Annotated in this window: 119 protein-coding genes, 2 tRNA genes and 2 pseudogenes (1 of these 123 cut by a window edge); 55 read left to right on the top strand and 68 right to left on the bottom strand. The window is 46.0% G+C overall.

The features are described from left to right. The 7 genes from QUB16_RS02250 to QUB16_RS02220 all read right to left on the bottom strand — a co-directional run. On the bottom strand, window positions 1–347 hold the 5' portion of the coding sequence (locus QUB16_RS02250) for a hypothetical protein (RefSeq protein ID WP_333313702.1). 187 nt of this gene lie to the left of the window's left edge; 347 of the gene's 534 nt are visible here — the first part of the coding sequence; the start codon lies at window positions 345–347; its stop codon lies off the left edge, out of view. 256 nt (window positions 348–603) lie between these two features. Continuing rightward, a complete protein-coding gene (locus QUB16_RS02245) occupies window positions 604–1,656 on the bottom strand; it encodes an RNA-guided endonuclease InsQ/TnpB family protein (protein WP_445251089.1) in 1,053 nt (350 codons plus the stop codon). A 31-nt stretch (window positions 1,657–1,687) separates the two neighbouring features. After that, a complete protein-coding gene (locus QUB16_RS02240; protein WP_333313701.1) occupies window positions 1,688–2,284 on the bottom strand; it encodes an IS607 family transposase in 597 nt (198 codons plus the stop codon). A gap of 109 nt (window positions 2,285–2,393) precedes the next feature. Beyond that, the gene (locus QUB16_RS02235; protein ID WP_333313699.1) at window positions 2,394–3,467 is read right to left on the bottom strand and encodes a glucose-1-phosphate thymidylyltransferase; all 1,074 of its coding nucleotides are present in this window, start codon (window positions 3,465–3,467) and stop codon (window positions 2,394–2,396) included. Between the two features lie 284 nt (window positions 3,468–3,751). Then, window positions 3,752–4,462 carry a M15 family metallopeptidase gene (locus QUB16_RS02230; protein WP_333313698.1) on the bottom strand — a complete coding sequence of 237 codons (711 nt, stop codon included), beginning with the start codon at window positions 4,460–4,462 and terminating at the stop codon, window positions 3,752–3,754. 270 nt (window positions 4,463–4,732) lie between these two features. Continuing rightward, window positions 4,733–6,169, bottom strand: a complete 1,437-nt coding sequence (locus tag QUB16_RS02225) for a hypothetical protein (RefSeq protein WP_333313696.1) — start codon at window positions 6,167–6,169, stop codon at window positions 4,733–4,735. Window positions 6,170–6,323: 154 nt separating this feature from the next. Further along, entirely contained in the window at window positions 6,324–6,986 is a 663-nt protein-coding gene (locus QUB16_RS02220; RefSeq protein WP_333313695.1) for a class I SAM-dependent methyltransferase, read from the bottom strand. On the opposite strand from QUB16_RS02220, the gene QUB16_RS02215 reads away from it, so the two are divergent. From QUB16_RS02215 to QUB16_RS02160, 12 genes are all read left to right on the top strand, one after another. Further along, window positions 6,966–7,421 (top strand): MarR family transcriptional regulator, encoded by a 456-nt coding sequence (locus QUB16_RS02215; RefSeq protein ID WP_333313694.1) that lies wholly within the window; start codon window positions 6,966–6,968, stop codon window positions 7,419–7,421. The genes QUB16_RS02220 and QUB16_RS02215 overlap by 21 nt on opposite strands. A 181-nt stretch (window positions 7,422–7,602) precedes the next feature. After that, a complete protein-coding gene (locus tag QUB16_RS02210; RefSeq protein WP_333313715.1) occupies window positions 7,603–8,052 on the top strand; it encodes an HlyD family secretion protein in 450 nt (149 codons plus the stop codon). A gap of 381 nt (window positions 8,053–8,433) precedes the next feature. Continuing rightward, entirely contained in the window at window positions 8,434–8,571 is a 138-nt protein-coding gene (gene rpmH, locus QUB16_RS02205; protein WP_006632320.1) for a 50S ribosomal protein L34, read from the top strand. A 42-nt stretch (window positions 8,572–8,613) separates the two neighbouring features. Continuing rightward, window positions 8,614–9,018: a ribonuclease P protein component gene (rnpA, locus tag QUB16_RS02200; RefSeq protein ID WP_333313693.1), complete on the top strand. Its 405-nt coding sequence runs from the start codon at window positions 8,614–8,616 to the stop codon at window positions 9,016–9,018. After that, the gene (locus tag QUB16_RS02195) at window positions 8,990–9,382 is read left to right on the top strand and encodes a PH domain-containing protein (protein ID WP_333057957.1); all 393 of its coding nucleotides are present in this window, start codon (window positions 8,990–8,992) and stop codon (window positions 9,380–9,382) included. Before rnpA ends, QUB16_RS02195 begins: the two co-directional genes overlap by 29 nt. A gap of 204 nt (window positions 9,383–9,586) precedes the next feature. Next, on the top strand, window positions 9,587–10,735 hold the full coding sequence (gene yidC / locus QUB16_RS02190) for a membrane protein insertase YidC (RefSeq protein ID WP_333313692.1): 1,149 nt from the start codon (window positions 9,587–9,589) through the stop codon (window positions 10,733–10,735). A gap of 11 nt (window positions 10,736–10,746) precedes the next feature. Continuing rightward, window positions 10,747–11,220, top strand: a complete 474-nt coding sequence (locus tag QUB16_RS02185) for a R3H domain-containing nucleic acid-binding protein (protein ID WP_333039170.1) — start codon at window positions 10,747–10,749, stop codon at window positions 11,218–11,220. Window positions 11,221–11,310: 90 nt separating this feature from the next. Further along, window positions 11,311–11,823, top strand: a complete 513-nt coding sequence (locus QUB16_RS02180; RefSeq protein WP_333313691.1) for a YceD family protein — start codon at window positions 11,311–11,313, stop codon at window positions 11,821–11,823. A 115-nt stretch (window positions 11,824–11,938) separates the two neighbouring features. After that, on the top strand, window positions 11,939–13,447 hold the full coding sequence (locus QUB16_RS02175; RefSeq protein ID WP_333313690.1) for an AAA family ATPase: 1,509 nt from the start codon (window positions 11,939–11,941) through the stop codon (window positions 13,445–13,447). A 190-nt stretch (window positions 13,448–13,637) separates the two neighbouring features. Then, window positions 13,638–14,099: an SH3 domain-containing protein gene (locus QUB16_RS02170; protein WP_333313689.1), complete on the top strand. Its 462-nt coding sequence runs from the start codon at window positions 13,638–13,640 to the stop codon at window positions 14,097–14,099. Window positions 14,100–14,546: 447 nt separating this feature from the next. Then, entirely contained in the window at window positions 14,547–14,723 is a 177-nt protein-coding gene (locus tag QUB16_RS02165; RefSeq protein WP_006632312.1) for a hypothetical protein, read from the top strand. A gap of 533 nt (window positions 14,724–15,256) precedes the next feature. Continuing rightward, window positions 15,257–16,834, top strand: coding sequence for a peptidoglycan-binding protein (locus tag QUB16_RS02160; protein WP_333313687.1), 1,578 nt, complete (start codon window positions 15,257–15,259; stop codon window positions 16,832–16,834). A gap of 177 nt (window positions 16,835–17,011) precedes the next feature. On the opposite strand, the gene QUB16_RS02155 is transcribed toward QUB16_RS02160, so the two are convergent. The 4 genes and pseudogenes from QUB16_RS02155 to lipA all read right to left on the bottom strand — a co-directional run. After that, window positions 17,012–17,539, bottom strand: coding sequence for a transcriptional repressor (locus tag QUB16_RS02155; RefSeq protein WP_006632310.1), 528 nt, complete (start codon window positions 17,537–17,539; stop codon window positions 17,012–17,014). A gap of 358 nt (window positions 17,540–17,897) precedes the next feature. Continuing rightward, window positions 17,898–19,163, bottom strand: a complete 1,266-nt coding sequence (gene sigC / locus QUB16_RS02150; RefSeq protein ID WP_333229877.1) for an RNA polymerase sigma factor SigC — start codon at window positions 19,161–19,163, stop codon at window positions 17,898–17,900. Between the two features lie 520 nt (window positions 19,164–19,683). Next, window positions 19,684–19,857 (bottom strand): hypothetical protein, encoded by a 174-nt coding sequence (locus QUB16_RS02145; protein ID WP_333313685.1) that lies wholly within the window; start codon window positions 19,855–19,857, stop codon window positions 19,684–19,686. 472 nt (window positions 19,858–20,329) lie between these two features. After that, window positions 20,330–21,205 (bottom strand): annotated as a pseudogene (gene lipA, locus QUB16_RS02140) (lipoyl synthase); the annotation flags it as partial. A 91-nt stretch (window positions 21,206–21,296) separates the two neighbouring features. On the opposite strand from lipA, the gene QUB16_RS02135 reads away from it, so the two are divergent. Continuing rightward, window positions 21,297–21,370: transfer RNA gene (locus QUB16_RS02135), tRNA-Pro, on the top strand. Between the two features lie 618 nt (window positions 21,371–21,988). Next, window positions 21,989–23,110 (top strand): EAL domain-containing protein, encoded by a 1,122-nt coding sequence (locus tag QUB16_RS02130; protein ID WP_333313684.1) that lies wholly within the window; start codon window positions 21,989–21,991, stop codon window positions 23,108–23,110. Between the two features lie 174 nt (window positions 23,111–23,284). Here QUB16_RS02130 and QUB16_RS02125 read toward each other — a convergent pair whose 3' ends face one another. From QUB16_RS02125 to QUB16_RS02105, 5 genes are all read right to left on the bottom strand, one after another. Beyond that, window positions 23,285–24,160 carry an SDR family oxidoreductase gene (locus tag QUB16_RS02125; protein ID WP_333313682.1) on the bottom strand — a complete coding sequence of 292 codons (876 nt, stop codon included), beginning with the start codon at window positions 24,158–24,160 and terminating at the stop codon, window positions 23,285–23,287. Window positions 24,161–24,476: 316 nt separating this feature from the next. Then, the gene (gene xth / locus QUB16_RS02120) at window positions 24,477–25,262 is read right to left on the bottom strand and encodes an exodeoxyribonuclease III (RefSeq protein WP_333313681.1); all 786 of its coding nucleotides are present in this window, start codon (window positions 25,260–25,262) and stop codon (window positions 24,477–24,479) included. Window positions 25,263–25,338: 76 nt separating this feature from the next. Beyond that, entirely contained in the window at window positions 25,339–25,728 is a 390-nt protein-coding gene (locus QUB16_RS02115; protein WP_333313679.1) for a hypothetical protein, read from the bottom strand. Beyond that, window positions 25,707–26,117, bottom strand: a complete 411-nt coding sequence (locus tag QUB16_RS02110; RefSeq protein ID WP_333313678.1) for a HEPN domain-containing protein — start codon at window positions 26,115–26,117, stop codon at window positions 25,707–25,709. Before QUB16_RS02110 ends, QUB16_RS02115 begins: the two co-directional genes overlap by 22 nt. Window positions 26,118–26,181: 64 nt before the next feature. After that, a complete protein-coding gene (locus QUB16_RS02105) occupies window positions 26,182–27,600 on the bottom strand; it encodes an NB-ARC domain-containing protein (protein ID WP_333313677.1) in 1,419 nt (472 codons plus the stop codon). A gap of 216 nt (window positions 27,601–27,816) precedes the next feature. On the opposite strand from QUB16_RS02105, the gene QUB16_RS02100 reads away from it, so the two are divergent. The 4 genes from QUB16_RS02100 (at window position 27,817) to QUB16_RS02085 (ending at window position 31,325) form a co-directional block, all read left to right on the top strand. Then, window positions 27,817–29,016 carry a hypothetical protein gene (locus QUB16_RS02100; RefSeq protein WP_333313676.1) on the top strand — a complete coding sequence of 400 codons (1,200 nt, stop codon included), beginning with the start codon at window positions 27,817–27,819 and terminating at the stop codon, window positions 29,014–29,016. Window positions 29,017–29,040: 24 nt separating this feature from the next. Continuing rightward, on the top strand, window positions 29,041–30,675 hold the full coding sequence (locus QUB16_RS02095; protein WP_333313674.1) for a hypothetical protein: 1,635 nt from the start codon (window positions 29,041–29,043) through the stop codon (window positions 30,673–30,675). 217 nt (window positions 30,676–30,892) lie between these two features. Then, a complete protein-coding gene (locus QUB16_RS02090; protein WP_333148509.1) occupies window positions 30,893–31,105 on the top strand; it encodes a type II toxin-antitoxin system HicB family antitoxin in 213 nt (70 codons plus the stop codon). Continuing rightward, the gene (locus tag QUB16_RS02085; RefSeq protein WP_333313673.1) at window positions 31,098–31,325 is read left to right on the top strand and encodes a type II toxin-antitoxin system HicA family toxin; all 228 of its coding nucleotides are present in this window, start codon (window positions 31,098–31,100) and stop codon (window positions 31,323–31,325) included. Before QUB16_RS02090 ends, QUB16_RS02085 begins: the two co-directional genes overlap by 8 nt. A gap of 147 nt (window positions 31,326–31,472) precedes the next feature. On the opposite strand, the gene QUB16_RS02080 is transcribed toward QUB16_RS02085, so the two are convergent. The 3 genes from QUB16_RS02080 to QUB16_RS02070 all read right to left on the bottom strand — a co-directional run bounded on the left by QUB16_RS02080 (window position 31,473) and on the right by QUB16_RS02070 (window position 32,792). Continuing rightward, entirely contained in the window at window positions 31,473–32,096 is a 624-nt protein-coding gene (locus tag QUB16_RS02080) for a type II toxin-antitoxin system antitoxin SocA domain-containing protein (protein WP_333313671.1), read from the bottom strand. Window positions 32,097–32,236: 140 nt separating this feature from the next. Then, window positions 32,237–32,464: a hypothetical protein gene (locus tag QUB16_RS02075; protein ID WP_445251087.1), complete on the bottom strand. Its 228-nt coding sequence runs from the start codon at window positions 32,462–32,464 to the stop codon at window positions 32,237–32,239. Then, complete coding sequence (locus tag QUB16_RS02070; RefSeq protein ID WP_333313668.1) at window positions 32,454–32,792, bottom strand: DUF6972 family protein; 339 nt, start codon at window positions 32,790–32,792, stop codon at window positions 32,454–32,456. Before QUB16_RS02070 ends, QUB16_RS02075 begins: the two co-directional genes overlap by 11 nt. 199 nt (window positions 32,793–32,991) lie before the next feature. Between QUB16_RS02070 and QUB16_RS02065 the strand changes: the two genes are divergently transcribed. Next, window positions 32,992–33,915 (top strand): fused MFS/spermidine synthase, encoded by a 924-nt coding sequence (locus QUB16_RS02065; protein WP_333313667.1) that lies wholly within the window; start codon window positions 32,992–32,994, stop codon window positions 33,913–33,915. A 443-nt stretch (window positions 33,916–34,358) separates the two neighbouring features. On the opposite strand, the gene QUB16_RS02060 is transcribed toward QUB16_RS02065, so the two are convergent. The 4 genes from QUB16_RS02060 to QUB16_RS02045 all read right to left on the bottom strand — a co-directional run bounded on the left by QUB16_RS02060 (window position 34,359) and on the right by QUB16_RS02045 (window position 35,858). Beyond that, window positions 34,359–34,511 carry a hypothetical protein gene (locus tag QUB16_RS02060; RefSeq protein ID WP_333313666.1) on the bottom strand — a complete coding sequence of 51 codons (153 nt, stop codon included), beginning with the start codon at window positions 34,509–34,511 and terminating at the stop codon, window positions 34,359–34,361. Beyond that, the gene (locus QUB16_RS02055) at window positions 34,508–34,936 is read right to left on the bottom strand and encodes a heavy metal-responsive transcriptional regulator (protein WP_333313665.1); all 429 of its coding nucleotides are present in this window, start codon (window positions 34,934–34,936) and stop codon (window positions 34,508–34,510) included. The genes QUB16_RS02060 and QUB16_RS02055 overlap by 4 nt, the downstream gene beginning before the upstream one ends. A 103-nt stretch (window positions 34,937–35,039) precedes the next feature. Beyond that, window positions 35,040–35,333, bottom strand: coding sequence for a hypothetical protein (locus QUB16_RS02050; protein ID WP_006632298.1), 294 nt, complete (start codon window positions 35,331–35,333; stop codon window positions 35,040–35,042). Between the two features lie 354 nt (window positions 35,334–35,687). Continuing rightward, on the bottom strand, window positions 35,688–35,858 hold the full coding sequence (locus QUB16_RS02045) for a hypothetical protein (RefSeq protein ID WP_172186391.1): 171 nt from the start codon (window positions 35,856–35,858) through the stop codon (window positions 35,688–35,690). Between the two features lie 167 nt (window positions 35,859–36,025). Between QUB16_RS02045 and QUB16_RS02040 the strand changes: the two genes are divergently transcribed. From QUB16_RS02040 to speA, 3 genes are all read left to right on the top strand, one after another. Further along, window positions 36,026–36,616 (top strand): DUF3611 family protein, encoded by a 591-nt coding sequence (locus QUB16_RS02040; protein WP_333313663.1) that lies wholly within the window; start codon window positions 36,026–36,028, stop codon window positions 36,614–36,616. Between the two features lie 158 nt (window positions 36,617–36,774). Then, window positions 36,775–37,923 (top strand): helix-turn-helix domain-containing protein, encoded by a 1,149-nt coding sequence (locus tag QUB16_RS02035; RefSeq protein ID WP_333313661.1) that lies wholly within the window; start codon window positions 36,775–36,777, stop codon window positions 37,921–37,923. A gap of 338 nt (window positions 37,924–38,261) precedes the next feature. Continuing rightward, window positions 38,262–40,271: a biosynthetic arginine decarboxylase gene (speA, locus tag QUB16_RS02030; protein ID WP_333313659.1), complete on the top strand. Its 2,010-nt coding sequence runs from the start codon at window positions 38,262–38,264 to the stop codon at window positions 40,269–40,271. 391 nt (window positions 40,272–40,662) lie between these two features. Here the strand turns inward: speA and QUB16_RS02025 are convergent, their stop codons facing one another. The 5 genes from QUB16_RS02025 to QUB16_RS02005 all read right to left on the bottom strand — a co-directional run bounded on the left by QUB16_RS02025 (window position 40,663) and on the right by QUB16_RS02005 (window position 46,161). Next, a complete protein-coding gene (locus tag QUB16_RS02025) occupies window positions 40,663–41,826 on the bottom strand; it encodes an NDP-sugar synthase (RefSeq protein ID WP_333313657.1) in 1,164 nt (387 codons plus the stop codon). Between the two features lie 317 nt (window positions 41,827–42,143). Next, complete coding sequence (locus QUB16_RS02020) at window positions 42,144–42,959, bottom strand: segregation/condensation protein A (RefSeq protein WP_333313656.1); 816 nt, start codon at window positions 42,957–42,959, stop codon at window positions 42,144–42,146. An 80-nt stretch (window positions 42,960–43,039) separates the two neighbouring features. Continuing rightward, a complete protein-coding gene (locus tag QUB16_RS02015) occupies window positions 43,040–43,429 on the bottom strand; it encodes a lipopolysaccharide assembly protein LapA domain-containing protein (protein WP_333313654.1) in 390 nt (129 codons plus the stop codon). A gap of 364 nt (window positions 43,430–43,793) precedes the next feature. Next, complete coding sequence (locus QUB16_RS02010) at window positions 43,794–44,618, bottom strand: DUF3153 domain-containing protein (RefSeq protein ID WP_333313652.1); 825 nt, start codon at window positions 44,616–44,618, stop codon at window positions 43,794–43,796. Between the two features lie 238 nt (window positions 44,619–44,856). Further along, entirely contained in the window at window positions 44,857–46,161 is a 1,305-nt protein-coding gene (locus tag QUB16_RS02005) for a metallopeptidase TldD-related protein (protein WP_333313650.1), read from the bottom strand. A gap of 52 nt (window positions 46,162–46,213) precedes the next feature. On the opposite strand from QUB16_RS02005, the gene QUB16_RS02000 reads away from it, so the two are divergent. After that, window positions 46,214–47,287 (top strand): hypothetical protein, encoded by a 1,074-nt coding sequence (locus QUB16_RS02000; protein WP_333313649.1) that lies wholly within the window; start codon window positions 46,214–46,216, stop codon window positions 47,285–47,287. 180 nt (window positions 47,288–47,467) lie between these two features. Here the strand turns inward: QUB16_RS02000 and QUB16_RS01995 are convergent, their stop codons facing one another. The 3 genes from QUB16_RS01995 to QUB16_RS01985 form a co-directional block, all read right to left on the bottom strand. Beyond that, window positions 47,468–49,462: a tail fiber protein gene (locus QUB16_RS01995; protein ID WP_333313647.1), complete on the bottom strand. Its 1,995-nt coding sequence runs from the start codon at window positions 49,460–49,462 to the stop codon at window positions 47,468–47,470. A 309-nt stretch (window positions 49,463–49,771) separates the two neighbouring features. Then, entirely contained in the window at window positions 49,772–50,293 is a 522-nt protein-coding gene (locus QUB16_RS01990) for a tetratricopeptide repeat protein (protein ID WP_333313646.1), read from the bottom strand. A 47-nt stretch (window positions 50,294–50,340) separates the two neighbouring features. Further along, window positions 50,341–50,700, bottom strand: a complete 360-nt coding sequence (locus QUB16_RS01985) for a single-stranded DNA-binding protein (RefSeq protein WP_333313645.1) — start codon at window positions 50,698–50,700, stop codon at window positions 50,341–50,343. A 330-nt stretch (window positions 50,701–51,030) separates the two neighbouring features. On the opposite strand from QUB16_RS01985, the gene QUB16_RS01980 reads away from it, so the two are divergent. The 3 genes from QUB16_RS01980 to mreD all read left to right on the top strand — a co-directional run bounded on the left by QUB16_RS01980 (window position 51,031) and on the right by mreD (window position 53,495). Next, window positions 51,031–52,038 (top strand): rod shape-determining protein, encoded by a 1,008-nt coding sequence (locus QUB16_RS01980; RefSeq protein ID WP_006632285.1) that lies wholly within the window; start codon window positions 51,031–51,033, stop codon window positions 52,036–52,038. Window positions 52,039–52,125: 87 nt separating this feature from the next. After that, window positions 52,126–52,932: a rod shape-determining protein MreC gene (gene mreC, locus QUB16_RS01975; RefSeq protein ID WP_333313643.1), complete on the top strand. Its 807-nt coding sequence runs from the start codon at window positions 52,126–52,128 to the stop codon at window positions 52,930–52,932. Continuing rightward, window positions 52,929–53,495 carry a rod shape-determining protein MreD gene (mreD, locus tag QUB16_RS01970; protein WP_333313641.1) on the top strand — a complete coding sequence of 189 codons (567 nt, stop codon included), beginning with the start codon at window positions 52,929–52,931 and terminating at the stop codon, window positions 53,493–53,495. The genes mreC and mreD overlap by 4 nt, the downstream gene beginning before the upstream one ends. A gap of 254 nt (window positions 53,496–53,749) precedes the next feature. Here mreD and QUB16_RS01965 read toward each other — a convergent pair whose 3' ends face one another. Then, entirely contained in the window at window positions 53,750–54,538 is a 789-nt protein-coding gene (locus QUB16_RS01965) for an HAD family hydrolase (protein WP_333313640.1), read from the bottom strand. Window positions 54,539–54,784: 246 nt separating this feature from the next. Between QUB16_RS01965 and argB the strand changes: the two genes are divergently transcribed. Continuing rightward, window positions 54,785–55,696 carry an acetylglutamate kinase gene (argB, locus tag QUB16_RS01960; protein ID WP_333313639.1) on the top strand — a complete coding sequence of 304 codons (912 nt, stop codon included), beginning with the start codon at window positions 54,785–54,787 and terminating at the stop codon, window positions 55,694–55,696. A 168-nt stretch (window positions 55,697–55,864) separates the two neighbouring features. Then, complete coding sequence (locus QUB16_RS01955; RefSeq protein WP_333313637.1) at window positions 55,865–56,128, top strand: DUF4926 domain-containing protein; 264 nt, start codon at window positions 55,865–55,867, stop codon at window positions 56,126–56,128. A gap of 120 nt (window positions 56,129–56,248) precedes the next feature. Here QUB16_RS01955 and QUB16_RS01950 read toward each other — a convergent pair whose 3' ends face one another. The 5 genes and pseudogenes from QUB16_RS01950 to QUB16_RS01930 form a co-directional block, all read right to left on the bottom strand. Further along, window positions 56,249–56,545: a hypothetical protein gene (locus QUB16_RS01950; RefSeq protein WP_333313636.1), complete on the bottom strand. Its 297-nt coding sequence runs from the start codon at window positions 56,543–56,545 to the stop codon at window positions 56,249–56,251. Continuing rightward, window positions 56,532–56,684, bottom strand: a complete 153-nt coding sequence (locus QUB16_RS01945; protein ID WP_333313718.1) for a BrnT family toxin — start codon at window positions 56,682–56,684, stop codon at window positions 56,532–56,534. The genes QUB16_RS01950 and QUB16_RS01945 overlap by 14 nt, the downstream gene beginning before the upstream one ends. A gap of 16 nt (window positions 56,685–56,700) precedes the next feature. Then, window positions 56,701–56,823 (bottom strand): annotated as a pseudogene (locus tag QUB16_RS01940) (BrnT family toxin); the annotation flags it as partial. A 146-nt stretch (window positions 56,824–56,969) separates the two neighbouring features. Then, window positions 56,970–57,359 carry a type II toxin-antitoxin system VapC family toxin gene (locus tag QUB16_RS01935; protein WP_333313635.1) on the bottom strand — a complete coding sequence of 130 codons (390 nt, stop codon included), beginning with the start codon at window positions 57,357–57,359 and terminating at the stop codon, window positions 56,970–56,972. Continuing rightward, window positions 57,356–57,694, bottom strand: a complete 339-nt coding sequence (locus QUB16_RS01930) for a hypothetical protein (RefSeq protein ID WP_333313634.1) — start codon at window positions 57,692–57,694, stop codon at window positions 57,356–57,358. The genes QUB16_RS01935 and QUB16_RS01930 overlap by 4 nt, the downstream gene beginning before the upstream one ends. 280 nt (window positions 57,695–57,974) lie before the next feature. Here QUB16_RS01930 and QUB16_RS01925 point away from each other — a divergent pair, with 280 nt between their 5' ends. Next, window positions 57,975–58,232, top strand: coding sequence for a hypothetical protein (locus QUB16_RS01925; RefSeq protein ID WP_333144410.1), 258 nt, complete (start codon window positions 57,975–57,977; stop codon window positions 58,230–58,232). Continuing rightward, complete coding sequence (locus tag QUB16_RS01920) at window positions 58,222–58,449, top strand: hypothetical protein (RefSeq protein ID WP_333144411.1); 228 nt, start codon at window positions 58,222–58,224, stop codon at window positions 58,447–58,449. The genes QUB16_RS01925 and QUB16_RS01920 overlap by 11 nt, the downstream gene beginning before the upstream one ends. A gap of 118 nt (window positions 58,450–58,567) precedes the next feature. Here the strand turns inward: QUB16_RS01920 and QUB16_RS01915 are convergent, their stop codons facing one another. Next, window positions 58,568–58,747 carry a hypothetical protein gene (locus QUB16_RS01915; protein ID WP_333313632.1) on the bottom strand — a complete coding sequence of 60 codons (180 nt, stop codon included), beginning with the start codon at window positions 58,745–58,747 and terminating at the stop codon, window positions 58,568–58,570. Between the two features lie 188 nt (window positions 58,748–58,935). Then, a complete protein-coding gene (locus QUB16_RS01910) occupies window positions 58,936–59,160 on the bottom strand; it encodes a DUF433 domain-containing protein (protein ID WP_190742266.1) in 225 nt (74 codons plus the stop codon). Between the two features lie 67 nt (window positions 59,161–59,227). Here QUB16_RS01910 and QUB16_RS01905 point away from each other — a divergent pair, with 67 nt between their 5' ends. Further along, complete coding sequence (locus QUB16_RS01905; protein ID WP_333313631.1) at window positions 59,228–59,350, top strand: hypothetical protein; 123 nt, start codon at window positions 59,228–59,230, stop codon at window positions 59,348–59,350. Here the strand turns inward: QUB16_RS01905 and QUB16_RS01900 are convergent. From QUB16_RS01900 to QUB16_RS01890, 3 genes are read right to left on the bottom strand one after another with little or no spacing between them, the layout of a single operon-like run. After that, window positions 59,334–59,720, bottom strand: a complete 387-nt coding sequence (locus QUB16_RS01900) for a hypothetical protein (RefSeq protein WP_333248516.1) — start codon at window positions 59,718–59,720, stop codon at window positions 59,334–59,336. The two genes, QUB16_RS01905 and QUB16_RS01900, sit on opposite strands and share 17 nt — an antisense overlap. Before the next feature lie 10 nt (window positions 59,721–59,730). Then, on the bottom strand, window positions 59,731–59,907 hold the full coding sequence (locus QUB16_RS01895; protein WP_190738037.1) for a hypothetical protein: 177 nt from the start codon (window positions 59,905–59,907) through the stop codon (window positions 59,731–59,733). Then, the gene (locus QUB16_RS01890; RefSeq protein WP_333313630.1) at window positions 59,904–60,119 is read right to left on the bottom strand and encodes a hypothetical protein; all 216 of its coding nucleotides are present in this window, start codon (window positions 60,117–60,119) and stop codon (window positions 59,904–59,906) included. The genes QUB16_RS01895 and QUB16_RS01890 overlap by 4 nt, the downstream gene beginning before the upstream one ends. 339 nt (window positions 60,120–60,458) lie before the next feature. On the opposite strand from QUB16_RS01890, the gene QUB16_RS01885 reads away from it, so the two are divergent. Together QUB16_RS01885 and QUB16_RS01880 are read left to right on the top strand one after the other, a co-directional pair. After that, window positions 60,459–60,878 carry an element excision factor XisH family protein gene (locus QUB16_RS01885; RefSeq protein ID WP_333313628.1) on the top strand — a complete coding sequence of 140 codons (420 nt, stop codon included), beginning with the start codon at window positions 60,459–60,461 and terminating at the stop codon, window positions 60,876–60,878. Then, window positions 60,866–61,237, top strand: a complete 372-nt coding sequence (locus QUB16_RS01880) for a XisI protein (protein WP_333313626.1) — start codon at window positions 60,866–60,868, stop codon at window positions 61,235–61,237. Before QUB16_RS01885 ends, QUB16_RS01880 begins: the two co-directional genes overlap by 13 nt. A gap of 180 nt (window positions 61,238–61,417) precedes the next feature. Here the strand turns inward: QUB16_RS01880 and QUB16_RS01875 are convergent, their stop codons facing one another. Further along, window positions 61,418–62,062, bottom strand: a complete 645-nt coding sequence (locus tag QUB16_RS01875) for a hypothetical protein (RefSeq protein WP_333313625.1) — start codon at window positions 62,060–62,062, stop codon at window positions 61,418–61,420. A gap of 142 nt (window positions 62,063–62,204) precedes the next feature. Further along, a complete protein-coding gene (locus QUB16_RS01870; RefSeq protein ID WP_333313624.1) occupies window positions 62,205–64,424 on the bottom strand; it encodes a hypothetical protein in 2,220 nt (739 codons plus the stop codon). 416 nt (window positions 64,425–64,840) lie between these two features. Here QUB16_RS01870 and QUB16_RS01865 point away from each other — a divergent pair, with 416 nt between their 5' ends. Next, window positions 64,841–65,341, top strand: coding sequence for a DNA-binding response regulator (locus QUB16_RS01865; protein ID WP_333313623.1), 501 nt, complete (start codon window positions 64,841–64,843; stop codon window positions 65,339–65,341). Here the strand turns inward: QUB16_RS01865 and QUB16_RS01860 are convergent. Next, window positions 65,338–65,508, bottom strand: coding sequence for a hypothetical protein (locus QUB16_RS01860; RefSeq protein ID WP_333313621.1), 171 nt, complete (start codon window positions 65,506–65,508; stop codon window positions 65,338–65,340). The two genes, QUB16_RS01865 and QUB16_RS01860, sit on opposite strands and share 4 nt — an antisense overlap. Before the next feature lie 4 nt (window positions 65,509–65,512). Here QUB16_RS01860 and QUB16_RS01855 point away from each other — a divergent pair, with 4 nt between their 5' ends. Beyond that, window positions 65,513–67,300 carry a cellulose-binding protein gene (locus QUB16_RS01855; RefSeq protein ID WP_333313619.1) on the top strand — a complete coding sequence of 596 codons (1,788 nt, stop codon included), beginning with the start codon at window positions 65,513–65,515 and terminating at the stop codon, window positions 67,298–67,300. A 17-nt stretch (window positions 67,301–67,317) separates the two neighbouring features. Here the strand turns inward: QUB16_RS01855 and QUB16_RS01850 are convergent, their stop codons facing one another. From QUB16_RS01850 to msrA, 4 genes are all read right to left on the bottom strand, one after another. Then, a complete protein-coding gene (locus tag QUB16_RS01850) occupies window positions 67,318–67,896 on the bottom strand; it encodes a DUF948 domain-containing protein (protein ID WP_333313616.1) in 579 nt (192 codons plus the stop codon). Between the two features lie 37 nt (window positions 67,897–67,933). Further along, window positions 67,934–68,275 carry a YtxH domain-containing protein gene (locus QUB16_RS01845; RefSeq protein WP_333120908.1) on the bottom strand — a complete coding sequence of 114 codons (342 nt, stop codon included), beginning with the start codon at window positions 68,273–68,275 and terminating at the stop codon, window positions 67,934–67,936. 121 nt (window positions 68,276–68,396) lie between these two features. Continuing rightward, window positions 68,397–68,720, bottom strand: coding sequence for a hypothetical protein (locus tag QUB16_RS01840; RefSeq protein ID WP_333313615.1), 324 nt, complete (start codon window positions 68,718–68,720; stop codon window positions 68,397–68,399). A gap of 126 nt (window positions 68,721–68,846) precedes the next feature. After that, window positions 68,847–69,500 (bottom strand): peptide-methionine (S)-S-oxide reductase MsrA, encoded by a 654-nt coding sequence (gene msrA / locus QUB16_RS01835; protein WP_333313614.1) that lies wholly within the window; start codon window positions 69,498–69,500, stop codon window positions 68,847–68,849. A 317-nt stretch (window positions 69,501–69,817) separates the two neighbouring features. Here msrA and QUB16_RS01830 point away from each other — a divergent pair, with 317 nt between their 5' ends. Then, the gene (locus tag QUB16_RS01830; protein WP_333282124.1) at window positions 69,818–69,955 is read left to right on the top strand and encodes a hypothetical protein; all 138 of its coding nucleotides are present in this window, start codon (window positions 69,818–69,820) and stop codon (window positions 69,953–69,955) included. A gap of 502 nt (window positions 69,956–70,457) precedes the next feature. Beyond that, window positions 70,458–71,474, top strand: a complete 1,017-nt coding sequence (locus QUB16_RS01825; RefSeq protein WP_333313613.1) for a hypothetical protein — start codon at window positions 70,458–70,460, stop codon at window positions 71,472–71,474. Between the two features lie 234 nt (window positions 71,475–71,708). Here QUB16_RS01825 and serS read toward each other — a convergent pair whose 3' ends face one another. Beyond that, window positions 71,709–72,989 carry a serine--tRNA ligase gene (gene serS / locus QUB16_RS01820; protein WP_333313611.1) on the bottom strand — a complete coding sequence of 427 codons (1,281 nt, stop codon included), beginning with the start codon at window positions 72,987–72,989 and terminating at the stop codon, window positions 71,709–71,711. Window positions 72,990–73,508: 519 nt separating this feature from the next. Here serS and QUB16_RS01815 point away from each other — a divergent pair. Both QUB16_RS01815 and QUB16_RS01810 read left to right on the top strand, forming a co-directional pair. Then, window positions 73,509–74,900, top strand: coding sequence for a glycosyltransferase (locus tag QUB16_RS01815; RefSeq protein ID WP_333313610.1), 1,392 nt, complete (start codon window positions 73,509–73,511; stop codon window positions 74,898–74,900). A gap of 118 nt (window positions 74,901–75,018) precedes the next feature. After that, window positions 75,019–75,399, top strand: coding sequence for a hypothetical protein (locus tag QUB16_RS01810; RefSeq protein ID WP_190737398.1), 381 nt, complete (start codon window positions 75,019–75,021; stop codon window positions 75,397–75,399). A gap of 95 nt (window positions 75,400–75,494) precedes the next feature. On the opposite strand, the gene QUB16_RS01805 is transcribed toward QUB16_RS01810, so the two are convergent. Continuing rightward, on the bottom strand, window positions 75,495–75,743 hold the full coding sequence (locus QUB16_RS01805) for a chlororespiratory reduction protein 7 (protein ID WP_333282151.1): 249 nt from the start codon (window positions 75,741–75,743) through the stop codon (window positions 75,495–75,497). Window positions 75,744–76,029: 286 nt separating this feature from the next. Here QUB16_RS01805 and sir point away from each other — a divergent pair, with 286 nt between their 5' ends. The 4 genes from sir (at window position 76,030) to QUB16_RS01785 (ending at window position 80,336) form a co-directional block, all read left to right on the top strand. Then, complete coding sequence (gene sir, locus QUB16_RS01800; RefSeq protein WP_333313609.1) at window positions 76,030–78,021, top strand: sulfite reductase, ferredoxin dependent; 1,992 nt, start codon at window positions 76,030–76,032, stop codon at window positions 78,019–78,021. A 241-nt stretch (window positions 78,022–78,262) separates the two neighbouring features. Continuing rightward, a complete protein-coding gene (locus QUB16_RS01795) occupies window positions 78,263–79,039 on the top strand; it encodes a 16S rRNA (uracil(1498)-N(3))-methyltransferase (protein WP_333313607.1) in 777 nt (258 codons plus the stop codon). Between the two features lie 47 nt (window positions 79,040–79,086). After that, window positions 79,087–79,527 carry a lysozyme inhibitor LprI family protein gene (locus QUB16_RS01790; RefSeq protein WP_333313605.1) on the top strand — a complete coding sequence of 147 codons (441 nt, stop codon included), beginning with the start codon at window positions 79,087–79,089 and terminating at the stop codon, window positions 79,525–79,527. 53 nt (window positions 79,528–79,580) lie between these two features. Then, the gene (locus QUB16_RS01785) at window positions 79,581–80,336 is read left to right on the top strand and encodes a PPC domain-containing protein (RefSeq protein WP_333313603.1); all 756 of its coding nucleotides are present in this window, start codon (window positions 79,581–79,583) and stop codon (window positions 80,334–80,336) included. 18 nt (window positions 80,337–80,354) lie between these two features. Here QUB16_RS01785 and QUB16_RS01780 read toward each other — a convergent pair whose 3' ends face one another. Together QUB16_RS01780 and QUB16_RS01775 are read right to left on the bottom strand one after the other, a co-directional pair. Beyond that, window positions 80,355–80,579 (bottom strand): YgiT-type zinc finger protein, encoded by a 225-nt coding sequence (locus QUB16_RS01780; protein ID WP_333313602.1) that lies wholly within the window; start codon window positions 80,577–80,579, stop codon window positions 80,355–80,357. Beyond that, window positions 80,569–80,892, bottom strand: coding sequence for a DUF4258 domain-containing protein (locus tag QUB16_RS01775; RefSeq protein ID WP_333313601.1), 324 nt, complete (start codon window positions 80,890–80,892; stop codon window positions 80,569–80,571). Before QUB16_RS01775 ends, QUB16_RS01780 begins: the two co-directional genes overlap by 11 nt. A gap of 108 nt (window positions 80,893–81,000) precedes the next feature. Between QUB16_RS01775 and QUB16_RS01770 the strand changes: the two genes are divergently transcribed. Continuing rightward, window positions 81,001–82,158, top strand: coding sequence for a tetratricopeptide repeat protein (locus tag QUB16_RS01770; protein WP_333313599.1), 1,158 nt, complete (start codon window positions 81,001–81,003; stop codon window positions 82,156–82,158). Between the two features lie 104 nt (window positions 82,159–82,262). Here QUB16_RS01770 and QUB16_RS01765 read toward each other — a convergent pair whose 3' ends face one another. Then, window positions 82,263–82,724: a hypothetical protein gene (locus tag QUB16_RS01765; RefSeq protein WP_333313598.1), complete on the bottom strand. Its 462-nt coding sequence runs from the start codon at window positions 82,722–82,724 to the stop codon at window positions 82,263–82,265. A gap of 318 nt (window positions 82,725–83,042) precedes the next feature. On the opposite strand from QUB16_RS01765, the gene QUB16_RS01760 reads away from it, so the two are divergent. Beyond that, window positions 83,043–83,660 (top strand): alpha/beta fold hydrolase, encoded by a 618-nt coding sequence (locus QUB16_RS01760; RefSeq protein ID WP_333313596.1) that lies wholly within the window; start codon window positions 83,043–83,045, stop codon window positions 83,658–83,660. A 2-nt stretch (window positions 83,661–83,662) separates the two neighbouring features. Then, entirely contained in the window at window positions 83,663–84,274 is a 612-nt protein-coding gene (locus QUB16_RS01755) for an alpha/beta fold hydrolase (RefSeq protein ID WP_333313594.1), read from the top strand. A 127-nt stretch (window positions 84,275–84,401) separates the two neighbouring features. Here the strand turns inward: QUB16_RS01755 and QUB16_RS01750 are convergent, their stop codons facing one another. Continuing rightward, window positions 84,402–84,833 carry a VOC family protein gene (locus QUB16_RS01750; protein ID WP_333098932.1) on the bottom strand — a complete coding sequence of 144 codons (432 nt, stop codon included), beginning with the start codon at window positions 84,831–84,833 and terminating at the stop codon, window positions 84,402–84,404. Between the two features lie 11 nt (window positions 84,834–84,844). On the opposite strand from QUB16_RS01750, the gene QUB16_RS01745 reads away from it, so the two are divergent. Then, a complete protein-coding gene (locus tag QUB16_RS01745) occupies window positions 84,845–85,711 on the top strand; it encodes a TIGR00297 family protein (RefSeq protein WP_333313592.1) in 867 nt (288 codons plus the stop codon). A gap of 294 nt (window positions 85,712–86,005) precedes the next feature. Here the strand turns inward: QUB16_RS01745 and hetR are convergent, their stop codons facing one another. The 5 genes from hetR to QUB16_RS01720 all read right to left on the bottom strand — a co-directional run bounded on the left by hetR (window position 86,006) and on the right by QUB16_RS01720 (window position 90,721). Then, window positions 86,006–86,911 (bottom strand): heterocyst differentiation master regulator HetR, encoded by a 906-nt coding sequence (hetR, locus tag QUB16_RS01740; protein WP_333034952.1) that lies wholly within the window; start codon window positions 86,909–86,911, stop codon window positions 86,006–86,008. A 268-nt stretch (window positions 86,912–87,179) separates the two neighbouring features. Continuing rightward, on the bottom strand, window positions 87,180–87,341 hold the full coding sequence (locus QUB16_RS01735; protein ID WP_333313591.1) for a hypothetical protein: 162 nt from the start codon (window positions 87,339–87,341) through the stop codon (window positions 87,180–87,182). Window positions 87,342–87,764: 423 nt separating this feature from the next. After that, window positions 87,765–87,989, bottom strand: coding sequence for a hypothetical protein (locus QUB16_RS01730; protein ID WP_333313589.1), 225 nt, complete (start codon window positions 87,987–87,989; stop codon window positions 87,765–87,767). A gap of 603 nt (window positions 87,990–88,592) precedes the next feature. After that, on the bottom strand, window positions 88,593–88,820 hold the full coding sequence (gene patX, locus QUB16_RS01725) for a heterocyst-inhibiting protein PatX (RefSeq protein ID WP_333142683.1): 228 nt from the start codon (window positions 88,818–88,820) through the stop codon (window positions 88,593–88,595). Between the two features lie 98 nt (window positions 88,821–88,918). Next, window positions 88,919–90,721 (bottom strand): FAD-dependent oxidoreductase, encoded by a 1,803-nt coding sequence (locus tag QUB16_RS01720; protein ID WP_333313588.1) that lies wholly within the window; start codon window positions 90,719–90,721, stop codon window positions 88,919–88,921. A 294-nt stretch (window positions 90,722–91,015) separates the two neighbouring features. Here QUB16_RS01720 and QUB16_RS01715 point away from each other — a divergent pair, with 294 nt between their 5' ends. From QUB16_RS01715 to QUB16_RS01700, 4 genes are all read left to right on the top strand, one after another. Beyond that, window positions 91,016–92,284: a transposase gene (locus tag QUB16_RS01715; protein WP_333313586.1), complete on the top strand. Its 1,269-nt coding sequence runs from the start codon at window positions 91,016–91,018 to the stop codon at window positions 92,282–92,284. A gap of 552 nt (window positions 92,285–92,836) precedes the next feature. After that, the gene (gene cysC / locus QUB16_RS01710) at window positions 92,837–93,361 is read left to right on the top strand and encodes an adenylyl-sulfate kinase (RefSeq protein WP_333224077.1); all 525 of its coding nucleotides are present in this window, start codon (window positions 92,837–92,839) and stop codon (window positions 93,359–93,361) included. A 37-nt stretch (window positions 93,362–93,398) separates the two neighbouring features. Next, a complete protein-coding gene (locus QUB16_RS01705; protein ID WP_333313584.1) occupies window positions 93,399–95,126 on the top strand; it encodes an SLBB domain-containing protein in 1,728 nt (575 codons plus the stop codon). A gap of 143 nt (window positions 95,127–95,269) precedes the next feature. Next, a complete protein-coding gene (locus QUB16_RS01700; RefSeq protein ID WP_333313583.1) occupies window positions 95,270–97,594 on the top strand; it encodes a polysaccharide biosynthesis tyrosine autokinase in 2,325 nt (774 codons plus the stop codon). A 411-nt stretch (window positions 97,595–98,005) separates the two neighbouring features. Here the strand turns inward: QUB16_RS01700 and QUB16_RS01695 are convergent, their stop codons facing one another. Both QUB16_RS01695 and QUB16_RS01690 read right to left on the bottom strand, forming a co-directional pair. Beyond that, window positions 98,006–98,569 (bottom strand): hypothetical protein, encoded by a 564-nt coding sequence (locus QUB16_RS01695; RefSeq protein ID WP_333313582.1) that lies wholly within the window; start codon window positions 98,567–98,569, stop codon window positions 98,006–98,008. Continuing rightward, window positions 98,566–98,790, bottom strand: coding sequence for a hypothetical protein (locus tag QUB16_RS01690; RefSeq protein WP_333313581.1), 225 nt, complete (start codon window positions 98,788–98,790; stop codon window positions 98,566–98,568). The genes QUB16_RS01695 and QUB16_RS01690 overlap by 4 nt, the downstream gene beginning before the upstream one ends. A 452-nt stretch (window positions 98,791–99,242) precedes the next feature. Here QUB16_RS01690 and QUB16_RS01685 point away from each other — a divergent pair, with 452 nt between their 5' ends. Next, window positions 99,243–100,610, top strand: coding sequence for an NAD-dependent succinate-semialdehyde dehydrogenase (locus QUB16_RS01685; protein ID WP_333313580.1), 1,368 nt, complete (start codon window positions 99,243–99,245; stop codon window positions 100,608–100,610). A gap of 148 nt (window positions 100,611–100,758) precedes the next feature. Further along, entirely contained in the window at window positions 100,759–102,396 is a 1,638-nt protein-coding gene (locus QUB16_RS01680) for an acetolactate synthase large subunit (protein ID WP_333200086.1), read from the top strand. Window positions 102,397–102,560: 164 nt separating this feature from the next. On the opposite strand, the gene QUB16_RS01675 is transcribed toward QUB16_RS01680, so the two are convergent. From QUB16_RS01675 to murA, 6 genes are all read right to left on the bottom strand, one after another. Next, complete coding sequence (locus tag QUB16_RS01675; protein ID WP_333313578.1) at window positions 102,561–102,746, bottom strand: hypothetical protein; 186 nt, start codon at window positions 102,744–102,746, stop codon at window positions 102,561–102,563. 97 nt (window positions 102,747–102,843) lie between these two features. After that, on the bottom strand, window positions 102,844–103,719 hold the full coding sequence (locus QUB16_RS01670) for a DMT family transporter (RefSeq protein ID WP_445251088.1): 876 nt from the start codon (window positions 103,717–103,719) through the stop codon (window positions 102,844–102,846). A 53-nt stretch (window positions 103,720–103,772) separates the two neighbouring features. Further along, window positions 103,773–103,937 (bottom strand): hypothetical protein, encoded by a 165-nt coding sequence (locus tag QUB16_RS01665; protein WP_333313575.1) that lies wholly within the window; start codon window positions 103,935–103,937, stop codon window positions 103,773–103,775. Continuing rightward, window positions 103,911–103,992 (bottom strand) — tRNA-Leu (locus QUB16_RS01660). Before QUB16_RS01660 ends, QUB16_RS01665 begins: the two co-directional genes overlap by 27 nt. Next, a complete protein-coding gene (locus tag QUB16_RS01655; protein WP_333313573.1) occupies window positions 103,971–104,840 on the bottom strand; it encodes a M48 family metallopeptidase in 870 nt (289 codons plus the stop codon). Before QUB16_RS01655 ends, QUB16_RS01660 begins: the two co-directional genes overlap by 22 nt. 162 nt (window positions 104,841–105,002) lie before the next feature. Further along, the gene (gene murA, locus QUB16_RS01650) at window positions 105,003–106,421 is read right to left on the bottom strand and encodes a UDP-N-acetylglucosamine 1-carboxyvinyltransferase (RefSeq protein WP_333313572.1); all 1,419 of its coding nucleotides are present in this window, start codon (window positions 106,419–106,421) and stop codon (window positions 105,003–105,005) included. Window positions 106,422–107,158: 737 nt separating this feature from the next. Here murA and smc point away from each other — a divergent pair. Together smc and QUB16_RS01640 are read left to right on the top strand one after the other, a co-directional pair. Further along, window positions 107,159–111,046, top strand: coding sequence for a chromosome segregation protein SMC (smc, locus tag QUB16_RS01645; protein ID WP_333313570.1), 3,888 nt, complete (start codon window positions 107,159–107,161; stop codon window positions 111,044–111,046). A 618-nt stretch (window positions 111,047–111,664) separates the two neighbouring features. Next, complete coding sequence (locus tag QUB16_RS01640) at window positions 111,665–112,693, top strand: PRC-barrel domain-containing protein (protein WP_333313569.1); 1,029 nt, start codon at window positions 111,665–111,667, stop codon at window positions 112,691–112,693. Window positions 112,694–112,812 lie beyond the last annotated feature (119 nt).

Genomic DNA, 112,812 nt, shown 5'->3' with positions numbered 1-112,812 from the left:
TGTTGATTTTCTTGCAATTGTTGCAATTGTGTGCTTAAGGTATGCACGACGCGGGTATTAGCAAAATTGTAAATTACTTGTCGTTCGAGTACCGGTCTGAGCAATTTTCGGACTATTTTCCTAACCACAATGACTGCGGAACCGAGTCGCCTTTGGTAAGAGGTAATGGGGATGTTATAAATGTCGAAACCTGCCTTTAAAAGGGCGATGTCTTCGTCATCTTCATTTTGGGCGATGGCACTATTTTCTATTCCCAACAGCGACAGCTCAGCAATACCAATTCGCGGCTCCAAAGTTTGTCGCAATTTATTTATTATCTGTTGAGTTGGTATTTCTTCGTACTCCAAACTGTCTTCTCCTTTAAATGTAAGTTACGCCGTGCCCACCCTTAGTGCCAGCTTAAGACTGAAACCATGTCTAAATCGGGTTTCTATCCGAGTCTCGATCCCCCTAAATCCCCCTTAAGAATGGGAGTAGGGGTTGACTTTGAATAGTCTTGTCCCACCCCCTACTCCCCTTATTAAGGGGGGTTAGGGGGGATCGGGAAGACTGTGGAAAGAAGACAGTAGACTCGTAGTACCGACACTTTTTTGCTAACAAATGCTAACAAACATATAAGTTGAGAGAATCTCTCAACAAAGGCGTGTCAACCAATGCCTCGCCCGTGAAAATCCCGCGAGCACCATTTAGATCCCTATCCATCTTCAATCCGGTGGCTGCGGACTTAATAGTTCTAGCTCCACCTAAATGCTTGACAATTTCACCCGTCCACGACACCGTTTTAGAAGTGTAAGCTTCGTTGCAGTCAATCACGAGTTTTGAATTTTCCCAAGCTTTCCACTTGAGAAAATTCTTAAATTCGTAATGGCTGAGAGTCAACATTTGTCTCACCGTTTTGTTTCTCAACTTACGGCGCGACTTGGACACCATTTGAGAAGTCTCGAACCTAGGCAGCAAGATTACATCAAAATGATCAACTAAAAACTTAGCTACTTTGTGATGCAACTCTCTGACCAAATTCTTGATTTTGCAACGAAGCCTGCTGGCTGCTTTTTTGAATCTTCTTTTTTGCCGACTGGGGGCTTTAGATATTTTCGATACCAACTTGTCTAACCGAAAACACAATTTCTGGATGTACAAATTAGAATCATTTCCGAGCCAGCCATAGGAATCTTCAGAGAAAAACGTCATGAACGTGCGGACACCGGGGTCTAAGGCAACTAACCGACCTTGTTTATCGGTCTTGGTTTGTTGCACTTCTTCAGAAACAACTAGGTAGTATTCCCCGTAAGCGAGAGTCAACCTTCCATCACTAAAATTTTTAGGCAAAGATTCTGTTAACTGACACTTACCTAAAATGGAATGGTAGACACCGCAGTCTTTTATAGATGCTTTTGGCACATAGATAGACTGTTTTGTGTCTTTTCTACTGCGAAATTTGCATTTGCGGAGTTGGCCATCTTTTTTGAAACCCTGCTTAGCCGCCTTAACTGCTGAGCAAGCATCTTTGATGGCAATCGATTTGATCTGGAAAGGTACAGGTTTTGCCCATTCTGGCAAACTGTTAAGTATTCCAGTTTTGAGCGTCATCCAGTTAGCTTTTGTGCCTGGTTCTTGGAGGTATTTGATGGTCGTGTTGTAGACAAAACGACTCACTCCAAACCACTGCTTGATTAAAGCTTTTTGTTCAGGATTTAGGAATAGACGGATCTTCCTTGATCTTCTTGCTGTAACTTCGCCGGGAGTGCATTCTGCAACTGAAGACGTGAAGGATGGCGAGAAGATCGCTTGTGAGTTCGGTTTCCGGGCAGTGAACAGTTCGGTCAAGAACCACGATTTGTCCACCGTTTTGCCCGGCCATGAACTCGAATAGTTCAAATCCGAACCTGCACAATCTGTCGCGACAGGCAACAACAATCGTGAGCTGTTCGCCGCGCATAAATCTGACCAGTAAGGCTTGCAGTCCTTTTCGCTTAAAGTTGAGTCCCGACCCGATATCTTGGATGATTTCGGCGTCGGGGTATTGCTGTCGCAGGTCGTCAACTTGTCGAGCGAGGTCGTCTCGCTGCTTGGGTGAACTGACGCGACAGTAGCAAACAACGGTAGTTCTAGCTGCACCGCGCTGGTAGGACTCGACATCGTAGAGTCTTTGCCCAGCTTCATTTTTGATGCTTTTGATTTTCCCGGAGTCTGCATATCTTCTTAGGGTGTGTGGATGCAAGCCCAGAAATTCGACTGCTTTTCTGAGTGGTACATAAGCCATGTAGCCAATAGTAGCATACATTAGCAAAAGTAAGCAAATACTTTACTGTGCGTCAACCTTTGAGCTTAAGTTGACACAGATACATTGCTCACCTTACCTCGAATCAATCGCACAACCTTCTCCTTCCTATTTAAGCTAACTCAATTTGACTGTCATCACCAATCAGAAACCGCAGAGCTTTTGGACGAGCCGGCGCATTTGTGAGTTGAGCTCGCTGCCCGATCACGCTGTCAACAATTCGCTGGTGAATGCCAAGTATTTTCGCCCCTTGTAATATTACACTGTGTTCGATATCAGCATCAATCATCGTCACGCGATCGGCAATACTGCTGTAAGGCCCGATAAAGCAGTTTTCAATGCGGCAATTTTCCCCAATTACCACTGGCCCGCGAACTGTAGAATTAATGATTTCCGTTCCTTCGCCTATTTGCACTCGCCCGATAATTTGACTCTTGGTGTCTACTTTTAATTCAGTTGAAGCTACGATACGGCTATCTAAAATGATTTGGTTTGCACTCAGCAAATCGTCTTTTTTACCCGTATCCAGCCACCATCCCTCTAAATTGCAGGCTTCTACCTGTTTTTCCTGATTCATGAGCTGTTGAATAGCGTCTGTAATTTCCAGTTCGCCACGGGCCGAGGGTTGAATTTGATCGATCGCCTCGTGAATAGTAGGAGCAAAAAAGTAAATTCCCACCAGTGCTAAATTCGATGGCGGATCTTGTGGTTTTTCTACTAACTCCAAAACTCTGCCTTTCTCATCAACTTTTGCCACACCGAAAGCAGAGGGATTGGGAACTGGGCGCAGCAAAATCAGAGCGTCTAGTTTCTGCTTGTTAAAAATCTCTAAAAACGGATCTAACTGATTCTGAATTAAGTTATCTCCTAAATACATAATAAACGGAGAATCGCCCAAAAATGGTCTGGCAACTTTTACCGCATGAGCGAGCCCCGCCGGCTTTTCTTGCAAGATATAAGTAATTTTGGCCCCGAAGCGAGATCCATCTCCTGTTTTCGTCTTCACCTCTTCCCCGGTTTCGGGACTAATAATAATCCCAATATCCGTAATCCCAGCCGCCACAATTCCTTCAATTCCGTACCACAGTATCGGCTTATTTGCTACAGGAACCAACTGCTTAGCACCCGTATAGGTGAGGGGACGCAAGCGTGTTCCTTTACCGCCAGAGAGGATGAGTGCTTTCATTGGGTGAACTCTGAGTTATCCTGTAGGGTTTGCATTGCTGGCTCGATTTGCCTGCACTTGTTCGCTCTCGTTGATTTTAAACCACCGCTACCGCGCTGGCAATAGTTGCCGTGTATCCTGATACAAATGATTTATTTTGGTCAAACTTTTTTATTCCTGGACGCACAAAGTGTCAGAAACCGGGTTTCTTGCTGGAGGAAGCAGCTAAAAGCTGAGGTTTTTTGTCAAGAAACCCCTTTCTTAAGGTTGTGAGTGCGCCAGTCCCGATTTAATTGCGTACCCTTTTAATAGCGACCGTATCGGGCCAAAAATTGACTACCATTATTGTTTTGATTTGTCAACCAAGCCCACATCTGATCGCCCAGACAAAAATGCCACCATTCGTTAGGATGTTGCTGAAAACCCGCACCTATCATCGCATCTTTTAATATTTTCCGGCGGCGGTGATATTCCTGTTTTTGCGGCTCCTTGCTATTACAAAAATAATCGGGATAAGAACGTTCTGATATTTCATCAATCGGAGAACCCATATCAATTTGCCGATTATTTTCATCCACTAAAGTTATATCTAAAGCTGCACCTGTACTGTGAGGGGGAGGCGTCGCGCGATCGAGGCTCGGTACTGCCCAAAATTGATATACGTGTTCTATAATCACTTGGCGTTTGTCTTCGGAAACCGGAAATTCGCAGCCTTGAGCTAGGGCAATTTGATTAAAAGTATAATCTACCATAAATTGCTGGACTTCGACCGGCCGATAAGCGTCAAATATCAGAATTTTCCAATTTTGATAATTTTGCTGTAGCTGGGTTTGAGCGGCGATTAAACTATCTACGACTCCTTGCCGCAAATAGTAAGGGGAATCTGCTTTGCTGTTGTCATAGGGTGCACCCAACTTTTGATAAGGGTGCGGCATTTCAAAGGCAAAATGTTCTGGTGGAATAGGGACTAAAGGTTCGCCGCATTCGTCGATCGCTATTTGGTGATATGGTTTCATATCAAGGTGTTCCCTTACTCTATAATTACTGATTTTATGTTTTGAATAAATCCATATCTGAGATGAGGGAAGCCGTCTGGAAGTACCCGGTGAAGGAATCTCAGCAGTTAGTACAAACAGATTATCCGTCAAAGGCGAGCGTTGGATCGCTGCGTTGAATTCTATTTTATTTCCAAATAGGTTGCTCAATCCCTGTGTGTGATCTCTACGGTAAAAAACTAAAAAATCAAAGATAACATCAGAATTCAAACGTTGCCGTGCCCCTGCATTTTAGGAAGATGTATTGGGATTTTGCTGGAGTTTTTGCAAAAGCCTGTAGAACAAAAAATATATCGCTACAGCGCTGATGATTAAGCATAACTTGTACATAGCTGAAGAATCATATATGATATTCTTGACATTTATAAGGAATGTATATTTTGAAGTGTAACCGCCGGGAAGGGAGGCTACCACCGTAGAATCGTTGGGATAGGGATTATAAGTACCCGCCAGAGATATTGCGATCGACATACAAGCAATAACTACAAAAAAGTTTTTCAGCAACCGCGAACTTCTAACTTGGTGTCCTATGTGGCTTAGTGGCAAACACAATATAAACAGAGGAGTGACAAACCACCTCACTCCATAGGAATAGCCACCATAATCAACAGTCCGTAATGTATAAAGTAGCATGAAAGCTACAGAGGCCGAAATGCCGTATAGGTATGGCGTTTTGTACGACCAATTTTTTTGTCTAAAAAATGCCAGAATACCCATAACTGAGAAGAACATTAGAGGAGTGTGCGAGAAAAATCCTCTATTGCCTAAATACAAAGTAAAGGCATACCTAAGCGCACGTAAAAAGCTCTTGTGTGTAGCTACTCCCGACAAATTTTGCTTGCTAAAGATAGACCCGGGATACTCCCACAATGCTGCATTCATTGCTGGCGGAACTATGCTGCCGGAGAGATACATATTTAAACTCAAATAGCTGATAATTAAAGGGATACATGAAAGTAAAAATAATCCGGCCATTTTGATTGATTTGGTTAACAAAAATACCAAATAAAATGGGATAAATAAAAAGCAGGTGATATCAATACTTCCCGCCATTGATACCCAAACCCCGCACAGTATAATACTATTTATATCCCTGGATTCAGCCGATTTCAAGAAATAGTAAAAGCTGACTATAATAAATACTGCACCCAGAATGTGGTTATTTAATGCAACTGAATAGGGTAAAATTAAAGTTGCACTCCCCGCCAAAAACGTTGTTAGGTTAGCCCAACTCTCATCTGTTTTAAATATTTTTAACAAAATTTTGTGGAAATAAACTAAACCTATACAAGAAAAAACTCCGACTGATAATAGTGTTATTAAATAATAAGTCAATGCAAAATGGTTTGAGAAATTAATAGCGATTACGTTTTTTAGTAGAAAGTAAACCGCAGCTCCCATAAGGGCTGGGAGTGGCGGTTTGTCTGAATAGAAGTGGTTGTTGTAAAAATACTTATCAACAGTAAAGAATCGAGAATTATCAAATTGAGAATTATCGATCGTAAAACTCTGATATTCTACCAAAGATTTAACTGTAGCCATCCTTGAAGCGTCGGCACTAGATTGAATGTCAAGTTTCGTAAGAAGAACCAGCAAAATCAAATTTATTACAAAAATTATGACATATTTGTTTTCTTTGATTTGCTCTAATTTTTCTCTAAGTCGCATCACTTTTTTTAGGTTTAATAGGATGGTGGATATACTCTTTCATATTTGCTAAAAAATGTCAAGCCCTATTGCTTTTTTGAGAGCAGGCATTTAACCTGCCCCCATCCACACTTTAGATTTGGTCGCAAGCCAGCGAAACCTCAACCTCAAGAGCCTAACTTTGGCGGTAAGCAACTACCGCATAAAATGGATCGCCGCTTGGTATTCGCAGCATTTGCATAAAACTCGGCAAGTTAGGCTTGCGAACAATTACTTCCGGCTTGCTAAATCCGGGTATGTTGGCTCCTTTGACAGAATCAAAGTAACCCTTGACTAATTCTACCCGATCGCCCTCGGAACCTTCCCGCCAAGCCGCGATCGCCTTTTGATAAAACATCCGGTTAGAAAAGCTCATAATTGCTACGCCACCAGGCTTCAAAATCCGGTGAATCTCGGCAAAAACCGCATCCGGGTGCTGCAAATACTGTACCGAAACGCAGTTGACAACCGCGTCAAACTCTGCATCCGGCAGTGGCAGTTGAGGATTTGCGTTCAAATTCTGCACAAAATAATGATTCAGTCGGCGATTCTTTGCCAACTCTTCTTGATTCAATCCGTGGCCTTCCACATGGGCAAATTGCATCTCGTCGGGTAGATGAGAAACCCAACTGCTCATCATATCAAAAATCCGAGTATTCGGTTTCAGCCGTTCCCGATACAAATCGGTTAGTTGCTGAATAAATCCATCGTCTACGTGAGTCACAAACCGGGGAGCGGAATAGAACAAATTGTCGTCGGTGTCGTCTAACTTGGTGCGTTGGTCGGGTGGAAGCAACATAAATTCCGATCGCGAACTATATTTACTCTTTCTAGTTTAAGAACAATAAGAATTGTTAACATATCCGGCAGAGGGCGGATTCCCGCTTTTAGCGTAGCAGTCGATCGCCAAAAAACCTGCTGCCACCCTTTGGGCTTGTGGCAAGAAGACGGTTTGCCGACTTCCAGCATTGGCGACAAACTGCAACAGGTAAGCGGGACGCTGACAGGCGCGATCGATCGCATGGAAGAAACAGGCCTAGTCCGCCGGGAGATAGAAACTCGCATTTGGCGCATTTGGCTGACAGACTCAGGCAGGGAACAGCAAGACGTATTGCCCCCGCTGGTAGCTGAAATCCGAGCTCGACCTGTCGAGGGCTTTTCAGAGGCAGATCGACAACTTTTTTTCCAACTGAGCGATCGGGCGATGTCAATCTTTCCTAAACCGGCAAATTAATCTTTTGAGTGAAGTGCAGCAGCATCTAACTCAACTATAGCAATCCTAAATCATTCATGCAGATATGTAGGGGCGGTGCCCCCGTGCCCGCCCTCCGAAAAATGGGGCAACCACGGGGAGTAGGGGTCGGATTGCCCCTACAAGAATTATGCAAATGATTTAGGATCGCTATACATTAAAAATAACCGTAAAATACTACGCACTCTTAAAAAAAGCAGGGCAACAGTCCTACACGAATATCACCGCACTCGCCGGACAAATCGCCCGCAACTCCTTTGAATTCGGGCAGCGGCTGCCGCCGGAAACTCCGTCAACGGCGATCGTCAGTAACGATTTGTGGATAATTGCTAACTTCAAAGAAACCCAACTGGCAAGCCTCAAATTATGCCAACAAGTAGACATCAAATTAGATGCTTTTGGTGGTACTAAGTTTGAGGGTCGTCTCGATAGTTTCTCCCCGGCTTCTGGCGCTAAATTTTCCTTATTGCCTCCCGATAATGCTACGGGCAATTTCACCCAAGTTGTGCAGCGAATTTCGGTAAAAGTTGTGTTTGATGCCGAAAGCGTTAAAGGCTATGAATCGCGGAGTACACCGGGAATGTTTGCTAGGGTAAATGTTGAATTGAAATGAGGGAAGGCACGACACGGATGTTGACACGGATACACGGATGAGTTGAGAAGTCGGGGATTTGATTTGTTTCGGTTCGCGGGCGACTAGCAGGAGAAAACCCCGATTTTTTGGAGAAGTTTGAGAAGTTGGAGAAGTCGGGGATTGGATTTTTTTCGGTTCGCGGGCGATCGCCCTTGCAATATCATCTTAAAAAGTTAGGTATCTGGTAGTGAAAACGAAACCGAAATCTCGTTCACCAGCTAGAAAACGGGTTGTTGCTTTGTGATGAGTGGCGATCGATTCAAATCGGAAAAATATTATTGCCAACAAAACACCTCTATGGTATACTAGAAGATTGTGAATATTAATCAAAAGTAAAGTAACAAGCCGGGAGAAATCAAAATGACACAGCAAACCCTGCACGGAACCAGCCGCAAAAGAAAAAGAACATCCGGTTTTCGCGCCAGAATGCGTACCGCAACCGGTCGATTGGTAATCAAAGCTCGCCGCAGCAAAGGTCGCCACCGCCTCGCAGTCTAGCACTGCATCAAGGTTGAGAGGCCTCAACGATCGCCCTACGCCATGTTGCCCGATACAAACCGACTTAAGCACCGAAAAGACTTCAGCGCCGTATACCGCAAGGGAATGCGCCGTAACTCGGCCCATTTCAGCTTAAGAGCTCTGCGTAAACCAAAAAGCGCCGACTTTGCGAAACCGACAGCCGAAAAATCCTTGCAGCCAACTCGCACAGGCATTTCCATCAGCCTGAAAGTCAGCAAACGCGCTGTAGTCCGCAATCGGATTAAGCGTCAGATTCGGGCAGCTTTGCGACAGCTATTGCCCCGATTAAAATTCGGGTGGGATTTAGTAATTGTCGTGCGTCCGATCGCACAAGAGTGCAATTATGCAGAAATTCTGCAAGAATTAGAGCAGTTGTTGGTAGAAGCCGAGGTACTAGATGGGAATTCGAGAGGAAGTATATTATGAAGGCGGCCCCGCGCCGGGAGACTTGATCCTCAATTTACTCCTGGGGCTGACTGTGGTGGGAATCCCCCTAGCAGTAGGAGCAATTGTCCGGGCTCTGTGGCTGCGGTATCGGATCACGAGCCGCCGAGTGTCCGTAACTAGCGGTTGGATGGGGGGCGAACAGACAGACGTTATCTACTCAGATATAGTCAAAATCGTCACAGTACCTCGCGGTTTCGGGACTTACGGAGACATGGTGCTCACCATGAAAAATGGCAGCCGCTTGGAACTCAGAGCTATGCCGAAATTTCGAGCAATGTATGACTACATTAACGAAAAACTGCCCGCAGCCGCTCAAAAAGCAAACGCGGCCCAAGCTAAATAACCGAACCGCTTTCACCCTGATTAGAGGCCCAATTCAGTGCGAGTATTGGCAAACTCATTACAACAAACCCGCAGACCGGGCGGTCGATCGACGGGCAATGTCCTAAGATAGAGACAAAACCCTAAAAATTGAGGCGGCTCGCCTTCAGCGGGTAAAAATAGTTCTCAACAGCAAACATAGAGCACCTAAATTAACTCAAAGCGAATGGATTTCGGTATCTCGTTTCTCTCCAACAACCTCATGCTCCCGATCCTAGATTTTTTCTACGGGATCGTGCCAAGCTACGGTTTAGCGATCGTAGCACTGACGCTCGTGATTCGCTTTGCTCTTTATCCTCTCAACGCAGGCTCTCTTCGCAATATGCGGCGCATGAAAGTAGCGCAGCCGTTGATGAAAGAGCGAGTAGATCAAATTCAAAAACTCTATAAAGACAATCCTGCCAAACAGCAGGAGGAAATGAGCAAAGTATACAAAGAATTTGGTAATCCTCTAGCAGGATGCTTCCCGTTGGTGCTGCAAATGCCAGTGCTGTTTGCACTGTTTGCAACGCTGCGGGGTTCGCCGTTTTCTGACATAAATTACAGCGTCAACGTTCAAGTTTTGCCCAAAGAACAAATCGAAACTGTTCAACCGCAAGCTTTTGCTACACCGCCCCAAAATATTTACGTCACAGGTACTTTTCATGCTCCTGTTGTGGGGGTAATTCCAGGCGGCGACAAACTCGCAGTCGGCGACACAACCAAGATAAATTTTCAAACCCCAGAGGGCAAACCTCTCAAAGTTTTAGCGGCAGAAAATAAGAGCGAAATCGACTTTGAACCGGGCTGGAAAGTCATCAAAGGCGAAGAACTCGTCAAGGTAGATGAACAGGGCAACATCACAGCCTTAGCGCCCGGTGAAGCCACAGTTCAAGGCACAATCCCCGGATTGGCTAGTAACAAAGGATTCCTGTTTATTGAAGCTCTAGGCCGCGTGGGCGCGATCGACTCAGACGGTACAATCCACTGGGATATTTTGGTAATGATCCTGGGCTTCGGCATCAGTTTGTATATCAACCAAATCCTTTCAGGACAAGCACAAGGGCCAAACGACAACCCCCAACAGGCTACAGTCAACAAACTGACGCCAGTCATATTTTCAGGGATGTTTTTGTTCTTCCCGCTGCCCGCCGGCGTGTTGATGTATATGCTGATTGCTAACATCTTCCAAACTGTTCAGTCGTTCATTTTGTCGCGAGAACCGCTGCCCGAAAACCTCCAAAAAATAGTGGACGAAGCAGAGGCGAAAACCCAAAAAGAACAAGGATTAGATGCACTTCCATTTGAGCCCAAGCGTTCTAAGAAAAAGGCTTGACTTTAACAACAATGAAAGACTCTCAAATGCAGCGCGGACAGGCATGGTTAGAAGAATTGCTACAACTGTCCGCAATTCCTTCAAAAGTGGTATGCGAACAACAAAAAGATTGCTATTGGATGACAATAGATGAAAGCAATCTGACTCCAGAACAAGTTGCAATCTTAGTCGGGCCAAACGGTAATGTAATAGATGCCATTCAGTACCTCTGCAACACGGTTCAGAATATAGGTCAGGAAGTAGAGGAGTCAATTCCTTATACAGTTGAACTAAATGGCTATCGCATCCGCCGCCAAGAGGAATTGCGATCGATGGCAGAGTACGCAGCAGATCAAGCGCGATCGACGGGAGTGGAAGTTGAAATAAAATCCCTGTCTTCGGCAGAACGCCGTCAAGTCCACAGCTTTTTGAGCGAATGTGAGGATATAGAAACTTACAGTCAAGGACAAGAACCCGATCGGCGTTTGGTAGTGCGGCTGCGCTGACGCTAAAGAAGGAAGAAGGAAGAAGGAAGAAGTTAAAAAATAACTATTCCTTTTGACCTTTGAATTCAAGAAGTAGGAAGGCAAAAGATTATGGAGACAATTTATATCCCTCATCTCCTCACAAAAACTGAGCGGAAAGAGGTCATTGATTTTGAAGAATTTATCCCCGATTTAGAAACTCTTACTCCGGTGCGAGGGCGACTGCAAGTGAGTCACCAAGGGAATTATCTTGAGGTGAAGGCAAAAGCAGAAACAATTGTTACTCTCACCTGCCACAGATGCTTGAAACAATACAATCATCGTTTGGCACTCAACTCATCAGAACTAATCTGGCTCGAGGAAACAGCAAATCAAACAGATTCAAGTTCAGCAGAAATAGAAGTGGCTTTAGAAGATTTGGTGGAAAATTTGTCCCCAGGCGGCTATTTCTCTCCGGGCGATTGGGTGTACGAGCAAATGTGTTTGGAACTGCCGCACAAACAGATATGCGATACTGAATGTCCGGGAATTTCTTTAACTGATGATGCAAATACAGAAAGCACCGAAACAGTCACAGACAGTCGCTGGGCGTCTCTGGAAGCACTTAAACGGCAATTGCCTTAGTCAGTTGGCAGTGGGCAGTTGGCAGTGGGCAGTTGGCATTAGCTAATAAGAAATAACAAAGAACAAATAACAAATAACCACTGACAACTAACAACTAACCACTGACAACTGACTAATGACTATTTTTAGCGACGAGTTTGAACTACTGCTGCGATCGCGCTACCCCCTAATTTACATTCCCACACGGGAAGAAGAGCGCGTAGAAGCGGCGATCGCCCAAAGTGCCAAAAAACAGGGTTCTCGCGCCGTCTACATCTGGGATTTTGTTGATGGCTACCAAGGCAATCCCAACGATACAGGTTTTGGCAAGCGCAACCCGCTGCAAGCTTTGGAATTTCTCGAAAAATTGCCCGCCAGCGCGCCGGCAATTTTTATTCTGCGCGACTTTCAGCGGTTTTTGGAAGATGTCTCGATTTCCCGCAAGCTGCGGAATTTGGCGAGACTCCTCAAATCTGTGCCCAAAAATATTGTCATCGTATCTCCTCTAATTTCGATCCCGGAAGACCTCAGCGAAGTGATGACTGTTTTGGAGTTTCCCCTGCCTGCGGCAGCGGAAATAAAAATTGAGGTGGAAAGACTGTTAGGGGCTACCGGACAAGCCATTGAAGGGCGTTTGCTGGATGAAATGGTGCGCTCCTGTCAAGGGCTGTCGATCGAACGAATCCGCCGAGTTTTGGCAAAGGCGATCGCCACCAGAGGCGAACTCCATTCCGACGACGCGGAACTGATTTTAGAAGAAAAGCGCCAAACAATTCGCCAAACTCAAATTCTGGATTTTTACCCAGCCCGCGAAAATATATCCGATATCGGTGGTTTGGACAATCTCAAAGAATGGCTGTTGCGACGCGGCGGTGCTTTTACCGAACGAGCTCGCCAATACGGTTTGCCGCATCCCAGAGGTTTGTTGTTAGTCGGAATTCAAGGAACCGGAAAATCCTTAACAGCAAAGGCGATCGCCCACCACTGGCATTTGCCTTTGCTGCGGTTGGATGTCGGGCGCTTGTTTGCCGGATTAGTCGGAGAATCGGAATCCCGCACCAGGCAAATGATTCAGCTAGCCGAAGCTTTGGCCCCCTGCGTGCTGTGGATTGACGAGATTGACAAAGCTTTTGCGGGATTAGACGGTAAAGGGGATTCCGGGACAACCAGCCGGGTGTTCGGGACATTTATTACTTGGTTGGCCGAAAAAACTTCGCCGGTGTTTGTGGTAGCAACAGCCAACAACATCCAGTCTTTACCGCCAGAAATGCTGAGAAAAGGCAGGTTTGACGAAATATTTTTTGTGGGTTTGCCCAGCCAGGAGGAACGGCGGGCGATTTTTGAGGTACATTTGTTGCGGTTGCGATCGCACAGCATCAAAAATTACGATTTAGAGCGCTTGGCTTACGAAACTCCCGATTTTTCAGGGGCCGAAATCGAGCAAACTTTGATTGAAGCAATGCACATTGGGTTTAGCCAAAATCGAGACTTTACGACAGATGATATTTTAGAATCAGCTAGTCAGATGGTGCCCTTAGCCAGAACGGCTCAAGAACAAATCCAGTTTCTCCAAGATTGGGCCGCTGCTGGGAAAGCTCGCCTTGCTTCTAGATACGGCAGTTTGAGCCGCCGGATTCAAGGTTAAGCTTTTGAAGTCAGTAGTCAGTTGTCAGTAGCCAGTTGTCAGTTGGCAGTTACCAGATTTTACTCAACATTCAGCAGTCAACACTCAACAGTCAACTTTCTGCCTCCTGCCTTCTGCCTTCTGCCTCCTGCCTTCCATCCGTTAAATCCGTTACACAATCCGTTGCCGAACTTCCTTCATTTGCGGTTTTATGAACACTGTATATAGCGTTTTCAAATTTTTAGTGGGTTTTCTGCTCGCGATCGTCCTGATGGCAGGTGCTAGCGTGGCTGCTGCACTTTACTTTGCCGCTAAGCTAACTACTGTGCCCGAAAAACCTGTTTTTCCCAACGACAAAACAGCAGTTCAGGTTGCGGGCGCTGCGCCGAAGTCAACAGCCCAGGCTAGCCCTGTTTCTACATCTAGCGATGCCCCGTCTCCGAAACCGCTGGAACCGGGAGCTTACCGCGCAATGGTGACTCAGCCGATCGGCTTAATTCTCCGGGATACAGGTAGCCGAGACTCGAACCGCATTGGCGGTGTTGCTTACAAGGAAAGAGTCGTAGTTTTGGAAGAGTCGCCCGACAAAGAGTGGCAGCGAATTCGGATTGAGGATGGCAATCGCGAAGGTTGGGTCAAAGGCGGCAATACTGAAAGAATTGAGGGCGAATAGGATTTAGACAAAAAATATACTCCTCTGATTGTGGGGGCAGCGAAGCAATCGTAGTGTGCAGGTTGTTTACCAACCCCGGATTTTTTCCTGTCTCTGGTTTCATATCTCGATATACACATTTCTCACAAAAAGTCAAGTTAAATTTATTTACGATATTTGAGATTGCAGTTTGAGGGGCACAGATTGCGGGTGCGATCGCCCCTGCCCAATCCTGAATTGGACATAAAAGCCCAGCAGACAAAAGGTTTCAATAGCTAAAAGTCAACAGAAAAACTTGAACAAACATAAGTAAAACTTATGTTTTTCAGGAGAGTATGTTAAGAAAATTAGCAAAATTTTAAGGTTAGTTGCAAAACCCAGGCTGTTGTCACTGGCGCAGAGGCAAGAATGGTAGCTTGGATAACAAGATGTAAGTTTTCAGCTTAACAGCTACCAACAATAAAAAATATGTACGACAAACGTCCCGATCGAGATTTGGCGACTGCTGCTGTTACTGCGGCTTTGGGAGCTGGGGTCGTTACCTCTTTTGCGGTTAGCAGAGGCCAAAACCCGCTGGTAGCCATCGCAATTACTGTTTTTGCAGCGGGAGTAGCTGTAATTTGCGATCGTTTCGGCTTAATTTAAGCGATCGTCGATTTTTTAATACAAAGTCAACTTATCAAAAAATCCCCGCCCTATTTGCAACTAGCAAAAGTGGGGATTTTTAGTGGCTAGCTATTTGGTTAAGCAGCGGTACTTTCCTAGACGCACTCGCCACATGAAGAAGCTGCGTTTCTTAACAAAAAACCTGCGATTTCAGGCTCTTTACCCGACAACAAATTAAGGTGATGACAACCTGCGCCCAAGTCTTGTGGTAATTTCTGCGGCAGCCAGATAAAATATTAGCCAGCACTACCCCAGAACTTATTCTCTTTCGGCCTTAAAGGCTAAGACGTGCGTGCCTGCAAACTTTTTTGCTGAGTATCGCGCCTCTAGAAGCAGCGATGCTATCTTGGTTGTTACCTGTAATTATTATTGACGGTAAATTTTTTAGAAAAACGGGTGCTTCGCGCTTTCCCAGTAGAACTTAGCGTTGATAGAATCCAAGCCAAGCGTGCCAAAAATGATTTTTGGCAGTTTGTTCACACAACCCATCGACAATTTCACACTAAAAAATTATGGAATCTCTTGCTTACCTCGAACTTGCTCTTGTTTGCGAAGCACCCGCCGAGTCGAAAATTTTTGATGAGCCCAAGTGGCAAAACCTATCGAGTCAGACTTACGTCCGTTTGCTGTCTTTGGCTTTGATGCTGTCGGTTTTGAGTGCAGCCGGTTCGGCTTTTGCTCAAATAGATCCGGGATATCCAAATTTGCGCTCTGTTCAAGACAGGTTGCGGGAACTCGGTTATTTTCCCAGATCTTCGACAGGTCAACTCGGCCCGGTTACTCAACAAGCGCTGACTAACTTTCAGCGAGACTATCAACTGTCGCTGACTGGTAGGCCCGATCGAGCTACTGTGATAGCACTCAACAGTTTTGCCGGGGATGACGATCGACCTTTTAATACTATTAATACAAATTATCGGGAGCTGCGTTTTGGAGACGCGGGTGCAGATGTTTCAGCTCTCCAGCGCAGGTTGAAGCAGCTAGGCTACTTCAGCGCCCATCCCACAGGGAGTTTTCGCGAAGTTACTCAAAATGCGGTTAGATACTTCCAGCGAATTAATCGACTGCGGGTAACTGGAATTGCCGATAGGCAAACTTTAGCTTTGCTGTTTGGTTCCACCCGGCCAGTTCCCCCCGTTACGTTTCCGGGGGATATTTCGGGAAATGGCGGTTGCAAGGGGCTGCGGTTCGGGGACAGAGGGGCGACGGTAGACTTGATCCAGCGGCAATTAAAAGCTTTGGGCTATTTTGAAGGCGGCGTTGACGGCAAGTTTCGCGAACGCACTCTCTACGCTGTGACTCGTTTTCAGCAAGATTACAATCTCGTTTCTGACGGCTGCGCTGATACTGCTACTTTGACGGCTATCGATGCCCAGATGAGGCAAGCTGGAATTACCTCATGGACTGAGGAAGATGACCAAGAGAGTAATGGCGGAGATTTTCTGGAGTTGGGGGACAGAGGCCGACAAGTAGAATTTGTGCAGCGGCGGCTGCAAGAATTGGGTTATTACAGGAGCCAGATTCACGGTTGGTTCGATCGACCAACTCAAGCAGCTTTGATCCGCTTTCAGAGAGATAGCGGGCTGTTCGGGACTGGAAGAGTCGATCGCAGCACTCGATCGGCTTTGCGGCAAGGCAACAGGCAGGCAGCAGCGCCTGTGCCGCAAATCGCCACTGGTTTGCGACGGGGCGATACTGGGCCTGCTGTCCGACAACTTCAGTCTGCGCTCAGAAGTCTGGGCAAAAACCCCGGCCCGGTGAACGGAGTATTTGGAGCGGAGACCGAGTTTGCGGTGCTGTCGTTTCAGCAGGAACGCAATTTGTCACCGGCGACGGGTATTGCCACTCCGGCGACTTTGGCTGCGCTCCAAAATGGATTAGCTGGGCGGGTAGCTGTTCCTGCTGTTCCAATTAGCAGCAGTTTCAACTCTCGATCGAGCATTCAGCAATTACAAAGGCGGCTGCAAGACCTCGGCTTTTACACAGGCTCGATCAGCGGAGTTTTTGATACTCCGACGAGAGATGCCCTCGATCGAGCTCAGCGCAGTTACGGGGTCAGCAGCGACGATTTGTTGAGCCAAACTTTTTAGCCCCAGGCTTGCGGACGCTACATCAAAGAAATCGGGTTTCTCGTTTCCGACTCATTCCTGAAATGATGTATTTTTCTTAAGAAACCCGGTTTCCGCGTAACTGCGATCGCACTTGGGCTACCGATTTTTGTTAAAAATTGTAACAAGTCGTACTTGAAATGCGAAAATAGTGTAATGTCACTCGATTGAATCCGGGGCGCTGCTGCCGTTTTGGGCGATCGACCTCGGACAAGACCAATTGCTGGAAACCAAAGACGGCCATCCCATCCGCAAAGCTTCGTGGCACACCGTATGAATGGTTAGCTGGCAGTCTAGCAGGTGCAACCCAGACTTTTCAGCTTGCTTCATGCCAATTTTCAAAATCGAATCGTTGTTAAATTCGATCGTTCTGTTGCACTGAACGCAGACTAGGTGGTGGTGGTGATGCGGGTAAGGCTGGTTTATTTCATAGTGTTTGTGACCTTCTGCTAATTCGAGTTCGCGGAGGAGGCTCATCCTTGCCATTAACTTTAAAGTTCGGTAAATGGTGGACAAGCTAATGTTTTCGCCGCGATTTTTTAACAAAGTGTACAAATCCTCCGCACTCAGGTGATTGCCTTTGGGGAGGTTCTGAAACACGTGCAAGATGGTTTCCCGTTGGGGAGTCATCCGCCAGCCTTTGTCATTTAGTTCGGATTTGAATGAGGACGCGGTATAAAGTGCCATAGTGACCCTCTCAAGAAAGTCTGCCTATTGACAATAATACACAACGATCGAGATATTTTGCAAATATCGCAGCTTATTGAAAAAAGATTGAGGAAAAAATTTGGTTTTTGATATTTTTTGACTTTTAACAAGCTTTATGACTGAAAGCATCCAGGATACAAGCCCCCGAATTTATCCGTGGGGTCAATACTTCAATCTAAAATCTAAAATCTAAAATCTAAAATCGATTGACTTGCTGCAGAGGACAGAGAAGTGGTTTAGAAGTAAATATTGTTACTTCTGCCGAATGCCTCATGCCTTCTGCACAAGTGCCAAATGCCTTGCTCCCTGATTAATCGCGCTGACTGACCGGCCAAATTTAAGTCAGAGACTCTAGATAGTCGCGGACGCGGTTGCGACGCTTAGGTTGGCGGAGTTTTTGCAAAGCTTTGGCTTCAATTTGGCGGACGCGCTCGCGGGACAAGTCGAGGGCGCGACCGATTTCTGCCAGCGAATAGGGGTGTCCGTCACCCAAACCAAAGCGCATCAGAATTACATCTCGCTCGCGGCTGGTCAAATCTGCCAGCAGTTGCTGCAAGTCGCGGTGCAAAGCTTCTCGCATCAGCATTTCTTCTGGGGAGATGCTGTCGGTTTCTAGCAAGTCGCCCAACTCTGTATCTTTTTCGTTGCCCACTTTAGTTTCCAAAGAAACAGAACGGGGAACTCGCAGCAAAACTTCTCGGACTTGGGGCGCTGTCATGTCCAACTCGACAGCGATGTCTTCGATCGTAGCTGTCCGACCTTTTTCTTGAGAAATTTTGCGCTGGGCTTTTTTGATTTTGTTAAGTTTTTCGGTGATGTGGACGGGGAGGCGAATGGTGCGGCTTTGAGTGGCGATAGCCCGCGTAATCCCCTGCCGAATCCACCAGTAGGCATAGGTGCTAAACCGATAGCCCCGCGTCGGGTCAAACTTTTCTACAGCTCGCTCCAGTCCGAGAGTACCTTCTTGTATTAAGTCGAGCAATTCTAAACCGCGATTTTGATATTTTTTCGCCACCGAAACCACCAGGCGCAGGTTCGCCTTAATCATGTGGTCTTTAGCTTCGACGCCTTCAGCTTGAATTCTTTCGATCGTCTCGACCGTCATCTCGGCTAACTCGGCCCACTGGCGCTTGCCTTCGGACATAATTCGCTTGAGTTCTGGCACGTCACCGACACCGGCGGTTAATGCCCAGCGTTCCAAGGAAGGTTTATGTCCCAACTGTGCGGATAATCGATCGCGCACTTCAATTAAATGCACGAAGCGGCCAATTAGCCCTTCTTCCTGGGAGGCGACGGTGTTGCGTAATTCCAGCAATTTGATATAGCGCTGAACTTTTTGAGCTTCCGAGACTTCTTCGTCTCTACCCAAGAGACGAACCCGACCTATTTCTTGGAGGTACAGACGGACTAAATCTGTAGTGCGACGGTTGGCATTTTTTTGCAATTTGGCTGCTGGGTCTGCATCTTCTGTCTCTGCTGGGTCTTGGTCGAGCAGTTCGTCTCCAGCTTCTTCAGCATCTTCATCCAACACATCACCTTGCAAGGGATTGACTCGCAGTTGTTCGTCGAATTCAGCTTCAGCGTAAAAAGAGGTGGCTGGCATAGTGATTTTCTCAGTTGCTCCGGGTGAAAAGATGCTACGCTTAGCGGTTATTTATAATTAAGATGCCCATTTGGTTAAGACGAAGCATCACCGCTTTGTGTTTCTTTACTAACTTTTCTGACTTTTCTGCTGTTGTTCGATCGAACTTTTGCTGCCCCACTTGTTTTACCAAGATTCTGGAAAACGCTAAGAACTTTCTGATGTAACAGGTTGAAGCCCCGAAAAGTGTGTTGTACTTCTTTGTTTATGTAGCTAGTATAGATAGTGACTGGCTAGAAACAAGTGACGTTAGTCAGAAGTTAAGTTAATCTTCATCACCAATAACCTGGTTCCCGATCACTTCGGAAAATTAGCCATTTTTTTAATAAAACTTTATATAACTCGGCGCTCTTGATTAAATACGCTGTTGTGAGCGCAGAACTTTAATCCATTACAGCATATGAGCTTCAGAGTTGCTATAGTCCGCAGTACCGAGTTATTGACTGACGCAAAAACCGGGTTTCTTCCTCAAATTTCTGGATTAAAACCTAGAAGTTTGAGGAAGAAACCCGGTTTTGGGATCTCTTTTGCCTAAGTCGCGACTTTGAGGCGGCGATCGACCGATAATTGTTTTGCTGTTGGCTGCTGCTTCCGGGTTAACATCACGCCCAGAACGCCCGCATCCGAAACGGGGTCTTTTGCCCTGGGTCTGCATATAAAGCGCAAGTTTTTCCTCGCTGTTACCCGGTTGATAGGGTTTTAGCGAGAATGGTGCGATCGGGCGCGAGTCATTGGTAACAAGTTAAGCGAAGAAAGCATTGTCAATCAGCCATTATGCTCAACATTTACTCGGATTTTGGGCATAAAACTGAGATTTGGGCGATCGAGGAATCATGCCTCCCATGATATTTATACCTACTCCCTCTCAAATCGTAAATTTTCCACTCCTAAAAAAGCCGTTTTTTTGAGTAATATTACTGATTGACAAATGCAATTAAGTATTAAATTGTCACCAATGGGCGTGAGTCATTCGATTTTAGATTTTAGATTTTAGATTTGGGATTGACTTGCGCGAGATAAATTCGGGGGCTTAAGGATTTTAGATTTTAGATTTTGGATTGATTCCACGGATAAATCACGTGGCGGGTACCACCTTTGAAATTCTTGGTCAACTCAAATTAAAGTTGTTAGCGTGGGTAAAGTTTCATCAGTTCCCTCACCTGTTCGGCGTGATAGGAACTGCGAGTTAAGGGAGAAGCGACAACTTGCAAGAATCCCAAAGATTCGCCAAACTTTCTCCAAGCATCAAACTGTTCGGGAGGCACAAAGTTTTCGACGTTCAAGTGCTTTTGAGTCGGTTGCAGGTACTGTCCAACTGTTAAAATATCGCAGCCGACAGCCCGTAAGTCCTGCATCGCCTCCCGAATTTCGGCGTCTGTTTCTCCGAGTCCCACCATGATGCCGGATTTGGTGTAAACCCCAGGTGCGAGTTCGCGGCTTCGCTGCAATAGTTCCAAGGTGCGATCGTACTTTCCTTGCGGCCGCACCTTGCGGTAAAGTCGCTTTACGGTTTCGGTATTGTGGTTGAGTACCTCTGGGCGGGCTGCGAGAATAATTTCTAAAGCTTGCCAGTTGCCACACAAGTCGGGAATCAAAACTTCTATAGTTGTATCGGGCATCGCCGATCGCACTGCTTGAATGCACTCGACAAACTGAGACGCGCCCCCATCCGGCAAATCGTCCCGGTTGACAGAGGTAATCACGACGTGGTTGAGTTTGAGCCGCTGCACTGCTTGCGCCAATCTTTGGGGTTCTGTGGGATCTAAAGGTTGGGGCTTTTTCTCAAAATCGATGTCGCAGTAAGGACAGGCGCGGGTACAAGCCGGGCCCATAATCAAAAATGTCGCAGTACCTGCGTTGAAGCATTCGCCGATATTCGGACACGACGCCTCCTCGCAAACCGTATTCAGGGATAAATCCCGCAAAATTTCTTTGACGTTGCCGACGCGCTCCCACTGAGGGGCTTTAACTCGCAACCACTGGGGCTTAACTGTCACGTCTGTCTCCGCCTGAGTAGTGTTTTACAAATAATTATATACGAGGTTGCTAAATTTTTACTTGAATGTGATAAGCTTAAAATCTAGTGACTAATTTCGGGATGTAGCGCAGCTTGGTAGCGCACCTCGTTCGGGACGAGGGGGTCGCAGGTTCAAATCCTGTCATCCCGATTGCTTTTAACTCTTCACGGGTAACGGGTTCCAGATTTATTACCCTCTAGGATATTCCACTTTCCGCTCATCCTTCGCTCAGTCCGACTCTTCTAAGTAGCTGAGTATCTCCAAAACTGCTTCAAATCCTGTCATCCAGATTATAAAATTAGATTGGATATGCCCCCGCAAGTGAGTGTGTTTTGGGCGATCGTCCGGGTGTGTATATTTGTGGTACGCATAAATTAGTCGATCGGGCGATTCCCTACGGGATAGCTGCGCTTCACGGGCGGGTTAATTTTCCTTTGCGAAAAAATCAACTCTAGCGACTGTTTTGGCAGACGGAATTATAGAATAAAACGTAAACAATCAGAGCAGCAGTAGAGAGTAGAGAACAAGTCTTTGCCTTCTCCCTCTGTGATGATTTGGGACTGTGTTTGATCGCAGGTACTTACTCAATGCTGAGAACTTTGAGCAAGGTTTGAAACCGGAGGCAAGTATAAATACTGCAATAATTCTTAAATACAAGTTAATTAAGATTTACATCTTGAGATAGATGAATTAATAGCTGAATGAGCTTATAATAAAAGCTAGTTCTTAGCGGGTCTAAAATTAACCCGAAAACCGGAGGATATTCCAATGCAAATAAGTGGCAAAGCCTTCGGCTCCTGCTCTCGCTGCGAAACAGTACCCGAAAAAATAGAGGGTAGGGGAGGTCTATACCTATGGTTTCCAGTATCGCACACGCTGACCAAGGTTATTTCTGCCCTAACCAAGGCTGAACTTGAATTCCGGCTGTTAGAAGAGAGCAAGTGTTTGTACATTATGCTTGACGGAATAGCAAAAGAAAAGTTTAACGCCCTAGCATCATCGGTGCTGACAAGTCAAGAGTTGAAAGAGACTAAAGTTTTGTGGATGCGCGAAGTTGAACAGCCAAAACTTAGCGATTTTTATCGCAGCACTTCCTTAGACTCTTTTATTAATTTGAGTAACTCAGATTGGCTGTTAGATTTATTGTCCGAAGAACGCATTACTACACATTTTCAACCTATTGTTTATACCTCAGATACTTCTAAAATTTTTGCCCACGAAGCGCTGCTTCGAGGAATTGACGAGCAAGGAAACTTAATCTATCCGGGTCGGATTTTTGCCCAAGCAGAATCAGCAGGTCTAATTTTTCAACTAGATGTTTTAGCCCGGACTCGCGCTATCCACGAAGCCCATGTTTACAATATCAAAGAACTACTTTTTATTAATTTTTCTCCGACTTCAGTTTACGATCCCGCTACGTGCCTGCGAAGGACAGTACAGGCTATTGATGAATCGGGAATTCCTCACAGCAATATTGTTTTTGAAGTAGCGGAATCTCAGCACCCTCCTGATATCGATCACTTGATTAATATTCTGAGGTTTTACCGAGAGGCGGGATTTTTAATTGCCCTGGACGATTTTGGCAGCGGTTCTTCTAATTTAAATTTGATGCACCAACTGCGTCCAGATTTTATTAAGTTGGATATGCAATTGATTCGCAACGTCCATCAAGATTATTATAAGGCACTCATTACGGAAAAAATGTTAGAAATTGCCGCTCAATTAGATATTAAAACTGTTGCTGAAGGTGTGGAAACTTTGGAGGAGTTTGAGTGGGTGCGGGAACGGGGAGCAACTTTTGTTCAAGGTTATTTGATTGCTAAGCCGACTTCTCCGCCGATCGCAGTTACCAGCTATATTGGTGCTAAAGCACTACCTATTTCTGCTTAGATGGTTTCCAGTTGCGATTTGGCGCTACATTTGCTCGTTTTGCTCGTCCCCAGGCTCTGCCTGGGAACGCATATCGGGAGGTTCTGCCTCCATTCAAATGAGACAAAAATTTGGAGGCAGAGCCTCCGAATCTTCATTACCAGGCAGAGCCTGGTAACGAGAATTAATAGCACTTTAAACGCTCAAATTGCGCCGCAGAAACATTTCTAAGGATTCCATTCTCATGCCGTAGATTGATTCCAAGTTTTGCACTTCTTCGGGAGTGCAGAAATACTCGTTACCCAGCAATACCCGCAAAGTTCCTAAGTCTTTTTGAGCTTGAGGATTCAATAAACCCAACGCATTTCTTAAACCGTCAAACACCATCAGCGGCGGGTTGATTACCATCGGTTCGCGCTTGAATAAGCGTGCAAAAATGCGGGGAATGTCATCTCTTGTCAGCACATCCGGGCCACCGACTCGCAAAATTTGGTTGCGCGCGCCCTCGACTGTTGGCGAGTCTGCGGCAATCTTTGCCAAATCGTCGGTACTGACAACAGAGGTGCGGTTTTTGCCGTCGCCAATCAGCAGGTAAAGTCCGGTTTCTCGAAATCTTTCTGCTAGGGGTAACAAGCTGGAAGCAAAACCTGCAGGCCGCAAGATTGTATAATTCAAGCCGCTGTTTTGCAGGTATTTTTCAACTTCTCGCTTGGCTTTGAATACTGCGGAATCTTCGTATCCTCGATCGACTCCCAGTACCGAAAGAAAGACAAAGTGCTGCACTCCGGCTTCTTTGGCGCAGTCGATCAATTCTATGTTAGCGCGGTAGTGTACTGCTTGAACGTCGCCGCCGGTGCCGTGAGTGCTGATGATGTATTGCACTCCTTGGCAGGCTTTTTTAATATCTTTGTCTTGTTTTAAGTCGCCGATAAAAATCTCGGCGCCTCGGTTTTCTAGTTCAGAGTAGCGAGATGCGAGGCGAACGAATGCGCGGACAGGTTTTTCTTGCTGTCTAATTTCTCGTACAATTCGGCGGCCTAGTGCGCCTGTTGCTCCGGTTACTAAGAACATGATTTTTAGTTGTTGGTTGTTATCGAGATTTTACACTTACCGTCGCAGTCCGGCAGGGGTTTAAACCCCTGCCTCAAAGCTTAAGTCCTCTCAAGAGGACTGAGGAGTTTATTGAGAATGGTGCAAGATGTCATACCAACTTAATGTGAAGTTGCACATATCTCGATCCCCCTAAATCCCCCTTAAGAAGGGGAGTAGGGGTTGACTTTGATCGGAATCTTGTCCCCCCCTTATTAAGGGGGGCTAGGGGGGATCGGATTCTACGGAACCTCATAAAAAATTGGTATCACTTGTTATTAACCTTATAACTCATAAATCAAATTTCGACAATTACGGGGGCGTGGTCGCTGGGTTTGATTAATTTTCTGGGAGCAATGTCTATTGTACAGTTTTTTGCTTGTTCGTACAGGGGAGGGCTGAGATAATGGTGGTCGATTCTCCAGCCGTTGTTGCGGGGAAATGCGGCGGCGCGGTAGTCCCACCAGCTATAATGGCCTCCTTCTGTGGTGAATTTGCGAAAGGGGTCGTTTAATCCTAATTCTATTATTTCTGTTAGTGCGAGGCGCTCGGCGACAGACAAGCCGACGGAGTTAGCATTGGCTTTGGGATTGTGGATATCTCGATCGTCCGGGACGATGTTGAAGTCGCCACAAATGCACAATTTGGGGGATTTATCTAGTGCTATTTTGAGGTATTCTTGCAGCAGTTTGAGCCACTTTAGCTTGTACTCATATTTCTCGCTGCCGACTTCGGAACCGTTGGGAACGTATACGCAAATAATGCAAATATCGTCTATAACCCCGGCTATTAGGCGTTTTTGTTCGTCAAAGATACCTGCGGTTTCGTCGCCGAGAATGGGGGCAAATCCGGTGCTGATTTGCGTTAGGGGCGATCGGCTGAGAATGGCGACGCCGTTGTAGGATTTTTGACCGGAAATGTAGCAGTTGTAGCCGAGGTTGATGAAGGGTTCTAGGGGGAAGTCTTTGTCTGTGACTTTGGTTTCTTGGAGGCAGAGAACGTCTGGGGAGTTTGTTTGCAACCAGCTAGTAACGTGTTCTATGCGGGTGCGGATTGAGTTGACGTTCCAGGTGGCGATTTTCATTAATATAGTAATCCTAAAGGTTAGGTCAGAGGGAGAGCGATCGCACCTATTTTAAGCTATTTTTTGCCGTGTCAACTCACTTGATTTGATAAATGTAAGCATCTTCGACCCACGTCTGATTAATCCGATCATTGGTCATTCTTCTGCCTGATAAGTCTAAATTCCAATCTTGTTGTATCTGACGTAAGCCCTCAATTAAGTCATGTTTTGGGCTTACTGCTACGAGGGCTGTCCAATCGATTTTCAATTCAGGTTTAACTTCGCGAAAGACTGACAGAATTTCCCCATAAGTTTTCAGCGAACCTTCGCGATCGTACAGAGGTGAAGTGAGCATCAGCCGCCATGTTTCTGGTTCTGGTGCGTAGTTCCAGAGAGCAGAATCAACTGATAGATTTGCTGCATTTAGAGCGTCTATTAGTCTTTGACCTTCTGCTATTTCGTGACTTAATAATGTTGCTGTAGCCATTGTAAAACTCCGTGAGTGGGGTCAGTAATTGCTAAGTATATATCCAGGGCTTTTTGTTGGCTATGTGTTTGGTAACGGCTTTCTTCTGACCAGTCTCTGACCTCTAACCATCGCAATGAAAAATTAGGATCGTCGAGGAGAGACTTTAACTCTTTATCAAGTTTAGCAACTTTAACCAACTTTTCTAAATCGTGGGTGTAACTGTCCATAACATTTTTCTTGTCAGGAAAATCAAATTCCTGAGTTTGCTTGGCAATGCAAGCCTTTAAAGCGCATTCAATCACATAACCGCTGAGGTAGTAAGCACCTGAGTATTTATGATTGTTGAGCAGCACTTCTACTTCTTCAAGTCGAGTGAGTGCTAGGTTCTGTAAATCCTGCCTATTCACAAGTTTAGCATACCTCTATAAATTTTTACTATCTTAGCTCTAGTTTAGCAGAGCGATAAGTTTATCAGTTTTTGTTTCGGCTTTTGTTGATTATATATTCTCTGATTACTTGCCCGATCGTAAAGTGCGATCGCCCATTTTGTTTTACTGTTTCAACTAATGACCGTCGTCCTAAAGATTGCATGACTTTCAACAGTTCTGGCGGTGATAGTTGCAGGTTTTCTGGTATTTTTGAGATGTCGGCTGGTTCGGGGGTATTGGCTAGCCAACCCATAGCTTGTTGTTCGGATGGGGTTAGGCGATCGAAATGCTGGTGCAGGAGTGATTCTACGTCACCTAAGAATAGGGTATCATAGGAGAGGAATTCGGAAACGCTACCGCCGAATAAGTCTTGAATCAAAGTGGCAACTATATTTAACCATAAGGGATTGCCTCGGTAAAGGTCGATTAGTTCTGACCATTTCTCCGGTTCTGCTAAACCTTTTTCTGTGAATATTTCTTGTGCTTCGGGGCCTAAACCGTTGAGTTGCAGAGATTTGCAGGGGCGGTTTTCGCCTTCTAATGCGGCGATTTCTCTGGGTTTTTCCCAACTCAGGAGGATTAAGCAACTGTTGTGGGATGATTCTGTTAGTTGTTTGAAGAATGGGCCGTAATTTTCATATCCAGGTTGGTAATTTCCTGCGAGTTGTTGGCTGCTGAAGATGGTTTGGATATCATCGAGGATGATCAGACAGCGGTGCGATCGTAAATATTCTAGTAGGGGCAATCCCCCCGTGGTTGCCCTTTCTTCGGGATAGGGGGCGGGCACGGGGGCACCGCCCCTACAGAATTTAATTAAGTCGGTTTGGAGTGATGCCAGGGGTGGAGAGTTGCGGAGACTTCGCCAGATGATGTAATCGAATTCGTGTTGAATTTGTGGGATTAGTTGGAGAGTAAGGGCGGTTTTGCCAATACCGGATAAGCCTAAGATGGTGATGAGACGGGTGCGGCCTAAAATCCAGTTTTCGAGGGTGGTGAGTTGCGATGTGCGGTTATAGAATAGTTTGGGTTCTGGTGCATCAGCTAAATCTAAATGTACTTTCGGTTCAGAAATGCTTGTTTTTTCGTTAAACTTATCCTTGTCTTGCGGTTCAGATTGTAAATTTTTTGAGGATTGCGAACTATCAGCAGAGATGTTACCAATATGGATGCAGCCATTCCCGACGAGTGAGACAATATTAGAAGCTTGTAAATTTTCCAACTTAGCTCTAAAATTTGCTTTAGATACTTGTTCCTCGCCTAATCCAACTGATAAAAGTTTCCATAATTTAAAGCCAACCTCTTTAACGTATTTCTCTGACCGGTTGTGATGCTGTGCAATTTCTTTATATTTCTGATTGTCCCAAGCGCCACGTAATATAGCTTTTTGCAGACTATCTAAATGTTTTCCCGTAGTAGTCAAAGCTAGATGGTCAACAAATTCTAAGGCTTCTTCAACGTCCATCGGTCAGGCAGATGCAAGGGGTTCACCTGATTGTAACCCAACTAAATATGACTTTTTCAGTAGCAACCAACTAAATGTGACTTTTTGTGACCTAGTTGGGATGGAAAAAACTACTAAATATGACTTTATATGGCTTGACAAGCTTTGGCATTTAGGAAAGAATTTATACTTAAGACAACAAAAGGTTATGCTAAGCGCTAGTTGTATCTACCTGTTATGACACAACCGAATATTTTGGAACTCGCGAAACAGGGAGATGCAAAGGCGATCGCGCTTCTGCTGAACCGCCAGCTACAAGCCAAGGGCATCACCGCCGCAGCTTCCCTTAAGGATGGTTGTTTACAGGTGATGCTGGAAGCGGCAGAAGCGCCTAGTCAGCAAGTCTTGGCCCCGTGGGTGAGTAAGTCGATCGCTGGCTTGGGGGCTGCATCAATTGAGAAAGTGAAGGTTTACGGGCGACAGACGGGCGCAAAGGTGCCGGCATGGAGTCAAGAGTTTGAAGTGGCGGGGCCAAATTTGCCTGTTGCAAATGTAACACAGGGGCGGGCAAGTTCTAGTGATAATACGGAGTTAAATCAGCTTAGTTTGAAGGAACGGGCTAAGCTTGGGGATGTGGAGGCGATCGCCAGTCTGTTAAATCTTCCGTTGCAAAACAAGGGAATTACGGCGACTGCGAGTTTGCAAGACGGTTGTTTGCAAGTGATGCTGGAGGGCGATGGGGTTCCTGATGAGGAGGCTTCTATCAGGATTTTCCGCAGGGAGTTGACGAATTTGAAGGCGGGGGCGATCGCTTCTGTGAAGGTTTACGGGCAGCAGGCGGGTGAGGATTTTCCGGCTTGGAATCGAGAGTTTGAGCTAAAGGCAGAGGTTAGTTCAGATTCAAAAAAATTATCAACAGATAAATTTGCAAATTTGACTGATCTATTGACTCCGATTATTGATTTGCTTAGAGAACGAAAATTTAAAGAAGTGTTAGACATCGGCAAAAATTATATTAATAAAAATCCCGATCGTCAAAAACGTTTGATTGTAGTAGGAGTTATTGTCTTAGCAACTCTAACCTTTAAAGGAATACCTTTTTTCAGTTTCAATCACAATATTAAAGGCTCACTAACACTCAAGGATGACTTCTTCGGTGGAGTGGGTCAGTTTTGTAATGGAAAAGGAGGTTACGGGGATATTAAAAGTGGTAGGCAGGTGCTAGTAAAAGATCATAAAGGAGAAACTATTGCGACTGGAGACTTAGGCATAGGTAAAATAATATCTGATAACCACTGCCAATTTGCTATCGAAGTGAATGGTATAAGAAAAGCAGAGTTTTACACAATTCAGATCGGTAGGCGAGGCGATTTGACATATTCATATCAAGAGATGGAGGATAAAAACTGGGAGCTAAACGTGTCTTTGGGTGATTAATTAATAGTTAAAGGAGAGTAAATCATGTCAGATTTAGAGTACCTTGTAAACGAACTGCCCCAACTTGCTGATAGTATGAAACTTACTATTGGCAACTCTAGCGATATTAGACGGGAAATAGAGCGAATTAGCAACATTCAAAATAAACTAAATATTATTGAAAATAAGCTTCAAGAAGTATTGGACAGTGAAAGATTTAATAAAGGAGTTCTTGGCGCAATCCCTTTCTTCGGAACAATAGCCAGCTTTTTTATTCCTGGTGGATTTTTAGTAGATGCACTTCTCACGGCAGGGAGTGGCTTACTTGCTGAAAAATTGGGCGAGCCAGATAAGGAAACGTCTCTTGCTGACTTAATAGAAAATGTTGAAAACTTAATTGAGTGGGGGGATGGTCTAAAGAATATAGCAGAGAATATTTTAAATGATTCACAATTATTGCTCCAGCTAGAATTGGAAAGGAAATCTCTAAGTCTCCCTGAAGAAGTAAGGCAAATTGATGAAGATTTAAGAATTCACATAGACTTTGATGAAGAGCAAAGTTTAAGGCAACAGGTTCAGCAAATAAAGGTAGCTCAAGAACAGCTAAAACAGGTTCAGCCAAAACTGGATAGTATCGTACAAAATCTTGAACGTAATGTCGAGCCAATTGAGCGCATAAAAGCTTTTATATCTTACTTTGGGGAATCAGTGTTTGCGATAGAATGGTTTGATGAAGAGCATGGGCTTATTATATCTTATGAGGAGCAAACTACAACATTAGGAATTATCTTGAATGAATGTGTATCTTTAAAAGAAAAAGCTAATGCTTTAATTGACCGGGCTAATAGGTTAAGAGGAGAGGCTGAACAATCTCTTAAACACCTAGAAAAAGAACGCCGTCGCAAGGAACAAAAAAAACCTAGTCGTAAGCAAAGTGAAAGATCCACACAGACCGGAGAATCTCTAAATTCTATTGACAGTACCATGTCTTCAGAGCAAAGACGCGGGGGTAGAAGTGGCTGGATACTGATACTATCCACACTGACTCTAGGAGTTTTGGGTTTTGTCGGCTGGAAAACTACCTTTCAAATTTCACCGAGTCAGCAGACAATACCAAATTCGGGAATTCCTCTAAATGTTGGAGAGCAAAAAACAAATTCTGAAGCTTCACCCACCTTAACACCGACTCCTCAGCCAGACCCAACAGCAACAAATTTAGCAGCAGCTCAAAAACTAGCAATGGAAGCTGCCGTTATGACTCAAAATCCACCTCATCCACTAGAAAATTGGCAGCAAGTACAAGGGAAGTGGCAGGAATCAATCAAATTGTTAGAGGCAATTCCAGACAATTCGGCTGTTGCAACTCAAGCTCAAGAAAAGCTAAGTGTTTATCGAACTAACTATCAGGCGATTACTAATAGAATTGTCACTGAACAGAAAGCGGCCACTAATTTAGAAGCCGCCCAAAAACTAGCAGGGGAAGCTGCCCTCATGGTGAATAATCCACCTCATCCTAAAGAAGTCTGGCAGAATGCTCAATCAAAATTGCAGCAGGCGATCAACTTGTTAAGTTCTATTCCTCAAGGTACATTTGTGGAAGCTCAAGCTAAAGAAAAGCTTGGTGATTATCAGAAAAACTACACGCTAATAAGCAACAGAATAAAAACAGAAACTCCTTAATTTTATCCATATTACCAATTAAGTTTTAAATTACCAGAGATTAAGCCCAAACCCTAGCTGCTGATATCCTAGTTACTAGAAATCGCGATCGCCCTTACATCCCAAATTGTCAAAAAGCGCGATCGCGCCTCTTCCCCTGTACTTGCAAAAAAATTACATCCAAGATAAACTAGGAAATAGAAACTAAGCAACCTCTGATGCTGAAAGCAAAAATATAATGAAAACTAAAAGCTTCACAGTCATCATTTACAAAGAAGAAGATATGTACATTGCCGAATGTCCAGAAGTCGGCACAATTGACCAAGGCGAAACCATAGAACAAGCGATCGCTAATCTCAAAGAAGCTACAAGGCTCTATCTCGAAGAGTGTCCTTTACCCGACGAAATCACTCCCAGGTTTGTAACTAGCATAGAGGTTAGCTATGCCTAGGTTGCCCAGAATATCAAGCGTAGAAGTAATTCGCGTACTAGAGCGTTTAGACTTTTATCAAGCCAGACAAACGGGTAGTCACGTTGTCCTTAAAAAGCCTCTTCCAGACGGAGAAATTGTTTGCGTTGTGCCACTCCACCGCGAGTTAAAAATTGGTACTCTCAGCGGTGTTCTAAAGCAAGCAAAGGTCACACCTGATGAGTTTATAGCTAATTTATAAGTGAGAATAAACTGGTTTCCCAGTAGATGAGTTTTTGTAGCTTGTAGGGGTCGAGCGCGATCGTAATGAAATAGCGATCGCCCTTCCTTTCCCAACTTGTCCCAAAGCGCGTGAAGCGCAGCTATCCCGTAGGGAATCGCCCTTATATTATTTAGAGAAAAAACGACCAGAATAATATTTTTTCATCGATTCTTGAGAAATAATGGCATCACAAGATTCGTCTCTCGGCAAATTCCCTCTCGCTTCCAGCCAAGGCATTTCACTGCAAATCATTCGTTCCAAAGTTTCATCATCATACTCAAAATATGCCTCACCAACTTCTTCTATAAATTGCCCAATTTTTTGGGGAAGTTTCGGTTGTTCGATTTTCTCTGTAATTGGTTCCCAGCTAAATTGGCATTGATACTTCTCTAATAAATCAGGAATAATCGGCCCGTGAATCCAGGCTTCAAAATCTGCATCAAATAGTGGCGTGCCGTAAACTCCCAAATACCAAGCTTGAGCGTAATACAAGAGTTTTTGTAGCTTGTAGACGTTGATTGCTACATTATTTTGCGAAGCTAACCAAATGAAAGCATTTGCAATATCTCGATCGCTAATTTTTTCCGAATTAGTTGCAACCGCAACAACTTTCAGTTGACCTTCGCCTATCTGTTCCAATAGTTCAGAAACTGACAAGTTAAATTCTCCGGCAATTTGCTCAACTTTTTGCCAGACTGGAGAACTCACAGTTATTTGATATTCAGTTGTTATTGAGGTAGCTTGGGTCATGGCAGTTTTTAAAGCTGACTTAAATAATTGTAGCAAACAGTGCGGAATAATGACCTAATAGCGATCGCCCTTACGTCCCAAATTGTCAAAAAGCGCGTGAAGCCAGCTATCCCGTAGGGAATCGCCCCTACATGAATTATTCAAACTAACTCTGACACTCTCAGCCGCCCTTCTACGGGTTCATACTCATCCTCTAAAAGCCAATACTGCGCCTCATCATAACTCTGACTAGAAAACACAACTTTATAACCCTCAGCCGGATTGTAGATCCGACAATTTCCCTCAGCGTCACTTAGTAACAAAAGCAGATAAGGTGGTGAAAGATTTGGATCGATCCATACCTCTGTAAATTCCCAGTTATTCTTCACTAAATCGGCTTCGAGGCGTAACGTGGTATCGGTTTTCTGCATCAACTGTTATCTCTCCGTAGTAAAGTAAAAGACGGCTACCATCCGGGTCAACTCTATAACCAATTGATTCAGCAAAAAACATACCATAACGATCGTAGCCCCGAATCGTACCTGTAAATTCTCCATCTTCTATTATTGCTTGAGCTACCTGATTCATAGTAGCCTCATCGTTAAAAATATGAGCAGCACGTCCTTTATTAAGCAGTCTTTTCATTTGTGGCGTGTCTGGCAAGTGTTTAGCAATGTGCCTGCTGTCAAGAGTGATTTGGCGATTAATTCCACTCATTAATTAATTACTGAGCATACAAGTATGATTAAATCATGCGATCGCCCTTACGTCCCAACTTGTCACAAAGTGCGTGAAGCGCAGCACTCATGAACTACAATAAACTACCTAAAAACTTAGTCGGATCTAACTGTAGCATATTTTGGGTTAAAGTTAAGATGCGTTTACCCTGAATCTAAAATCTTAAATCTAAAATCGTATGACTGATTATAAAGGCGATCGACAAACTAGCAATTTAGCAGCTATTCACCAACAAATCAATTGGCTTCAGCAACAGCCAGACGGCATCCTATTTCAACAAAATTCCGGCGACAACTGCATCGCCGTAAAAAAAATAAACTCAGTGCTACTACTGCTTTTAGCAGACAGAGAAACCTTAATCACAAATGTAGCTCAATCAATCCTAGACCTCAACAATCCACTAAATTTAATCTTTCCCTATTCCCAAGCCGTGCTGCTAGCATTAGTCTGGAAAACTCACCCAAAAAAAATCTATGTAATTGGATTTGGTGGCGGCACCCTCCCCAGAATTTTCCACCACTATTTCCCTAACGCGATAGTCGAATGTACAGATATTGACCAAAAAGTAGTCGCAGTAGCTCAAAAATTTTTTGGCATTCAATTCGACGACAGACTCAAAGTAGCCATTCAAGACGGGCGCGAATATCTAGCCCAACAAGATTCCCCAGTAAAAAACGATATAATTATCGTGGATGCTGGTTTTGGCAGCGGCTATATGCCCTATAAATTGGTGACACAAGAATTTTACCAACTGTGCAAAACTCACTTGTCAAGCGCAGGTGTTCTAGTTGTCCACCTGTTCCACAAACAAGAGTTTAATGCCGCAGCGGTGAAAACAATTCAAACTGTGTTCGCACAAGTTTATATATGCAATTTAGAAACCGGCAACAGCATTGTCATTGCCACTAATGCTCCCGATTTAGCTAAAAATGAAATTTTCTTGAAAGCCGAAATTATTCAAGATTTCCACAATTTAGGATTTTCCTTAATAGAAATGTCTCTCCAGCTAAAAAAAGTAGCCCAATTGCCGGAATGGGTGAAAAGTTGGGAAACGCTGCCAATTTTTACAGATGCTGAAATACCCGCCGGATACTTGGACTGATCAATATAGCAATCCTAAATGATTCAGATAAATTTGTAGGGGTAGTGCGACCCCTACTCCCCGTGCCTACCCCCTATCTATCGGGCAACCACGGGGGGATTGCCCCTACAATAATTATGCAAATGATTTAGGAGTGCTATATACACAATTAGGGCTGTTAAGGGAATCCGACAAAAAACTCTAATTGTAGGGTGCTTATGGGGGCACGATCGGGCTGTAGGGTGTTTATGGGCGCACCATCGCTATGCCTTTAGCAAATCCCAATCACTCAACAGTTGATACTACGAAACAGCGTTCTAAAAAATACTTGACAGTGAAAATCTGGCGGTGTATTATAGAAGTAGTGCAAACAATGAAAAACATGAGACTAAAAAGTTGGGAGTCTCCTCGCAGCGAGGGTAGAAACTCCAAAGGTAAAGGCGGCTCAGCCAGGGCTCGGCAACTCAAAAAGCAACAGCAAACTCTGCGAAAACAGTTAAAAGCTCAGCACGATCGACCAAATGATCGACAAAACCACCCACAAAACCACCCACAAAACCATCAAGGGAAGGAAACCAATAATTCCTTCCCTTTTTTTGTATCTTTCCGGTGCTCAATCCCGCTGAATGTTCGGACAAATCGTGCTAGTAATGCTCGCCTGCGAGGGTTGCTCCTGCCAGCAGTTGAGAATGCCTTGCAACTCCCCCTTCAAAGTTTCTAAGGCTGCAATTTGCACGGAAATTTCCTCTACCTTAGCCGTTAGATGCTGCTTCGCTTCAGAGCAAGGCAACTCTCCCCGATCGCGAACCTCTAAAATATCCTTAATTTCCTGAAGGCTCAAACCCAGAGTCTGAGATCGTTTAATAAACGCCAACCTGTTGAATACAGTTTCGCCAAACAAGCGATAACCCGCGGGCGATCGCTCCACCGCAGGAGACAGCAAGCCCATCTCCTCATAGTAACGAACAGTTTTCACCGACAAACCGCTACAGGCAGCTACAGAGCCAATTTTGTACAGTTTCTCGGCAACAGAAATATTCATAAACCAAGCATCCAAGATCGAAAGACTTTCTTGCCCTATCTTTTGGTGCCTCAGATCCAGGGAGTCGATCGGCACATCGCCTAGTCACCATTGCCCGGTAATCTTAATAAGGAGGATTTTTTTTAGACACATTAAGCACCGGTAACTGAGGTCTAGAAGACTGAGGAGGAAGATAGTATTCGGGAGCAGGTGCGGGTTGTTCGGCTCCAGAGCGGTAAAATTGCCACCAGCGGAGAGCCATCGCCACCCCAGCGGTGCCAAGCCCAAAAGCCAATAAAGAGCCACTCGCACCCATGCTGCCGATGGCTGCATCGACAACGCCCACTGTCACAACAAAGCTGGTAATTGGCTCTTTACGGTAAGCTGACCTCAAAAGTCGCGTCCACGAAGCATTCATTTGGTTTTACTCTGTTCTATATTTATTTACAAGCTCTAAAACTTAGAGTTGGCGGAACGATCGGGATTTCTAGCTCAAAGACTAGCTTCACCTAAATTCATCTTCTCGCCTGTGGGGAATTGTACGGGAGCGAGGCAAAATTGCCAAGCTTGTCAAATCAAAATTCCACCCCATATATACCTCCAAAAGCCAGCTATTGCATTCGGGAACAGAACTCTCTCGACAGAGAAGTCGCTGGGCTTGTTTCTAATTAATATTTTAATCAATTCCCGAATTTGTCGCGGTCAGCAGAAGCCACACCCGCTGCCGGAAGAGTCAAGACAAAGTGTAAGGCTGACCGCGCCATTGCTAAAATTAGTTGAGACCTAACCAGGACAGCAAGCCCTGGCCTGTGACATACTCGATAATTAAAGTTAGAGAAAAACCGATCATCGCAGCTCGACCGTTAAGGCGTTCCGCGTAGCTGTTGAAGCCAAACTTTGGCTGTTCCAGTTTGGGAGTGACGGTGGGTTGTAGTTGTGTCATTGCTTTGGGTACCTGGCGATCGACGCTATTCAAATGTGAAATCCAATGTTAGTTACAAATCTTAAACATTGCTACTTCTATTATAAAGAGGGTTAACCGCCGTCAACCGTCCCCGAAGAGAAAAAACTGCTGCCAACTAATGCCAATTAATTATACCCGCTCAAAATATGACTAATCAGTTAGATAACGATAAGCTTCCTGTCGCCGTACAGCGAGTAGCCTTTGCCCTTCGTACAACAGGCTGGGTTTGCTTCTGGGTACAGTTAGTGCTAGGGGTGGTAGCGGCGATCATTTTGCTCTTTGCCATCCCCTTCGCCCTCCCCAGGGCTACCGCCGGTGCGGGTTCAACCAGTGCCGGCACCGGCGGCGGCGTATTTTTTGCCATTTGCGGCCTCGCCGTACTCGCTTACAGCGTATATCGCTCTTTCCGCTTCACTCGTTTGTCGAGACAACTGCGATCGCCCGGTAACGCTGTCCGCCCCAAAAAAGCAGACACCATCAAAGAGGTGCGGCTGGCACTGATGAGTAACTTGTCAGGAATGATCCTGACGCTGATCGGCGCAGAAGCCATCAGCGGCACGCTTTTAGCCAAATCTCTAGCTCAGCCGCAAGCTTTGTTTGGTGCCGCAGTTGATGTGGGCCGATTTATTCAGCCCCTAGATATATTTGTGGTACTCGCCAATACTCACGCCACTGTTGCCCATTTTGTCGGGATTTTCGGAGCTCTTTGGTTGCTCGATCGCATCCACAAGCAATAGAAAATTGGTAAGTGGGAATTGCGCCTCTCCCACTCTCCCACTCTCTCACTCTCTCACTCTCCCTCACACTCCCACTCTCCCCCAACCGACATCCGGAATCACTGCCAACCTGTCGAAGAACGTACTCAGATACCTTCTACCAAGACAACATGAATATCATGGCACTGAAACCCGAGGCTTATTTTGGGGTGACAGATCACCCAACTATTGAAATTTCTCAAGAAAGTTTTCGTTCTGTCCTAGGTCAAATAGAAGCTGAACTCCTATGTAGTGACACCTATAGCCAAGCTCTAGCTAGCTTGCAAACAATGTTGGGCGAAGCAGCCTCCGCTGCCGAAATTTTAATTAGAGCAGTTAGCAGAGAAGCCGTCAAGCTCGCATTCGATCGCTTTCCCAAACAAAACAAAATTGAACCGCAAGTAGCCCAAGAGAGTTTTACTGCTGTAAGTCCCGCCTTTGAGACGGTGACAGAAATTCAAGAATTGGAGCCACCAGTAGCTGCTCCTGTCTTCTATTGGCGCAGCGCTAGTGTGGAAGCGCCCCCCCAAACCGAGTCCGACACTGAAACTTCCGATCGAGACACCAACACTTCTGAAGACAGCAAAGAAGCGCCCCAAGACGAACTTAAAGTCGAGTCGGCTCCACCTGCAACTGTCACCGTCCCCGGAAAATCCTTCCCAGGGTTTGGTTTTCCCAAAAAGCCGAAAAAACTCACCAAGGAAGAAGAAGCAGCTTTAGCCGTTCAAGAGCGAGAAGAGTGCCTGCGGGAGTTGGGTAAAGAATTGCGTAAGGGACGGCAAATTCGCTCCCTATCCCTGCTGCAACTCCACAGTCAAACTCTCGTGCCGGTGCACCACATCGAATCGATCGAAAATGGGGAAATCGACAAACTGCCCCAAGATATTTACGTTAGAGGTTTTATCCGCAGACTGGGCGACGCCTTGGGACTAGACGGCAGCGCTATGGCGAATGCTTTGCCCAAACCCGCTCCGAGTCCAATTCCCAGTATGTATGTGTCTGTTTCCGATTCCGACTCAGGCGAAGGCTTTCAAATGCGTCCGGTGCATTTGTACATCGGCTACACCGCTTTGATGGCTGGGGCTGTAGGGGGTTTGGGTTGGCTGTCGCAGCAACCCGTGATCCCCGGAGCACAGGCAGTACCTCAACCGCAGGTGGCACCGCCAGCCTCAGTTGCACCGGCTCAGAAGACCCCAGAAAAAGCACCTCAACCGGGCTTGAAGAAGTCTAATAACGGGGGATTGAGGATGGGGGCTGACATGGCGCCGCCGGAGGTGATTTTTGGTTAGTGTGTGTCGGGCGAGCGATCGTCCGATAACTCTCTTGGCGCAGGTGAACTCGGAAACCGAGTTTCCGAGTTCACCTGCATAGGGATACTTGCTTGAAGAAATAAGTCCCGCAAAGCAAATACGGTTGAGATTGTAGTTCAATCCGCGCTTTTCATCTATCTGTAGAGTCAATTCTAAAATCTAAAATCTAAAATCTAAAATCTAAAATCTAAAATCTAAAATCTAAAATCTAAAATCGCCAGCCCCTGTACCCAAAGTGATTTTTCAACTGCATCAGGAAACCCGATATCTGCGATAAACTATCTATTTGACCACTCCTAAAAGAGGTTTCCCATAAGATGAGTTCCCCAGCCACCGCTGCTTTCTCCGATCTCGATCCGCTATCGACTCACTCGCCAACAGTCACGAGTTTGGCGGCACCAGACAGTGCTTTGGTAACGGCGGCTCAACTGCCACAAGCATCTTGGACTATAGAAGATAGTGAGAAACTCTACCGAATTCAAGGTTGGGGCGAACCGTATTTTTCGATCAATGCAGCCGGTCACGTTACAGTATCTCCCAAGGGCGATCGCGGCGGTTCCCTGGACTTGTGCGAACTGGTAGAATCCCTAAAACAGCGAAATTTGGCTTTGCCCCTGCTGATTCGATTTTCTGATATTTTGGAAGACCGGATCGAGCGCTTAAATTCTTGTTTTGCCAGAGCGATCGCTCGGTACAATTACAAAAATGTCTATCGCGGTGTCTTTCCAGTTAAATGCAACCAGCACCGACAATTAATTGAAGATTTGGTGCGTTTCGGTCAACCCCATCACTTCGGGCTCGAAGCCGGCTCGAAACCGGAATTAATGATAGCTTTGGCGACCTTAAAAAACCCAGGCGCTTTATTAATTTGTAACGGTTACAAAGACCGCGAATACATCGAGACTGCTATTTTGGCGCAGCGGCTAGGCCAAACTTCCGTAATTGTGCTGGAGCAAATAGAGGAAGTAGAACTCGCAATCGCCGCCAGCAAAGCATTAGGAATTAAACCGATTTTGGGAGTGCGAGCAAAACTCACTACCAAAGGCGTTGGCCGCTGGGGAGTTTCCACGGGCGATCGGGCAAAATTTGGCTTGACAATTCCTGAAATTATCCGTGCAGTCAACGAACTAGAAAAAGCGGGAATGCTCGATTGTTTGCAGTTACTGCACTTCCACATCGGCTCTCAAATTTCCTCAATTAGCGTCATCAAAGACGCCATTCGAGAAGCCAGCCACATTTATGTAGAATTAGCTAAATTGGGAGCTAATATGAACTACTTGGACGTAGGCGGTGGACTCGGCGTTGACTACGACGGGTCTAAAACCAACTTCCACGCTTCCAAAAACTACAATATGCAAAACTACGCTAACGACGTAGTAGCGGGAGTGAAAGATGCCTGCGACGAGCGCAAAATCCCGGTTCCCATTATCATTAGCGAAAGCGGGCGGGCGATCGCTTCTCACCAATCAGTATTAGTTTTTGACGTACTCGGTACTAGCGATGTCCCCAGAGAAGTACCCGAACCAGTAGATGAAAACGCGCACCAAATTCCGCGCAATCTCTACGAAATTTACCAATCTATCAGCCCCGAAAATTACCAAGAAGTTTATCACGATGCTATCCAATTCAAGGAAGAAGCAGTCAGTTTATTTAACTTAGGCTATTTGGGAATTGCGGAACGGGCGAAAACCGAACAGTTGTACTGGGCTTGCTGCGATAAGATACAGGCGATCGCGCGGCAAAATGAATACGTATCTGACGATTTGGAAGACTTAGAAAAGGTGATGGCGTCCATTTATTACATCAACTTATCTGTTTTCCAGTCAGTACCCGACAGTTGGGCAATTAACCAATTGTTCCCTATTATGCCAATTAACCGACTCGACGAAGAACCAACTCAACGCGGTATTTTAGCCGATCTTACCTGCGACAGCGACGGCAAAATCGACCAATTCATCGATTTGCGAGATGTGAAGTCGGTTTTGGAACTGCATACTCTCAAACATGGAGAACCGTACTATTTGGCGCTATTTTTGGGCGGTGCTTATCAAGAAATTATGGGCAACCTTCACAACTTATTCGGCGATGCCAATGCAGTTCACATTCAGCTAACACCTTCTGGCTACCATATCGAACACGTTGTGAAAGGAGACACTATGAAAGAAGTCCTCAGCTACGTACAGTACGATTCAGAAAATTTGGTTGAAAGCATCCGCCGTCAGACAGAAGCCGCTTTGCAGCAAAATAAAATTACTCTTTCCGAGGCCCAACTTTTGCTGCAAAATTACGAGCGGAGTCTCAGCCAATATACTTATCTTCAGTCGTGAAATGTAGGGTGCAACTGACATCTTGCAGCAATATCAATAAGAGGATTTTTCGTGGGGTCGGGCGGGTTTATAGAACCTATTTGCAAGCTTTAAGGCTGTTGGCGAACCCGCCCCTACGGCTAATTGAGAATGGTGCAAGATGTAGGGTGCAACTGAGATGTTGCACCACTGTCAATAAGCCTTTTATGAACAGGCTTTCCGGCCTGTTCCACAAGAATATCTACTCTTTGTGGAACAGGCCGGAAAGCCTGTTTTTGAGAATGGTGGAAGAGGTGAGGTGCAACCTAAGCACATTACCATAATTGAAAGCTGAGCTCATAAACGTAAAAGTAGGGTGCGGCTAGCGCACCTTACCTTGAGCAATTACCAATTAGCAATTAGCAATTAGCAATTATCCACCATTACCGAGAATTTCAGATATCGCGCGCCGCTCTTCTCCGTGTTGAGTCGGTAAAACTTGGCGAGCGTCAGTAATCAGCCAATCGAGAGCCGCCGCTTGCAAATCGATCGCAGCCCCGGTTTTATCAACGCAGTAGCGCCCGAACACCAGTTTGTCAACCAACCGCACCTCCGGGCCCAAACGGGAATACTCAAAAATCACGCTGTTTTCCACAGTGGCGCCACTGCAAAGCCAACAATTTGGGCCAATCATTGTCGGGCCGATAATTTTTGCTCCATCCTCAATGATCGTCATCCCGCCAATGTAAACAGGCCCAGTAATATCAACCTTATCCCAGTTGACAGCTACATTCAAACCAGCGTAAATGCCGGGGCGTACTTCAATTCCCGGAATCGAAACATTTTTAACTTGTCCCAGCAGTACGCTCTGAATTGCCCGCCAATAATCAGGAACTTTGCCGATATCCACCCACTCAAAGTCCATGCTAATTCCGTAAAAAGGGGCGCCTGCTGCTACTAGCGCGGGGAATAACTGCGAACCGATATCGTATTCCTGGCCCGAAGGGATGTAATCGAATATTTCCGGTTCAAAAATATAAATACCAGTGTTAATATCGGTACTCAGAGCTTCCTCGACAGAAGGTTTTTCTTGGAAATCTTTAATTTTGCCAGACTCGTCTGTTACCACCACTCCGTAACTGGGAACTTCCTCGCGGGGAACCGATTTCATAACAATAGTAGCGATCGCCCCTTTTTCCCGGTGCCACTTCACAGCAGCAGTCAAGTCCAAGTCAATCAAAGCGTCGCCGCACAGCACTACAAAAGTATCGTCAAAAAACGGCGAGAAGTCCTGAATTCGTTTCATACCGCCAGCCGAACCGACAGCCTCTCCAATCATTTCTCCGTCCTCAATTCGCCCTTCAAAAGAATAGGCAATTTGTACCCCAAACTTTTGACCGTCGCGGAAGTAGTTTTCAATCACGTCTGCCAGGTGAGAAACATTGACCATAATCTGGTCAAATCCGTGCTGGCGGAGCAATTCAACCAAAAACTCCATCACTGGCTTTTGCAGGATGGGAATCATCGGTTTGGGTATTGTCTGAGTAATAGGACGGACGCGAGTGCCTTTACCGGCCGCCAGAATCATCGCTTTCATTATTAACTTCCTCAACCCTCTGTTAATTGATATAAACTCAACAATTAGATGCTAGCGGTTGCGATCGTCGAATCGATCGAGCACAGCAAAATCCTGACCAGTTTATAGGCGACATCGTACCAGGCTATCAATCATTTATCCCCAATTTACCTAGATTTAAGAAACCAGGAATAGGGAATCACCAAGAACTTCGCACTGCCGCTCTCCGCATTCGGGGCTCAGCAACAGAATGCCATAGAGCGAGATTCTGCCTGGAATCTTAACCGACGCAGTGGCATAGTTATTAGTTTCCTCCGAGAAGCTAATCCCCTGCAAGCTCAAAGCGCGCGGATTTTGAGGTCTTGGTAAAACTCCTCTTGAAGCAACTCTACTTTAGACTGAGCCGATAGCAGCAACAACGCCCAAAAAATACCCACGCGGTCATGATTTGGCAAGTGAACTTCCCCAGTCGATACTGGGTGTTCTGGGTTGACAGGAGAGTGCGAGTCGTTATGATGCCAGAGCTCTAGCAATGTGTCCAAGTCCAGCCAACCCTCGTCAATTTCCGCGCCCCGCTGAGCCAGAAACCGTTCGAGTTCACTAGCAGTTTCTACGAGATTTTCTTGGTGAGCTAGCTCAAAGATAGCTTGGGCCGCTTGCGATCGCATTTTTGAGGTAGGGCGACGCCGGGGGGTAACTGTCTGCTGCTCCATTGCTGCTTTCATTAGCTGCAACTGCTCAATCAGTTCTGGGAGAGTCACCGGGCGTTTTTGCGGTAGTTGAGCTACACCGCGACGGCGCAATTGCCGCTCTAAATGCTGCGGCAAGTGTCGCCCGCCTGAGTGCTCTGCGTCTTCTACTGCCGGCTCGTCGGCGTCGGGATTCGCGGGGGGTTCGGAGAGGACGATACTTTCTGCTTTGAGCAAAACCAGCATTGAAGCGTACAAAAACGCTTGGCCGGAGTGGGACAAATCGGAGAAATCCTTACTCTGATCTGCATCGCAGGCGTTCGTAAGCTTGCTAAGACATCGATCGAACACTTCAATTACCTTAACGTCCCAAGGATCGATTTCTCCCCGTTCGGCTAGGTCAATTAAAATTGCGATCCCCTCGGAAATCGTTTCTAAGCCATCTTGGTCTCGGGAAACGGCCATTCGATTTTAGATTTTAGATTTTAGATTTTAGATTTTAGATTTTAGATTTTGCCTCGGAGAAAACCAGAGAGCATATCAAATTAATTGGCGGTCATTTCAGTAGTCGTGCCCTCAATGGCTGCTATTTCTAAACTTATCGGTTCTGCACTTTCTAACAAAGGTTGTTTGCCTTCTACTTCGGCTTTATAGCGTTCAAGATTTTGTTCTAATTCCTGAATCCGCTGCTCTTTTTCGCGAACTTGGCGAATCTCTTGGCGCGAGGCGAGGGTTCGCTGCATTCTCGACCACAGACTGAACAGCCACGCTAGTGTTGCCCCTAATCCGGTCGCTACAATTAGTTCTACGCACAGCGGAGCTTTAACTTGGACGCCTTCGATAACTTGAATCGCGACTGGCTGTGTATTTTCGATGCTGAATAATACTAGAGCCAAGCAAATCAGAAAGATGAAGAAGAAATTTAGCGATCGCATTTTCTCTGTTCCTAATTCTCAATTCAGGTTAAGCAAATTATTTACCATTTGTCAACTGTTTTTAGGCATATATTCTCAGTGTTTTTATAAAATCTAATCGGGTCAATTAACCATAATATCCGGGGAGGGGCGGGTTGATTGCAGCTCTGAGAGTTGATTGAAGAGATTGGTTAAGCCGCCCCTCTAGGACATATCCTGGGAGCATCTCACCTTTGCAGCCCTCCGCTAGAAATTGGAGTTTTGAGGCAGGAGGCAGGAGGCAGAAGGAAAGAGGAAGAAGGAAGGAGCCAGAAGGAAGGAGCCAGAAGAAGGAAGGAGCCAGAAGAAGTATTTTTACAAATATGAGATGCTCCCCATATCCTCTTTAGGTTTGACCGATGTTTTGTGGTTTCTTGCCGATTCCCAGTGCTGGCAATATTTGATATTTCAAAGCAATGCCCGCGGCTACAAATAAGGCAATAATCAGCGCCCCAATGCCTACCGGGCTGGGAATCCAGAATATCGCCTCCAAATAGTTAACTTCTCCGGGTTTGAGCTTCCAAACTAACTGTTTTCCTTGCTGAGAGCTTTCGGGAACCAGCGCACCGGCGACAGTTTCAATACTTTCGGCGCCCCAAGGCGTGTTCAAGCTAAAGTCTAGCTCCAAAAGTCCCCCCGGACTCAGCAGCAGACTGCCATTAGAAGAAAGCAGTGAAAGAGAGCGCAAATCCAATTCCAAACTCAACCGATTTCGCAGCACCAATAATAAATTATTCTGCTTGACATTCAGGTGAGATTCAAACTTCGGCAAATCTGTTTCTAGCGGACTTGAAACCCGATATTGTGTGGTTGGTGCGATCGGATTGTAAAATTGGTTGAACTTGTCTTGCAACTCGGCTCCATTATTGAAAGGAATCCTCACTAGAACTTCTGTGGGGGAAAGCCGTTTAGTTTTTCCGTCCAGCAACCTCACCCGGCTTTCTATGCTTTTCAACCATTCTGCAACAGTTTCGCTGCTGAAGCTCGTCAACCTTTCCCCCAGTTTAATGTGCTGCACGATTTCGCCACGAGTTTGACTCTCAAAGTTGACCCCGACATCGTACTGAACGCATCCAGTCACTAGAGTTAAAAGGCAAAAAACCAAAGGTAAAAGAAAGAAAAAGTGCTTTTTCTTCTTCCCAGTTCCATCCTTGACATTTGGCTCTTTCATTATAAATTTTTCCCTGTTTTTACCTATTTGCATGAATTAGCAAAGCGTTGAATTGCCGACACTGTTTCTATGTTTGTTTCGCAAGTTAACTGGTTTAACTGGTTAACTGGTTCCTAGGCTCTGCCTGGGAACCCATGTCCAGAGGCTTTGCCTCGCAAGCTTTCATCCAAATTCGAGGCAGAGCCTCATGATATGTATTACCAGGCAGAGCCTGGTAACGAGTAAAACCGCACTGAACTTATTGCCTCGAAGCTACACCCAAATGTTGAAACAGCATACTCGGCAAATAGGCTGCACCGCCTACCCATTCGGCTTCGCTACTCAAATCTGCCAAATTTTTAAAGGCTTCAAAAATGCTGCCTGCCACCATTGTATTCTTGACGCGACCCACAATTTTGCCTTTTTCTACTTTATAGCCTAAGTCCAAATTGACAGAAAATTCGCCAGCTAACTGATTGGACTGACCGGCACCTAAAACCTGCTCTACTATTAGACCTTCGTCCATGCTAGCAATCAAGTCTTGAGTGGCGGTATTTCCTGGGGAAATGCAAAAGTTAGTTAAATCAGGGCCGGGGCGAGACAATCCGCCACGAAAACCGTTGCCGGTTGATTGTACACCGGCGCGAGCGGCCCACCTGCGATCCCAATAAAATCCGGTGACAGTACCTTTGTCTATCAAGACTTTGCGGGTGGTGGGTGTACCTTCGTCGTCAAAGGGACAAGCAGAAGGGCCTAAAGTGGGGTCTTCAAAAAAGGTAAAGCGTTCGTCAAATAAGGTTTCGCCGATTTTGTCGGCGAGGGGAGAGGCTTTTTGAACTACTGCTTGACCTGAAAGGATGGTATCAAACAAGCCGCCGAGGGTGCTAGCGGCGGCTCTGGGGGTAAATAATACTGGGTAGGAACCGCTGGTGATGGTGGCTGAATGTTCGGCGAGGCGGTATTTTTCGAGGAGTGATTGGAGGATGCTGTTGGTGTCTAGGGGACGATCGCGCGCAACGTCGTAACTGTATGCTTGCATAAAATCTTCTCCCTTTACCAAATTGCCAGCAATAGTGCCGCTGACTATTTGGCTGCTTCTTTCGGCATACAAATCTTGCGTCGTGGCAATTTTCACTCTGCCGCTGCGGACGTGAAAGCCGACATCTACCATAATATCGGGATTGTAGGCGTGAACTTGCTCGATGAGGTTTTTGCCGTTTTCGACTAATTCTTGAGTTGTGGGCGGAGTGTAGGTGGTTTCCGGGCCTTTGAGGTGGAAGTTGGAGGCGAGTTCAAATTCTGCGGGGTCGCCGATTTCGGCTGTTTGAATCGCTGCATCTACTAAATCGTCTATCCGCGTTAAATCTGTGGAACTAGCAAAACCGATTTTGCCTTGGTAAATCAGCCGGAGTGCTACGCCTTGCAGTGCTTTGGTTTGCAGGGATTTGAGGCGATTGTTTTCAAATTCGATGGGCGTGTCTTGACTCGACAGGTAGTATACTTCAGCGGCATCGGCGCGCTGAGAGGCCAATTTCAAAATCTGGTCTACGGTTGAATCGCTCACAATAATAATAGCCTGTTATGCTGGTATTTTTTAATTTTAGCGATTGTCTCGCATGAAAATTGTCTCTATCACCCTTACCGGCAATAACGCCGACTTAATAGAAGCTGCTTTAGCCAGTGTCGCCGATTGGGTTGATGCTTGTATTGTAATTGATACGGGTGTTACTGACGAAAGTTTAGCCCTTGCCTCAGCCGTTGCTGGAGAGAAATACGTAGAGCGTAAATTTGAGTGGGTAGCCGACTTTGCTGCAGCTCGCAATTTTAGCTTGGAAGCTGCCAAAGAAATAGGTGCCGAGCGGGCAATTATCCTCGACACGGACGAGCGAATTCATTTACAATCAAGTAATATTCGAGGTGCGATCGCAAGTCTCGCAGGCGATGTTTTTCTAGTTTATGAAATTAACCGCAGTTACTGCAAGGAGAAATTATTTAGAATTCCGACAACGGGAAAATATGTCGGTGCGACTCACGAATACTTCGATTGTGGCAGCGGAGTTCGGACTTTTATGGAGTCGATCGCATTTTCCGAAGTTCCAAAAACTGCTGCGGCTAGTACAGATAAGTTTAACCGAGATTTAGAAATTCTCAACCGACTTGTAAAAGCAGAACCAACTAATACTCGCTGGTTTTTTTACTTGGGGGAAACTCTGAAAAATTTAGGCGATTTCAAACAAGCAATAATTGCTTATCGAGATTGTGCGAATCTGAACGGCTGGGACGAAGAAGCAGCTTGGGCTTGCTACCGAGAAGCGGAATGTTGGCTGATGCTAGAAGATTATCAAGAAGCAATAAATGCGTGTGCTAAAGGCTTGACAAAACACGCAGGAATTGCCGAATTAGCTTGGTTGGCTGCCTATGCGTCTTACTATGCAGGTTTGAACTCTCAAGCGATTCATTGGGCTCATTTGTCGATCGCGATGGGCAAACATCAAGGCTACGGCAAAGCCATTCAACGCATGGGATTTCAATATCCAGAAGCACAGTACGAAAAACCTTATGACGTTCTGAAATATGCTTTACTGCGTCAGGGAGATGCAGAGAGTGCCCAGTTAGCCGAACAACTTTATCAAAACGCTTGCGAAACGCGACTTCGCAACTTTGGGATTAATAATATTTTAGGCTATTAAAAAGCAGTCAAAGCGCGTTCGATCGCGGTTTGTAGTGCGGGCGTAAGTCCGCCCTACAAACTAAATATTACAATCCCAAATCAAAAATCGCCAATCTAAAATCCCGTGACGCACCCTATGGCGAAACAAAAAGTGCGTCACAGTGAAAATTTCCAGTGAAAATTATCGCCACGGAAGCAGTTAAGGAAGCTGCTGCCCGAGGTTGACAGTTCCACCTGTACCGACAGGAGTTCTGCCTCGCAAATCGGGGAGGGCAAAAGTAGTTTGTCCGTTGCCGCCGTAGGTAGTTCCCAAGACGGAGAACAAAGCCACATTTTGAGCGATTGGCAACAGTTGCCCCGCAGCAAACGCAAACCCTCCGGGGGCAAAGTTGCCAGCAAACAGCTTAACTTCTCCTATAAAAGTTTCACCACTACCCGCCCCATATTCTGATGGATATATACCGTTAAGGGCAATGATGTAATTTAGCCCCAAACCTCCGAAGCCGACAGGTCCGGTCGGGCCTGTCGCACCCGCTGGACCCGTTGCACCTGCTGGACCTGTCGCACCTGTTGCACCTGTCGCACCTGTCGCACCCGCTGGACCCGTTGCACCTGTCGCACCCGCTGGACCCGTTGCACCTGCTGGACCTGTTGCCCCTGCCGGGCCTTGCGGCCCTGTCGCACCTGCTGAACCCGTTGCCCCTGTTGCACCTTGCGGCCCTGTCGCACCTGCTGGACCTTGCGGCCCTGTTGCACCTGCTGGACCTATCGCACCCGCTGGACCTATCGCACCCGCTGGACCCGTTGCCCCTGCCAGACCTTGCGGCCCTGTCGCACCTGCTGGACCCGTTGCCCCCGTCGCACCTATTGCACCTTGCGGCCCTGTTGCACCTTGTGGCCCTGTTGCACCTGTTGCACCCGTTGCGCCTGTCGCACCCGCTGGACCCGTCGCACCTGCTAGACCTGTTGCGCCTGTTGCACCTTGCGGCCCTGTTGCACCTTGTGGCCCTGTTGCACCTTGTGGCCCTGTTGCACCTGTCGCACCCGCTGGACCCGTCGCACCTGCTGGACCCGTTGCGCCTGTTGCACCTTGCGGCCCTGTCGCACCTGCTGGACCCGTTGCGCCTGTCGCACCCGCTGGACCTGTTGCACCTTGCGGCCCTGTCGCACCTGCTGGACCCGTTGCGCCTGTCGCACCCGCTGGACCCGTTGCGCCTGTCGCACCCGCTAGACCCGTTGCGCCTGTCGCACCTGTTGCACCTTGCGGCCCTGTCGGACCTGTTGGACCCGTTGCACCACCGCTTGGACCCGTTGCACCTGTCGGACCTGCTGGACCCGTTGCACCTGTCGGGCCCGCTGGGCCTGTTGCACCCGGTAATCCCGTTGCACCTGTCGGGCCCGCTGGGCCTGTTGCACCCGGTAATCCCGTTGCACCTGCCGGGCCCGCTGGACCTGTCGCACCTGTTGCACCTGTTGCACCTGCTGGACCTGTCGGACCTGCTGGACCTGTCGCACCCGGTAATCCCGTTGCACCTGTTGGCCCGACAGCACCCGCTGCACCTGTCGGGCCCGCTGGGCCTGTCGGCCCGGTTGCACCTTGCGGGGGAATGGTGATGAAGCCCTCGGCGACCTGTAATTGGATAAAGTCCATGCCTGTGAAGTTGACTAAACCAGGCAACACTACTAAATAATTCCCGCTGGACAGTTCCTTAATTGCTGTTCCTGTGCTGCCGTTCAAGTTAACGGGGACAGCCGCCACATCAAAAGCTGTTTGTCCGTCTGCTAAGGCAATTTTATCTTGACCGCGGGTAAAATCTGTGATGAAGTCTGCATCGGCGACTGTAGGGCCTCCTCGCACGTTGAAGCCGTTGCCCCGGCCTACAACAAATATATCGTTGCCAGCGCCACCCGTCAGGGTATCGGCTCCTTCTTCGCCCATTAGAAAATCGTTACCTTTACCGCCGAAGATCCGGTCATTACCTCTGCCGCCGTAAATAATATCCTCATTGTCGTCGCCGTAGATGCTGTCTGCACCCTGGTTGCCATATATTATGTCGTTTCCGGGACCTCCGAATATCTGGTCGTTGCCACCAAGTCCCCATATTTTGTCTGGTGCGACCAGTCCCGAAATCGTGTCCGAATTTGGGGTTCCTACGAGCAGGTCGATGTCTGCTGTGCCTGCAATATTTGCCATTTTTGAACGCTCCTAATATTTTTAGGTTAGATTAGTGCCATCGATCTGATTGATTTACAAAATAGAATTACCGCATTCTTAAGCCAGAATGAGGTTTTTAGATGCTAGTTTACTGAGTTGTTGCTACACATAATTCTTCGCACTTCAGTAAATATCCCAACCTGAAATTATAGTTATTCACCAAACTGGTTTCCTGCCTTTTGATTCTTTGACTCCCAAAAAGCTTTTCCAGGGCCGGCAGGATACCTAAGCCCTACTCCCCACAGGAATTATGGGGTAAGTCCATTATATATAGTAGTTTTGACAAATCTAGCTCAGCCACAACAAGCAACAAAAAGTTATAATTGTGGCAATTAACGCCACCCAGATAAATCGATTGTCTTTCGTATTAACCTGACTCAAATCTACAGGCTCTGGTACGACTGGCTTGGGTTTAGCGTACTTGATATCAGCGTTGGGATTGGATTGAAAACTGATTGATTGATTTTCATCTAAAGCTGCCAAATCAGGGATTTTCACCATCCATTCAGGAGGGATAGTGAGTTTGGGAGCTTCGAGAATGAACAGCAAGCGCTTTGCTTGTTGGCGGGTTTCTTGGCGGGGATGGCGGGTGAGCTTCCGACAAAGCTCGATCGCCTTTTCTGTATTGCCAGAGGCTTCGTAGGCTGTCACTAGCCACATCTGCACCTCACCGCCCAACCGGGAATTTCGATCGACTAAACCGGTAGCTGTTTCTAAACTCTGCACAGATTCAGCATACCGGCCACTCTCAAAAGCTACTTGCCCAGCTTGGTACTCAGTTTGAACAATTTCTAACTTTTCTGAAGTCACGAGCACCCACCCCATTCACAAATATTACTTCCCAAATTCCCCAAACACTAGAATTCGCTGTTGTGTTGCGACATACCCGACTCGTTGTCCCGTTTGGAACCCAGCAAGTCTAACTGGTCTACTCTAATTATAGGTAGCGATCGATTAGCTCCGGTATTGCGGTCTTGCCAGCGATCGAACTTCAAAGAGCCTGTTATTCCTATTTGAGCGCCTTTGCGAACGTAGTCAGCAGCAATCTGGGCTACTTTATCCCAGAGTTCCAAGGTAAACCAGTCTGGTTCGTCACTATTGCGCGATCGCTTTCTCACCGCCAGCGTCAACCTGCACTTAACTTTACCCGACTCAAAATACTTCACGTCCGGGTCGCCGCCGACGCGGCCTACTAAAGTCACAACATTAAGACTCATAAACTTTTTTTGGAATGTGGTCGATCGGTGATGTAGTTAAACAGTCCACACGGGCATTAGCCTCCAAACTGAACTTGGAACAGCGCTTGTGAGGCTTCATCCTGATTGTACACCCAGTTAGCAGAACATATTGATAGTGGATGATTGGCGAGTCTGCGCTCAACCTGAGCTCGACAATGTACATTTCTGACTAGACTCAGGATGAAAAACGTAATAGAATCCACCTCGGTTACACTTTTGTAACAACATTATTGCACACAATAGTATTTTAGTTTTTGGGGGGGGTACGAATCAGTGGGTCTTCTCAATCGATTTTCGTTATCTAGAGATATGGGTATCGACCTCGGTACTGCTAACACGCTCGTTTATGTATCCGGCAAAGGTATTGTTCTGCAGGAACCTTCTGTAGTGGCGATCGACCAAGATTTAAAAATACCGCTGGCTGTTGGAGAAGAAGCCAAAAAAATGCTCGGCCGCACGCCAGGGAACGTCATAGCACTGCGCCCGCTTCGCGACGGGGTAATTGCAGACTTCGATACGGCGGAACTGATGCTGAAGACTTTTATCCGCAGGGTTCACGAAGGCCGAAGCTTAGTTTCGCCGCGGATAATTATTGGCATCCCCAGCGGTGTCACCGGAGTCGAGAGGCGTGCTGTCATTGAGGCGGCGACTCAGGCCGGTGCTAGAGAAGTACGGTTAATTGATGAACCCATCGCTGCGGCGATCGGGGCTGGACTGCCTGTTGCTGAGGCGACTGGCAATATGATTATAGATATAGGCGGAGGTACGACGGAAGTTGCGGTTTTGAGTTTGCAAGGTACGGTTATCAGTGAGTCTGTGCGGGTAGCCGGCGACGAACTCAATGAGGCGATCGTCCAATACATGAAAAAAGTTCACAATTTGGTCATCGGCGAACGCACTGCTGAAGAAATTAAGATTCAGGTTGGTTCTGCATATCCAACTCCAGAGGATGACGATGTAATGATGGAAGTGCGGGGCTTGCACTTACTGTCGGGTTTGCCGCGAACTGTTACTATCAAAGGCCCAGAAATTCGCGAAAGTATGTCGGAACCGCTTTCAGTAATTGTGGAAGCTGTCAAGCGTACTTTGGAACGCACCCCCCCGGAATTAGCAGCAGATATTATTGACAGGGGAATTATGCTGGCTGGTGGTGGCGCGCTGATGAAAGGTTTAGATACTCTGATCAGTCACGAAACAGGAATTGTCACTCACGTGGCAGCCGATCCGCTCTGCTGCGTGGTTTTGGGAACTGGTAGGGTATTGGAAAACAAACAGTTGGAACGGGTATTCAGCGGGCAGTCGTCGCGTAATATGTAGTTAACAAATTTGGGATTGTGGATTTAGAAATACGGCTGCAATCTCAAATCTAAAATCCTGACTTAACAATTTTAGATTAGTGAAATTATGCTAAAAAATACATTCCGAAAGTGGTGGGATCTGCGGCTGCCAATAGCTCTTTTAGGTTTAGCTGTAACGGCCGCTTGGGGAGTTCGGCAAACACAAGGTGGGGCAGTATTTGAAGTTTACAATTGGGTGACTCGTCCGTTTCACGCCAACGGCTCTGGGCAAGAGGAGCTCATCTCGGCGCGCACTCAAGAATTGCAAGCGCAACTATTAGAATTAGAAACTCAAAATCAGAAGCTAAAAGAGCTTTTAGGTTACGTTTCGGCTAAGAAACCAGCAGGGATTGTGGCTCCTATTGTCGGCCGCAGTGCGGGCCACTGGTGGCAGCAAGTAACCTTGGGGCGCGGCAGTAACGATGGCATCAAAACAGATTTTACTGTGATGGGCCCCGGCGGTTTGGTAGGCAGAGTTGTCAGCGTTACTCCTAATACTAGCTTGGTGCTGTTAGTCAGCGACGCTACGAGTCAATTGGGTGTGGGAATTACCCGCAGTCGCCAGATGGGTTTTATGCGCGGGAAAGGCGGAAATCAGGCTGTGATTGAGTTTTTTGATAATGTTCCCAATGTCAAGCCTGGGGATATGGTTTCAACTTCTTCTTACAGTCAGTTGTTCCCTCCTGGTTTGCCTGTGGGAAAAGTGGTTTCGGTGGATATGAATAAAACTCCGGCTCCCGAAGCTGTGGTTGAGTTCTCTGCACCGATGAATGCTCTGGAGTGGGCGGTGGTTTACCCGCACTCTAAGCAAGCCGAATCGAAGGATTCGCCGAGTCAATCTTCAGCAGCATCTGAGGGAGCACAGCAACAATGAAAGCTTTATCTCGGATGTCTTCGCGATCGCGCCAATTTCTCAACTTCGCAGTTACATTTCTATCTGTGATGCTGTGCATATTGATATTGCCCACTCGGATGCCGGGAATGGAATTGCTGGGAATTGGACCAAACTGGCTGTTAATTTGGTTGGTAGCTTGGAGTATTAAGCGGAAACGTACAGTTTGGGGAGCTGCTAGCATGGGCTTGGTTTTGGGGTTTCTTCAAGATGCGATGACGGCTCCTCATCCCAGCCACGCTGTGAGTCTAGTTTTTGTAGGAGTCCTAACAGTTGTTTTGCAGAAAACCTGGTCGATTCCGGTAGATATTGTTGAGAGAGATCCGATTCCCATCGCGTTAATTGTGTTTGGGATGGCGGTGGTAGCGGAAACGGTGATGGGGCTGCAATTTTTTGCTATGGGCGATCGGGCTTTACTGGAAATTTGGAGCTATCACCAGCGAGTGGCTTTGTGTTCTGCTATTCTTAGCAGTCTTTGGGCTCCGGTGATTTATTTTCCGCTCAATCGCTTGTGGGAAATGACCAGGAATTTAGAAAAATCTTAGTCATTAGTCATTAGTCATTAAACCCGCCCCAGCCAATGTCTGTAGGGGCGGGTTTTACTAACAATATCTAACTAGCCCCAACAATATATATAAACCCGCCCCCACACAACCGATAACCTACATCAACCTTGACTTTTATCAAATACGAAAAATGTACATTGTGATTTTTGGTTGGGTGGGGGCGGGTGCAAGCAGATTGTTAATTTCAGGCGTGGATGGTTGGTAAAACCCGCCCCTACAGTAGCTATTTCTCATTATAATATCGCCTGTTGCGCCGAACCTAATAAGTGATGAACGGCAATAATCAAATCGCTGAGAATGAAATTAGGCTGGTGCTTTTGCAGTTGATAGCGGCTGCGAATTCCGCAGGTAACGGCAATTGTAGGTATTCCCAATGCTTTTCCTGCGAGGATGTCTGCTTCTGTATCTCCGATCATCCAAGCCGAACCCAGCGATGACTCAAATTCTTCTGCCACTTCAGCCAACAATTCAGTTTTTAAGGCTGTATAGTTGTGATAGGCGGCATCCGCCATCTGAGTTCCGCGAATGCTGGTAAACAGTCTGGCTAAACCGTAATTTTGTAACAGTTGAACGGCTTGATTTCTCGGCCGCAGGGTGACTAAAATCAGCCGCACGCCGCGGGAGTGCAGAAGTCCGATCGCCCATTGCACTCCCGGCTGGATGCGATCTAAGTGCAACAAGTCTGGCTGATTGACAATCCGACTCACGCATCCTAGAAAAGCGTTAATTTCTTCTCCCGACAAGCCGGAACTTTTGGCTATTTCAGCATCGGGGACGCGGTTTTGCTTCATTTGCCAAAATTGCTGTTTGCTGAGTATTTGAAGGTTGAGGTTGATTCCCCGATCGAGATAAGCTGCTTGAGTATCGGCCAATCCCTGTTGATAGGTGGCATAGTAGCGATCGGACACATCGACTATGGGCCCGTCTAAATCGCAAAATACCGTCATCCGGGGGGACGACTCAGCCTCTGATGGTAGCTTGTACTGAAGGTTTTCGGAGTCTTTGGCGACAGCAGTTAACATAAAACGTTAAGTAAATCAAGGGAGTTATACATTTCTTGACTGTAGCAAAAAATGTATAAGTTATAATACATAAATTTTAATACTTTTATTAAAAAAACCTATGATTTTTTTGAGGATGGGGTTCAATAAAGGCGATCGAGCCTGTGCGTCCATAACTTCAAGGGAAAAAGTGATTTTTGTGGCTGTTGATATATGCTTTAGCCATTAAAGTTTAGAATTAAGTTTTTAGTCTTTTGTAATTTACCCATGCTCAAACAAAGCGATTTTGTTAGGAATTCGGACACTAATCGAGTAGAGGTGCTGTCCGAAGCACTGCCTTACATTCAACACTTTGCCGGTCGCACCATAGTGGTCAAATATGGCGGTGCGGCGATGAAAGATAGCAATCTCAAAGACAAGGTGGTTCGGGATATTGTGCTGCTAGCTTGCGTGGGGATGCGTCCCGTTGTGGTTCACGGCGGCGGCCCGGAAATTAATATTTGGCTCGAAAAATTGGGAATTGAGCCGCAATTTAAGGATGGTTTGCGGGTGACTGATGCGGCGACAATGGAAGTTGTAGAAATGGTTTTGGTGGGTAAAGTAAATAAGGAAATTGTTTCGTTAATCAACCAAGCTGGCGGCAAAGCAGTGGGATTGTGCGGCAAGGATGCCAATCTGATTCAAGCTCGTCCAGATGGCCGGGAAGGAATTGGGTTTGTTGGTGAAGTCAGCGGCGTGAAAATCCAGATTTTGGAGTCTTTGGTGAACAGCGGTTATATTCCGGTGGTGTCGAGCGTGGCGGCAGATGAAAACGGTCAATCTTACAACATTAATGCTGACACAGTGGCTGGGGAAATTGCGGCTGGTTTGGGAGCTGAAAAGTTGATTTTGATGACTGATACGGCGGGAATTTTGGAGGATTATCACAAGCCGGATAGTCTGATTGCTAAGTTGGATATTCAGGAAGCGAGACAGTTGGTTGAGTCGGGAGTCGTGTCTGGGGGGATGATTCCGAAAGTTAATTGTTGTGTGCGGAGTTTGGCTCAGGGTGTGAAGGGTGCTCACATTATTGACGGTCGAATTCCTCACGCTTTGCTGCAAGAAATATTTACGGATGCGGGGATTGGGTCGATGATTGTTGCTTCTGAGTTTAGCAGCGCGAACTTAAGGCCTAAGTAAGGGGTAAATCCTAGCGTGGGGAGGGCGGGTGCGTGAAAGGGGTAAACTCGCTGCGATTGCGTATATCCTAACTAAACTAAACCTGCCCCTACCAACCTTTAGAAGGTACTTTTGGGGAATTATTTCAACTAATTCTAACCGTTGTTGGATTTCAGCTTTTGTTAAACTATGATCGAACACTTTAGAGTTTTGGATTCTGTTGCGATTCTCAAGCCGATTTCAAATACGCGATTAGCGCTAGTGGAACCAGAATACGCATCTATTTCTAGTTTGCCAGTTGGACTTGTGGGAACTATTATTGAAGTGTATGATACGGAAAAGGAATGTCAGTATTTAGTGGAGTTTGCTGATAGTCAAGGGAGTGAATATGCTATGGCTATGTTGAAAGCTGATGAAATTTTAGTTCTGCAATATGAACTTGCAGTTGCTTAGTAATGTGAGGAGAAGAGAAGTTAGATAAGAGCGATTCCCTACGGGATAGCTTCGCACGCGCGTACTTTAGGAAAATAAGGGCGATCGCCTTTTAGTTTGGTACTTAAATCGTGCCATCATTTAACGTGCAGTTTCAGCTTGAATTTCTCGAATAATAGTTGATATTTCTTCGGCGGACTCAAGGTGTCTCGCCAAAACTTGAGCAGTTTTGTCCAGCAAGCGTTCTGAAAAAACTTTAGCTAAGTCTTCCCGTAAGCCTTGCCCTATATAAAACTTAAGCAATGCTTCTACAGACATATCTCGATTTGCCGCTATTTTCTCAAGTGATGCTAAAGTATCTATTGGAATGTTTAGCGAGACTATTTCCGCTGTACGAGGTCGCACTTGCAATTTTATTTCTTCTTCAGAATTGTTCATATAATTTTCTTTCAGTGCGGGTAGCAGGACGGGAAGAAATGATGCGTCTTCGCAAGCTGCGTTCTACATAAACAACCAGTAATAGGCGTTGAGTGTTGAGTGCGGGAGTAACCCAGGATAAAGTTACGCTGTTCGTCATTAGCCGTTGCATCTCCCTCCTGATAGAATGGATCGAAGAAAACTTCTGCGGCTTCTTCAAAGCTAACGCCATGCTTTTCTAGGTTAATCTGGAATTTGTTTGTGTCCCATTCAAACTCAACGCCTTGCAGTCTGTACACACTATCCAGGCTTCGATATTAACATTCTTTAAATAAGAGCGATCGCACTTTGGGAAAAAAGGGCGATCGAGCTTTGACGAGTCTTCGTAGATGCCGACAAACTGACTAACGCAACCGAAAGATTCGTCTTAAGGCATTTTTTACCGTCACTGAAGAGTCTGTACATCAGGATATGCCAGAATTTTTGCATCAGCAGTTAGTAAGGGACACCCGCAAATCCTCGCAGTTGCCACAATGATTTGATCTGCTGGATCGCGGTGAAAACCTGTGAGTTTAGTTGACTCGACAATGATGGGAATGGTGAGTTCGAGTAGCTGCACTCCGGGATAAGCCAAAGCTTGTTTTAACCACTCATCAACTGTAACGGACAAAGTAAGTCTTCCCATTTCTACTAATTTAGAAACCTCCCAACAAGAAATGATGCTGATTCCTAAACCTTGAGATTGATATTGTTGTATCCAGTCCCGATGTTTCTGAGTCAGTCGTGTGTTATCGTCAACCCACCAAACCCATATATGAGTATCTAGTACAATCATTGTAACAATTCCCAATCTTCCAAGGAAACCGCAGGTTCAAACGGCTCATTATAGCCAATGACAGTGCCTCGCAAAGGATATAGAAAAGTATTTTTCATGGTTTCATTTACCAAATTTAGATAGCTAATGAATTCTCGATATCCATCCAATTCTGTTTGTTCTTCGGGAGTGAGATTTGATGCTTGTTGTTGAGCTGTTAAAGTTTGAATTCGTTCCTGGGTTTGAATAGAAGCGCTAAATATTAAGAGTCCGTTGACTAACTCAATGCGGACAGAACCTTCGCTGGGCAAGCTGTTGGGTAAGTGAGGCAGCTTGATGGGCAAATTATCAATCATGGCATTAATTGACTGTATTTGATGTTGTTTTTTTAATTATACCGATCGCTCTGTTGAATTTGACAGTGGTTGCCATGCTGAAATTATAGGCCGATCGCACTTGGGGAAGGAAAGGACGATCGAGCTTTGAGTAGTCTTCATAAATGCCGACAAACTGACTTACGCAAGTGAAAGTAAAATAAGATTAATTAAGCTTGACAATTTGCAAGTGAAACTTAGGTTATGTTAAAATGTTCTCAACAAGACCGCTTCTCCACCATACCGCACAGGAATCAGTGCCATGTCCATTTCTCAACCTGAAAAGCCACAGTATTTAAAACCGATTAATCCCCCGGATCTTCAAATGCGGGCGATCGCCTACAGTTTAGATACTTTAATTCCAGGGCTTTACATTTGGCTGGGTGCGCTCAAAATTCGGATTGGGGGTAGCGAGCCCGAAGAAAGCTATCCGGGGACTATTCACAGTCCCATTGGCATTGCTTTAGTATTCCCTGGCTACCGTATCTATAGCACTTACCAAGGTAGCTATGACCCTTGATAAGCATAAGCTTGACGGCATCATTCAAATTACTGCCAAAACTTTGCCTTCTACAGAATTTGAGTTACTTCTCTTGACAGCAGGCTACGGTAAAATTGGTACAGCTCCGGCTCAAGGAAATCGCCTGAAAGTATGGTGGACTCATTCTACTTTTAGACGCATCGAAGCCATTTACAGTGCTGATGGAATAGTTGCTATTACTGCTTATCACGTTTAGAGTTGTCGTTCCAACTCAGAAGTTTTTATTAATTGATGAAAGAGCGATCGCACTTTAGGAAAAAAAGGGCGATCGCACTTTTGGTTATTTCGGGGAAAAGGGATCTCGCTATCACTTTTTACTCTCGAATGCGAATTCTGTAAACTTCTACCAGTAGTAATTTACCTCGATAATGCTCCTCACTATCGTGCAATGATAAGTATTCTGTCAGCCTTGCCATCAACTGAGGAATAATTTCAGGGTGATTTCTCAGTTGAATAGAAATGATTACTTGATATGAAGTTGGCGGATAAGTCACAATATCTGCGAAGTCTCCATTCACAGAAACAAGTATGGCATTTAATTACTGAGCTTTGGCAATGACAATAGTATCTGGAGATTCTATTGAGATGTAATCTCCCAATACAAAAACTTCATGCTCGGTATCACGAATAAGTTGAATAATAGACTTAGGAACGCATTGATCGATGAACACTCTTAAACTCATTAGGCAACTGTTTCAAAATCCGACAAATCGCGAGCATAATCAAGACAAGCAGCTATCTGTTCTTTGGTGATATCTGGAAACTCGTCGATGATTTGTTCTACAGTATTATTTGATGCTAAATATCCTAAAATCAGGCCAACGGGAATTCTAGTCCCTTTGATTCTTGGTTTACCTCGCAGTACATCGGGGGTACTAACGATATGTTCTCTCCAGTTTACAGGCATAACTTGTCCTTTCTGAATCTGATAAGTTATATTATCTAATCTGACAAGTTATATTTTAACTTAAGGAATGGCGATCGCCCTTTGGGATTTGACATGGGAAAGGCGATCGCACTTTGGGAAAAAAGGGCGATCGCACTTTCGGAAAAAGAAACAATTGCGCTACACTCAAAGCATTATGAGACAGCTTTGAGGTATTGCGTTACAGGCTTCAAATCGATGTCATCGTTGTCAGTCAGTATTTTAAATAAATGACGCGGGATGCCGGCTGCAATCAAAATTTCCAAATCGCGATCGAGCTTTGAGAAGTCTTCATAGATGCCCACAAACTGACTTACGCAAGCTAAAGATGAATCTTTCGGGTCATTGACTCCCGTGTATTTGTACTGAATATCAAAACCTGCTTTTTCGCCAATTTCTTCGATATCCCAGTCTACAAGATTAAGATCGATCGCTTCAACGGCCAGGGCAATATGACCGGGCGGTATGGGGTCAAGAGGCTCGCAGCACCAGCCCTCAGAATGATTCCATACACTTTGACCAAGAGATTCTCGAATTTTCATGTCTTTTCCCTCACTGAAAGTAGCAGCGAAACCAGGCTTTGCCTTCAGGGCGAACATCTGCAAGAGACCGTTCATATTCAGTTGCTAGCTGTTGGCATTTCTTTTTCGCTTCTTTTAGGTTATACGCTTGTACGGGTTCGTTGATGGGATTGCCAAGCTCTTCTTTTTCCCGTTCTGGATCTCTCACTCGTCCCCCTTTTTGCTGCTCTTGCTGGATGAGGGGACTTGCTGAGCCTGAAACCACATCTCGATCGCCTCTTCCAACCCTTCTCCTATATTTAGCTGCTTCAGAGTACACGCAGCTTTAAACTGAAGTCCTAGTTCTTTTCGGACATCTCCCGATAGCTGTATGTAATTTGGGTCGTGTCGCTTGGCTGGCACTTCCGTACTTTTTCCCATTTAGGCTTCCTCCAATTTTTATATTCTCACGATCGTACACCTGTTCTGCTGATATGTTATCATGTTAACAAGTTGAATATGTGCGCGAGTGAATAAAAAAAGGCCGATCGCCCTTTGGGATTTGAAATGGGAAAGGCGATCGCACTTTGGGATTCGGGATGGGAATGCCGATCGCACTTTCCGACAATAAGGGCGATCGAGCTTTGACGAGTCCTGGTAGATGCCGACTGGCCTGACTTACGCAAGCTAAAGATTCATCTTTCGGGTCATTGGTAGTAATGTCGGTAATTTATTTGCTATACTTAAAGCATCGTCCTAGAGCGTTTAAAAGGAGCAACAGTGTCAGCAAAAGATTACTATCATCCAGTTGTGAAACAGGCACTTGTTAAAGCTGGCTGGAAAGTTACTCATGACCCGTTGTTGTTGAAATGGGCTAAGCGAAAACTATTTGTAGATATCGGAGCAGAAAAACTGATTGGCGCGGAAAATAATCAGTATAAGATAGCTGTTGAAGTTAAAAGTTTTATCAGTGACTCTAAAATTTTAGATTTAGAGAAGGCTTTGGGACAATACATTCTTTATCAGAAAATTTTAGAACAAACTGAACCGGAAAGAACGCTCTATCTTGCCATACCTGCGATGTCTTTTGAGGAGCTTTTTATTGAAGATAAGTTTGCCGATATTTTATTGGTCGATAATCATTTGAAGTTGATTGTTTTTAATCCACAAATAGAGGAGATTGTTAAATGGATACCATAGTAGATTGCCGCCAGATTGTTAAAGGGATTCTCAATGAATACTCAGGGTTTTTTGCTTCTGAAATTGAGGTACAAAGTCAAGTAATTTTCGATTTAGAGAACGATAGGTATATGTTACTATCAATGGGATGGTTTCAGGGGAGAAGAATTCACGATTGCGTCATACACATGGATATTATCGACGGTCAAGTTTGGATTCAAGCCAATAATACCGATCGCTCGATCGCTGAAGAATTAGTAGCAGCGGGCATTCCCCCTAAGTTAATTGTTTTAGGACTTCAACCGCCAGAAGTAAGAGCTTATACAGCTTATGGCGTACCAAATTCAATACAGTCTCAAGAATTATTGCAAGTGGGTTAAATTTGCAGGGGAAGAGCGATCGCCCTTTTGGTTATTTGGGAAAATAAGGTAGATCGCACTTTGGGAAAAAAGGACGATCGCACTTTGACGAGTCCTCATAGATGCCGACACTGAAAGTAGCATCGTACTTTGGAAAAAAGACCATCGCCCTAAGAATAAAAGGGGCGATACCACTACATTTCAAAGCAGAATAGGGGAAAGTGGGGAATCAGGAAACGAAAAATCAGGGGGCAAAAACACGGGCGTATCTGGTCGAGGTATAGGCGTATTCTGAGGAGGTGGCTGATTAGCTAACAAGTTTGCAGTTGTGATACTGGAAGCCTGAACATTATTAAGTTGGGCTAATTGTTCACCTGTACTTTTCACAGTCAGGAGAGTATTAGCACCTGCGGTTTGAATCAAGATGTCACCGATATTTAAATTGGCTGGTACTTGGATGAAATCAGTTGTATTGTCAAAGTCGGTGATGATGTCTAAACCGCCACCTGTAGACAGGGCAAATGTATCACTTCCCTGTCCGCCAGTGAGTGTATCAATGTCCCTGTCACCTGAGAGAAAATCATCGCCTGCACCGCCAGACAATTGATCGTTGCCTTTGCCACCAAATAAACTGTCGTTTCCCTCTCCACTTGAGATGCTATCTTGACCGTCGTTTCCCAGAATTAGTTCGCTGATGGTAGAGCCTATAACTGTATCATTGCCACCTCGAAGCCAGACACCACCAGGAATATTTGTTAGTGGCCCTGGGGATAATTCGATCAATTCTGCGATGTTATCGCCGAACAAGCGAAATAGACCATTATCATTGATGAATCTTAATGCCATCGTTATTTGTTCTCAAGTCTGAAATTTACTGCAACCAGAACTGGATTTTATGGGAATGAAATTGAGAGTAATCGCTTTTAGGGCAAAATGAGTGCTCTTTTAGCAGTAAAGTACATTTGCCCAGATTCTATTAATTAACGGTTTAAGACAACAGCCAATTCCAAGTTGTTTGCTCTATATTGTTAGAATCTACATACCTTAAATTCTGTATGCGAGGATCGACTATATTCGTTAAATCAACTGTTATAAGACCGTCGTGACGAGGAAATTTACTATTTTCATATCCAATTCCATTATTGTCATACCTGTCATTCTGGAATGTGAAGTATTTATCTGGAAAAATTAAGGGTTCATTAAACGAGCGAGAGGCAGACGAAAGTATATCAGAGTAAACACCGACGATAGCCTTGTGATAATCGCTAATTTGATATTGAAAAGTTGACCTCCATGCTGGATAGCCAGTGAAATCAACTATATAAGAATCATTCGCACTACTAGCTTTTTCATTATCACCTGCAGCACCACCTGCTTCACGATCCGAAGCAACTAATGCAATAGACTTAGTAGCAACATCACGAAAATCTACTGGAGTATCAAGTCCAGGGTTATTGCCATCAATATCGTACTTGCTAGCAGGATAAGCTGGATCGAGTGCAACAAGCTCCTTCACTTTTCCACCTATTCTTCCTATCTCAGAAGCAACATAAGAGCCTAAACTATGACCTAAGAGAATAGTTTTTTGAGGATCTATTCCTAATTCTTTCAACTTCTCCACAGCCCAGTTAGCAACAGGTCTAATCCGGCTTGCTGCTTCGTAAGGAATTACTTTTAACGCCCCATACGGCCCAAAATCCGACTCCCAACGAATCGGAACGTTTGCTGCTTCTTTCCAGTCTAAGTAAAGTACCTGGGAGTTTGGGTAATAGTTACTAGCTGCTGCTGCTTCTGCTAAACCAGTTATATCGGTATCTATCCCACCACTACCACGACCATGAATCACCACAACGGTATCTTTATTGGGGTCAATATTGCTACGTTCAGCTTTCCCTACATCACCAAATGGCTTGTAAAGCGATAGCTCGACTGGGAATGTCTTGTTTTCTACTGTGATAGTGTTGTTTTTTACCGTGGGAGATTGAGCTTCCCAAGAGATATCGACACCGGCATCACCAGTAATATCATAATGCCAAAACTGTACTTTATATGAACCACTCTGAGCGGGAGTCCAAGTATAGTCTTTAAAAATTCCTCCGCTAAAACGCTGCCATTCAGGTTCTGTTCTGTCTTGATTCAGGGGCGTGATCCAGTTAAAACCTGATTGACCAATCTGTTTGGCACCCATCACGATGTAATCATCTGCACTGACTCTAAATTTATAAGTCTTGCCAGCTTCAAAATTTGCTTGGGTATAACCACTGGTAGCAAAATAGTTTAGTTCGTTAACAATATCAGTGTTAGCGGGATCAAAAGGAGAGCCTTTACCCCAATTGACATAAATACCATCCTTACCATCACGTCTATTTCCAATCGGATTAATTTGATCTGGTTTTTGGAAATCAAAGTTTTGGTTTCTCCAGTCAATATAGCTCCCAAGAACCCACCCCTGCTGGCTCATTTCTATTGTGGTATTTTCACCACCTAGCACAACATTTGCTGTATCATCTTTACTCTTCAACCCCTGAAGCTCACCCTGACTCAACTCCTTCCCCTGAACAATCGCCCCAAAAATCGCTCCCTCATCCCCCTGTGAATCCGTAACATTCAACCGCGCATCAACAGAGTGCCCGATTTCTTCCCGCAACACATCCGCCACCACCGCCGGATTCGCCACATTCCCAGCCAAAAATTCCTTCGATAAATAAATCGTATCCGTCGCCGCCGCAAAAGCCCCATTCGCCCCATCAATCTCAGCAGACGAGACAACCTTCACCGGCGGGATATCGCTAAAATCCCCATTAAACCATCCTTCAGCTAACGCTTTCGCACCCGCAGCATCCCAGTTTTCCCCAAAAGCCAAATTCATCTTCGCCACGAAATCTGGCCCGGCCGCAAACTTACTCAAATCCCCATAAACCTCAGACATCGCCTGACCTGTTAGCAAATCGACAGAGCTATCCGGTAAACTGCTGTTGGAGTCCGTGCTCACTGCACTAGCCATCCGGGTTAGCAAATCGTCAGGCAAGATGATATTGTCATAGGCTTGTGGCGTTAAAGTCGGGATATTAACTTCCTGACTAACACCCCCGGTTAGGACGCGGTTAGCATCTAGCTGCGGGATAATTGCCTTAGTCGGTTCTAGAGTGGCATTCCAAGGTGCGATCGCACTTTCGTTATTGAATTCAGGCGTGAAAAAATTAGACACGTTATTCCCTCGTGTTGATTAGAGACAAGTACATAGACTTGCCCTGTGTTTGCTTGGATTAAATAAACTGTTTGTTATCAAAGCCGATCGGCCGATCGCCCTCATGAACCCTTAGCCCCGATGAACCGCAACAGTAGCGGTACTTCTAAAGCTCTATTTATCTATCAGGCTGAGTCCGCAAGTTTTATGCAAAATACTGCTTTTTTGTTACAAAACTTTACTTAGCGGCCTCTGACTTTTGCAAATACTAGCTTTGACGTTAGTTGAAGCGATCGCGCCTCCCCGCCGATCTAAGTATTTACACTTACCTATTTAGTCGTTAGTATAATACTACACTAGCTACCGCTACCAAGCAACTAACAAACGCTAGCAATTTCGGTTATGCTATCGTTAGCCACATCTCAACACACCCGACAATGGCCTCAAAGGAAGACTTATTTGCCGAAGCCGCCAAACACTGGGACTTAGAAAGGCTGTACCAAGCTTTTGCAGAAGCTAAACGGCAAATCTCTCCTCGATCGCGCCGGGGACTAACAGAAACAGAAAAACTCTACCTCCGAGGATTGCTTTCCGGTTGCAGTCCCGCCGAAATCGCCCGCCAACTGTTTCAGAGTTCCAAAAGTGCAGAGGTTTATTTATGTAAAACTTTATACCAATATGTTAAAAAAATCGCAGATGTACCTAACGAACCTGTAGGAAATTGGCGCAATATTTGCGATCGGCTACAGGAAGCCGGATATAAAACTCTGTCTTCTCCTGAATTTAAAATAAATAATTCTGTACCCACAGAAGCATTAGTAAAAATAGTTAATATAGGTTTTAAAGAAAGTACAGTATCAATTGATATCAACATTCGACTAGAATTCCCCTCAACTTCAGAAACTGCAAAAAAAGAAGATTTGGATAAAGAGGATTAGATGGGCGATCGCACTTGGGGACAGAAAGGGCGATCGCCCCTCCACTGAGAGGCAAAAATGTTAATAATCTTATAGCTGATAGTTTGAAAAGGAACTTTTTGATAAAATATCAAAATTAAAACTGCCTCACTCGCTTCGATTTTACCTAAAACAATCAAATTAGTCAAATTTATGTCTCGATTAAGTATCAGATCGAACAAAAAAGCTCTGGGCTTTGTGCTGGGTTTATTAATTTTTGTCATTTTCATTCCCGGATGTTGGGCTTTAACAACTAATATTGCTCCCACAGCAGCACGGCAAGTAGATAACAAAGTAGCTGTGCGTGCAAATGTACAAAATACGTCAAATTCTCGCTCTTCTTTAGGAGTTGGGCTTAATGGTATTGCTGACTGGTCAACACAATTACCCTTTTTAGATGCTTTCAAATCTTCTAGAAAATGGATAACTCAATGCGTCAGCGGACAACCAAACTGTAAAGGTGAATGGGATACAGAGGAGTATAATCTTTTAAATATTGATGAAAATGGGTGGGTGAAGTCTCTGCCATCACCCGAAGATGCTCCTAAATATACTAGGGTAAGTACGCTATTACTTAGGGAAATCCCCAATCGCTATCCTTCAGGCCAATATATTGTTACTTATGAGGGTGAGGGTGCGATCGAATATAGCTTTGATGCCAAAAAAGATGAGGCTGCGTCGAAACCTGGGAGGGATATCATTAATGTAGATGCCACACAAGGCGGAGGCATCTACATTATAATTACTGCTACCGATCCCAAGAAAACAGGGAACTATATCCGCAATATTAAAGTGGTTCGCTCCCAAGATGAACAGCTTTATCAAAGTGGTGAAATATTTAATCCGCTGTTTATAGACAAGATTAAAAAATTTAGAGTCTTGCGTTTTATGGACTGGATGGCAACAAATGGTTCCGAACAAAAAGAATGGGCAAACCGACCTAAACCAGAGAGTGTATCCTATGCTTACAGAGGAAATGTTCCCATAGAAGTTATGGTGACTTTAGCTAATAAAGTCCAAGAAGAACCCTGGTTTAATATGCCGCATCAGGCTACGGATGAATATATGACTAACTTTGCTAAAATGGTAAAAGATAGTTTAGATCCCAAGCTGAAAGTTTATGTAGAGTATTCTAATGAGGTTTGGAATTGGTCATTTCCACAATCGCATTATGCTTTGAAACAAGGTAAAGCGAGGTGGGGAGATAAAGGCGATGCTTTTATGCAATGGCACGGAATGCGTACTGCTCAAATGTGCGATATCTGGAAAGGCGTTTTTGGGGATCAAAAGAATCGAGTTGTCTGCGTGTTAGGAACTCAAAGAGCCTGGAGAGAGTTAGAAACTTATTCTTTAGAGTGTTCCTATTGGGTGGCTGAGGGCAATAAACCTTGTTATCAACACGGTATTGATGCCCTAGCCATAGCTGGATATTTTAGCGGAAACTTGGGCGGGAAAGAAAATGTCAGCACAGTAGAGTCTTGGTTGAATGACGCAGATGGCGGGTTTGGCAAAGCTTTTAAACAATTAAGAGAGGGCGGGTTACTTCCTGGCTACAAAGATAGTTTGCCCGATGTTGATAATGACTTTAGGTATTACTTAGATGTGGCTCAAAAAAAAGGTCTCAAGTTATTTGTTTACGAGGGCGGTCAACATATTGTAGGTATTCAAGGAGTTGAGAATAACGAAAAACTGACCAAGTTTTTTATGGAATTAAATAGGCGCCCAGAAATGTATGATCTCTACACCCAATTACTCAATAGTTGGAAACAAGCTGGAGGCAGTCTTTTTATGCACTTTGTGGATGTGAGTTCATTTAGTAAGTGGGGAAGTTGGGGGGCTTTGGAATATGTGGAACAAAAGGGTTCGCCTAAGTATGATGCTTTGATGGATTTTATTGATAAGAATCCTTGCTGGTGGGATGGGTGTGCTGTTGAGGGATGATGAGGAATTGGGTGGAATCAAGAATCCTTCGACACTCCCTCAAAATCTTCAGCATCCCCCGGCAAACCAGAACCCTCGCTACTCCTCAACCTGGGGGATTCCCCATTATTCGTACCGGCACCGTAACCCCCAGAATATCTGTCCTCCAAACCCGAATCCCTCAGCGAAAGCGCACTTCTTTGACTCGGCGACAATCTATCTGTCGATCGGCGATTTGTCCCAGAAATCGCCGGCTTGCGAGTTAAAGTTTTCCAAGCAGCCTTCATCCCACTCACCACGCTGCGAGTTGTAGCCTGCAGGTTTTGCGCCTGCTTTTTCGCGCTACCAATACTTCGATCGACCTGTTTCACAACCTCTCCCGCACTTTGCACCCCATCGCTGACATCATCCGTCAACTCGCTAATTTCCAGCCCCGTCAACCGAATCGCCTCCAAAGTGGGCGGAAATTCGCGAGAAAGCGTGTCAGCGAGCTTTTCCACGCTGCGGGCCGCCCGGGCCAGCGCTTGCACCGCAGGTATTAAAGTCACTAAAACAGCAGTCAGGCTAACTGCCACTAGCAAAATCGAAAGTCCTAGCCAGAATATAGGGTCACTCACTTGAATCTCGGATTTGGGGTTGAGGATTTCATGTCACTTAGCGGATGGGAGGGCGCGACGGGGGACTCACTTCGGCTTCAGTTTCCGACAGTATTTGGCGTTCCCGCTGAGTCGCTTCTAAACCGGCCGCGATCGCCTCTTTGAGTCTAATCAAAGTTTCGTCCCAATTTCGGATTGCAGTTTCAGAAAGTCGATCGGCCTGCAACTGCACGCTAGTCGATAAATCTTCCGCCAACTCCGGCAAAGCATCGGCCGATTTTTTCAATATCTGCCGCGTCTCCTTGCCGGGTCGCGGTGCCATCAGCAAGCCAGTCACGGCCCCGATCGCAGAACCCACAAGCAAACCGCCAATAAATAATCCTGAACGTTTAGTTGACATTTTTATAACTTCTCTCCCTACACCAATTTTAGGGGCGTTTGCCCGATCGCAGCCCTTTACAAAGATAGAAATATTGTTGAAAATCCTACGGAGTCAGCACGGGCGGCAGTTTTAGGATAGCTTACCTCAAACGTCGATCGCGCCTGGACCAAAGCATCCGTCCCAAACCCAGCAATCCCAAAAGTTGCTGAACCTGTTGCAGTTGCAATTCCAGTTGTTGATAACGTCGTCGTAGTTGGTGGGTACCTTGCTGCCTTTTACCAAGGAAACCGGGCGACGTACTGAGGACATTGCTGCTACAGCGTTCCATTGCTGCGATCCGAAGTTCCAAACGTGCGATCGTCCGCCGGATTTTCCCCACCTTCGCAGCAATATAAAAGCAGACCAGAGATATCATTAAATTGATAATTACCACACCAGCCAGCATTATTTTACCTGCTTTCAACTAATCCCTTTGACCATCTCAATAACCTTTGAGTCGTCTTCAGACGACTTAAGCTTTGAGGCAGGGGTTTAAACCCCTGCCGGACTGCCGGACTGCAACAGCCCCAAGATACCCCTTGTAAAAGTTTTAAGCCTGAGACATAGCAGGCAAACAAACCTTAGTACCGCCCAAGCCGCAATAACCGTTCGGGTTTTTAGCAAGATACTGCTGGTGATAACTTTCTGCGTAATAAAACTCAGGAGCATCAATAATTTCAGTAGTAATCTTGCCGTAACCAGCCGGAGTCAAAGCCTGCTGGTAAGCATCGCGCGAAGCTTCAGCTAACTGCATTTGGCTAGCTGAATACGTGTAAATTCCCGATCGGTACTGAGTACCCGAATCATTGCCCTGACGCATTCCTTGAGTAGGATTGTGACTTTCCCAAAAAACTTTGAGCAGCGTTTCGTAACTAATTACTTTCGGATCGAACACAACCAGAACTACTTCATTATGTCCCGTCATCCCGCTGCAAACTTCGTTGTAAGTAGGATTCGGAGTAATCCCGGCCGCGTAGCCAACAGCCGTCGAAAAAACTCCATTTTGCTGCCAAAATTTGCGTTCCGCTCCCCAAAAACAGCCCAAGCCAAACAAGGCAGTCTCCATGCCGTTTGGAAAGGGAGGTTTGAGCGGATTGCCGTTAACAAAGTGAGTTGCCGGTACCGACATCGACTCTGCCCGTCCCGGTAATGCCTCTTGGGGAGAGGGCAGGCTCGACTTTTTGCCAAATCCAAATAGCACCATAAGTTTGTGAGGGGATCTCTGATAAACGTCTTTACCTTACTTAATAATATCAGATGTATACTGAAAAGAGTGGTCTTCTTAAAGGTAGAAGGTAAAAGCCAGAAGGCAGATTTTTTTTACGGAAGGTTTTTGGTGATACTGCTCACTGGCAACGCAGTTTTAAATCACATTAGGCAGTGTTCTGTGTCACCAAAACATACCTGAAATATCACCTATTGTTGAGGTATAAATCACGCTGATTTTAGGCAACATAGCCGATTATTAAAGGTATGGTGTTGTAGAAGTTATTCAATACCATTTATTGGGAGTGTGTAGAAATGGCCACTAAACCTTGCAGTCAACCTTTAAAATCTAATCCGTTTATTACTTACCGCGACCCAATTACAGGCAAGTGGATTGTTGTAAATCAGACTTTGCCCCAAGCAGCAGAACAAGCACAGCTAGCAGCAGCTTGAGTTCTCCTATTAATTTTACTTGAAAAATCAACTCTAATTTCAGATTGCGTAGAAACGGGTTTTACAAACCATCTATGTCGGAAACGAATAATCTGACAAACCGACCCTCACAAGGCGAACAATCCAAATGTACATTTTTTCGATTCGATCGCAGACAGCGTTGATGTAGATTATTCGTTGTGTGGGAGCGGGTCTATCTAGATTGTTGGCAGTCATTAAATAGTCGTAAGGTGCTGAGGTTGCACCATACATAGTCGTTAGGTGCTTATAAAGTTGCTAATTGAGTCGAGTGCGTTGTTTTGTTAAATCAAGCCAGAAAATATCTAAAATTGATTGTGCTTTGTGAAGCCGTGAACTTGCAAGGAGCAAGCAGCTATCTTGTAGAGTCGCCGGAAATCAGGCAAGTTGAGCAACAGCGGCAACAAATAACCTGAAGCGGGGTGAAGTTTATGGTAATTGAGCCAATATGTAACTAGAGTTCCTTCGCTGCTTCTCGACTGAAATGGATATTGCAAAACTAGATACTTGGTATTCTCCTTCTCAACGCCGCACGGTTGTTTCGCTGTTGATGAAACGAGTAGGCGTAACTCGCACTAGGGCTGAATGCTTTATCAGGCTTTGGGTTTACTTATCGGTGAAACAGCTTCAGGAAAGCCAGCCCCGTCTCAAACCACCGCTGGCGAAACTGGAAGTGCCCGCAACAGAAGTGCAGTGCACTCACCGCGAAGCCGCCGAACTATTTTACTGCGATTCCGATCGCGGGAGCGATCGCGCCGCCGGAATGATGTTAGATAAATTAGCAGCACTCGGATTAATCGCAAAACACTTTGATGGTAACACTACGGCAATTCAAATTCAACCAGTTTCAGAAATTTTAGAGGGCGCCGAACCTCAAAAGCCTGTACAACTCCAATTAGATGATTTCAACCCTCGGTGCGACGCAATTATCGTTGCCAATTTATTAGCTACCAATTACAACTGGATGAACCGCAACACTAACGCCGTTCCCTACAAAATTGCTAAAATTCTCCGGCTTTTGGCTAGCCAATACTCAAAAGGAATGCGAGTTTTGCGCCGATCTGATAATCTCAATCCAGTCGGGTTTTACTTACTTTATCCCACCGCTAGCGAATCAGAAGTAAATTTTTTTAACGCTCCTAGCAAAAGCCTTCATTTAAGTTCTATTTCCGATATCGATCCTTTCGATATGGCGCTACCAGGAGATCCAAATTGCCAGTCAGTATTTGTCCGCAGTTGGATAATCGAGCCACAGTATTTGTCAGAATACCGCATTGCTTTTCTCGAAGACTCACAGAAAGTTTTAGGCGAAATGCAAACAGATTTTCCGAATCTTTGCGACTTGTACACGCTGATGATTCACCCCATGTACGAAAAACTGTGCCTGACTTTGGGATTTCAGAAGACTAGCAGTGATAGTCAGTTATCTGTTTACTGGATGTATCTAGCATTGGATAGATTTTTGGCGATCGATATCAAGGAAGCATTAGTTAAACTATAAATTACCACGTCGATGATTCAGCGGTTGAAACCGCTACTACACAAACAAAGATGATTCGGCGGACTAAGAAATAAGGAGGATATTTATGCCTGATTTGGTATAATTAGAGCCACTTCAAAAACAGAAGATCCAGAACCCCGACTTCTTGAAGAAGTCGGGGCTCTAACAGTGTTACTTCTTAGTCCGCGAAGGCGGACTTCGTTTGTATAGTCGCGATTTCAATCGCCGAGTGACTTATAAAACTTCCCGTCCCAAATAGGGTTGTAAGGCTTCCGGCACTTTTACAGTTCCGTCTGGCTGCTGGTAATTCTCCAAAATTGCCGCCATTGTCCGGCCTATAGCTAAACCGGAACCGTTCAGCGCGTGAACGAATTGAGTGCCTTTTTTACCCGCTTCTTTAAAGCGAATATTTGCCCGCCGCGCCTGAAAATCTGCGACGTTAGAACAACTGGAAATCTCGCGGTATTTGCCCGCAGAGGGCAGCCACACCTCTAAATCGTAGGTTTTGGCAGCAGCGAAACCTAAGTCGCCGGTACACAGTGCGATCGCCCGATAAGGCAATTTCAGCGCCTGCAAAACTCCCTCAGCATCCTGCACTAACTTTTCGTGCTCTGCCTCGGAGGTACTCGGATGCACGAGTTTCACCAATTCCACTTTATTAAATTGATGCAATCGAATTAATCCCCTCGTATCTTTGCCGTAACTGCCAGCTTCGCGCCTAAAACAAGGAGTGTAAGAACAGTGATAAATTGGCAACTGTTCTGCTGTCAAAATTTCACCTCGGTACAAATTGACAACCGGAACTTCGGAAGTAGGAATCAGCCACAAATCATCTTGGTCGCACTTGAAACTTTCTTCAGCAAATTTGGGTAATTGACCCGTAGCAGTGAGGGATTCAGTGTTAACTAAAAGTGGGGGAATCACTTCTACATAACCGGCTTTTGTGTGGCGATCGAGCATGAATTGAATAATGGCTCTTTCCAGGGCTGCCCCGGCTCCAATTAAGGTAACAAAGCGGGGCTGAGCGATTTTTACTGCCCGTTCAAAGTTGATAATTCCTAATTTTTCGCCGATTTCCCAGTGCGGTAAAATACCGGGGTTTTGGGGTATGTATTCGTCTCCCCAGCGCCGGATTTCGACGTTTTCTTCTTCATTTTTGCCGATCGGCGTTGAGGAACCGGGCAAGTTTGGCAGCGGTAGCAATAAAGCTTCTATTTGAGCTTTTAGGTCTTTTTCCTGTGCTTGCAGTTCGTTCGACTCGGTGCCGACAGCGTTGCCTTCTGCCTGCAGTTCCTGAATTTCGGGAGATTCGAGGGGTAAACCCGATTTTCTTTTTTGACCGATGAGTTTGGCAATTTCGTTGCTGCGGGCTTGTAGTTGCGATCGCTTGCCTTCCAACTCCCGCTGCTGTTTGTCTAATTGCAAAATCGGCTCGATTTCATAGTTGCCTCCGCGAGTGTTGAGGCTTTCTTGTACGGCTTGCGGGTTTTCTCGGATTAATTTGAGGTCTAGCACAGATTTATTCTAAATCTTAAATCTTATCGGACTTGCGCTCAGAAACCCGGTTTCTTGGAAAATCTTGGCTTTGGCAAGCATAAATCTATGAATTAACAGGGTTTCTGAGGATTCCTGCGTCTGTCCTATCTTAGGTTAACAGGGACAATACGCTCAGACATACAAGTTTTCTCAATCTTTTCTCACCTCAATCATAATTTATTCTCATCTAGAAATCTGCCTTGGTGTCACCCATGATGGGTGACACCCCACAATTGATGCTATAGTAAGCACATTAGTAGATGCACCCTGATAATTTTCTACCCCGGCCAGCAATGGCTGGGTTTTTTGTTTGAGGGCTGACTTGAAAGCGCAGAAGGGTTTGGCTGCCCGAAGGTGGCGCGCGGGGATAGGGGCGCGCATCCGAAAGTTGGTCGATCGCCGGCACACTACTCCAACAACACGCTATATATATGATTGGGTGCGCGAAGAATTCCCCGCATCATCGAAATCAGGCGGGAGTTTTAATTGGATCGAAAAATGCGATCGACAAATTACCTATTCTGTTTCCTAGAAATATTTGCCAGCGAAGGCGGCATTCAATCCTACGTTCAAGACATTCTCAAAGCTTACCTGTCCATAACCGCAGGGACAAACTCGCCGCAAGCTGAAGTTTTGCTGTTGCGAGATTCCCCAGATTGTCACAATCCCTTCGAGTCAAAAAATCAGGACTTATATAGCAATTCCAAGTCAGTTATGAACGTGGTTCAGGCTTCTAGCTTGGACGGGCAAGATGCCCATCCCACAAATCATTTAGGATTGCTATATCAAATCCCGTTAGCTGCGAATGATACCACAGTACGATCGTCCCGTGAACGAACCCAATCAGAGCATGGCACTCGCAAAAAAGCAAGTATTTCCCTAAAAAACCCCGGTTTCTGCACCAGGACTGAAAATCTGAAATTTTATTACCTAAAAACTCATCCCGCTTGGTTTGGCCGTATTAAGTTTGCCGCAAAATTGCTAACATCCTTGCTGCAAAAACGACCGCAGCGGGTTTTTTGCGGTCACATCAAACTCGCACCGCTAATTCAAACTTTATGCCAGCCGCTGGGAATTCCCTACACGATTTTAACTTACGGCAAGGAAGTTTGGGAACCGCTTGCTCCCAAATATCAAACAGCAATGAGACAAGCTGAGAGTATTTGGACTATTAGCAGGTACACGCGCGATTCCCTACGGGATAGCTTCGCCGCGCGTACTTGCGAAATTAACAACTTAAATCCCGAAAAATTCCAAATAGTGCCTTGTACTGTAGATGAAAATATATTTACGCATGGGCCGAAGCCACAGGATTTATTAGAGCAGTACAAATTGGTTGGTGCTAAAATATTGATGACTGTAGCCAGATTGCGATCGAGCGATATTTACAAAGGCGTCGATGTCACAATTCAAGCTTTGCCGCAAATAGCCAAAACTTTTCCGAATGTGAAATACTTAGTTATTGGCAGAGGAGACGATCGACCTAGATTAGCCAAACTCGCTGATGATTTGGGAGTTACCGAAAGAGTAATATTTGCGGGTTTTGTACCCACAGAAAATTTAGCAGCACATTACCAGTTGGCCGATGCTTATGTAATGCCCTCCCAGGAAGGCTTCGGTATAGTTTATTTGGAAGCGCTGGCTTGCGGAGTACCCGTGCTGGCGGGGGACGCGGACGGGTCAGCCGATCCGCTGCAAGATGGTAAACTGGGGTGGCGAGTTCCTCACCGAGATTCCGCAGCAGTAGCGGTTGCTTGTGTGGAAATGCTGCGAGGGGAGGATAAAAGGTGCGATCGCCACTGGTTGAGGGAACAAACCCTGGCAAGATTTAGTTTTGAATCTCTTTGTCAATCCTTACAAGGAATGTTTCAACCCTCTGACTCTGATTAACTTATAACGTAGAGAGCGGTTTCTGGGTGTATGATGGGAAAATTAACTCGATCGACCGCCTGAATTTCTGAGTAGGATAGAGTTATGCCTACCTGCAAAGACACCCAAGGAGACCACCGTGAACCAAGGCACCCCCAAAATATCTTTCAAGCTACCCCGTATTAGCAATTGGCTGATACTGCTGGGCATCGCGTATTTGTTGGTGTCTATTGGTTTGGGTTGGATAGTTAAATCAGTGTTGATTCTAGTAGCTTTTTTGTTGCTGACGCCTGTGGTCGCGTTTTTCGCGCTTCAGTGGTGGCTGAAACGCAATTTAATTGAGGACAATTGTCCAGTTTGTCAATACGAATTTACAGCTTTAAATCAAACTCAGTTTCAGTGTGCCAACTGCGGGGAACCTCTGAAAATAGAGGAAGGTCATTTTAGTCGCTTGACACCGCCCGGTACGATCGATGTTACCGCAGTAGAAGTATCATCGGTTCAACAGTTGGAAGATTAACCGATTTTAGATTTTAGATTTGGGGTTTTAGATTGAAGAATTGTTGAATGTTAACTGCTAACGGCTAACTGTACTACCAATCCCCATCCCCAAAATTACTTTTCTAGACGCACTGCGTACCACTGCAAAAATTTTCCAGGCCCGACATCTAATTCACAATAAGTATCAATTAAATACTTGGCTTGAGCTTCCAAGCCAGATATTTTATCCACCTCCTGCGGCAAATCTTCGTGTTCCTCGGCTAACACGGCTTTCAGCTTTTCTAACAGTTCCGCCGCCGTCAAAAACTGCTCTGGCTGGTTTGTTTCTAAGACCACAAAGGTGTCTTCGTCATACAGTGACATAGTTTCAAAGGTTGAGGTTAATTATTTCTAAAGTTTCGTACACTTAAGCGATCGAAAGTATAAACTCTTAATTACAATTTTCCAGCCCCAGCTCGATCGTGTTACAATAGAACAACATCAGAATTCCTACCGGATTACCGTTATTAACTTAGTTATTAACCGAGTTGTCAACAGATCCGACACAGCATTTCTGAGGAGATTTGTCAAGTGCAAATTTGTCAAGTGTCAAATTGTCAAGAAATATTCGATCGGCTGTATCTAATTATAACTGGCACTATACATTCCCATGATCACATCTTCCACTTCAACCCCAGTTGCGCGCAAGCCCTCTAAATCAGAAGGTCTCAAAGAACGCAGCAACTATTTACGAGAACCCGTTGCGACTGAACTGTTACAAGAAACTACCCACTTCACCGAAGAAGGGATTCAGATTCTCAAATTTCACGGCTCGTACCAGCAAGACAACCGCGACAATCGAGTTAAAGGACAAGAAAAAGACTATCAGTTCATGCTCCGCACCCGCAATCCCGGCGGGTTCACTCCGCCGCAATTATACTTAGCCTTAGACAAGCTATCTGAAGAATACGGCAACCAGACGATCCGCGTCACAACGCGCCAAGGTTTCCAACTGCACGGCGTGTTGAAAAAAAATCTTAAAGCAGTGTTTTCCTCAATTATTAAAAATATGGGGTCAACCTTGGGAGCTTGCGGCGACTTGAACCGCAACATCATGGCACCGCCAGCACCGTACAAAAATCGCCCAGAATACAAGTATGCGCTGCAATACGCCAACAATGTCGCCGATTTGCTGACACCGCAAACCGGTGCTTATTATGAAATATGGTTGGACGGCGAAAAAGCTGTTTCAGCCGAGGAAGACCCCGCAGTCAAGGCCGCCAGACAGAAAAACGGCAACGGCACAATCTTTAGCGACGACAAAGAAGAACCGATTTACGGCAGCCATTATATGCCGCGCAAGTTCAAGTGCTCCGTTACCGTGCCGGGAGACAATTCAATTGACTTGTACTCTCAGGATTTGAGCTTGGTGGTAATTACCAATGAAGCGGGCGAGTTACAAGGTTTTGACGTGTTTGCTGGCGGCGGTTTGGGCCGCACTCACAATAAAGAAGAAACTTTTGCGCGGGTTGCTGACGAGATTTGCTATGTTGCCAAGGATGATGTTTACGATTTGGTCAAGGCAATTGTAGCAACCCAAAGAGATTTTGGCGATCGCACAGACAGACGGCACGCGCGGCTAAAGTACCTGATCAACGACAAAGGTGTACAGTGGTTCCGCGAAAAAGTAGCCGACTATTTTGGCAAGCCGCTAGAAGCCTTTAAACCGCTGCCTGAGTGGAAGTATTTTGATTTCTTGGGCTGGCACGAACAAGGAGACGGCAAACTGTTTGTCGGCATTTCTGTGGATAATGGCCGGATCAAGGATGAAGGTTCATTTCAGCTAAAAACGGCTTTGCGGGAAATTGTCCAGAAGTACAACTTGCCGGTACTGGCGACGCCGCACCAAAACGTGCTGATTTACGATATTTCGCCGGATATTAAAGAAGAAATTCAGGGAATACTCGATCGATGTGGCATTCAGCGGGAAACTGCGATCGACCCCTTAGTGCGCTATGGGATGGCGTGTCCAGCAATGCCGACTTGCGGGTTAGCGATTACCGAATCTGAGCGCGTGATGCCGAGCATTTTAGAGCGGATTCGGGCGCTTTTAACCAAAGTGGGCTTGGCAGACGAGCATTTGGTGGTGCGGATGACTGGTTGCCCAAATGGATGCGCCCGCCCTTATATGGCAGAATTGGGGTTTGTCGGGAGTTCCCCGGAATCCTACCAGATTTGGCTGGGCGGTTCTCCCGATCAAACGCGGCTGGCAAAACCAATTGAGGAAAAGCTGCACGTCAAGGATTTTGAAGCTTTTCTGGAGCCGATTTTTGTTTATTTCAAGCAAAAACGGCAACTGAGCGAGAGTTTTGGCAATTTTTGCGATCGCGTCGGGTTAGAATCTATCCGTCAATTTGTAACCAACTACCAATCTGCTGACTCGATGACAACTGAGATTAATGAATTAGAAGTTACGTCTAGTAACGGCGATGAAAACGAGACTGCCACTGCTGGCGGCGGCAAAGTCCGCCGTCGAATTAGCGTCCGCGATGAAATCTACAACGAGCTCAAGGAAGAAGCAGCCCGTCAGGGCAAGCCAATCACGCAGCTAGCTACAGAAGCGATTTCCACTTATTTAAAGAAGATTAAGGAGGAAGGATAAGCCGATTTTCGATTGTATTCAATAGACTTCTGGCAAAAGTAATATAAAGGCAGAGCATTTGCAGAAAAAAACTTGAATTTGTAAAATAATTCCGGTTGTAGATGCTGTGCCTTTATTGTTTTTTGAACAGTTGAAACCCCGCCTGCCTATCTCTTCTCATTCTCTCTTCCTCTGCGTTCTCTGCGTTCTCTGCGGTTAAATAAAAAAAATCTCTAATAGAAAACGAACAATCCCAAATTCAATGCCTCAATTACAAAGATTAGCAATTACTCCCCCTCAAATTTGCGATCGCAAAATCGACTTAACTAGAGAACAGCAGCATTATTTAAATAGAGTGCTACGTTTGCAAGCGGGCGATCGATTTATTGCGATGGACGGTCGAGGGCATTGGTGGTTAGCAGTCCTAGAAGCCCAGGAAACAGGGTTATTTGCCTCCATAACCGAGGAGATTGCTGTGAACAGGGAGCTACCCGTTGAAGTAACTTTGATGGCGGCATTGCCCAAGGGAAACGGCTTTGACGAGGTTGTGAGACAGGCGACGGAGTTGGGTGTGGCAAGTATTGTGCCGGTGACGAGCGATCGAACTTTGCTCAAACCAAGCAATCAAAAAGTCGATCGGTGGAGAAGAATTGCTGCGGAGGCGGCGGAACAGTCGGAACGTCAAATTGTGCCGACGATTTTAGAGCCTATTTCGTTTGAATTTGCTGTAAAAGATTGCGGTCAAAAATATCGATATATTTGTGTGGCTCGCGGGGACAATCGGCATTTGTGGGATTGTTTGATTGGTAGTTTCGATCCCCCCTTTGTAGGGGCGGTGCCCCCGTGCCCGCCCCCGGCTGGGGGAGAATTATCGATTGTGATTGCTGTTGGGCCGGAGGGTGGATGGACTGAGGGTGAGGTGAAAAGGGCGATCGAATTTGGTTTTGAAGCTGTATCTTTGGGGAGTAGAATTCTGAGAGCGGTGACAGCACCGATTGTGGCTTTGTCTTTAGTTGGAGCGGCATTTGAGAAGTGCTAATATAAACAAATAACAAATAATTCATAAAATAGGTGGGTTGAGGGGGAATGAAAATAGAGTTGAGGAAAGGTCGATCGCCCTTTTGGCCGATTCCCTACGGGATAGCTTCGCTTAACGCGCTTGTAGCAATAATCAGTACAACATCAGTGTCTGCACAATCTCCGAGCTTTCCCATTGCTCAACAGATTAATTGCGATCGCCCGCAAGGAGATGTAGAAGTCAGAGCTTGTATTCGGTTGAATTACGAAGCCTCGGATAAACGACTGAACGAGGTTTACAAACAACTGATTTCCCAATTGAGCGAAGAAGAGCGGGCGCTACTTTCCGAAGCACAATTAGGGTGGATTCAGTTAAGAGATAAAACCTGTGAATTTGAAGTTTATAAAAGTCGTGGCGGTACCGGTTATGGTGGTTTCCTCAATGAATGTTTGGATCGCATGACGAAACAGCGCACTGCGGAATTAGAAAAGTATTTAAAAGAGAGATAAAATAAGAAGTACAGCGTACAATACCTGACAACAATAAAGAAAAACAACTATTTATGAAAAGCAGATCGCCCTTCCCCCTCACCCTCGCCCTCATCTCAGCAATTGTAACCACCATAGTCCCAGCAGTTTTCGCCCAGCGACAGCCATCAGCTAACGAAATCTACATCGATAAAAATTGTAACCGTAACCAGCAACTAGCGCAACTTGAAAGATTCACTATTTTTAGCAGAAACGAATTTACAACTAACGGTCAAAACTATTTGTTCTACGCCGCCCGCTATCTAGACGGAGCCGTGCTTTTCTGTACCTCAAAACCCAACTTCAACCAACCTAAACCTCTAACAGCAAAACAAATACAGTCCCAATTTATTGACAAAATAGTCCGAGATATCAACAACAAAACAGCTTTTATCATCGTAGTCCAAGAAGGAAATGGCCTCGATGTACCCATGACCAATTACGGCTTAGAATTGAGCAATGTCGATCGCCCAAAACTCACCTCCCTTTCCATCCTACAGCAGCGGGGAACCCTCAAAGACGGCGGCGAACCCAGCGAACACACCTTTCAAGGACGGGCTGGTCAATCTATGACGATCGACATCAAAAGCAGAGCATTCGACCACAACATAACACTGTTCGACACCAGCGGCAAAAATATTGCCGAAAAAACAGGTAACTCCCAGAATCGCCGAGAGTCTCAACTCACTGTAAAATTGCCTAGTAACGGCACTTATAAAATAGTTGTTAAAGGAGGCGATCGCACAAGCAAAGGTAATTACACATTAAGCGTTAATTCCAATCAGCTTTAACTCAATTTAAACCAAGCCCTAAGCAAACTCAAAAACAGGTGTTTCAATCACCCTAATAGGCTTTCTCTCTTCCCAAATCATCTTCTGCAACTGTTCCACAGTTTCAGGTGAAAAAAAACGCTCTCCCGTTTCCACACACACTCTAGCAGGAACGTTTTCAATGATAATAAACTTACCCTTGATTTCCAGGGTATAACTTACTTTTTCTTCCACCAGTTTTTCTTGCCAAATATCATTGTTCATTTTGATTTATCCTTAACTTAAAATCAATCCAAATTCTCGTATCTGGTTCGTATACAGTAATGATTTTTACCAAAGGACGAGATGGATAACTGCACTGAACGTGCAAAGGTCTATTGGCCAGGGTCAAACCGAAAATTAAACAGCTTGGGCCATATTTGTCATCGGGATACTCTTCGATGACTTCACCAGCCATTATTGCTTCCCGGAGTTCTTGTACCCTGATACGGCGAACTATGCTTTGGTTTACTGCGTGTTGTGAAAGCTCAAAATCATTTTTGACAATTTTGACACGTATTTTTTCAATGATTGTCATAGTTTCATATCATATCTATAAGTTAACACAACAGCAAAAATTGTTAACCAGTGGCGAAACCACCCAAACATCAGCCAATATAGAAACAACGCCATTCCCGCAATCGCCATGACAGACATCAACCAAATAGCCGCCGCCCTAGAGGGTAAAGAATACAAACAAGCTGCCCAACTCATCAAAAAACTACAAAAAGACTCCCCCGAAAATCCGTGGGTACAATACTATATCGCCCGCTACTACGAACTCACCAACAATCTCGAAAAAGCCCAAACAACCTACAAACAAATACTCCGCGATATCACCAACGCCAAAATCGTCTCCCAGACCCGCCAAGCTATTCAACGGATTGAAACCGCACAACAAAACCTCCGCCAACAAGCCATAGAAACCGCCAAAAACGACCCCAGCAACCTCGAACCCGGACTCCTTATCCTCGAACCCGTGAGTCCCGAAAACAAAGCCGCAGCCGTACAAAATATCAGCAGAATCTTTAAAATCGACGCCTACACAACGCGGATGCAAATCCAAAGCCGCGGCTGGAGACTCTACAAAACTGGCCCCATCGCCGAACTGCGAATTTACGGTCAAGAACTCCTCAACGCCGGCATTCCCGTATTTTGGGCAACCCTAAGCGATATTCAAAAAATCCAAATTTTCCGAGTGCAGCACTTCCAGTCTCTTTCTTCCCCAGCCGTTGTTTGCAAAGATAAATTCGATCGACTCGGTGCGATCGAATTTAGCTGGTCAGAAGTTACCCAAAGAGTAGAAGGCTTGTTGCCGATGTTCATCGAAGTCATGGACTACTCGCCCAACCGAAGAAAGGATCAATTTCGCCACAGAGAAATCAGGCAAGATTACGCTCAAATCTGTGACTTGCACATTCCCAGCAGAAACTGCATTCTGCGAATTTGCGACCAAAGTTACGAATTTCAACAAGGAGTTAACTTCACCCAAGCTTCTGCAGATATCCCCGCTTCACCGAACTCCAAAAACAAAACATCCAGAGTCACAAACTCTCAACAAATTCCTCAAAGTACAACCAGAATTAACTGGAATAACTTACTGGAAATATTCGATCGCCAGCTTGACGTTACAGTTTGGTCAGAATTTACGCCCTTTGCCGAGACCGTGCTCGATTACACGCAGATGTTGAGAAAGATCGAATCTCATATAGAAGTCGAGCGCAAATCAGAAACTCCTTGGGACTCAGCTTTTCAGCTATACAGCGGATTAGCCTTCCTCAGAAATGAAAAAAATAGGGAATAGAACCAAGAGTTAAAATTAAAAATGAGTAATGCCATTTTTTTATTTTTAACGCCAGCATTGGGAGTTATCCAATGCCCAATTCCCTATTATCAATTCCCAAATTCCTACTTCGTTTTTACCTGACGAGCCATTTCCCGGAAATTGTTCATGCTGGGGCCAGGGGTCCGACGAGTTCCTGTTGGTGTCGGCATTAAATTATTAGGAGCAAAAGTCCGATTCGGTTCAGCTTGACTCGGCACTTTGCCGTTAGTTGCTGCCGCGGCAGGTACCTTCACGGGTTCCGCATTATTAGCAGGAACGCTAGCGACTGGTTCGTTTTCTTTCTTAGACTTTTTCTCTACCTTAGCCTTCTTAGCCGGTTCAGACTTCTCAGACTTCTCAGACTTAACAGGCTCAACTTTTGTCGGTGCGATCGCCACAGGCTCAGCCTTCGCCGGCGCAACTTTTGCTGGTTCCTTCGCTCCCGATTCGCCCAAATCTAGGAAATATTCAGACTTTTTCAAGCCCAACAGTCTCCCAAAAAAGCCGAAAATACCGCCGAAGAAATTTTTGATAAAACCAAACATTAGACTTACTCCTTTTGTTCTTTTAGAGAAATTTGTACAAGCTTGTCAACAAAGTTAGATTACGAGGTAAGGCAACTTTTGTCTACATTTATTCATCAAAATTTACATTGGGCTATATCTAAGCTAGCTCATCAAAGCAATTTTTAGGTATAAATACTCGCACTGCTTTGCACTTATTTACAAACTATCTCAGAATTTGTTAGGGATTCCCACTAATGGTCGATCGTACCTCGATCCGATTGGCTAGCTGTCCTAGTACGGGTCACACTCCCTAGGGGAGTGATTTATGCTGTAATCACCAAGCAATTTTCTTTTCAAATGAACAGTTCGCTCGATCGCAATCCCGTCATCCTGATACACGGCATCTGGGACACAAAGATGATTTTCAGCAAAATGTCCGCCCGCCTCACCGAACTCGGATGGTCAGTCCACAGCCTCAACCTCACCCCCAACGACGGTAGCCTCGGCCTCGACTTACTGGCCAAGCAACTGGCAGACTACATCTCTGAAACCTTCGATCCAGAACAATCTTTAGACATAGTAGGCTACAGCATGGGCGGCATCGTCAGCCGCTACTACGTCCAGCGACTCGGAGGAATCAACCGCGTACAGCGTTTCATCACCCTCTCTTCCCCCCACCACGGCACCGTCACCGCCTATTCCCTACGCCTACCAGGATACCTGGATATGCGCCCCGATAGTCGCTTGCTGCGCGATTTAAATCAAGATGTGACAATGCTCAAACGCATAAATTTTACATCAATGTGGACGCCATTTGACATAATGATTGTACCGGCGAACAGCTCCCAAATGCCAGTAGGTAAAGAAGTTAAAGTCAACGTTTTGCTGCACCGCCAAATGGTGACCGAGCCCCTAAGTATTAACGCATTAGTTGAAGAACTCAAAGCACCTATAGAAAATAAAATTCCCACTTAAAAATGAATAGCAATTTCCGCCGAAACCCAGTCTTGCTAATTCACGGAATCTTCAGAAAATCGGGAATTTTTCACAAAATGTCTGCCTACCTGACCCAACTGGGATGGTCAGTCTACACCCTCAATCTCTCGCCCCATTGGGGCAACGCCAGCATAGACGAATTAGCCCAACAAATAGCAGATTATATAGACAAAACCTTTGCGCCAGAACAGCATCTAGATATAGTAGGATTGAGCATGGGCGGTTTAGTAACTCGCTACTACCTGCAAAGGTTAGGCGGCATTAACCGAGTGCAGCGCTTTATTGCCATATCTTCTCCTCACAGCGGTACTTGGATGGCTTACACTCTCTGGGGAAAAGGCTGCATTCAAATGCGTCCTGGCAGTGCTTTTCTGGAAGATTTAAATCGAGATGCAGCCTTGTTGGAAAAGCTCAATTTTACTTCTATTTGGACAGATTGGGATTTCATCATCGTACCTGCTTCTAGTTCCCAAATATCGGCGGCAAAAGAAGTAAAATTGTCTGTTTTCGCCCATGCCATGATGGCGAGGCATTCCAGCAGTTTAAAAGCGGTCGCTGAAGCACTGTCAGAACCATTAAAAGTTCATGATTAACCGTTTGATTCATTCTTGTATAATGTCAATTATTGTAGGGGCGGGTTTCACCTACAATAATTGCCTAAAACCAACAATCTCGTAAACCCGCCCCCACGAACACGGCAAATCGCTACCGGACTAAAAATCAAACAGCATCGCCAACTTCAGCGTATTCGCTGCGGCCAAAAATTGCTTCAGCCTCACAGTAATACTTGAACTCCAGTATATTGTGGAAAGGGTCTTCTAAGAAGAAAGTACGGTGCTCTGTAGGCAAACCGACAAATCGCCGTCTCGGTTCTTGATAGAAATTTAAGTTATTTTGCTGGGCTTTTTCTAGCAACGCTTCCCAGTCAGCTTCGGAAGTAAAAATTAACCCAAAATGCCGGGGGTAGATGCCTCGCTGAGGCGTCAAAGGTTCGCGGCTGACGTGGGCGACTATTTGATGGCCACACAAGCCCATAATCGCAGAATTAGGCGATTCGCGACCTAGTTCGCAGCCGAGCCCGTCTACATAGAACGCTTTTGTTTGGGCAATATCGGTCACGGGGAAGGCAAGATGAAATAAGACTTGGTTCATTGAGGTACTAAATGCAGAATTCAGAATTGTTCTTTAATTATTTATCTTGGTCTAATCCTTGGTTGGTGGCGATCGCCCTAAATACAGTTTTACTCGCGATCGCCACCATTGCTCCTAAAAAATTGCTCACTCCCGCAGGCCAATTTCACGGCTGGGTATTGGGCGTCCTCATCTGGGGCTGTTTGGGATGGCAAGGCTATGCTGTCGTGATGTTTTACTTTCTTGTCGGATCGGGAGTTACCCGCATCGGCAAAGCCCAAAAAGAAGCAGAAGGCATAGCCGAAAAGCGTTCAGGCGCCAGAGGCCCAGAAAATGTCTGGGGTTCGGCTTTAACCGCTACTTTTTGTGCTCTGGGAGTTTTGGCGTTATCTATTTTAGCAGAGACAGGCAAGATGTCTGTTTTAGGAGAGACAGCAAAGATGGCTGTTTTAGGAGAGACAGGCAAGATGCCTGTGCCACAAGATGCTATTTCCCTCTTATTTCTGGGTTACGCGGCGAGTTTTTGCACCAAACTTTCCGATACCTGCGCCAGCGAAATCGGCAAAGCTTACGGGAAGCGGACTTTTTTGATTACTAGCTTGCAGCCTGTACCCAGGGGTACGGAAGGGGCCGTAAGTTTGGAAGGAACGATCGCGGGTATTGTCGGCTCAATTTTGATTGCACTTTTGAGTTGGGCCGTCGGTTTAATTGACTTGACAGGAATTGTTTTTTGTGTTATTGCGGCTTTTATTGCCACGAACATCGAGAGTGTGATTGGGGCGACGGTGCAATCAAAGTTTGAGTGGCTCACCAACGAGGTGGTAAATTTTTTTAATACACTCATAGGAGCGATCGCAGCGATTATTTTAGCGGCGACATGGAGAGCTTTTTTAACTTAGTTAATCCTGGACGCATTCGCGACCTAATCAACCTGGTTTTTTACGCTAATTCAAACGATTAATATTACGTCCGGTCGATTACCCCTAATACGGTAGGGGCGGGTTCACGAAAAATATCTGCCAATAATTTACAATCTCAAAAACCCGCCCTTTTAATCGCGGTCACTCGATCGGACATCATATAACGCAGTATTTTTGGAAGAAAAAAAGCCGGTTGCGCCGTCCAGGGCTATTAGCTATTAATCATTAGTCTCAAGCAATCAACTCATGACTAATGATTAATAGTTAATCAAACTAAGCGTCGTCTTGCGGGCCAAAAACCATTTGTAAAATCATCGTCGGTTCGCCCCGCTTGTGATAGCGATCGGCCCAATTGCGAATAATTTCATCTAATTCCTCAAGGGCTTGGTCGAGCCGTTCCGGCGGAATATCCAAAGTCTCCATAATTCGCATCACCTTCGGTTGTTTTTCCGCCCAATCCTTCATCAGCCGGAAATATCTAGCCGTATCCTCCACCATAGTAAATGTCCGCTCTTCCTGCTCTGCGGGAGAGTAAGTAGCGCGGGTGAGGGCATAAAACGGCATTCCCCAAGGAGAATCAATGCGAGTTACTGTCCCAGAATAGATCAAGCGCCGCTTAATGTGTTCTGCTAGAGCTTCGCTCAAAGGCATTCGCCTTTCTGGAGACATATCTTCTTGCGATCGCCTGTGCAGAAACTCGATCAACTCCATAAACTGAAAAGAATTGATCAGTTGAGCATCCGGCGGATTCGGAGGAATCTTGCCTTCGAGATATTTTTTTTCATCTACAGTCAAATTGTTTCCCGGAATGCGAGGGCGTCCCGGCATCCAACCATACTGTTCCAGCCAGACATAAGGAAACTGAATCAAATATCTAGGTTCTTGGGAACCCAACATTTTCAGCAATTTTCCCTGAGTCAGAGCTTCCCGGACTTCTTCAACAATCACCTTCACCCGTTTAGGCTCAATGTGATGCAAATGTCCGGTCATCCGCAGGTTGTTGTCCTGCTCCATATAAGTCATATAAATGGCACACTTAGCCGCCGTTGCGGCCGCGTCTAGAAACGCCCCGTGCCTGTGCCCACTGGTTCTCATGGCGCTAAACGCCAGATATAGCATGATCTGATCCATTGCACTAGGGCTGAGGCTTTTGACCAGATCCAAAGAGTCATTTTTCATCACTATCCCCGAAATAGCCAAATTAGGAGGCATTTTGTCATCCTCCATTAAATTATTGCGAGAGCGCCGAATCAAGCATAGCCGACTGTCGCCGGAAAGCTTGCCAGCTACCCTAATATTCAGGTTAGTTAATTTCCCTGAGGTAACAGGGGCATGGGCTTAAAGGCTATCCACACCGCATAAGTGGTTCTTATTGGTGGCCAATTTAAGTAGATTGCTGCACCCTCTGCGCTGACAGTTTACCTATATATAAGTTAGTTATCGCAAGTTAATTATAGTGCAGCGGTTGAAAATTAAACCCTACCTGTGGGGGGGAGAAGGTAAATAACTGTTGCGATGCCAGGAATTTGAGGCGACTCCGAGCCCCTAATTCTTGAATAGTCATGGATGCCCAAACCCGGTTCGATCGACTAAAATAAGCCTGTTGCATAATTGCGGGAAGATTTTGATGGTTTTGTGGGATGGGATCTCGTAGCCCGTCCGCTGTATTTTCACAGCAGGCGGGACACCCCACAAGAATCCTCCTCAAATTGTGCAACCCCAAAATAAGGGGTGGAGGGCGAGGGATATCGGTTGAAAAACCCAGATGCTCAGAGGCCTGTGGTTAGTTCCTGTTTAATTGAAGCGTTTTCAATACAAAACCGCCACATACTAGAATCTCTCTCTAGGTACATGGCGGTTTCCCGTTTATATGCTAACATTACTAGAACAAAAAATAATTTCCTCAGAACTGTCCACAAAAAGTGCAGTTGTCGCTTAACCTGAAACACTAGAATTCCAGAAAATCCGATCGAGCGATCGAATGAACGGCCCGAAGCAACTCAGTTGTAGTCATCACTTGCGTCCAGTGTCATTAGAAATCTTGTAGCGGATGAGTGTAAACTGTAGGCTCAGTAAAATTTCTGCGTCTGCCCCTCTCAGCAGGGCGATTGCCCCTTTGTTGAGTTTGGACTGACAACATATATTGGGCGGTGGCAGTTTCGACAATGGGGAGTGAAGATTCAAAAGCTTGAGCGGCGCTGGCACTCAAGGTAATGCCCAACAGGCTCAGTAAAGCAATTGCTGTGTAGGTTTTCATGGGTAGTATTTGTATCAGTATCTATTTAGAGATACGACATTACCCAGGCTGATCAGGATTAATTTCCCTGAAATTATCAAACTATAGAATCAGGAATCAGGAATCAGAAGGAAGAATCAGAAGGAAAAAGGAAGAAGGAATCAGGCTTAAGTTAAGCTATCTCGCATTTAAATTGTCTCCTAAAATCCTTGTATAAAAAGCGGAAAATTATCTTTCCCTCTCCCTTTCTCACCCTCTACCTCTCCCCAAGCAACAGACACTTTAGATGCGTAGCATCTGATCTATGAGAGCTGTCAGAAGTCGATGTAAAATGGAATAAATAAAATCTCTGGCTTCAGTAAAAAAAAAAATCCTAATTGCACTACCCAGAAGGTTGCAATAATATACAAAACCGCCAAATACGAGATTCAATCTCTCAATAGATGGCGGTTTAAGGTTTATATGCTATCATCACTCACATAAAAGAAGAGCCTAATGACTGTAAACAAGAAATGCAGTGGCCTTGGAAACCTGAAAAACTAGCATCCCAGGAAATCAGATTGAGCGCTCGACACGGGCGGCAGAAACTAACTCAATAACGGAAATCGCTTTCGTCCAATGTCATTAAAATGCTTGTAGTTGATGAGTGTAAAGATTAGGCTCACTGAACTCTCGGCGTCCGCTGCCTCTTTCAGGAGAACGATCGCCCCTTTGTTCGGTTTGGGCGGATAAAATGTATGAAGCGGTGGCAACTTCCAGCAGTCCGACGAGGGATTCAAAGGCTCGAACGACAGTGGCGCTCAAAGTAACGCCCAAAAGACTCTGTAAAGCAATTGGTGTGTAAGTTTGCATGGGGTTAGTATCCGTGTCATTGTCTATTAACTGATACGGACTCTCCCCGATCGATCAGGATAAATTTCTGTGAATTTTTCGGATCTCTGCAAAAAACCTTACCCCTTCAATTCTACTGAGCCCGCCAGCAGCCAAGCACCTGCCGAATTCAGCCTGCCCCATACTGTCAGAGGCTTTTCGGTTTCGCAATTGTGTAAAAATCTGTCGGTTTCCGAGTCCAAAGTCACGAGTTGCCAAGTTTGACCGGCTAAGGATGCAGGGCTTGTCAGCGTTAGTGTCCAGTCTTGTTCGCCGAGGCGACGGAAAATGCCAGAAAATTGGCTGTGGGTATTTGCTGTTTGACTGCTTTGTTTCTCTACTGACTCCTGACATTCGCCGCTGGCGGGATATGCTTGGGGTCGATCGAGATAATAGCGTTGCCAATCCAGCCAATCCGATCGCCCCTGTGTCAAATTAAATAAAGGAATAACCGCCGCACTAGCCTCGGAATCTTGCAGCAAAGCTTCCTGCAAAACTCTCACCGGCAACTCCCGCGGCTGACATCCAGATTCCGCGCACAAAGCCGCCGCCATCCCCGCCGCCTGTCCAATATTCATTACCGTCGGTTGCAAGCGAGTTGCACCGTTGGCGATGTGAGAGACGGAAATATTTTTTTCGCAGACTAGCAAACCGTCTGTACTCGCAGGAATTAGCGCGCTGTAAGGAATGGTAAACGGAGTTCCCGTCCAGCGGCCGCCCCAGCGGAGAGATTTTGGCTGCAAGGGAATGTCGCCACTGGTGTAGTGGTGGTCATTGGCGTAGTTGCCGATCGCAATTGTTTCACAAATGCCCTCAGAATTTATCGGCAACTTCGCGACTCTGCCACCGACAATCGGCAAAATATCTTGTTCTTTGACTGTACTTATCCCTCGCAAGCGCCGACTTTCTCGGTAGTAAGGATGTAAGGCAAAGGAAGAAAGAAGGGAAGAATTTTGTTGATTGTCGATCGTTGAAATGGGGAAAATATTCTGTGCTAGGCCGTAGCGGCGGCCGAGTTGCGTTTGAATGAAGCGGGCGAAACTTTGAGTATGCCAGAGACTTTCTTGCAGGAATTCTTGTCGAGATGCTTCCGATGCAATTAGTCGATCGACTCCTTCACCATAATCATTACCTCGAATCGGCCAATTAATCATCAACAATCCACCCGGAAGCCTGCCGTAATTGAGAAATTGTTCGGGAGTGTAACCGTCCCAAGCACCGATAAATCGATCGGGATTGTCAATAGGCGGCGCGGGAATTTCTGGCCCGGCTGCACCTTTACCAAAATCCTGCAAGATTGCCACCCAAGTCGGAGCTTGCACCGAATACCTCTGTGTGAGAGCATTAGAGGCAGCCGGCGCGCTGGGTTCTCCCCACTCGGCTTGGAATTCCCAACCCCAGCGGTGTCCAACATCGGCTAAAGCCAGCAAATCTCCCAATTCCGTTGCATCTAAAGTGATTTTGGCCGAAACCGTAAAATCTGCAAACCGAACGCCAGAAATGCGAGATTCTTCCCATAGCACATCTTGAGCTTTTTGTCCACAAATCCACTGTAAGTTCGGCAAACATTTAACCCAATCAGCGAAAATTTCAGCACCTGTGCGGGGATCGTAAGTAAAAAAACTTACCCAGCCCCAATCCAAACCTCCCGGCTGTCGCTGCTGGAGTTCCCGCAAAAACGCGCCCCACAAACCGGTTTGAAAAGCTGCTAATTCATTGCCATCGGGGGCCGAAACGCCAGCAGAAGTCAGCATTCCTCCCAGCCAGGGGAATTCGCTTACTAAAATTGTTTTGGCACCTCGGCGGGCTGCTTGCACAGCAGCAGCGGTGCCGCCAGTGCCGCCACCGACGACCAAAACATCTGCTTTCAAAACGGAAGACATAGGCAATACCATTGGAGATTTTAGATTTTAGATTTTAGCTAAACAGACGGGAATCCCCACACTATATCGCTTCGATTAGTGTGGGATGAAAGGCGCGCGTGAGGTGAGGATTCCACCCGTCTAGCAATTCAAAACTATGTTTTGAATTGCTAGACGGGTGGATGACGAAACAAACAAACTCTTTGTTTAACGAGTCTATTTTGTACTTCAATATACTTTACTCATGCACTTGACAGTAAATAAAGTATTCTGGTACAGTAACACTAATTGATATGTACCGACCGCGCCAAAGGAATGAGAAGCTCTTACCAATATCGATTACGTCCAACAAAGTTACAAGCCATTGAAATCGACAGATGGCTGTCGATGCTATGCGCTCAATACAATTACTTGTTGGCTGAGAGATTCAATTGGTACGAGCAAAACAGTTCTCCCATCAATGCGTGTCCGCTAGTTTGCCATTTACCCGAACTGCGGGATAATCCCGAATATTACAGTCAGAAAAAAACGTTACCTCAACTCAAGAAAACTCATCCTTGGTATGCCGAGATTTACTCTCAAGTTCTTCAAGATGTAGTTAAGCGAGTTAAGGTATCTTTTGATCGTTTCCTAAAAGGTGATAGCAACGGAAAGCGTAGTGGCAGACCTCGATTTCAACCACGCAGTCGTTATCGCACGTTCACTTATCCTCAAGTTAAAGACGGTTGTTTACAAAATAACTTAATCAACTTGCCGAGGCTTGGAAAAGTTAAGGTTGTTTTACACCGTTCCATACCTAATGGATTCAAAATCAAAACCGTCTCTATCACTAAAAAGGCTGATGCGTACTATCTTACGCTCTCCCTAGAAGATTCAACAGTTCCTACGATTAAACCAGATTTTAATCCTCAAAAGATTACTGGAATTGATGTTGGGCTAAAGAATTTCTTGACAACCTCTGAGGGCGAAACAGTTGCAATTCCTCAACATTACCGCAAAGCCGGGAAACGTCTGCGAACTATTCAGAAGCGAGTATCGCGTCGTAAAAAAGGTAGCAACCGGAGACAGAAAGCAGTTAAGCAACTGGGAAAATGTCACAAGAAAGTAGCAGAGAAGCGTAAAGACTTTCATTTTAAGACGGCTAACGAGCTGTTGAAAAAATATGATGTTGTTGCGGTTGAAAATTTGAATATTAAAGGACTGGCTCGTACAAAATTAGCTAAATCTGTGTTGGATGCGGGGTGGTCAAGCTTTCTGTCGATTCTAACAAATAAAGCCGTAAATGCTGGTGTGTTGGTAATCCCAGTAAGTGCCTACAATACTTCACAAGATTGCTCTAGTTGTGGCGAAAAAGTACCAAAAAAGCTGCATATTCGTTGGCATGACTGCCCTCACTGTGGGTGTAGTCTAGACCGCGATCATAATGCAGCAATAGGAATCAAAAATAGGGCGGTGGGTCATCCCGTGCTTAAAGCTCAGTCAATGTCCGAAGCAATAGCTGGAGTCACTGAGAAGCCTACACCAATGGTGACAGCTTGTGTTGGTGTAGGAGTATGTCACATTGCGAAAGGCTCAGTCAGGTGATGAGTGCACTACGGATAGATGTTCGGCGTTGGCGATCGCCCATTGAATGTAACGTGCACACACGGCGCACCCTACGGATTGTGAACAAACCTGACGGTCAACTGAGTACAGTTAGACCGCAGGCTTCTTTTTCCTTTTTTTTCTCATGCTTTTTATAGTGAGGTAGTTCCACCCCCACTTGCTAATATAGTATCAGAGTATTTCCCGCTCATCTTGGGGTGTAAAAGAATAATTGTCGCTTTGGGTACCTACACCCGACGCTTCTTTCCATCACGCGGGCGTAATTCCCAAGGGGGTACTTCGCGCAGCGCTCTGATTAATCCCCTCTAAATATACGCCCGGGACTTCCCGGCTGGTAGTTAAAATTACCTCTTTCTCCTCTTCCCTCTACCTCTGTGTCCTCTGCGTCCTCTGCGGTTAATAAAAAAATTAGTTATTGTGAAAGTCAGATCGCATCTCAAATCAAAAAGAATCAGAAAATGGGGAACCGGGACACTAAAGTCATACGTCGCGTAATTTCCCCACTACTCACTACTAACCAAGCAATTGAAAATGGAAAAAGGTTTTATTTTGTGGTTCACCGGGCTGAGCGGTTCCGGCAAGACAACTATCACCAAAGCCCTCGAACCTGAATTGAAGGCAAGAGGTTGCAAAGTGGAAATATTGGATGGAGATGTCGTTCGCACCAACTTGTCAAAAGGTTTGGGATTTAGCCAAGAAGACAGAGATACTAATATTCGGCGGATTGGATTTGTAGCTCACCTGCTGAGCCGCAATGGAGTAGCCGTAATGACCGCAGCTATTAGCCCATACAGAGCAATTCGCGACGAAATTAGAGCAATGGAGCCCAATTTTGTTGAAGTATATATCACAGCGCCGTTAGAAGTGTGCGAAGGTCGCGATGTCAAGGGGTTATACGCTAAGGCGAGAGCAGGAGAAATTAAGGGTTTTACGGGAATTGACGATCCTTATGAAGAACCGCTTAATCCTGAGATTATTTGTTACACAGAGCGAGAAAGTGTGGAAGAGAGTGTTAAAAAAGTTCTGACCAAGTTAGAACAGTTGGGTTACATTTGAAGTTGGCGGGGTTGGATGAGGATAGGGGCAAAAAGCGATGGTGGTGAAAAGTTATTCGCACGGCGTGCAACTTGAGAAAAAATCTCACCCTTGTGTCCCCTTCGCGGATAGGGAGGGTGAAGAATTTCTCCCATTTCCTGCAAGGAAAGGGGCCCAGGCAGAGGTTTCCAGCAAAAGCTGCAAGCTAAGTTATTGGGCAAGCAATGCTGTCAAAAGTTTAATGATTCAAAGTTTAACAGTGTCAGTGCTGGCGGCGGTGGGTTCATCTCCTGCGGCGGCCCAGTTTATGCCTCCTCCTCCTCCTCCTGCTGATGCGGGATCTCCTGTTCCTGTACCAGTACCGGCAGTGCCGGGATTGCCGGGATTGCCGGCAACTGAACCTTCAAGTGTACGATCGGAAGTTTACACTTTAGGCGCGGGCGATCGTATTCAAATGGACATCTTCAACGTCCCGGAATACAGCGGCCCCAACGGTCAACACCAAGTACAGGCAGACGGTTCCCTGAATTTGCCGTTAATTGGCAGCGTTTCGGTGTACGGGATGACTCTAGAACAAGCTTCTAATGCTGTTAAAGACAAATACGGCAAATACCTCAAACGTCCTTGGATTACCCTGAAACTGCTGGCGGCACGTCCTTTGCAAATTGCGATCGCGGGCGAAATCAACCGCCCCGGAGCCTATACAATATCTTCAGCAGCAGGCCCCGGAGGCACAGCAGAGCAAATGGGAACTCAAATGCCAACGATATCGCGGGCTCTGCGAATGGCCGGTGGAATTACCCAGTCAGCAGACGTGCGGCAAATCAAAATCCGCCGCCCCCAGCGCAACGCAGCGGAACAAATTATTAGTGTGGATTTGTGGGAATTATTGCAAAACGGCGATTTGCGGGCCGATATGACTTTGCGCGACGGCGATACTATATTTATTCCCACTGTAACTAGCCTCAACCGCCAAGAAGCACCGACTTTAGCAGTAGCTAACATTACCGGACAAAGCACTCAACCCATTAATATTGCTGTGGTGGGCGAAGTAACTCGCCCCGGTACTTATACTTTGGCAAAAGAGGCTCAAAGTAGGGTACAAGAGAATGAAATGGGTGAAAATTCTGGTTTGTTTGCTGCTAGCGAAACCAACGGCGGGGAAAATGTTTTGCAGCAAACGGTAACGAGGGCAATTAAAATGGCGGGCGGCATTACGCCGGTAGCTGATATCAGACAAATACAAGTTCGCCGCCTGACGCGGGCGGGTACCGAACAAATTATTAATGTGAATTTGTGGCAACTTTTGGAAGGGGGAGATGTATCCCAAGATTTAGCGCTGCAACAGGGAGATACGGTAATCGTTCCCAAAGCCGAAAATCTCGATGCAACCCAAGACGAACAAGTTGCTAATTCTAATTTTTCACCGGATACGATTAGGGTGAACATTGTAGGAGAAGTCGTGAAACCGGGAGCGATTGCGGTGCTGCCCAACACTACTTTAAATCAAGCGCTGGTAGCAGCGGGAGGTTTTAATAAAGCGCGGGCCGAAATGGATTCGGTGAATTTAATTCGCCTCAATCCTAACGGCACCGTTTCCCAGCTAAATGTTAAGGTTAATTTTTCCGCAACGGCCAATGAAGAAACTAATCCCAAACTGCAAAATAATGATGTAATTATGGTAAGGCGATCGGGTCGCGCTACGTTCTCGGATAATGTAGGCGGGACTCTCGCTCCTCTCAGCCCCCTGTTAGGAATATTTCGATTGTTCGATATTTTTCGGTGAGTTGAATAGACTCGCATTAAGACCTCAGAAACCCGCTTTCTATAAAAAATTGCGGTTTGGTAATGAAATATTTAGGAATCAACCGATTTCCGGAAACTCCGCTACCAATACAGACGTTTAAACTAATAAGTTGTAGAAATCCAATGAAACCAGGGAAACAATCTCAAGTAGCACTGTTTAATCATAAAAAAGCCGCTAATCTGCAAAAACTGTCTTCTGGGCTTTATGAAGAAGATCAATTTTTAGGCAGAAACAAAACCGAGGCAGAAGAGTTAAGTTTTTGGGAAGTTTGCCGCAGTCGCTCCATCTTAGTCATCGGCGTAGCAGCGGCAGTGACTACCGGAGTTTTCGCCTGGACGCTGAATCAAAAAAGCGAGTACGAAGGGCGCTTTCAATTATTAGTAGAACCCGCAGTTACGCAAAATACTTTAGCAAAAATCTACTCCGGTGAGCTGAAACTGCAACCAGCGGGCGCCGCGACGACAGAAAATGCGGGTTTTGACTACGAATCCCAAATTCAAGTTTTGCAAAGCCCGCAAGTAATGTCGCCGATTATTAAACAGTTGCAGGCTAAGTATCCCGAAATAAATTACAACTACCTCTTGAACCAAAAAGCAGATAATTTGCCGTTTTCTCAGGAAACTAGGCTGTCAATTAATCGCTTCAAAAATACCAAGATTATCGAAGTTAGATATCGGGATTACGATCCGAAAAAAATTCAGTTTGTTTTGGAAAAAGTTGCGCTAGGCTACCGCAACTACAGCGTGCAAGATACCACAAGTCAAATTAGTCAGACTCTGGATTTTGTGAAATCGCAAATTCCCAACCAGCGAAAGCGCCAACAAGCTCTGCAAACAGAAATTCAAAAATTGCGGCAGCAGTACAATTTCATCGATCCGCAAATTCAAACCCAACAGCTTTCGCAGCAAATCACCCAACTTCAAGCGCAAAGATTGGACGCGCAAACGCAGCTCAATCAGCAGAGATTGCTCTATTCCAATCTGCAAAATCAGCTCGGACTGAACCAGAAGCAAGCGCTGATGGCCTCGGCTCTGAGTCAAGCTCCCCGCTATCAAGGGATGCTGACTCAATTGCAGCAATTAGAAGGGCAAATTGCGATTAACTCGGCTACGTTTACAGACGAAACTCCGCAAATGCAATTGTTGCGAGAACAGCGCAAAAACCTGATTCCTTTGTTGAAGAAAGAAGCCCAACAGGTTCTGGGAACTGATTTGGCTAAGGTAAATTCGCAAGTGCTGACTTTTCAAGATCCGGTGCGGATTAAGTTAATCGAGCAGTTTATCGGTACTGCTAATTTAATTCAGGTGCTGGGCGTGCGGAATCAAGTTTTGGAGCAAGCTGCTAAGCAGTTGAATCAATACTCTCAAAAATTCCCGGTGATTTTGCGGCGCTATTCCGATTTGCAGCGCGAGTTGGATTTGACTAACAATACGCTGAATGGTTTGCTGGCAAAACAGCAAGCTTTGCAGCTTGAAGCTGTGGGCAAAAAAGAGGTGGCTTGGGAAGTTATTGCTAAGCCGGAAATTCCGCGTTACAAAAATGGCGAGTTGATGGCTGTTGCTCCGATTATGCCTTTGAATTTGGCTTTGGGGGGAGTGGCTGGTTTGCTGTTTGGTATGCTGGCGGCGCAGTTGGCGGAACGGTTTAAAAATAAAACGGTGTTCCAAACTCCAGAGGATGTCAAACAGTCGATTCGCCTGCCTTTGTTGGGGGTAATTCCTGCTAGCGATAAAATTTTGAGACTTCCTCCTGCTGAGACAAGCCCGGTGGATGTGGCAATTTCGCCGATGCCGACGGATGCTTTTCAAGAAGCTTTTCGATCGCTCAATGCGAATATTCGCTTACTAAACGTTGATACTCCAATTAATTCTTGCGTAATTACTTCTTGTCAAGTAGGTGATGGCAAGTCTACCGTAGCAGTAAATCTGGCGCGGGCGGCGGCTGCAATGGGGCAGCAAGTGCTGTTGGTGGATGGGGATTTACGGCGCCCGCAGGTACACGAAATGCTGGGTTTACCGAATTGGCAAGGCCTGCACAATGTGATTGCTGATGATGTGGATGTGCAACAGGTGATTTTGCGATCGCCCCGCGATGAAAATTTGTTTGTGTTAACTTCCGGCCCGGTTCCTCTCGATCCCACAAAGGTGCTTTCTTCCCGAAAAATGCAGCATTTAATGGCAGCTTTGTCAAGTCATTTTGACTTAGTTATTTACGATACTGCGCCGCTTTTAGGTTTGGCGGATGCGAATTTGTTGGCGGCTCACACTAACGGATTGATGCTGGTAGTAGGGCTGCATCAAACTCAGCGGGAGGCGCTGGTGTTGGCTTTTGAAGATTTAAAAATGGCGGGAATTCCGCTGTTGGGAATGGTGGCGAATAACGATAAAGGCAGCAGGTATTACTATCAGTCTTACGTGCAGGATTACGTCCAGGAAAAGTCTGTTTGAGGGAGGGGAATAGCATTAGATTCGGGTAGTTGACCTTCGGGTTAGCTACCCGAATCTTTGGGAGTTATATCAAATCCCTCTCTTTTCTTCCTCTGCGTTCTCTGCGTCTCTGCGGTTTTAATCATTCAAATACAAAAGTAAACGGTATTAAATGGAAGAGTTTACGATCGAGCAGAAATATTTAAAATTATTATGATATAATTAGGAACATTAGCCTTAAAAGTAGCACCAGCGAACGGCCCGGAAATGGCTAAAATATCAGTGAAATAAAATGACTCTCTCCGCTCGGAACAGCAGGCGATTCCCAGAGGAGAGTAGTACATTGATTCGCCTGAAGTAGCGATCGCTTACATCCGCAAGAGACCCACCTCAATACGGCTCGCTTAAGGAAAGAAAGGGGTACAAATTGATTTAAGGCACGTTACCGCAATGACTCCACTGACAAAACTTGAATGAATTGACAAACCGATTCGCATTCTCCTCGCTAGATTCAGCCCGAAGTATATAAAGTATGTTGACGTTAGCGTACAACCTGAGAACGAACACTCCTTTTGGTGAAGCCTCCCGGAATTCTCGTCCGGGGTACCCGTCCAGCGGCATATTTTGTCCCCGCTCTAATAAATAAGTTTTATTCAATGACTTGAGAATGTTGGATACTTCTCGATCGAAATTATTCTGGGGAATGCCACCGACGCCGTAATCTATATAAGTAACTCGAAAAAGAGAATTGCTATCTTTCCACTCGAATTTGCGCTGTCTGACTCTAGGCTGTCCCGGTGCCGAGTCTTGGGGTGTCCCCGGCATCTCGAATTGAAAATACTCTCCAGGTTTAATTGAAACCCAACTCGACTGAGCTAACAGCTTTGTTTCTAGACTCTGTTCGTTGCTTTGTTCGTTGATGCTGGTGGCCTTGCTGGGTAGCGCTAACCCAAGGGAGGCGACTAAAGCAGCTAGAACTAAAATTCGACTTTTCATATTTCTTCCAAATTTTGCTGTTCTTCCCAAGCAGCAACCTCTCGCTGCCAAGAACCCCGATCTGGAATACGATGGTCGAGGCATTGGTGAGGTGCGGCCCGATTTCTCAAAGATTCTGCCAGTATCTCATAAATTAGCTCAGACCGCTTAGCAAACAATCCCATCCAAGGGTCTGTTGCCACTTTTGCTGCTGGTAGTAGTTTGATGACTTCTGCAATCACGTCTGGTAATGTAAATTGGCGATCAACCGCCCTCCGCCTCCTTCTAAGACAGTAATCGATCGTGTGTCGCCTGCAAAATATTCGATCGCGCTCTTTGCGATCGCTCCCTTATTGTGTAGCCGAACAGAACAATATTTTTGGAGGGCTTGCAGGCTCGATGTGCTTGATGCGTGTCAGGTGAGGCCGATTGCAGCAGCAAGCCCCGATCGCCCTTCTGCCAAGGTTTTTCTTGCCAAACATCAGTTTAAGATGGGAATTTTCTTAAGATTTGCGCTCGATAATCTGCAGTATAATTAAAATCTAGGAATTTAAAAAAAATCGCGGCACTTGCAAATTGACAAGACCTGAAAACGTGGCTGGTAAATCCCATTTTTGTAATACCTTGATACAACTCCCTGCCTAGGCTGAAAACTAGAAGGGAGTTTTGTGTTTTTCACACAGGAGATGAAACAATGGCTATTGCTACTATCAACCCGGCAACGGGAGAAACGCTGAAAACTTTCGAGCCGATCGCGGATGAGGCAATAGAAGCTAAGCTGGAATTAGCACAGCAAGCTTTTAAAAAATACCGCCAACTGCCGTTTGAGCAGAGAGCTCTGTGGATGCAGAAAGCAGCAGACATCTTGGAACGCGATCGCGAAATTTACGCTGAAATGATGACCCTGGAAATGGGTAAAACGCTCAAATCTGCGATCGGCGAAGTGGAAAAATGCGCCTTAGTTTGTCGCTATTACGCCAAAAATGCGGCTCAATTTATGACAGACGTACCGGCAACCACTGACGCTAGCAGCAGCTTTGTCCGCTACCAACCACTAGGGGCTATTTTAGCCGTCATGCCGTGGAATTTCCCATTTTGGCAAGTTTTTCGGTTTGCGGCGCCAGCACTGATGGCGGGCAATGTCGGCTTGCTCAAACACGCTTCCAACGTGCCTCAGTGCGCTTTGAAAATAGAGGAAATTTTCAGGGAAGCTGGCTTTCCCGAAGGAGTTTTTCAAACTTTGTTAGTCGGCGCCGACAAAGTAGCCGATATCGTTGGGGACGATCGCATAAAAGCAGCAACCCTCACCGGTAGCGAACCAGCGGGTGAAAGTTTGGCAGCAAATGCGGGCAAAAACTTGAAAAAAGTTGTACTGGAATTAGGAGGAAGCGACCCATTTATTGTGATGTCCAGCGCCGATTTAGCAGCAGCTTTATCAACTGCTGTGACATCGCGGATGCTGAATAACGGTCAATCTTGCATCGCCGCCAAACGCTTTATTTTAGCAGAAGATATCGCCGACGAATTCATCAAAGGATTTGTCGAAAAATTTGAGCAATTAAAAGTAGGCGATCCGATGTTGCCCGAAACTGATATCGGCCCTTTAGCTACTCCCGCAATCCTCAAAGACTTGGACAATCAAGTGCAAACTTGCATCCAATCGGGAGCAAAACTTCTGACAGGCGGCCGGGCATTGTCAGAGAATGGCGGCAATTTCTACTTGCCAACTATTTTGGCAGATATTCCGCCGAATGCCTCTGCCCGTCAAGAAGAATTTTTCGGGCCCGTAGCTTTAGTATTCCGGGTTGCAGGCATCGATGAGGCGATCGAACTGGCAAACAGCACATCTTTTGGCTTGGGTGCGTCAGCTTGGACTACAGTAAGAGAAGAGAGCGATCGATTTATTTCCGAACTAGAAGCAGGCGCCGTATTCATCAACGGCTTAGTAAAATCAGACCCCAGATTGCCCTTTGGCGGCATCAAACGCTCCGGTTACGGACGCGAATTGAGCATCCAAGGAATGCACGAATTTGTTAACATAAAAACAGTGTGGGTGAAATAAGCTCCCACTCTATCAACCGATCGCACAAATCTACATAAGTCTGCGTTTATCTGCGTTTACCTGCGGTTAAAAATTCCCATTTAGTATTTTTGCGATCGGTTGAAACAGAAAGACCCAAAACCCCCATTAACCGAGGAGAAAAACGGAAATGAACACAGCTCAACTATTGGTAAAATGTTTAGAAAATGAAGGCGTCGAATACGTCTTCGGACTTCCCGGAGAAGAAAATTTAGAAGTTCTAGAAGCCCTGAGAAACTCTTCAATTAAATTTATTACTACTCGCCACGAACAAGGCGCCGCATTCATGGCAGACGTTTACGGTCGTCTCACCGGCAAAGCCGGCGTTTGCTTGTCCACCTTGGGCCCTGGCGCAACTAACTTAATGACAGGAGTTGCTGACGCCAACTTAGACGGCGCTCCTTTAATAGCAATTACCGGACAAGTCGGCACCGACAGAATGCACATAGAATCGCACCAATATTTAGATTTGGTCGCCATGTTTGCGCCAGTTACTAAGTGGAATGCTCAAATTGTTCGCCCCAGCACGACGGCAGAAATTGTCCGCAAAGCCTTTAAAGTAGCTCAAAGTGAAAAGCCGGGAGCAGTTCACATTGACTTACCTGAAAACATCGCAGCAATGCCTGCTGAAGGACAGCCGCTCACCAAAGACAACCGCGAAAAAACTTTTGGCGCTTACCAAAGTTTGAATAAAGCCGCTGTGGCAATTTCCAAGGCAAAAAGTCCACTGCTTTTAGTAGGAAACGGCGCGATCCGCGCTAACGCCAGCGATGCTTTGACCCAATTTGCTACTCGATTGAATATTCCTGTAGCTAATACTTTCATGGGCAAAGGTGTAATTCCTTACACTCATCCTTTGGCGCTTTGGACGACGGGCTTGCAAAAACGCGATTACATTAGCTGTGCTTTTGAAGAAACGGATTTAGTGATTGCTGTTGGCTACGATTTGATTGAATATTCCCCGAAAAAGTGGAATCCAGAAGGAAAAATTCCGATTATTCATATTGGAGCTCTGCCAGCAGAAATTGACAGCAGTTATATTCCTCTTATAGAAGTTGTGGGGGATATTTCTGATTCTCTCAATGAAATTTTGCAGCGTGCCGATCGCATGGAGAAAGTAGACCCTTTTGCTAAGCAATTGCGGGCGGATATTCGGGCTGGGTACGAACAATATGCAGCCGACGACGGTTTCCCGATCAAGCCACAAAAACTCATTTACGATTTGCGGCAAGTCCTGGGCCCGGAAGATATTCTTATATCTGATGTGGGAGCTCACAAAATGTGGATCGCGCGGCACTATCATTGCGATCGTCCGAATACCTGTTTGATTTCCAACGGCTTTGCGGCGATGGGAATTGCGATTCCGGGTGCGGTAGCTGCAAAACTCGTTTATCCCGATCGCAAAGTAATAGCAGCCACCGGCGACGGCGGTTTTATGATGAATTGCCAAGAGTTAGAAACTGCTTTGCGAGTCGGTACTAATTTTGTGACGCTGATATTTAATGATGGCGGTTACGGGTTAATTGAATGGAAGCAGCAAGATTATTTTGGTCATTCCGATTTCGTCAAATTTGGGAATCCCGACTTTGTGAAATTTGCGGAAAGTATGGGTTTAAAAGGCTATCGAGTAGAATCTGCAACGGATTTCATTCCGATTCTGAAAGAAGCCCTTGCTCAAGATGTCCCTTGTGTGATTGACTGTCCGGTAGACTATCGGGAAAATGCGCGTTTCAGTCAATTATCTGGGGATATGAGTTGCAATTTGTAAGAGTAGCTAGAGCCCCGGCTTCTTTAAGAAGTCGGGGCTCTAATAATGGACGTTTTTCGAGATAGAGTTTTGTAGCTTGTTTAAGATTGGCGATCGCTTATTCTATGGTTTCGCCTTGGTCAACTGTGGGGACTTCTGGACATTCGGCAATGTACTTCTGCCAATTATTTTACCCAAGTATGAGAAGCATAAATCACTTCCTCTTCCTTCTGGTGAGCGTTTGCAATTTGCTTCTCAATCTCTCCGTAGAGTGTTGTTTCCACTTGTCGGAGTTGTGATATCAAATCCGGTAGCATCGGAATTAATATTACCCATTGCTTTCGAGACGACGCCGTGCCTAATCGAGTCAACAGTTAACACTCAACCATTCAGTTTTTCGACCCGCCCGTCAACAGTCAACAGTCAACAATCACCTGACGGTGGCACCGGAATTGATATCAAATCTAATCACTTCAAACCCAATAATAAGGCGATTCCGCCGATCGCACCAACTACCCCCAAAACAGCCCGAATGCTCACTTTTTCGCCCGCCAGCACCGCTAAAGGCAGTATAAACAGGGGACTGGTAGAACTGAGTGCTTGAGCGATTGCTGCAGGTGCATATTTCAGCGAAATCTGTTGCAAAAAAATTCCCAGATAGGTTCCTAAAAAAGCTGCTAGAATAATTGCACCTAATAGTTTTGGCGCTTTTAATTGTTTGAAACTATCAAGTTTTTTTGGGTTCAAAAAGCATAGCATGACTGCCATGCCGCCGCTCAAACGCAAGGCGGCTGTCCACAGGGGATCAATATCTATTTGAGTGAAGGCGGCGCGGGATAAAATTGCTCCAGCGGCGTGGCTTGTTTGTCCTAGTAAACTAATACCTAATCCCTGCCAAAGATGTTTTGATGATAAGGTTGTTTCGGCTGTTCGTTCGGCAATTACCCACGCTACGCCGCAGATTGTTAAAAGAATGCCAGTACAAGCAATGGCCGATAACTTTTCTTGCAAAAATATTAAGCCCAATAAAGCTGTTAAAGGGGGAGATAGGGTTTCTAAAAGCAGCGTTCGCCTCGCGCCTAAATATTTTAATACGATAAAGAAAGCGGTGTCTCCGATGCCAATTCCTAGGCCGCCGCTGATGAGCAGCATTGCTAAAATATTAGGGTTGATTGCGGGTAAGGGTTTGCCTAAAATTAGTACAGTGGCAAGGAGCATGAAAAGGGCGATCGCACCTTTGAGCAAGTTTAGCACGACTGCGGGGATTTGCTGTCCCACTCGCTGCCAGATTGTGGAAGATAGAGCCCAGACAAATGCAGCCCCTAAAGCGGCGATTTCACCCATAAAATCTCTTGACTGTTGACGGTTAACGGTTGACTGTTGACTGTTGTCATTAGTTACCAATTCGCAATTCCCGATGCCCGATGCCCGATGCCCGATGCCCGATGCCCGATGCCCGATGCCCGATTCCCAATATAAATTAGGGTTCCAGACTTATCATCTGGAACCCTAGATTTATTAAGCTTTTCTAGCAGTGGGCGGGGAGAGAATCGAACTCTCATACCTTTCGGTGTCAGATTTTGAGTCTGATGCGTCTACCAATTTCGCCACCCGCCCTTTTGGGTTTCACCATCATAACACACCGATCGATTTCTTGCAAGCAAAGATTCATAATCTTTTGAACTTGCCCAGCGATCGATCTCTCTGGCGCGCAATACTGGTACAGGATGGGACAACTGAGCCGTCTGAGCTTGTTTGAGCATATCTCCGAGTTGAGTGGTGCTGAGGTCGTCGTAGGCCCGCGCCTGCGCCAAAAACGCATCTACATTCAGTTTCGGAGCTAAAGTCGGCGAACCTCCGGCCAGTTTCATCAGCACCGATGCTACCACTCTTGGGTCTTGGGTGGCGAGCAAGGCGGCGCGATCGCACGTAAATTCCGCACACCGCAACCATTCCAACATTTGCGCCTGCAAACCCTGCGCCAGCACGGTTCCCACAGGCGAAATTTGGCCGGCGGCCAACACAATTAAATTAGCCAGAGTCAGGTAAACTCCGTGCTCGCACTTCAAATGCCCCAACTCGTGAGCAATTACTGCCTTAACTTCCTCATCTGTGAGCAAATCAATCAGAGAAGTGTGCATCACCACAAAAGGCTGTTTTCCCCGCATCGCAAAGGTGTAAGCATTCGGCATCGGATGCTGGCGGACATAAAGCTGCGGCACTTCCAAATCCAGAGTTTTGCAGGCATCCAACAGCAATTGATGCAGGTGGGGCAATTGATTTTCGCCGACTTGGACACTGGAAGCCAGATTTTCCAGCATAAAAAACTGTTCGCCAAGTTGTCCCAGCAACTGCCGCACGATCAAATCCAGACCGGGCAGTTGTTTGAGAGTGCTGGTGGCTTCCAAGTCTAGCGGGTGGCGAAACTGGTCTGCTTTTAAACCGATGAGCGGTATGTTCGACATTTTAATCCTGAGTCATTAGTCATTGGTCATTAGTCATTGGTCATTGGAAAGTGGGAATTGGCAATTGGGAAGCGGGAATGGAAAAAGGTTGAATTATTTTTCTTTCTTCCTTTTTCCTTCTTCCTAATGACTAATGACTGCTGACTAATGACTAATGACTAATTAACAGTTTAAACCCGATCGCACGGGATTGACAGGAGCCTCAGCAGTCGCCGGGTCTGTACCCTCTTTGACCCGTCGCAACTTAGCTCCCAATTTTTGCAGTTTCACCTCTAACTGCTCGTAGCCGCGGTCTAAGTGCTGCAAGCTGCTGATGGTGGTGACACCATCGGCTGCAAGTCCCGCTAACACTAACGCCGCCGAAGCCCGCAAATCTGTTGCGACTACCGGCGCACCCGACAGCCGCGACACTCCGCGCACAATCGCTACATTGCCTTTAAGGCGAATGTCGGCGCCCATGCGGTTGAGCTCTGCTACGTGGCGCAAGCGATTCTCAAACACGGTTTCTTTGATCAAGCTGTCGCCTTCGCTCAGCGTCAGCAAAGCCATAAACTGAGCTTGCATATCTGTGGGGAAACCGGGATAAGGCAGAGTTTCGATGTCTGTGGCGGAGTGAGTTTGGCCGGGAACTATCCGCAAAATGTCGGGGGATTCTGCAATAATTTTCGCCCCCATTGTCTGCAATTTGGCAATGACTGCGGTCAGGTGGTCGGGAATTACCGGCGACAAACTGATTTCCGAGTGAGTGATGGCTCCGGCTACTAAAAATGTTCCGGCTTCAATGCGATCGGGAATAATTGAATAGTCTACCGCGTGCAGCTTGGGAACTCCCGAAATGACGATCGTATTCGTGCCAGCGCCTTGAATTTTTGCTCCCATAGCGCGGCAGAAATTCGCCAAATCTGCGACTTCCGGCTCTTGAGCCGCATTTTCAATCACGGTTTCTCCTTCAGCCAGAGTCGCCGCCATCATCAAAGTTTCTGTTGCGCCGACGCTGGGGTAGTCCAAATAAATTTTGGCTCCTTTCAGGCGGCGGTTCGGCCCTTTGACGTAAGCGTGAACGGTGCCGTGGTCGATGTGGACTTCGGCGCCGAGGGCTTGCAGACCGCGAACGTGGAGTTCCACGGGTCGCGCACCGATGGCGCACCCACCGGGCAAGGGCACTTTTGCAAATCCCAAACGTGCTAGCAGTGGGCCGATGATGAAGAAGCTCGCCCGCAGTTGGCTGACTAATTCGTAGGGGGCTTGAGCGTCTATGAGGCTGCTGGCGTTGATGTCTAAAACGTCCCCGTGCTGCTGTAATTTGACTCCTACAGCCGAGAGAATTTGCCCCATGCGGGCGACATCGACTAGACCGGGAACGTTGCGGAGACGGCAATCCTCTGGGCATAGCAGGGCTCCTGCCATGACGACTAAGGCCGAGTTTTTGGCGCCGCTGATTTTGATATGTCCTTTAAGGGGCTGGCGACCCCAAATTTGCAATACTTGTTGGTCGCTTTCAGGTGAAGCTGACAGGTTAGATGAGTTCTGAGCTGGTGTAATGGGTTTGCCCTCCATAATTCGCTTCGTTACTTTATACATTATTAATTTTGGTTCGATTTTACCGGAAAGTTTTTATATGTCTAGGGGTAACATGAGGAATTGCCGGAATTATATTTGCTGGAATTCACTAGGGACATGGCTTTCAGGTTTAATCGCACAAATAATGTCGATCGAGTCTCATGAATTTATCTGTATCAAAATTTACTTTTATTTGTAGCGGTCGCTTTGATCACAAATCTTGTACGTTTGTCAACGAACTTTTTAAGTAAAAGCCGGCTGGGTTGTTGAAAAAGGTGTAAGATATCGGTTCGATCGACAATGCTAGAAAGTTAACACATTGTCGATCGCCCCATTGCCTGTGCTACCCTGTCAGTAACTCAGGGCTAAAGCCACTGAGCTTGTAAGAGAAATCAAACAAGCTGTACTGACCAGCCTAAGCCTTAACAGGCTACGTTATTTAGGTCATGACACCCTGGGATGCGAAGCTAGTCCCCTGCCCTGTCGCTAGTAGTTAAACAGTCTTAAAGTCACTGAGACAGTGCTGCCAGCCTAACAAGCCTCCATAACATTGGCGAAGCTAACTTTACCCCAGAAATGGGAGATTGAGGACAACCATATCCTCACGGGAGGGGCAACCATACCCCTCTGCCCCGCGAGGGGATTCAAGGCGATTGAAATCGCCTGGTCGTTTTCCTCTCAGGACTAAAGTCTCGGAGTTTCCCACTTACCGAGTATTTTTTGTGACAACAACCTAGAGCCAAAGCTACTCCTAGCATATGGTTCACATTAAACGGATCGAACTGACTAACTTTAAATCTTTTGGCGGCACGACGGCCATTCCCGTGCTGCCCGGTTTTACTGTGGTTTCCGGGCCCAACGGTTCTGGGAAGTCCAACATCCTCGACGCTTTGCTGTTTTGTCTCGGACTTTCGAGTTCTAAGGGAATGCGGGCTGAACGTTTGCCGGATTTGGTCAACAGCGCCCAAAACAAACGCGGTACGATCGAAGCTAGCGTGACTGCGACTTTTGCGCTGGAAGATGTGGGGGAGGAATGGTTCGCGCGGGATGAAGATGAGGAGGAAAATGCAACAGATGAGTTATCTGTTGCAGCAGAGGAAGTTGAAGCGATAGAAATTGCCGAAACTCAAGACAACAACGGCCAATCATCTCCTGTCAATCAAGAATCGCCTCTAGTTGAAGAAGCCGCAGGGATAGAAACTGCCGAAACTCAAGACAACAACGGCCAATCATCTCCTGTCAATCGAAAATCGAAAATCGAAAATCGAAAATCGGATGAGTTATCTGTTGAAGATGTAGAAGAGATTGAAATCGCAGCAACTCAAGACAACAACGGACAACTACTCGCTACTAATAAAAAATCCAAAATCCAAAATCCAAAATCGGATGAGTGGAGTGTGACGCGCAAACTTCGGGTAACTCGCCAAGGTACTTACACTTCAACTTATTACATTAACGGTCAACCTTGCACGCTGACTCAACTTCACGAACAACTCAACCGCTTGCGAATTTATCCCGAAGGCTATAACGTCGTCCTGCAAGGAGACGTTACCAGCATTATTTCGATGAATTCTAAGGAACGCCGAGAAATCATTGACGAATTGGCTGGGGTGGCTCAGTTCGATCGCAAAATCTCTTTAGCTAGGCAGAAGTTGGATGAAGTTAAGGAGGTGGAAGAACGCAGCAGCATTGTAGAAAAAGAGCTGATGTCTCAGCGCGATAGACTTGCTTCCGATCGCACAAAAGCGGAAAAATATCAAAAATTGCGGGCGGAATTTCAAGAAAAGTCGCAATGGGAAATTGTGCTGAAATTCCGCCAATTGCAGCAGCAAGAATGGAAGCTGCGAGAACAAATCGAAACGGGCGATCGCACTTCGGCATCTCTCACCGAACAACTGGAAACAATTAGCACCCAAATTCAAGAAGCAACCGCCGAACTTGACGCGCTGAATGCCCGCGTTAAAGCTTTGGGAGAGTCGGAATTGTTGGCTTTGCAAGCGACGATTGCGACTCAGGAAGCTGAACGGCGGCAACTGCAAAACCGCAAACAGGATTTAGAAATAACTGCTGGGCAAATGGCGGCTAATATAGCACAAACCGAGGAAGAAGTTCGCCAATTCCGGCAAAGTTTGGAGCAAATTGAGATTGAAATATCTTATGTTAAGTCTCAGCAGGGGAGTTTTCAGGAACAGCGGGATACAGCCCAGCAAAGTTTAGATGAAAGTCGGGAAGTTGCAAATGCGATCGCCTCGACGGCCGAAGCTTGGGTACAGCAGCAAACGGAACTGCACCGCCAAATCGAAACAATTCAACAAACTTTGGAACCGCAGCGTACAGAACAAGCTACTATCGGAGAAAGAGCCGATCGCCTGCAAAGTCAAATTCAAGAACAAAACCAATCGCTGCAAGTATTGGAACAGGAAATTGCAGCGAAAAAAGAGCAGCAATCTCGCCTTGTGGAAACCAAAGGCGTGGCATCTTTGCAAGTAGAATCGCTGAATCAAATTTTAGTCGAAGCCGAACAAGAATTGCAACTGCAACAGGAAACTCAAACTCGTTTGTTGGAAGAACAGCGGGAAAGACAGCGCAAATTAGACAAATTAGAAGTGCAGTTTCAAGCACTGCAAGAAGCGACGGGAACGTTTACTGCAAAAATTGTCGCGCAAAGCGGAATTGGCGGAGTTTGCGGCTTGGTTGCTCAACTGGGCAGGGTAGAACCGCGCTATCAGTTGGCGCTGGAAATTGCGGCGGGCGGGCGCATGGGAAATATGGTGGTGGAAGATGACAGCGTGGCTGCTGCTGCGATCGAATTGTTGAAACAAAAACGGGCGGGAAGGATGACGTTTTTGCCTTTGAATAAGATTAGAGGCGGCCGGTATTCGGTGAATGAAAATTTGCGGCGCGCGGCTGGGTTTGTGGATGCGGCTGTTAATTTGATTGATTGCGATTCGCGGTATCAGGAAATTTTTGCTTACGTTTTTGGCAGTACGGTTGTGTTTAGCAACCTCAGCGATGCCCGCCGCTATTTGGGACAGTACCGGATTGTCACTTTGGACGGGGAAATTTTGGAAACTAGCGGGGCGATGACTGGGGGAAGTTCTACTAATAGATCGACCTTGCATTTTGGCACGGTTGATGCTAGTGAGGCTGCTAGTGAAGCCAGGACGATCGCGTCTTTGCAAGAAAGGTTGGAGGAAATTGAGCGGATTTTGGAACGGTGCAAAATTGCGATCGATCGCGCTTCTGTTGCAGTCAAAACTCGCAGCCAAGAATTGATGGAAGCGAAACAAAATTTGCGCGAAAATCAGTTGCGCTTGGAACAGTTGGATTCAGAAATTAAGAATTTGCAAGCGCAACAGGAACAAGTGCGATCGCAAATTGCGAAAAATACACAGGAATTAACTAATTCGCGATCGAGATTGCAGTTGCTGGAACGAGAATTGCCGGCACAAGAAACTCAATTGCAGCAGTACCGGCAAACTTTGGCGCAGTTGGAAGAGTCGAACAGTCACAGCGAATGGCAGCAAATGCAATCGAGTTTGCGCGCTCTAGAAGCGCAGCTCCAAGAGCGAGAATTGGCTCTGAGAAACGTCCAGCAACGCCTTGTAGACTTGGAAAATCAATTCGGGCGTTTGGAAGACAAAATTAAGGAAGGCAGCGAGAAGTTGCAGGAATGGCAAGTGCAGCAAAACGCGGGGGCGGATGCACTCGATCGCATTGTTTCGCAGCAGTTAGAACTCGATCGGCAAATTGCAGAAGCTAAGGCGGCTTTGGGGGAAATTGAGGAAAAATTGGGCGTGCAGAAGGGAGATCGCGATCGGGCGGAATCTCAATTGCGAGAACAGCATTTAGCCAAACAGCAGTTACAATGGCAGTTGCAAAAACTCCACGAAACCCAGCAAGAACGCCGGGAACAATTAGCGGCAATCCGCACTCTATTGGAAACGCAGCGGGCGGAAATGCCCGACCCCGTGCCGTCGATTCCTGAAAATGTCGAGAAAGCCAATTTGACGGAATTGCAGCAGGAAGTAAAGGCGATCGCCAAACGCATTCAAGCTTTAGAACCAGTCAATATGCTAGCCTTGGAAGAGTACAACCGCACTCAAGAACGCCTTCAAGAATTGAGTCAAAAATTGACGACATTGGAAGGAGAACGCACTGAACTGCTGTTGAGAATCGAAAATTTTACCACACTCAGGCGACGCGCTTTTAAGGAAGCTTTCGACGCGGTTAACGAGAACTTCCAGACTATCTTTGCGGAACTTTCCGAAGGCGACGGCTATCTCCAGCTAGATGACCAGGAAGACCCCTTCAGCAGTGGCTTGAATTTGGTCGCTCACCCGAAGGGCAAACCCGTACAGCGGCTGGCTTCCATGTCTGGAGGCGAAAAGTCGCTGACGGCGCTGAGTTTTATTTTTGCGCTGCAACGCTACCGCCCGTCTACGTTTTACGCTTTTGATGAAGTGGATATGTTTCTGGATGGGGCAAATGTGGAGCGATTAGCTAGAATGATAAAACGACAGTCTGAACAAGCCCAGTTTATTGTTGTGAGTTTGCGGCGACCTATGATTCAATCGGCTGAGCGTACAATTGGTGTTACTCAAGCACGGGGAGCTTATACTCAAGTCATAGGACTGAAGTTGTAGTCCCGGAGTGTCTGTTGATGACCCTACCCAAAAACGGGTACAAGCCGCCGACAACAGTCGTGGATAGATCAAAATTTTAGACCCTAGTTCCAGCTCCCACATTCCTCTGTGGAGTAAATCTAAAATCTAAAATCTAAAATCTAAAATCGACTGACTGAAGTTGTAGTCCCGGAGTTTCTGTTAACGCTAGTGTTGAGTGATATATGTACTTATTGACACTCCTCGACCTGAAGGTACGAGGATTCTTGGCTCACCGAGACCACTTAAACTAGATTCCTTGAAGTCTCTAGCCCAGAGGTGGGACTCTCCCCAAGAGTTAATTCGGGTATGCCCTACCCTATTTGCTTTTAGGCAAGTCCTGTTTCAGTTTGAAGCAAATTCGCTTCAAATGCTGTTTGTCTAGCTCCTCTGAATCTTTTACCTACTGCGAGGTGGAGTCTAGAAAAATGCAGTAGAACCGCTTAGATTCAATTTTCAAGGTTCAGCGCTTTGTCTTTTGACAGCTAGGTTTTTAGAGTGGTTGATTACCTTTCCACTACTACAAGCATACAGCAAAGCCGTGCTAGAAGCACGGGGGTTTTAGGCCCATTTTTATGATAAATCAGGACTAAACTTAGAATGACATCAGAACAAATTTGCCAACGCTCAGATATTCTCGGCACTCAAGTCATCACCCGCGACAGAGGTAAACGCTTGGGGGTGGTTAGTCAATTGTGGGTGGACATCGATCGGCGGGAAGTTGTGGCGATCGGGCTGCGTGATAATATATTCGCGGTCGCTGGAATGCCGAGGTTTATGTTCCTCAACAATGTCAGCGAAATCGGCGACGTGCTGTTGGTGGAAGATGAGAGCGCGATCGAAGATGATGTTGATGTTGAAGTCTACAGCATTCTGATTAACAGCGAAGTTATTACCGAAACCGGCGAACTTTTAGGTAGGGTGCGGGGCTTTAGGTTCGATCCCGAAGACGGTAAGTTAGTTTCTATAATTATCGCTTCCCTGGGAATCCCCCAAATCCCCGACCAAGTTCTCAGCACTTACGAGTTGGGGATTGAAGAAATTGTCAGCAGCGGCCCGAATCGCTTGATTGTGTTTGAAGGTTCCGAGGAAAGGCTCAGGCAGCTTAGTGTGGGTTTGCTGGAGCGCGTCGGTTTGGGCCAAGCACCTTGGGAACGAGAAGAGGACGAGGCAGGTTATTATCCGAAACCCGTGGCTACGGGAAATCAATTGGGCCCGGGGGTGCGGATACCTGCACCGGAAATGCGGAGCCGGGTAGCTGCGCCTGCGGTTGAGGAAGTTCCTTGGGACGAGGATTTAGAGTGGAATCGGCCTGCGGTTCGCCAGCCGCCGATGCGCGCGGTGCAGGCACAGCAGCCTGAGCCAATAAGCGACGATTACGACGATTACGAAGAGGATAATTGGGGCGGTGAGGAGGACGATTACGAGGAGGAGTACGAGGCGAAGCCGCAATACACTCGCCCTGAGATTTCTCGCCCGAAGCAGCCGGTGGTGCAGTACGAGTACGAGGATGATGTGGAGGCGGATGCTTGGGCTGACGATGAGGCACCGAAGCCTTACCAGGCTCCTCGGGTGAATATTCCTGAGAAGACTAAGACTCCTGAGTACGAGGAGGAGCCTGGTTATTAGGAATTAATCAATTAGCTGAAACCAATATTTTGCACTCTTCTTAAGAACGGGCAAGATGCCCGTTCCACAAAAAGTAGATTTTCTTGTGGAACGGGCTTCTAGCCCGTTGCTGATATTGG

This window comes from Microcoleus sp. D3_18a_C4, from assembly GCF_036702415.1.
Lineage (GTDB): Bacteria > Cyanobacteriota > Cyanobacteriia > Cyanobacteriales > Microcoleaceae > Microcoleus.
Note: the sequence above shows the minus strand (reverse complement) of the source record. Positions and strands in the feature narration are given on the sequence as shown.

Bases quoted from the DNA above. Each gene is read 5' to 3' on its own strand.
- QUB16_RS02240 (WP_333313701.1), bottom strand. From the start codon at position 2,284: ATGTATGCTACTATTGGCTACATGGCTTATGTACCACTCAGAAAAGCA.
- QUB16_RS02235 (WP_333313699.1), bottom strand. From the start codon at position 3,467: ATGAAAGCACTCATCCTCTCTGGCGGTAAAGGAACACGCTTGCGTCCC.
- QUB16_RS02230 (WP_333313698.1), bottom strand. From the start codon at position 4,462: ATGAAACCATATCACCAAATAGCGATCGACGAATGCGGCGAACCTTTA.
- QUB16_RS02225 (WP_333313696.1), bottom strand. From the start codon at position 6,169: ATGCGACTTAGAGAAAAATTAGAGCAAATCAAAGAAAACAAATATGTC.
- QUB16_RS02220 (WP_333313695.1), bottom strand. From the start codon at position 6,986: ATGTTGCTTCCACCCGACCAACGCACCAAGTTAGACGACACCGACGAC.
- rpmH (WP_006632320.1), top strand. From the start codon at position 8,434: ATGACACAGCAAACCCTGCACGGAACCAGCCGCAAAAGAAAAAGAACA.
- rnpA (WP_333313693.1), top strand. From the start codon at position 8,614: ATGTTGCCCGATACAAACCGACTTAAGCACCGAAAAGACTTCAGCGCC.
- QUB16_RS02195 (WP_333057957.1), top strand. From the start codon at position 8,990: ATGGGAATTCGAGAGGAAGTATATTATGAAGGCGGCCCCGCGCCGGGA.
- yidC (WP_333313692.1), top strand. From the start codon at position 9,587: ATGGATTTCGGTATCTCGTTTCTCTCCAACAACCTCATGCTCCCGATC.
- QUB16_RS02185 (WP_333039170.1), top strand. From the start codon at position 10,747: ATGAAAGACTCTCAAATGCAGCGCGGACAGGCATGGTTAGAAGAATTG.
- QUB16_RS02180 (WP_333313691.1), top strand. From the start codon at position 11,311: ATGGAGACAATTTATATCCCTCATCTCCTCACAAAAACTGAGCGGAAA.
- QUB16_RS02175 (WP_333313690.1), top strand. From the start codon at position 11,939: ATGACTATTTTTAGCGACGAGTTTGAACTACTGCTGCGATCGCGCTAC.
- QUB16_RS02170 (WP_333313689.1), top strand. From the start codon at position 13,638: ATGAACACTGTATATAGCGTTTTCAAATTTTTAGTGGGTTTTCTGCTC.
- QUB16_RS02165 (WP_006632312.1), top strand. From the start codon at position 14,547: ATGTACGACAAACGTCCCGATCGAGATTTGGCGACTGCTGCTGTTACT.
- QUB16_RS02160 (WP_333313687.1), top strand. From the start codon at position 15,257: ATGGAATCTCTTGCTTACCTCGAACTTGCTCTTGTTTGCGAAGCACCC.
- QUB16_RS02155 (WP_006632310.1), bottom strand. From the start codon at position 17,539: ATGGCACTTTATACCGCGTCCTCATTCAAATCCGAACTAAATGACAAA.
- sigC (WP_333229877.1), bottom strand. From the start codon at position 19,163: ATGCCAGCCACCTCTTTTTACGCTGAAGCTGAATTCGACGAACAACTG.
- QUB16_RS02145 (WP_333313685.1), bottom strand. From the start codon at position 19,857: ATGCAGACCCAGGGCAAAAGACCCCGTTTCGGATGCGGGCGTTCTGGG.
- QUB16_RS02130 (WP_333313684.1), top strand. From the start codon at position 21,989: ATGCAAATAAGTGGCAAAGCCTTCGGCTCCTGCTCTCGCTGCGAAACA.
- QUB16_RS02125 (WP_333313682.1), bottom strand. From the start codon at position 24,160: ATGTTCTTAGTAACCGGAGCAACAGGCGCACTAGGCCGCCGAATTGTA.
- xth (WP_333313681.1), bottom strand. From the start codon at position 25,262: ATGAAAATCGCCACCTGGAACGTCAACTCAATCCGCACCCGCATAGAA.
- QUB16_RS02115 (WP_333313679.1), bottom strand. From the start codon at position 25,728: ATGGCTACAGCAACATTATTAAGTCACGAAATAGCAGAAGGTCAAAGA.
- QUB16_RS02105 (WP_333313677.1), bottom strand. From the start codon at position 27,600: ATGGACGTTGAAGAAGCCTTAGAATTTGTTGACCATCTAGCTTTGACT.
- QUB16_RS02100 (WP_333313676.1), top strand. From the start codon at position 27,817: ATGACACAACCGAATATTTTGGAACTCGCGAAACAGGGAGATGCAAAG.
- QUB16_RS02095 (WP_333313674.1), top strand. From the start codon at position 29,041: ATGTCAGATTTAGAGTACCTTGTAAACGAACTGCCCCAACTTGCTGAT.
- QUB16_RS02090 (WP_333148509.1), top strand. From the start codon at position 30,893: ATGAAAACTAAAAGCTTCACAGTCATCATTTACAAAGAAGAAGATATG.
- QUB16_RS02085 (WP_333313673.1), top strand. From the start codon at position 31,098: ATGCCTAGGTTGCCCAGAATATCAAGCGTAGAAGTAATTCGCGTACTA.
- QUB16_RS02080 (WP_333313671.1), bottom strand. From the start codon at position 32,096: ATGACCCAAGCTACCTCAATAACAACTGAATATCAAATAACTGTGAGT.
- QUB16_RS02070 (WP_333313668.1), bottom strand. From the start codon at position 32,792: ATGAGTGGAATTAATCGCCAAATCACTCTTGACAGCAGGCACATTGCT.
- QUB16_RS02065 (WP_333313667.1), top strand. From the start codon at position 32,992: ATGACTGATTATAAAGGCGATCGACAAACTAGCAATTTAGCAGCTATT.
- QUB16_RS02055 (WP_333313665.1), bottom strand. From the start codon at position 34,936: ATGAATATTTCTGTTGCCGAGAAACTGTACAAAATTGGCTCTGTAGCT.
- QUB16_RS02050 (WP_006632298.1), bottom strand. From the start codon at position 35,333: ATGAATGCTTCGTGGACGCGACTTTTGAGGTCAGCTTACCGTAAAGAG.
- QUB16_RS02045 (WP_172186391.1), bottom strand. From the start codon at position 35,858: ATGACACAACTACAACCCACCGTCACTCCCAAACTGGAACAGCCAAAG.
- QUB16_RS02040 (WP_333313663.1), top strand. From the start codon at position 36,026: ATGACTAATCAGTTAGATAACGATAAGCTTCCTGTCGCCGTACAGCGA.
- QUB16_RS02035 (WP_333313661.1), top strand. From the start codon at position 36,775: ATGGCACTGAAACCCGAGGCTTATTTTGGGGTGACAGATCACCCAACT.
- speA (WP_333313659.1), top strand. From the start codon at position 38,262: ATGAGTTCCCCAGCCACCGCTGCTTTCTCCGATCTCGATCCGCTATCG.
- QUB16_RS02025 (WP_333313657.1), bottom strand. From the start codon at position 41,826: ATGAAAGCGATGATTCTGGCGGCCGGTAAAGGCACTCGCGTCCGTCCT.
- QUB16_RS02020 (WP_333313656.1), bottom strand. From the start codon at position 42,959: ATGGCCGTTTCCCGAGACCAAGATGGCTTAGAAACGATTTCCGAGGGG.
- QUB16_RS02015 (WP_333313654.1), bottom strand. From the start codon at position 43,429: ATGCGATCGCTAAATTTCTTCTTCATCTTTCTGATTTGCTTGGCTCTA.
- QUB16_RS02010 (WP_333313652.1), bottom strand. From the start codon at position 44,618: ATGAAAGAGCCAAATGTCAAGGATGGAACTGGGAAGAAGAAAAAGCAC.
- QUB16_RS02000 (WP_333313649.1), top strand. From the start codon at position 46,214: ATGAAAATTGTCTCTATCACCCTTACCGGCAATAACGCCGACTTAATA.
- QUB16_RS01995 (WP_333313647.1), bottom strand. From the start codon at position 49,462: ATGGCAAATATTGCAGGCACAGCAGACATCGACCTGCTCGTAGGAACC.
- QUB16_RS01985 (WP_333313645.1), bottom strand. From the start codon at position 50,700: ATGAGTCTTAATGTTGTGACTTTAGTAGGCCGCGTCGGCGGCGACCCG.
- QUB16_RS01980 (WP_006632285.1), top strand. From the start codon at position 51,031: ATGGGTATCGACCTCGGTACTGCTAACACGCTCGTTTATGTATCCGGC.
- mreC (WP_333313643.1), top strand. From the start codon at position 52,126: ATGCTAAAAAATACATTCCGAAAGTGGTGGGATCTGCGGCTGCCAATA.
- mreD (WP_333313641.1), top strand. From the start codon at position 52,929: ATGAAAGCTTTATCTCGGATGTCTTCGCGATCGCGCCAATTTCTCAAC.
- QUB16_RS01965 (WP_333313640.1), bottom strand. From the start codon at position 54,538: ATGTTAACTGCTGTCGCCAAAGACTCCGAAAACCTTCAGTACAAGCTA.
- argB (WP_333313639.1), top strand. From the start codon at position 54,785: ATGCTCAAACAAAGCGATTTTGTTAGGAATTCGGACACTAATCGAGTA.
- QUB16_RS01955 (WP_333313637.1), top strand. From the start codon at position 55,865: ATGATCGAACACTTTAGAGTTTTGGATTCTGTTGCGATTCTCAAGCCG.
- QUB16_RS01950 (WP_333313636.1), bottom strand. From the start codon at position 56,545: ATGAACAATTCTGAAGAAGAAATAAAATTGCAAGTGCGACCTCGTACA.
- QUB16_RS01945 (WP_333313718.1), bottom strand. From the start codon at position 56,684: ATGACGAACAGCGTAACTTTATCCTGGGTTACTCCCGCACTCAACACT.
- QUB16_RS01935 (WP_333313635.1), bottom strand. From the start codon at position 57,359: ATGATTGTACTAGATACTCATATATGGGTTTGGTGGGTTGACGATAAC.
- QUB16_RS01930 (WP_333313634.1), bottom strand. From the start codon at position 57,694: ATGATTGATAATTTGCCCATCAAGCTGCCTCACTTACCCAACAGCTTG.
- QUB16_RS01925 (WP_333144410.1), top strand. From the start codon at position 57,975: ATGTCCATTTCTCAACCTGAAAAGCCACAGTATTTAAAACCGATTAAT.
- QUB16_RS01920 (WP_333144411.1), top strand. From the start codon at position 58,222: ATGACCCTTGATAAGCATAAGCTTGACGGCATCATTCAAATTACTGCC.
- QUB16_RS01910 (WP_190742266.1), bottom strand. From the start codon at position 59,160: ATGCCTGTAAACTGGAGAGAACATATCGTTAGTACCCCCGATGTACTG.
- QUB16_RS01905 (WP_333313631.1), top strand. From the start codon at position 59,228: ATGGCGATCGCCCTTTGGGATTTGACATGGGAAAGGCGATCGCACTTT.
- QUB16_RS01900 (WP_333248516.1), bottom strand. From the start codon at position 59,720: ATGAAAATTCGAGAATCTCTTGGTCAAAGTGTATGGAATCATTCTGAG.
- QUB16_RS01890 (WP_333313630.1), bottom strand. From the start codon at position 60,119: ATGGGAAAAAGTACGGAAGTGCCAGCCAAGCGACACGACCCAAATTAC.
- QUB16_RS01880 (WP_333313626.1), top strand. From the start codon at position 60,866: ATGGATACCATAGTAGATTGCCGCCAGATTGTTAAAGGGATTCTCAAT.
- QUB16_RS01875 (WP_333313625.1), bottom strand. From the start codon at position 62,062: ATGGCATTAAGATTCATCAATGATAATGGTCTATTTCGCTTGTTCGGC.
- QUB16_RS01865 (WP_333313623.1), top strand. From the start codon at position 64,841: ATGGCCTCAAAGGAAGACTTATTTGCCGAAGCCGCCAAACACTGGGAC.
- QUB16_RS01855 (WP_333313619.1), top strand. From the start codon at position 65,513: ATGTCTCGATTAAGTATCAGATCGAACAAAAAAGCTCTGGGCTTTGTG.
- QUB16_RS01845 (WP_333120908.1), bottom strand. From the start codon at position 68,275: ATGTCAACTAAACGTTCAGGATTATTTATTGGCGGTTTGCTTGTGGGT.
- msrA (WP_333313614.1), bottom strand. From the start codon at position 69,500: ATGGTGCTATTTGGATTTGGCAAAAAGTCGAGCCTGCCCTCTCCCCAA.
- QUB16_RS01830 (WP_333282124.1), top strand. From the start codon at position 69,818: ATGGCCACTAAACCTTGCAGTCAACCTTTAAAATCTAATCCGTTTATT.
- QUB16_RS01825 (WP_333313613.1), top strand. From the start codon at position 70,458: ATGGATATTGCAAAACTAGATACTTGGTATTCTCCTTCTCAACGCCGC.
- QUB16_RS01815 (WP_333313610.1), top strand. From the start codon at position 73,509: ATGCGATCGACAAATTACCTATTCTGTTTCCTAGAAATATTTGCCAGC.
- QUB16_RS01805 (WP_333282151.1), bottom strand. From the start codon at position 75,743: ATGTCACTGTATGACGAAGACACCTTTGTGGTCTTAGAAACAAACCAG.
- sir (WP_333313609.1), top strand. From the start codon at position 76,030: ATGATCACATCTTCCACTTCAACCCCAGTTGCGCGCAAGCCCTCTAAA.
- QUB16_RS01795 (WP_333313607.1), top strand. From the start codon at position 78,263: ATGCCTCAATTACAAAGATTAGCAATTACTCCCCCTCAAATTTGCGAT.
- QUB16_RS01790 (WP_333313605.1), top strand. From the start codon at position 79,087: ATGAAAATAGAGTTGAGGAAAGGTCGATCGCCCTTTTGGCCGATTCCC.
- QUB16_RS01785 (WP_333313603.1), top strand. From the start codon at position 79,581: ATGAAAAGCAGATCGCCCTTCCCCCTCACCCTCGCCCTCATCTCAGCA.
- QUB16_RS01780 (WP_333313602.1), bottom strand. From the start codon at position 80,579: ATGAACAATGATATTTGGCAAGAAAAACTGGTGGAAGAAAAAGTAAGT.
- QUB16_RS01775 (WP_333313601.1), bottom strand. From the start codon at position 80,892: ATGACAATCATTGAAAAAATACGTGTCAAAATTGTCAAAAATGATTTT.
- QUB16_RS01770 (WP_333313599.1), top strand. From the start codon at position 81,001: ATGACAGACATCAACCAAATAGCCGCCGCCCTAGAGGGTAAAGAATAC.
- QUB16_RS01765 (WP_333313598.1), bottom strand. From the start codon at position 82,724: ATGTTTGGTTTTATCAAAAATTTCTTCGGCGGTATTTTCGGCTTTTTT.
- QUB16_RS01760 (WP_333313596.1), top strand. From the start codon at position 83,043: ATGAACAGTTCGCTCGATCGCAATCCCGTCATCCTGATACACGGCATC.
- QUB16_RS01755 (WP_333313594.1), top strand. From the start codon at position 83,663: ATGAATAGCAATTTCCGCCGAAACCCAGTCTTGCTAATTCACGGAATC.
- QUB16_RS01750 (WP_333098932.1), bottom strand. From the start codon at position 84,833: ATGAACCAAGTCTTATTTCATCTTGCCTTCCCCGTGACCGATATTGCC.
- QUB16_RS01745 (WP_333313592.1), top strand. From the start codon at position 84,845: ATGCAGAATTCAGAATTGTTCTTTAATTATTTATCTTGGTCTAATCCT.
- hetR (WP_333034952.1), bottom strand. From the start codon at position 86,911: ATGAAAAATGACTCTTTGGATCTGGTCAAAAGCCTCAGCCCTAGTGCA.
- QUB16_RS01735 (WP_333313591.1), bottom strand. From the start codon at position 87,341: ATGCAACAGGCTTATTTTAGTCGATCGAACCGGGTTTGGGCATCCATG.
- QUB16_RS01730 (WP_333313589.1), bottom strand. From the start codon at position 87,989: ATGAAAACCTACACAGCAATTGCTTTACTGAGCCTGTTGGGCATTACC.
- patX (WP_333142683.1), bottom strand. From the start codon at position 88,820: ATGCAAACTTACACACCAATTGCTTTACAGAGTCTTTTGGGCGTTACT.
- QUB16_RS01720 (WP_333313588.1), bottom strand. From the start codon at position 90,721: ATGTCTTCCGTTTTGAAAGCAGATGTTTTGGTCGTCGGTGGCGGCACT.
- QUB16_RS01715 (WP_333313586.1), top strand. From the start codon at position 91,016: ATGAGAAGCTCTTACCAATATCGATTACGTCCAACAAAGTTACAAGCC.
- cysC (WP_333224077.1), top strand. From the start codon at position 92,837: ATGGAAAAAGGTTTTATTTTGTGGTTCACCGGGCTGAGCGGTTCCGGC.
- QUB16_RS01705 (WP_333313584.1), top strand. From the start codon at position 93,399: ATGGTGGTGAAAAGTTATTCGCACGGCGTGCAACTTGAGAAAAAATCT.
- QUB16_RS01700 (WP_333313583.1), top strand. From the start codon at position 95,270: ATGAAACCAGGGAAACAATCTCAAGTAGCACTGTTTAATCATAAAAAA.
- QUB16_RS01695 (WP_333313582.1), bottom strand. From the start codon at position 98,569: ATGAAAAGTCGAATTTTAGTTCTAGCTGCTTTAGTCGCCTCCCTTGGG.
- QUB16_RS01685 (WP_333313580.1), top strand. From the start codon at position 99,243: ATGGCTATTGCTACTATCAACCCGGCAACGGGAGAAACGCTGAAAACT.
- QUB16_RS01680 (WP_333200086.1), top strand. From the start codon at position 100,759: ATGAACACAGCTCAACTATTGGTAAAATGTTTAGAAAATGAAGGCGTC.
- QUB16_RS01670 (WP_445251088.1), bottom strand. From the start codon at position 103,719: ATGGGTGAAATCGCCGCTTTAGGGGCTGCATTTGTCTGGGCTCTATCT.
- QUB16_RS01665 (WP_333313575.1), bottom strand. From the start codon at position 103,937: ATGAGAGTTCGATTCTCTCCCCGCCCACTGCTAGAAAAGCTTAATAAA.
- QUB16_RS01655 (WP_333313573.1), bottom strand. From the start codon at position 104,840: ATGTCGAACATACCGCTCATCGGTTTAAAAGCAGACCAGTTTCGCCAC.
- murA (WP_333313572.1), bottom strand. From the start codon at position 106,421: ATGTATAAAGTAACGAAGCGAATTATGGAGGGCAAACCCATTACACCA.
- smc (WP_333313570.1), top strand. From the start codon at position 107,159: ATGGTTCACATTAAACGGATCGAACTGACTAACTTTAAATCTTTTGGC.
- QUB16_RS01640 (WP_333313569.1), top strand. From the start codon at position 111,665: ATGACATCAGAACAAATTTGCCAACGCTCAGATATTCTCGGCACTCAA.